Here is a 115,343-nt window from a genome sequence, read left to right on the forward strand (position 1 = left end):
CGCGATGACCCCGCCGAGCTGATCTGCAGCGCGAAGGGGTGCCGACGCCACGCGACGTGGGGTCTGCGGTGGAACAACCCGAAGCTGCATGACGCGCAACGACGCAAGGTCTGGCTCGCGTGCGACGAGCACGAGGTGACGCTGCGCGACTTCCTGTCGCTGCGCGGCTTCTACCGGGACAGCGTCCGCCCCGACGCCCTGGATCCGCACGACGGCTGAGGCGCCTCGCGGGAACCTGCTCGTCCCTGATGCCGGGCGTCAGGCCGGCGAACAGCCCTACTAGGCTGATGGGGTGCTTCGACTGCTCTCCACCAAACGCTGGCTCACGTGGTTGCTCGTCGCGACGCTGTGGGCCACGATCTGCCTCGTCGCAGGGCGCTGGCAGTGGAATCGCTGGCAGGAGAAGTCGACGATCCAGGAGCGGATCGACACGAACTACGACGCCCGACCCGTCCCGTTCGGTGACGTTCTCGAGGACGGCCGGGCCCCCGCCAAGGATGACGAGTGGAAGCAGGTTCGCGGAACCGGCACCTATCTCGGTGATGTCCGCATGGTGCGCAACAGGCCAGGCCCCGGCGGCGATTTCGGCTACGAGACCGTGGACGTCTTCGCCGTCGACGGCATCAAGGTGCTCGTCGACCGCGGGTGGGTGACCAACGGCTCGAGCGCGGCGAAGCCGAGTTCTGTTCCCGCGTCGCCGCGTGGCCAGGTGACGGTGACCGGTTGGGTGCGGCCGAGCGAGAAGAGCCTCGGCCGGCCGCCGGTCGAAGGCCAGCTCTCCTCGATCTCGACGGCCGACGCCGAGAAGGCCACGGGTGAGCAACTCGTCGACGGCTACGTCCGCATGCGCACCGAGTCGATGCCCGACGGGACGACTCCCCCGCGACCGCAGGCCCTGGAGCGGCCGTCGCAGGGCATGGCGGCCGGCATCAATCTGAGCTACGCCATCCAGTGGTGGCTCGGCATCGTCGCCGGATACGCCTTCGTCCTGATGCGCGCCCGGCGTGAGTACCTCGACGGCCTCGAGACGGCCGATCCCGCGTCCGCCGGCGAGGTGCAGGCACAGGAGGGCGCGACTGCCGCGCGTCCGAGGCGCGAGAAGAAGCGCAGGCAGCGGATCTGGGACGAAGAGGACGAGTGACAGGATGAAGCCATGGACTGTGGACTGAACGGACGGACGTACATCGTCACCGGCGCCTCCGGCGGCCTGGGCCTCGCGACGGCGAAGGTGCTCGCGGCGGACGGCGCTGATCTCGTCATCGCCTCACGCGACCAGGAGCGGATCGCCGCGGCGGCCGAGCAGCTCCCGACGGGCGCGAACGTGCGCGCGGTCGCGGCTGACCTCGCCGACCCGCAGACCCCCGCTCGCCTCATCGCCGTGGCCGAGGAGAGCTTCGGCCGCCTCGACGGCGCCGTCGTCTCCGTGGGTGGCCCGCCCGCGGGCAAGCTCGGTGACACGACCGAGGAGCAGTGGCGCGCAGCCTTCGACAGCGTGTTCCTCGGCGGTCTGCGCATGGCACGCGCGGTGCTCGACGAACCCTTCGAGCCGGAGGCTCAGATGGCCGTGACGATGGTGCTGTCGTCCTCGGTGAAGTCGCCGATTCCGGGGCTCGCCATCTCCAATGGTCTGCGTCCCGGCCTCGCCATGGCTGCGAAGACGCTGGCTGACGAATACGGCCCGCGCGGTGGCCGCGTCAACGTCCTGCTCCCGGGGCGTATCGACACCGACCGTGTCCGTTCGCTCGACGCAGGCAGCGGTGACGCCGAGGCCACGCGTGCGAAGAACGAGGGCGCGATTCCGCTGGGTCGCTACGGCACGCCGGAGGAGTTCGGTCGGGTGGCGGCCTTCGTCACCAGTCCGGCCGCGTCCTACCTCTCGGGTATCGCCATCCCCGTCGACGGCGGTTTCCTGCGCGCCCTGTGAACCTCTGAACCGCAACGGCCTCGCCGCCGACGTCCCTGCGCGATGACGTCGGCGGCGAGGCCGTTGCGTGGCGCCTGCGGTGGTGTGGACCGCGGCCGGAGGGCCGTCTCCTGGGTCAGGCCAGCGAGACGAGGTCGGCATAGTCCGGGCCCCACAGGTCCTCGACGCCGTCCGGCAGAAGGAGGATGCGCTCCGGATTGAGTGCTTCCACGGCTCCGTCGTCGTGGCTGACGAGGACGACCGCGCCCTCGTAGTTGTTGAGCGCCCCGAGGATCTCCTCGCGGCTGGCCGGGTCGAGGTTGTTCGTCGGTTCGTCGAGCAGCAGCACGTTGGCGCTCGAGACGACGAGCAGCGCCAGCGAGAGTCGCGTCTTCTCGCCACCGGAGAGAACGCCGGCGGGCTTGTCGACGTCGTCACCGGAGAAGAGGAACGAGCCGAGCACCTTGCGGACCTCGGTCTCCCCGAGCTCGGGCGCTGCTGACTTCATGTTCTCCAGGACGCTGCGGTCGACGTCGAGGTTCTCGTGCTCCTGGGCGTAGTAACCGATCTTGAGTCCGTGGCCAGGCAGGATGCGGCCCGTGTCCGGTGCATCGACGCCCGCGAGCATCCTCAGGAGCGTCGTCTTACCGGCACCGTTGAGCCCGAGGACGACGACCTTCGAGCCACGGTCGATGGCGAGGTCGACATCGGTGAAGATCTCGAGCGAACCGTAGGAGCGCGAGAGTCCCTCCGCCATGAGCGGCGTCTTGCCGCACGGCGCAGGCTTCGGGAAGCGCAGCTTGGCGACCTTGTCCTGAACGCGTTCGCCCTCGATGCCGGCGAGCATCTTCTCGGCGCGCCGCGCCATGTTCTGGGCCGCCACGGCCTTCGTCGCCTTCGCCCGCATCTTGTCGGCCTGGGCCAGCAGGACGCCGGCCTTCTTCTCGGCGTTGAGTCGCTCGCGCTTGCGACGCTTCTCGTCGAGTTCGCGGGCCTGGAGGTAGGCCTTCCACCCGACGTTGTACTGGTCGATCTCGGCGCGGTTGGCGTCGAGGTGGAACACCTTCGTCACGACGGCGTCGAGCAGTTCGACGTCGTGACTGATGACGATGAGCCCACCTCGGTAGCTCTTGAGGTAATCGCGCAGCCAGATGATGGAGTCGGCATCGAGGTGGTTGGTCGGTTCGTCGAGAAGCAGGGTCTGAGCGCCCGAGAAGAGGATGCGTGCCAATTCGATCCGGCGGCGCTGACCACCGGACAGCGTGCGCAGGGGCTGCTCGAGGATGCGCTGTTCGAGCCCCAGGCTCGAGGCGATCGACGACGCCTCCGACTCGGCGGCGTACCCGCCCTGGGCGTCGAACTCGGCATCGAGACGGCTGTAGCGACGCATCGCCCGTTCGCGGACGTCGTCGTTCTCACTGGCCATGGATGCTTCGGCCTTGCGCAGGTCGGCGACGATGGCGTCGAGGCCGCGCGCCGACAGGATACGGTCGCGCGCGAGGACATCGAGGTCACCGGTGCGGGGATCCTGCGGCAGGTATCCCACTGCACCGGAGCTGACCACCTTGCCGGCAGCGGGCAGACCCTCACCGGCGAGCACCTTCGTCAGGGTGGTCTTACCGGCACCGTTGCGCCCGACGAGTCCGACACGGTCACCGGCGGCCACCCGGAACGTGGCGCTCTCGAGCAGGATGCGCGAGCCGGCGCGCAGTTCGATGCCTTCGGCGGTGATCACAGGGCAGGGCTCCTCGAAAGAACGGTGAAGGGGTGTACGGCTCCGACACGCCGGACGGGAGCGCTTGGCTCGCGTGACATACGGCGAGGCGCGTGAAGCCCCAGTAGTCTACGAGAGATGAATCGGGGTGGACGACGCCGTCCGCCTTCACAACGGAGGTTCTCTTGACGTTCAACGACAACGCGCAGCTGGACACGTCGCAGGTCGAATCCGGTGGTTCCGGAGGCTTCGGCGGTGGCCGCGGCGGGATGGGCGGAGGTACGGCCGTCGGCGGTATCGGCGGTCTCATCCTCATGCTCATCTTCGCGTTCTTCGGCATCGACATCACCGGCAGCGGTGGCGGGAGCAGCTACCCCGGCGGCGCGAGCGGCATCAACCAGTACAGCCAGGACACGCAGGACGTCTCCGGCTCGAACGACCGGGTCTCCCAGCAGATCCAGGCCTGCAAGACGGGTGCTGACGCCAACGAGGACGACACCTGCCGCGTGATCGGAACGGTCAATGCCGTTCAGGCCTACTGGGACCAGGCGCTCCCGGACTTCACCGGCGGTCGCACCGAGTACGAGTACGCGCCCACCAAGCTCTACAGCGGCCAGACGTCCTCCGGTTGCGGCACCGCGAGCTCGCAGATGGGGCCGTTCTACTGCCCGAACGACCGGAAGGTCTACATCGACACGAGCTTCTTCCAGGAGCTGTCGAGCACCTACGGCGCCGACGGCGGCAACCTCGCCCAGATGTACGTCGTCGCGCACGAGTACGGCCACCACATCCAGGACCTTCTCGGCGCCCTGGGTCGTGCCCAGCAGGACCCGAAGGGGCCCGAGTCCGGATCGGTCCGCCTCGAGCTGCAGGCCGACTGCTACGCCGGCATCTGGGTCAACCACGCCACCGAGGCCAAGGACAAGAACGGCAACACCCTCCTCAAGCCCGTGACCGAGTCCGACATCAAGTCGGCGCTGTCCGCCGCGTCCGCGGTCGGTGACGACCGCATCCAGCAGAAGGCTCAGGGCCGGGTGACGCCGGAGTCGTGGACGCACGGTTCGTCGCAGCAGCGTCAGAAGTGGTTCCTCACCGGTTTCCAGAGCGGTGAACTCAACTCCTGCGACACGTTCAACGCACAGGATCTGGGCTGAAAAACGCCGGAAAACCGCGAAGATGTGGTTCTCCTGACAAGTTGATGAATGCTCGATTTGTGTCGCTCGTGATCAGTCTGTAACCTTGCAGGGTCGCACCGAAACGGTGCGGCCCTGCTTCGTCGCTGAGTCCCGTCACGAAGGTCAGGTAACACTTCGCATCACGCGGAGCGACGGGAACGGTGCACCCAGCATCCGGACCACCTCGGTGGTTCTTGGGGTAAAGCTCACTTCGGTGGGCCGAGAATCTAGGATCTCGAACCCGACAGGTCATGCCTCGTAAGCGCTCCTGGAAATGACTCGACATGAAGAACATGTCCCGCCGCTCCTTCATGGCCAACACCTCCAAGGTTGCCGTCGGCACCGCTCTGGCCTCCTCCGCTCTCGGCGCCGTCTCGGTTGCCAGCGCCTCGAACGCCAGCGCCGTCACGGCCGCGTCCTCGCGCCGCGCCGTGGCCAAGGCTTCGAGCCGTCGTGGTGCGCCCTACGTGTACGGCGCTTCCGGCCCGTGGCGCTTCGACTGCTCGGGTCTGACGAGCTGGTCCTACCGCCAGGTCGGCCGCTACCTGCCGCGTACGGCCAACCAGCAGTACCGCTCCTCCTACCGCGTTTCCCGCGCGTACGCCCGTCCGGGCGACCTGGCGTTCCTCACCTCTGGTGGTTACGCCTACCACACGGGTATCTACGCCGGTAACGGCATGGTGTGGCACGCTATGCGTCCGGGTACGCGCGTGTCGCTCTCGCGCGCCGGTGCCAGCTACCGCTTCGGTCGCGTCTGATCCGCGAGCCTCTGCGACGTTTCGAAACGGCCCCTCGTCCTCCGGGACGAGGGGCCGTTTCGCGTCTCTCCACTGTGGGCAATCGACCGGCTTCTCACACGGGTTGCGTTTTCTCGCCGACGTCCCGCGAGCCAACGACACGACGAAGGCCCTCACCACAATGGTGAGGGCCTTCGCCGTCAGGGTCGAGTCGACTCAGGTGGACCGGAGCCGCTTTCGCCCACCTCTTGTCAGACGTTGAAGCCGAGCGCGCGAAGTTGCTCGCGGCCGTCGTCGGTGATCTTGTCCGGACCCCACGGCGGCATCCACACCCAGTTGAGCGTGTGGCCCGTGACGACATCGAGCAGGGACGTGGCGACCTGCTCCTCGATGACGTCCGTGAGCGGGCAGGCCGCAGACGTCAGCGTCATGTCAATGACGGCGTGCTTGCTCTCGTCGACGGTGATGCCGTAGACGAGACCGAGGTCGACGACGTTGATGCCGAGCTCGGGGTCGACGACGTCACGCAGGGCCTCCTTGACCTCCTCGACCTCGACGCCGGAGTCGCTGACTCCCTGCGCCTGGGCGCGCTCGGGCGCCTCGGCCTCGTTGGCGGTCACGTCGGCCGTGATCTCGTTGTCGGTCATGCCTTGGTCTCCTCCGTGGTGGATGCGGCGCCCCCGGTCAGGTCGAGACCGAGTTTGCCGAGCGAGTCCTGCAGTGCGGACCACGACAGCAGGGCGCACTTGACGCGCGCGGGGTACTTCGAGACTCCGGCGAGGGCGATGGCGTCGCCGATGACTTCCTCGTCACCGGCGGCCTGGCCCTTGCTCGTGAGCATCGTGCGGGTGGCACCGAAGACCTCCTGGGCTTCACGCAGCGTGAGGCCGATGAGGTTCTCGGCGAGCATGGAAGCCGACGCCACGGAGATCGAGCAACCGATCGAGTCGTAGCTGACGTCCTTGATGACGGCGTCGTCGCCCTCGCCTTCGACGTCGACACGCAGGGTGATCTCGTCACCGCAGGAGGTGTTGACGTGGTGGCTCTCGGCGCCGAACGGCTCGCGCAGGCCCGCGTGCTGCGGGCGCTTGGAGTGCTCGAGAATGAGCTCCTGGTACAGATCCATCTCAGACCTCCAGACCGAAGATGTCCGGCACCCGGTCGAGCGCCGTGAGGAACGCCTCGACGTCGTCAGCCGTGGAGTAGACGTTGAAACTGACACGGCTGCTCGCCACGGCGCGAAGACGTCGGTGCAACGGCCACGCGCAGTGGTGACCGGTACGAATGGCAACACCGGCGTCGTCGAGAATCTGCCCGACGTCGTGCGGGTGCACCCCGTCGACGACGAACGCGACCGCACCGAGTCGGGCACCTGCGTCCTGGGGGCCGAGCACGCTGACCCAGGGACGCTCGGCGAGGCCGTCGAGCGTGAGTTGGATCAGATCCTGCTCGTGACGCAGCACGTTGTCCATGCCGAGCGCCTCGAGGTAGTCGCACGCGGCGCCGAGACCGACGGCCTGAGCGGCGTTCGGCGTGCCCGCCTCGAAGCGCTGGGGCGGGGGCGCGAACGTCGTGCCTTCGAGCTTCACGATCTCGATCATCGATCCGCCGGTGAGGAACGGAGGCATCGCCTCGAGGAGTTCGTGTTTGCCCCACAGCACACCGATGCCGGTGGGACCGAGCATCTTGTGGCCGGAGAAGGCAAGGAAGTCGACATCGAGCTGTGCCACGTCGACGGGCATGTGCGGCACCGACTGGCACGCGTCGAGAACGACGAGTGCCCCGGCCTCGCGAGCGATCGTTGCGAGGTCATTGACGGGGTTAATCGTGCCCAGCACGTTGGAGACGTGGGTGAAGGCGACGACCTTGGCCCGCTCGGTGATGACCTCACGCGCCGAATCGAGGTCGACGAAACCGTCGTCGGTGATCTCGACCCAACGGAACGTGGCGCCGGTACGACGTGCGAGTTCCTGCCACGGCACGAGGTTCGCGTGGTGCTCCATCGCCGTGACGACGATCTCGTCACCGGGGCCCAGCGCGAACTTCGAGGCGATCGCCTCGTCGACGCCGTCCATCGCGCCGGGCGCGCCGGCGTTGCTGAAGGCGTACGCGACTAGGTTGAGAGCCTCGGTGGCGTTCTTGGTGAACACGATGTCGTCGGCTCGCCCACCGATGAAACGGGCGATGGTCTCGCGCGCGCCTTCGTAGGCGTCGGTGGCTTCCTCGGAGAGCTGGTGGGCTCCTCGGTGCACCGCAGCGTTCACGGTTCGGTAGAAGTCACCCTCGGCGGTGATGACCGACTCGGGGCTCTGCGACGTCGCACCGGAGTCGAGGTAGACCAGCGGTTTGTCGTCGCGGACGCGGCGCGCGAGCAGCGGGAAGTCCTCCCGCACGCGCGCCGCGTCGAACGATGCGTGAGCCATGATCAGGCCTTCGCCTCCGCAGCGGCGTTGACGTAGCGGTCGTAGCCCTCGGCTTCGAGGCGGTCGGCCAGCTCGGGGCCACCCTCCTCGGCCACCTTGCCGTTGACGAACACGTGGACGTGGTCGGGCTTGATGTAGCGCAGGATGCGCGTGTAGTGCGTGATGAGCAGGACGCCGCAGTTCGTCTCGCTCTTGGCGCGGTTGACGCCCTCGGAGACGATGCGCAGCGCGTCGACGTCGAGGCCGGAGTCGGTCTCGTCGAGGATCGCCATCTTCGGCTTGAGAAGCTCCATCTGCAGGATCTCGTGGCGCTTCTTCTCGCCGCCGGAGAAGCCCTCGTTGACGTTGCGTTCGGCGAAGGCCGGGTCCATCTTGAGGTTGCCCATGGCGCCCTTGACGTCCTTGACCCACGTGCGCACCTTCGGTGCTTCGCCGTCGATGGCCGTCTTGGCCGTGCGCAGGAAGTTCGAGACGGTGACGCCCGGAACCTCGACGGGGTACTGCATGGCGAGGAAGAGGCCCGCACGGGCGCGCTCGTCGACCTCCATCGCGAGGACGTCCTCACCGTCCAGCGTGACGGTGCCCGACGTGACCGTGTACTTGGGGTGACCGGCGATGGAGTAGGCCAGCGTCGACTTGCCGGAGCCGTTGGGGCCCATGATGGCGTGCGTCTCGCCCGAGTCGATCGTCAGGTTGACGCCCTTGAGGATCTCCTTCGTGCCGTTCTCCGTCTCGACGGTCACGTGAAGATCGCGGATTTCCAGCGTTGACATGCTTGTTCGTCCTTCTGTCAGGAAAGTTTCGGGGGTGCTCAGGCGGGGATGCCGACGAGGATGTCGTCGCCCTCGAGCTTGGTCGGATAGACGTTGACCGGCTGCGTGGCCGGCAGGCTCATCGGCTCGCCGGTGGCGTAGGCGAACTTCGAGCCGTGCAGCCAGCACTCGATGCCGTCGTCCTCCACCTCGCCCTCGGAGAGGGAGACTGCGGCGTGCGAGCACGTGTCGTCGAGCGCGTGAACGTCACCGGCGGAGTCGCGCGCGATGCAGATCTGCAGGTCGTCGATGTCGACCTTGATCGCACCCGGCGTACCGATGTCGCTCAGCTGCGCCAGCTTGACCCACTCGACGTTCGCGTCGCTCATGCCTCTGCTCCTGTGCTCCCCGCGAGCTTGGCCGTGGCGGCGAGTTCCTCGTCGATGGCCTCCATGAGGGGCTCGACGACCTCGGCGACACCGATCTTGTTCACGATGTCGGCGAAGAAGCCGCGCACGACGAGACGACGTGCCTCGTCCTCGGGGATGCCACGAGCCTGCAGGTAGAACAGCTGCTCGTCGTCGAAGCGGCCGGTCGAGGAGGCGTGACCCGCACCCTCGATCTCGCCGGTCTCGATCTCAAGGTTCGGCACGGAGTCGGCACGCGCCCCGTCGGTGAGCACGAGGTTGCGGTTGAGCTCGTAGGTCTCGATGCCCTCGGCCTCGGCGCGGATGAGCACGTCGCCCACCCAGACGGTGCGGGCCGTCTCACCCTGCAGGGCACCCTTGTAGGTGACGAGGGAGGTGCAGTTCGGCGCGTTGTGGTCGATGAACGAGCGGTGCTCGAGGTGCTGACCGGAGTCGGCGAAGTACACGCCGAGGAGCGTCGCCTCTCCCCCGGGCCCGGCGTAGCGGACGTTCGAGTTCATGCGCACGATGCCGCCGCCGAGCGTCACCGCGATGTGGCGGTAGCGCGCGTCACGGCCGACGAGTGCGTCGTGCTCGGCGAGGTGGAGAGCGTCGTCCTCCCAGCGCTGCACGGTGACGACCGTGAGGTCGGCGCCGTCGCCGGTGACGATCTCGACGTTGGCCGTGACCTGGGCCGAGCCGGTGTGCTCGAGGATGACGAGCGCCTTGCTGTGCTGCTTGGCCTCGATGACGAGGTGAGCGTTGGCCCGCTTGTCGCCACCCTTGCCGTCGACCGCGATGCGCACCGGTGTGGCGAGCTCGGCCTCGGCCGGGATGACGACGTGGTCGGCGTTCGGCGTCAGGGACGACGCGAGAACCGAACCACGGTCGCTCGGCACGAGCACGGTGCCGCGCGGAGCCTCACCTTCGGCGAGCGTGCCGGACTCGAAGCCCTCGCCCGTCACGGTGACCGTGACGGCCTCGGGGTCGGTCTGCTTCTCGGCGAACAGCGGCGAGAGACGGTCGACGGGCGTGAAACGCCACTCCTCCTCGCGGCCGCTCGGGACACCGAAGGCACCCAGGTCGAAGGACTTGCGGCGCTCGGCGCGCGACTGGTCTGGGATCGTGGCCCCGTGGCTGTGGTCACCCGAGAGAGTGGCCTTGTCTGCCTTGCCCATTTCTGGCGTGACGGCGGTCATCAGCCGACGGCTCCTTCCATCTGGAGTTCGATGAGGCGGTTGAGTTCGAGTGCGTACTCCATCGGCAGCTCACGCGCGATGGGCTCGACGAAGCCACGCACGATCATCGCCATGGCCTCCTCTTCGCTCAGGCCGCGGCTGCGCAGGTAGAACAGTTGGTCCTCGGAGACCTTGGAGACGGTGGCCTCGTGACCCATCTGCACGTCGTCCTCGCGGACGTCGACGTAGGGGTAGGTGTCCGAGCGCGAGATCTGGTCGACGAGCAGGGCGTCACAGACGACAGAGCTCTTCGAGTGCTCGGCGCCCTCGAGCACCTGCACAAGACCGCGGTAGGAGGTACGGCCGCCGCCACGGGCCACGGACTTCGACACGATGGTCGAGCTCGTGTTCGGCGCGGCGTGGACCATCTTGGCGCCGGCGTCCTGGTGCTGGCCCTCGCCCGCGAACGCGATCGACAGCGTCTCGCCCTTGGCGTGCTCGCCCATGAGGAAGACGGCCGGGTACTTCATCGTCACCTTGGAGCCGATGTTGCCGTCGATCCACTCCATCGTGGCGCCCTCTTCGCAGGTGGCGCGCTTCGTCACGAGGTTGTAGACGTTGTTCGACCAGTTCTGGATCGTCGTGTAGCGAACGCGGGCGTTCTTCTTGACGACGATCTCGACGACGGCCGAGTGCAGGGAGTCGGTCTTGTAGATGGGGGCGGTGCAGCCCTCGACGTAGTGAACGTAGCTGCCCTCGTCGGCGATGATCAGCGTGCGCTCGAACTGGCCCATGTTCTCCGTGTTGATACGGAAGTAGGCCTGCAGCGGGATGTCGACGTGGACGCCCGGCGGCACGTAGATGAAGGAGCCACCCGACCACACGGCCGTGTTGAGCGCGGCGAACTTGTTGTCACCGGCGGGGATGACGGAGCCGAAGTACTCCTTGAACAGGTCCTCGTGCTCACGCAGACCGGAGTCAGTGTCGACGAAGATGACACCCTTCTCCTCCAGGTCCTCGCGGATCTGGTGGTAGACGACCTCCGACTCGTACTGCGCGGCGACACCAGCGATGAGGCGCTGCTTCTCGGCCTCCGGGATGCCGAGCTTGTCGTAGGTGGCCTTGATGTCCTCGGGAAGCTCGTCCCACGTGGTGGCCTGCTTCTCCGTGGACTTCACGAAGTACTTGATGTTCTGGAAGTCGATGCCCGTGAGGTCGCTGCCCCAGTTCGGCATGGGCTTCTTCTCGAAGAGGTTGAGCGACTTCAGGCGAAGCTTCTTCATCCACTCCGGCTCGCTCTTGCGGTCCGAGATGTCGGTGACGACATCCGGCGACAGGCCGCGCTTGGCGGATGCGCCGGCGGTGTCGGAGTCCGCCCATCCGTACTCGTAGCGGCCGAGGTCGGCGAGACCTGGGTTGAGCTCCTCGATCGTGCTCATCGCTGCTCCTCCTCATGTGGGGCGGCATTGTTTCGGTCGGTGGTGATGGTGGGGATGAACGTGGTGCACACGTGGTCGCCGTGCGCGAGCGACGCGAGCCGCTGGACGTGGACGCCGAGAACCTCGGAGAACACCTCGGCTTCCGCTTCGCAGAACTGGGGGTGGTTGGCCGCCACATGCTGTACCGGGCAGTGACCCTGGCACAACTGGACGCCCGCGAGCGGCGTGCCCTGCGCCACCGGGCGTGTCGACGCTGCGAAGCCCTGGCTGCTCAACGCGCCTGCGAGGGCGCGGGCGCGGGCGTTCGGGTCGTCACCGGCGGCGTCCACGAGGGGCTTGACCGAGTGGGCGATCTCACGGGCGCGCTCACGAGCGACAGCCTCGACGGCCTCGTCTCCCCCGACGCGCACGAGGTGCTCGAGAACCTGGTTGGCGAGCGTGTCGTACCCGGCCGTCATGGCGGCGTGGCCGGCGTCGGTGAGGACGTAGGCGCGTGCCGGCCGGCCGCGGCGCTTGGCTCCGGACGACGGGGCCTCCCTCTCGGCGATGAGACCGTCCGCGACGAGTGCGTCGAGGTGACGGCGCATGGCGGCCGGCGTGAGGCCCATGCGGTCGCCGAGTTCGGCGGCGGTGACAGGGCCGTGTTCGGAAACGGCGAGCCGGACGCGTTCGCGCGTCGGCACACTCTGGGGTGCAGCAGGACTCGCAGCGGCTCCTGGGTTCACAGGCTCCGGCGTCATCGCCTCGCACCTCCTTCGATCGCTTCGTCGACGTGGCCACGTCGACCCTCCGTCGAAATTAACAACACCCATGTTGCGTAATTCGATTCCTTCGCGAAACTGAGGTTTACCTCACTTCGACCGCCGGGAGAGGCCGTGTGGCCCCCGAGTACGCTGTTTCGGTGCCTCATCCCCCGTCGCCCACAGTGAAACGACCCGAACCGGCCGAACACGCCGTTGTCGTCGACGGTGTGTCGCACGCTTACGGCGGTGTGGAGGCATTGTGCGACCTGTCGTGGCACGCGCCGGCCGGAGCCACCACGGCGCTTCTCGGGCGCAACGGCGCGGGCAAGACGAGCGTCGTCGAGATGGCCGAGGGGCTTCGCCGACCGGACTCCGGCTCCATCCGCGTGTTGGGAGCCGAGCCGTGGAACGCGGACGCCGCCCACCGTGCGCGTGTGGGCGTCATGCTGCAGGACGGTGGCCTGCCGATGGGCACAAAGCCCCTCGCGCTCCTTCGCCATCTCGCGTCGTTCTACGCCGAGCCCCGTGACATTGACGAACTCGCCGGTGCGCTCGACATCCCCACGTTCAACCGCACCTCGGTGCGGCGCCTCTCGGGCGGTCAGCGCCAGCGCGTGGCTCTCGCTGCCGCCATGATCGGTCGACCCGAGGTGCTCTTCCTCGACGAACCGAGTGCCGGCCTCGACCCACACGCTCGACGCGACGTGTGGGACCTCGTCGAAGCCGAGCGGGAGCGCGGTGCGAGTGTCGTCGTCACAACCCACTCGTTCGAGGAGGCGGAGCGCCTCGCCGACCACGTCGTCGTCATGAACGAGGGCCGGTGCGTCGCGCAGGGTTCCCTCGCGTGCGTCACGGACGGCCGTTCGCTCGAGGACGTCTACTTCGACCTCACCGGGAAGGGAACGCTGTGAACGCTGCCGTGGAACGAAACGCGAATCCGGCTGCACCCGCCCCGGCTCGGGTTCGCGCCCAGGCCCTCTTCGAAGGGCGCACGCTGCTCTCGCACGGCGAGCAGCTCATGGTCTCCGTCCTGCTTCCGGCGTTGGCGCTGCTCGGGCTGCACTTCAGCTCCACGCCGGACCTCGGGCCGGGACGCCGCATCGACCTCGCCGCTCCGGGCGTGCTAGCACTTGCGGTGGTCTCGACAGCATTCACCGGTCAGGCCATCGCGACGGGCTTCGATCGTCGTTACGGGGTGCTACGTCTGCTGGGCGTGACGCCCTTGGGCAGCCGCGGCCTCATGCTCGCCAAGGCTGCCGCTGTGGCCGGCGTGGTTCTCGTGCAGACCATCGTGCTCGGTGGCCTTGGCTTCGCCCTGGGCTGGCAGCCGCGCATCGACGGTGTTGTTCCGGCTGTCCTCTTGTTGGCTCTCGGGTGCTGGGTGTTCGTGGCCCTCGCCCTCACGGTGGCCGGTCGGATCCGCGCCGAGGGCGTTCTCGTCGTCGCCAACCTTCTGTGGCTGCTGTTCGCCGTCGGCGGCGGCCTGCTCATGCCCACCTCGCGCTACCCCGACGCATGGGCAGCCGTCGTGAAGTACCTCCCGACGGGCGCTCTGGGTGACGGACTGCGCAACGGACTGTCGGGTCAGGGAAACACCGTGGTGCCGATGCTCGTCCTCGTGGTCTGGGGCGCCCTCCTGACGTTCGTGGCCACGAAGGCCTTCCGCTGGAGCGACTGAACCTCACCGTGAGGGTGAGCCCTCTTGGGCCTGGACACGGGTCGGGCGCCCCACCACAAGGGTGTGGCGCCCGACGCGTGTGGGTCGGCCCCCCGAGCCTCAGAGCTCGTCGAACTCGCCCTTCGCGTACTTCTTCTGCATCTCTTCGAACTCCCCGGACTCGGGGAACTCCTTGAGCTCGTCCTGGGTCTTGTTCGCGATGCTGCGCTCGGTCTTGTTGAGCTTGCGGTTGGCCATCACCACGTCGGTGACGGGGCGTCGCTCGTCCTCGTAGGCCCGCAGCGCGGTGTCCACGGCCGCACCGTCCCTGAGGTCGCAGCCGGTCAGGTGCTCGGCGATTGCCTGGCCGTCGAGAATGGCCTGTGAGCCCCCGTTCGCACCGATGGGGTACATCGGGTGGCCGGCGTCGCCCATGAACGTCACGCCGCCTTCGCCCCACGAATCCAGCGGCTCACGATCCGTCATCGTGTAGCGCAACACGTCGGTCGACTCGGCGACGAGGCCTTCGATGTCGAGCCAGTCGAATCCCCAGCCCCGGAACGTCGGGACGACGTCCTTCGGGTCGGTCGGCTCGTTCTTCGTGTCGTCGACCGAGATCGTCCGGGAGTCAGCCTCGGGCACCATGGCCACCCAGTTGATGAGTTCCTCACCCTCGTTCTCCACGTCGCGGGAGATCGGGTAGGCGAGGAAACGCTTCCCCTCCTCGCCGAAGATGAGCGTCATGGTCGCGCCGTCGAGGAATGGCTCCCGCACTGCGGTGCCGCGGAACATGCGCGTGCCCTCCCAGTGGAAGGACATGTCGGGGTGCAGTTGCTGACGCACTGATGAGTGGACACCGTAGGCGGCGAGGAGGACGCGCGCTGTGACCTTCTCCGCCCGCTCCGAGTCGCGGTCGGTCACTGTGACGTTCACGACACCGTCGCTCAGCTCGAACCCGTCGACGCGCTGACCGGTGCGCACCGCGTCGGATCCGAGGCGCTCCAGAACGGTGTCGAGCAGCATGTTCTGCAGTTCGCCGCGGTGCACAGCGATCTGCTGCTCTTCCGGCGAGAAGGTGCGCTCGGCGAGCAGCGTTCCCTCGCGGGTGAGGTAGCGCGCCGACGACGTCGGAGGTGGTTTCGGGTGAAGTGGACACTTCGATCCTTTCCGTCGGGCACGTTCGGAAAGTACGGGTGACGCCCGGAGTTCCATAGCGTCGCTATCCGCGGCAACCGTTGAACGTTCGTTCACATTGCCGCTGCGCATGTGACGCACTGGCGTCCGACCGGTGGCGGGGGCGTGACGGCGTCCTACTACCCTGGAGAGGTGACCACCTCCCCCGCTTTCGTCCCACCTCCGGCCGAGCCTCGCGAGGGTGTCCGAGCCGACAAGGCACCGGTTCACCCGTGGCTGCGCCGTCTGTTCTGGCTCAACCTCGCGGTCGAGATCGGCATCGTCATCACGGGTGGTCTCGTCCGCCTCACAGGCTCCGGGTTGGGATGCCCCACCTGGCCGCAGTGCGTGCCCGGCTCGTTCACGCCCGTCGAGCACCAGGAGCAGAGCTACCACAAGTACATCGAGTTCGGGAACCGCACGCTGACCGGTCTCGTCTCGGTGGTCGCACTCGCTCTCCTCATCGGCATCATCAAGTGGGCGCCTCAGCGCAAGGGGCTGCGCGCCCCTGTCGCGGGTGTGCTCGGTGGCATCGCCCTGCAAGCGATCGTCGGTGGCATCACGGTGCACATGGAGCTCAACCCCTTCATCGTGGCGCTGCACTTCCTCATCTCGATGCTGCTCGTCTCCGCTTCGGCCTGGCTCATCTGGCGCGGCCGCGAGGGCGACGGCGAGCGTCGCCTCCTCGTCGTGCGGCCCATCGAGATCACCGCGTGGCTGACGACGGTCGTCGCCTTCGTCGTTCTCGTGTTGGGCACGATCGTCACGGGTTCGGGCCCGCACTCTGGCGACGCCGTCGCGCCGGCCCGTACTGGATTCGACCCGCGTTCGGTCTCCTGGCTGCACGCGGACGCCGTCATGCTCTTCGTCGGCCTCGTCATCGCCGTTCTCCTCGCGCAGAAGGTGACGAAGGCGTCGCAGCAGTCCGTGAAGATGTGGACGGGCCTCCTCGTCGTCACGCTCGCGCAAGGCGCTATCGGATACGTCCAGTACTTCACCGGGCTGCCCTGGGTCATCGTGCTCGTCCACATGTTCGGCGCGGCACTGCTCGTCACCTACATGACGTGGGCGATGTGCTCACTGCGCGAGCGCAGCCGCTAAGCTCCAGACTCTGCGTGGTGTATGGTGCGCCACAATCTTGAAATGCGAGTTGCTAGCGCCGCAGCCCTAGGAGGACCCGTGAATTCAGGGACGCACCTGCCCCCTGCCGTTGACCGCCTGCAACACGAAATTTTGCAAGGAGTGGACACGAAAATAAGTTTCGTCGTTGGCTCCGGGCTCAGTGTGGGTGCAACACCCTCCACATCTGAAATGCTGCAGTACTTCTGTGACGTACTAGACGACAACGCTTTTGAGCCGAAAAAGCTTCTGCACGACTACTCGCCAAATGAGGCCTATCAGATCATCGCCGAGGAGGTGAACAAGAGGCGCGGGCCAGGTGGGATAGCGAAGGCGATCCGTAAAGCAGTATTGTCCGCGTATAACGGCCCCTGGCCCGAGAAGGGTAGCGAAGTTCAGGCCGAAGAGGCCCTTAATAGCTGGAATATATCGCCTGGCCAAGAGGCCTTTTCTCGCCTCGTAGCGGCGATCCCCGCACATCGACGTGGCCCCATTTTCACAACTAACTTTGACTCCCAGATTGAGGTGTCTCTAAGGCGACAAGGGATTCACCCGCACGTGGTGGCAACGGCAGGCCGGGCACCCATTTCTCTGTCCGGGCCGCCAGAAAAGGTAACGGTCGTTCATTTTCATGGCCATTGGTCGCAGTCCACCACTTTGCACACAAGGGATCACCTAGCTCATCGACGTCCAGAGCTTGAACGAATCGTGACGGACCATTTGAAGAATACTCTCGTGGTGGTCGCGGGATATAGCGGGTGGAATGATACTTTCACGAGAGTTTTGAGCGCCGAGCTGTCGAACGGAACGCTCGCTGCGCTTGAAACAGAACTGGTTTGGCTGACTTACGAAAAGGACAGTTCCGGCGATAGCGAGGTATTGCGGGAGATTTCGGGGGCCCCAAGCGTGGTGCGGCATTTCGGAATCGACGCCGCTGAATTCTTTTCCGGGTGTGTCAAAGCGGTGGGTGACCGTGCTGTAGCGGGGCGAACCGCACACCCTGGCTGGCCGGCCGTGCCGTTCCTCACCGAGGCGTTCCCAGCAAGTGAAGACGAAGTTCGCTCGTTTGTGCTGGGCGCTCAACCCAACTGGGGCCACGCTCGAGCTCTACCGCGTCTCGACCCGACCGAGGCTGCTGTGAGCGCCGTACGAAGCGCCATCTCCCGGGACGAGAACGACTTCCTAGTGGCCCTAGCTGGCCCAACGGGCGAGGGCAAATCCTTGGGATTGCGACAGGTCGCGATGGCCGTCGCGACGGAGAACCCGGCGGCTGCCGTGATGTATCGGGATTCAAACGCCGGGACCGTGACGCCCGCCTGGGTAGACAGCCTCCGCGCGCAGAACGAGCTAACAATTCTCTGCATTGACGAAGCTGACCTAGTGCTGCGTTCACTGGGAGCCTCACTAAACGCGCATGCCGCCAGCGACGGGCGTATAGGTGTGATCCTAGCCGCACACGATCGTTACACGGATGCACTAGATCGTTTGCGGGCTCGCCGATCCGGACCTCCAAAGATTATCCAACTTGAGAGCATCGCGCATCAGGACTATGTGAAAATCGCTGCCGTCTGGGAATCCATCCTGCCAGCCTCTAGGGCTCTTGGTGATGCGCATGCCAACGACTTGGCAGATCGACTTGAAGAAGAGTCGCGGCGCGGCGTCGGCACATCCCTCTTTGGGGCTCTACTCTCGCTATACCCGAGCGGTAATTTGGCTTCGCGCGTTAGGGATCTAATGTGGCGACTTTCGCAAAGAACCCGCAACGATGTCAAGTTTTCTGAATTCGTCCTAGACATCGCCATGATGCAAATTGCCTGGCAGCAGGAGGGTAAAGGGATGACTTTAGAAGGATTGGGACAAATTGCCGGAACGTCAAGTTTTGATATTATCCCGCTTGTGATCGCGCCGCTGGGGCGAGAAGTGGCTATTTCCCGCATCGGAAATTGTGTCTTCCTGCGTCACCCCGCACTGGCCCAAGCAGTCATAGATCTTGCAACCGAACAAGAGCGTCGGGCGTCAGCAGATCGAGTGGCCCGCGCCGGGGGCTCGCTGCGACTGACCAACAAGATCGCAACGAAGAACGACCCCGAACTTTTTCACCTGTCCAGGAAGCTCAAAGGCGGCGAGGCGCAGGCTGCGGCCCGGGGAGCGATCAAGGGAGCAAGCTCGATCCTGGAGCCTCATGTGAGCTACCTATCGGTTCTGCGTAAGCAGGGCGATCTGGAGGCAGCTGAAAGATATGCACGGGCGGTGGAGTCGTCGCTGGGCAACTTTGAGGACACGTATGACATGTTGCGGGGATTTTGGGTTGAACGATCGATGCTTTCTGCGGCCCTGCAGCAACATGGTGAGTCGCTTGAGTTTGCAATCTACTCCCTGAGTGATATGGATCACGCGAGGCTTGGCGAGCGAGACATCGGATTCTCTTTGTACTGCGCGACGCGAGCGCTGAGAGCTCTTAGGACGCAGAACGCAGGTAGGTACGACACTGCGGCACAGGCAGTTACGGCAGTAGCGGCGCTTCACCCAGGGTCTCGTCGGCGACTCCAACTAAGTGTTCCATCGCCGAACGCGAGGGATACGCGCCGAAAAGTACTTGAGATGGCGCGAAGCCTGCGTCCCCTGCTGCCAAGCCCAACGGGGCAACCTTTCGCTTTCGCAGATCTCTTGGCCATCCTGGAGAAGACCCGGGCACGCGAACAGGCTGTTGATAGCCGTTGACGTGCTTATCGCTTGCAGGCGCCAGTGAACCGGTCGTCTCCATCAACCGCCCAGCGCGAAATACCACAGCGGGTCGAGGGCCACACCGATAAACAGCAGCGTGAGGTAGCTGATCGAGTAGTGGAACAGGCGCATCGGCTTGAGCACCGAGTACGGCGCACCCTCCTTGGCACGCTTGAGCAGCATGTGAGCCTCGAAGAGGAAGACGCCACCCGAGATGACGGCGATGGCCGTGTAGATCCAACCCATCGGTGCGATCGGGATGAGGGCGAACGACGTCAGGACGGTCACCCACGAGTAGGCGACGATCTGCTTGCCAACGGCGAGGTCCTCGGCGACGACCGGCAGCATCGGCACGCCGGCGTTGGCGTAGTCGTCCTTGAAGCGCATCGACAGCGGCCAGTAGTGCGGCGGCGTCCAGAAGAAGACGACGAGGAACAGGACGACGGCGGCCCAGGACAGCGAGTCCGTCACGGCGGCCCAGCCGATGAAGACGGGCATGCAGCCGGCGACACCGCCCCAGACGATGTTCTGAGACGTGCGGCGCTTGAGCAGGACCGTGTAGAAGCCCACGTACAGGGCGATCGCCGCGAGAGACAGCAGCGAGCTGAGCCAATTGACGAGCAGACCGAGCCACAGCGTTGCGGCCACACCGAGCACGATGCCGAAGATCAAGGCGTTGCGCGGCGAGATGGCACCCGTCACGAGGGGGCGACCCTCGGTGCGGTGCATGAGCTTGTCGATGTCACGGTCGAGGTAGCAGTTGAGCGCGTTCGCCGACGACGCCGAAAGCGTGCCACCGATCAAGGTGGCGATGATGAGCCACGCGTTCGGAATGCCGCGCTCCGCGAGAAACATGACCGGGAAGGTCGTGATGAGCAAAAGCTCGATGATGCGCGGCTTGGTCAGCGAGACGTAGTCACCGATGACCGTCTTGAGGGGACGCTTTCCACCCGCGGCGCCATCAGGGCGCGAGGTGTCGGTGTCTGGTTCGAGCGCTGTCACGACGTCCTTCACGAATGCTCTCGGGGGTGACGGGCAAGACCCCGTCTTGGGGCCAGTCTACTCAGCGTGACTGCGCCCCTCGAAGAGGACTAGTGTCGGGGACGAGAACGAATCCGATGCTAAGGAGCATTCCCCGTGACGACGGAACAGCCCACCACCGCGTGGCAGCGCGACGAGTCGCTCGCGTCCCCCAAGGCCGACAAGGTCGGCTGGTCTGACGTCGACCAGCGAGCGGTCGACACCGCGCGCCTGCTGGCAGCCGACGCCGTTCAGAAGGTCGGCAACGGCCACCCGGGTACGGCCATGAGCCTCGCGCCCGTCGCATACCTGCTCTACCAGAACGTCATGACCTACGACCCGTCCGACACCGAGTGGATGGGTCGTGACCGTTTCGTCCTCTCGTGCGGCCACTCCTCGCTGACGCAGTACACGCAGCTCTTCCTCTCGGGCTCCGGCCTCGAGCTCGACGACCTCAAGGCGCTTCGCACCTGGGGCTCGAAGACGCCGGGTCACCCGGAGGTCCACCACACCAAGGGTGTCGACATCACCACCGGCCCGCTCGGTTCCGGCCTGTCCTCCGCCGTCGGTATGGCCATGGCACAGCGTCGTCAGCGGGGCCTGTACGACCCGAAGGCGCCGGCTTGCGAGTCGCCCTTCGACCACCACGTCTACGTCATCGCCTCCGACGGCGACATCATGGAGGGCGTCGCCTCCGAGGCCAGTTCGCTTGCCGGCCACCAGGAGCTCGGCAACCTCACCCTCATCTACGACGAGAACTACATCTCGATCGAGGACGACACGAACGTCTCCTTCTCCGAGGACGTCGCGAAGCGCTACGAGGCCTACGGCTGGGACGTGCGCATCGTCGACTGGCGTGGCTCGGCCAAGAACGGCCCCTACACCGAGGACGTCGACGCCCTCTTCGAGGCGATCGAGGCCGGCAAGAAGGTGACGGACAAGCCGTCCATCGTCGTGCTGCGCACGATCATCGCCTACCCGGCTCCGACGAAGCAGAACTCCGGCAAGGCCCACGGTTCGGCCCTCGGTGACGAGGAGATCGCCGCCACGAAGAAGCTGCTCGGCTTCGACCCGGAACAGACCTTCCAGGTCGACGAGGAGGTCATCGCGCACACCCGCAAGGCCGTCGAGCGTGGCCAGAGGGCGCACGCCGCCTGGCAGGAGAAGTTCGACGCGTGGAAGTCGGCCAACGCCGACGCCGCAGCGCTGCTCGAGCGCGTCGTCGCGAAGAAGCTTCCGGACAACCTCGCCGAGTCCCTGCCGGTGTTCGACGCCGACGAGAAGGGCATCGCCACCCGCGCTGCCTCCGGCAAGGTGCTCAATGCCCTCGCCGATGTCGTGCCCGAGCTGTGGGGCGGAAGCGCCGACCTCGCCGGATCGAACAACACGACGATGGACAACCAGCCGTCGTTCATCCCCTCGGACCGCTCGACGGACACGTGGACGGGTAACCCGTACGGCCGCACGCTGCACTTCGGCATCCGTGAGAACGCCATGGGCATGATCCTCAACGGCATCGAGCTCGAGGGCCTCACGCGCGCCTACGGCGGCACGTTCCTCGTGTTCTCCGACTACATGCGCCCCGCGGTGCGTCTCGCAGCCATCCAACAGCTCCCGTCGATCTTCGTGTGGACGCACGACTCCGTCGGTGTCGGCGAGGACGGCCCGACGCACCAGCCGATCGAGCACCTCACTGCGCTGCGCGCCATCCCGAACCTCGCCGTCGTCCGTCCGGGTGACGCGAACGAGACGGCGCAGGCGTGGAAGAAGATTCTCGAGACCACCGACCGCCCGACCGGCCTCGTCCTGAGCCGTCAGGAGATGCCGACGCTGGACCGCTCCGAGTACGCCTCGGCCGACGGCGTAGCCAAGGGCGGTTACGTCCTCGCCGACTCCGAGGGCGAGCCCAAGGTCATCCTCGTGGCCACCGGCTCCGAGCTCGGCCTCGCCGTCGCGGCCCGGAAGGAACTCGAGGCCAAGGGTGTTGCCACCCGTGTGGTCTCGATGCCGTGCCGTGAGTGGTTCGACGAGCAGGACGACGCCTACAAGGAGAGCGTCCTGCCGAAGAACGTCACGGCCCGCGTCGCCGTCGAGGCGGGGCACCCGATGAGCTGGTACGACATCGTCGGCACGCACGGTCGTGTCGTCGGTATCGACCACTACGGTGCCTCGGCCGACGCCAAGACCCTCTTCAAGGAGTTCGGCTTCACGCCCGAGAAGGTTGTCGAAGCCGCTGAAGCCTCCATCGCAGCAGTCGAAGGAAAGTGAGTACTTCCATGACTCAGAACACGAACACCCAGGCCCTCTCCGACGTCGGCGTCTCGATCTGGCTCGACGACCTGAACCGTCCGATGGTCACCGGTGACGAGCTCAAGACGCTCGTCGAGACGAAGAACGTCGTCGGTGTGACCTCGAACCCGACGATCTTCGCCTCGGCGCTGTCGAACGGCTCGGCCTACAACGAGCAGGTCGCCGAGCTCGCCGCCTCCGGCAAGGGCGTCGACGAGGCCGTCTTCACCATCACCACCGAGGACGTCATCTCCGCGTGCGACATCCTGCGCCCGGTGTACGACGCCACGAACGGCGAGGACGGCCGCGTCTCGATCGAGGTCGACCCGCGCATGGCGCGAGACACCGACGGCACGATCAAGATGGCCAAGCAGCTGTGGGAGACGATCGACCGCCCCAACTGCATGATCAAGATCCCGGCCACGGTCGAGGGCCTGCCCGCGATCAGCGCCACGCTCGCCGAGGGCATCAGCGTCAACGTCACGCTGATCTTCTCGCTCGACCGCTACCGCGGCGTCATGAACGCCTTCCTCACGGGCCTCGAGCAGGCCCGCGAGAACGGCAAGGACCTGTCGACCATCCGTTCGGTCGCCTCGTTCTTCGTCAGCCGCGTCGACACCGAGTTCGACAAGCGCCTCGACGCCATCGGCTCCGACGCCGCGAAGGAGCTCAAGAGCAAGGCGGGCATCGCGAACGCCCGCCTCGCCTACCAGGCGTTCGAAGAGGTCTTCGGCACGCCGCGTTGGCAGACCCTCGCGGACGACGGCGCCCACGTGCAGCGTCCGCTCTGGGCCTCCACGGGCGTCAAGGACCCGAACCTGTCTGACACGCTGTACGTCGTCGAGCTCGCTGCGCCGAACACGGTCAACACCATGCCGCCGAAGACGCTCGACGCGCTCGCCGACCACGGCGAGATCGCGGGTGACCGCGTGAACGGCTCCTACGGCGAGGCCAAGGCCACGATGGATGCCCTCGAGCAGGTCGGCGTCTCGTACGCCGACGTCGTCGAGCAGCTCGAGACCGAGGGTCTCGAGAAGTTCGAGGCCTCCTGGGAAGAGCTCCTCGGCTCCGTCCGCTCCGAGCTGGAGAAGGCGGGCGACAACAAGTGACCTCCTCCGGTGTCAGCCTCGGCACCGTGGGTGCCGGGACGGCAGCGATCGACACTGCCGTCCCGGCGCTCGTTGCCGAGAAGTTCGCAAGCCGTCTTTTCGACCAGGACCCGACGCTGTGGGGCACCGCGGCCGAGCCCGAATCCGCCAAGCGCCTGTCCTGGGTGACGCTGGCGCGTTCGTCGCGCCCGCTCGTCGGCGAGGTCTCCGCTCTGCGTGAGAAGTTCGCCGAGGCCGGCCTCAACCGTGTCGTCCTGTGCGGCATGGGCGGTTCATCGCTCGCGCCGGAGGTCATCTGCGCGACGGCGGGCGTTCCGCTCGTCGTGCTCGACTCCTCGCAGCCCGACATGGTGCGCGACGCCCTCGCGGAGGACCTCGAGCACACGGTCGTCGTCGTCTCCTCCAAGTCGGGTTCGACCGTGGAGACCGACAGCCAGCGCCGCGCCTACGAGAAGGCGTTCGAGGACGCCGGTATCGACCCACGTGAGCGCATCGTCATCGTCACCGACCCGGGTTCCCCGCTCGACAAGAGTTCGCGCGAGGGCGGCTTCACGGTCGTCAACGCCGACCCCAACGTCGGCGGACGCTACTCGGCGCTCACGGCGTTCGGTCTCGTGCCGTCCGGCCTGGCCGGCGCCGATATCGAGGCGCTCCTCGACGAGGCCGAGTCGGTCACGGACCTGCTCGCTGCGGACGACGAGGCCAACCCCGGCCTGCGTCTCGGCGCGGTGCTCGGTGGCACGCAGCCGCTGCGCGACAAGATCCTGCTCGCCGATGCCGGTACGCAGATCAAGGGCTTCGGCGACTGGGCCGAGCAGCTCATCGCCGAGTCCACCGGTAAGGACGGCAAGGGTCTGCTCCCGGTCGTCGTAGGTGACTCCGAGCCCGACGAACTCGCCGCTGACGAGAACCTCGTCCTCCTCACGGCCGAGGACGACGAGCGTGCCCCCGAGGGTGAAGCCGTCTCGACGGTCTCCGGTTCGCTCGGGGCTCAGATGCTCCTGTGGGAGGTCGCGACCGCCGTCGCCGGCCGCCTCATCGGCATCAACCCGTTCGACCAGCCGGATGTCGAGTCGGCGAAGTCGGCCGCTCGTGACCTGCTCGACAAGGGCATGGACGCCGGTGCGGCTCCGGCCTTCACCGACGGCTCCGTCGAGGTCCGTGCCGAGGGGCCCGACTTCCTCGGTGACGCCTCGACGCTCGACGACGCGCTGAGGGCCCTCGTCGACCAGCTCGGTCCGCAGGGCTACCTGGCGGTCATGGCCTACCTCGACCGGTTGCGCGATGCGTCGCTCGCCGACGTCCGTGCTCCGCTGGAGCGCACGCTCGAGCGTCCGGTCACCTTCGGCTGGGGGCCCCGTTTCCTCCACTCGACCGGCCAGTACCACAAGGGTGGGCCCGCGATCGGTGTCTACCTGCAGATCACGACCGAGGCGAAGGAAGATCTGGCCGTGCCGGGTCGTGACTTTACCTTCGGCCAGTTCTGCGCGGCTCAGGCCGGCGGTGACGCCGCCGTCCTCGCCGACCACGACCGTCCGGTCCTGCGCCTGCACCTGCGTGAGCACGATGCCGGCTTGGCCCAGGTCACGTCGGCCCTCGAAAAGCTTGCAGGAGGCGACGCTCGGTGACGCCACCGGTCGACATCACCAAGGACCACAACCCCCTGCGTTCGCCCCTGGACAAGCGTCTTCCGCGCATCGCCGGACCGTCCAGCGTCGTGCTGTTCGGCGTCACCGGTGACCTCGCGCGCAAGAAGCTCATGCCGGCGATCTACGACCTGTTCCACCGCGGTCTGCTGCCGCCCGGCTTCTCGCTCGTCGGGTTCGCCCGACGCGACTGGGAGGACCAGGACTTCATGCAGATCGTCAAGGACGCCGTGCGCGAGCGTGCTCGCACCGGGTTCGACGAGAAGGTCTGGACCAACCTCGCCGACGGCATCCGGTTCGTGCCCGGCACCTTCGACGACCCCCAGGCGTTCGAACTTCTGGCGACGACGCTCAAGGAGCTCGAGGAGACGCGCGGCACCGAGGGCAACGCGGCCTTCTACCTGTCGATCCCACCGGGCTCGTTCGCTCAGGTGTGCGAGCAGCTGGAAGCCGCCGGCCTGACCGAGCCGAAGGGTGACGCCTGGCGTCGCGTCGTCATCGAGAAGCCGTTCGGGCACGACCTCGAGAGCGCACGCGAACTCAACGACATCGTCGAGGGCGTCTTCCCGGCCGACTCGATCTTCCGCATCGATCACTACCTCGGCAAAGAGACGGTGCAGAACATCCTGGCGTTCCGTTTCGCCAACGAGATGTTCGAGCCGATCTGGAACGCCAACCACGTCGACCACGTGCAGATCACCATGGCCGAGGACATCGGCATCGGTGGTCGCGCGGGGTACTACGACGGCATCGGCGCAGCACGCGACGTCATCCAGAACCACCTCCTGCAGCTTCTCGCCCTCACGGCGATGGAGCAGCCGCTCTCCTTCGACGCGAAGGATCTGCGGGCGGAGAAGGAGAAGGTGCTCGCCGCGGTGAAGCTGCCGGGCGACCTCGCCGCGGCGACGGCTCGTGGACAGTACGCCGAGGGTTGGCAGGGCGCGGAGAAGGTGCCCGGCTTCCTCGCCGAGGAGGGCATCGACCCGCAGTCGCAGACGGAGACGTACGCGGCCGTGAAGCTCGGCATCAACACCCGTCGCTGGGCCGGGGTGCCGTTCTACCTGCGTACGGGCAAGCGTCTCGGCAAGCGCGTCACGGAAATCGCCGTGGTGTTCAAGAACGCTGCGACGCCCTTCGACGCCAACCAGACCGAGGAGCTCGGCCGCAACGCCGTCGTCATCCGTGTTCAGCCGGACGAGGGCGTCACGATGCGCTTCGGCTCCAAGGTCCCGGGTTCGAACTCCTTCGAGGTGCGCGACGTGACGATGGACTTCGGTTACGGGTCGGCCTTCACCGATTCGAGCCCTGAGGCCTACGAACGTCTCATCCTCGATGTGCTTCTCGGCGATCCGCCGCTCTTCCCCCGGCACGAGGAGGTCGAGCTGTCCTGGCGCATCCTCGACCCGATCGAGCAGTTCTGGGCCGAGCAGGAGTGCCAGCCCGAGCAGTACGAGTCGGGCACGTGGGGTCCGCGTACCTCGGACGACATGATGGCCCGCGACGGACGAGTCTGGAGAATGCCGTGATCGTCGACCTGGAGAAGACCTCGAGCGCCGACATCTCGAAGAAGCTCGTGCAGCTTCGCAACGAGGTCGGTTCGATGACGTTGGGTCGCGTGATGACCCTCGTTGTCGTCAGCTCTCGTGAGCACGTGGATGAGTCGCTGCGGGTGGCCTCGGAGGCCACGCGTCTGCACCCGAGCCGCATCATCGCCGTCGTCGACGAACCCGATGCCGGCGACGACGACCTCAACGCCCAGATCCGCCTCGGCGGGGATGCGGGCGCGAGCGAGATCATCGTTCTCGGGCTGCGCGGTGAGTTGGCCGAGCACGGTGCGGCGGCGATCACTCCGCTGCTCCTGCCGGACTCCCCCGTGGTCGCGTGGTGGCCGATGCAGGCCGACGAGAACATCGGCGAGACGCAGATCGGCCGGATGGCGCAGCGTCGGATCACGGACGTCTCCCTGTCCGACGACCCGCGCGGCGAGATCCTGCGCCGGGCGATGTACTACACGGCCGGTGACACCGACATGGCGTGGGCACGCACGACGCGCTGGCGCGGGCTGCTCGCCGGCGCGCTCGACCTGCCGCCGTACGAGCCGGTGCAGCGCATCGTCGTCAAGGGCGCGTCCGACTCCGCGTCCACCGACCTCCTCGGTGGCTGGCTGTCGGTCGAGTTGGGGTGCCCGGTGCAGCGCGAGCTGACCGAACCCGGGCTCGGCCTCGTGGCCGTCGAGCTCCACCGCGAGAGCGGCGTCATCTCGCTGCTCCGGGACGGCGAGCAGGCGATCCTTCGTCAGCCCGATCAGCCGGATCGTCAGATGGCGCTGCCCCGTCCCGACGCCGTCGCGTCGTTGACGGAGGAACTGCGTCGTCTCGACAGGGACGAGATCTACCGGGACGCACTCGTGCGAGGGCTGCCCAAGATCGTCGCGGACGACGAACACGATGAGTGACGTCGAGCGTCGGGTACGCCCCGACAAGGCGACACTCGCCGACGCCGTCGCCGAGCGCTTCCTGGCCGCCGTCACCGAGGCCGTCGAGGAGCGCGGTGTGGCGCACGTCGTCCTCACCGGCGGGTCGATGGGCACGACGTTCCTCGAAGCGCTCGGACGCTCGCCGAACGAGGTGCCGTGGGCCTCGCTCCACCTGTGGTGGGGTGACGAGCGATTCCTGCCCGAGGGCGACGGCGAGCGGAACGTCACACAGGCGCGCGATGCCCTTCTTGACGACCTCACCGTGGCCCCTGCCGGGATCCACGTCATGGCGGCCTCCGACGGGGCAGCCGCCGGGGACGTTGCCGCGGGTGCCTCTGCCTATGCCGCCGAACTCAGCGAAGCGTTCGGTGACGCTCTCGTTCAGGGCGAGGTTCCCGCGTTCGACGTCGTCATGCTCGGCATGGGGCCCGACACACACGTCGCGTCGTTGTTCCCCGGTCACGAGCAGACGCGCGCCGACACCGTGAGCGTCGCCGCGGTGACGAACTCCCCCAAGCCGCCGCCCGAGCGCATCACGATGACGTTCCCCACCTTGAACAGCGCCCGTGAGGTCTGGCTCATGGTCGCCGGCGAGGACAAACGGGATGCCGTGCGTGCAGCGTCCGGCTCCGACGACCGGGTGGCTCATCCGGCTTGTGGAGTCCACGGGCAGGCCGCCACGGTGTGGTGGCTCGACGAGGCCGCCGCCGGCTGAGCGAACCCCGAAGCCCTTCCCTGGAACAACGAAAGAGCCCCTCACCGCTGCCGGTGAGGGGCTCTTTCAATGTCGAAGCCTGTGTTCGGCTCGCGACGAGGTGTCAGTTGAACCGCTCGACGAGACCGAGTCCGATGATGGCCGCGAACCACAGGCCGGCCGCGCCGACCGTGATGCGGTTGAGGTTGCGTTCGGCCATCGAGGAGCCACCCATCGTGGCTCCGGAGCCACCACCGAACATGTCGGAGAGTCCGCCGCCACTGCCCTTGTGCATGAGGATGAGCATGGTCAGGAACAGACTGCTCAGCACGAGCAGAACCTGCAGAGCGATCTTCAGAATGTCCACGTAGAAATCTCACCTCACGACGACGCGAGCTGACGCCCGCACAATTCGCCCAAGCCTATCGCGTCGGACACCGTGCCCATGTCAGCCCCCGACGCGCGCCGAGCGGCACGACCTCGGTGGCCGGTGGGCCCGGCGTGCGACGCGCAGGATCACTGCCCGGCGTGCTCCTTGTAACGGCAAATGCCGGCGAAGTCGTCGACGACGAGCGACGCACCACCGACAAGGGCGCCGTCGACGTCGTCACCGGCCATGATTTCCGCGACGTTGCCGGGCTTGACAGAACCGCCGTAGAGAACGCGGACCTTCGCGGCGACATCGCCGTCGAACACGCGGGCGAGGGCCTCGCGCAGCGCGCCGCAGACCTCCTGCGCGTCCGCCGGCGTGGCGACCTCACCCGTACCGATGGCCCACACGGGCTCGTACGCCACGACGAGGCTCTCCGCCTGCTCCCGCGAGAGACCGGCGACGGCCGCCTCGAGCTGAGCGACCGTGTGCTCGACGTGCTGACCGGCCTTGCGGACCTCAAGCGGCTCGCCGACGCACAGGATCGGGGTCATGCCGTGGCGATAGGCTGCCTCGACCTTGGCGCGCACGATCTCGTCCGTCTCGTGGTGGTACTCGCGACGCTCGCTGTGGCCGACGCACACGTACGTGCAGCCGAGCTTTGCGAGGAACGCACCTGAGACCTCACCGGTGTAGGCGCCCTCGTCGTGCTGCGAGAGGTCCTGGGCGCCGTAGACGAGCTTCAGCTTGTCGCCGTCGACGAGCGTCTGCACCGAACGCAGGTCGGTGAACGGCGGCAGCACGGCCACCTCCACGTCGGCGAAGTCGTGGCGCTTGTCCTCGAGGGTCCACGTGAGCTTCTGCACGAGGTGCGTGCCCTGCAGGTGGTCGAGATTCATCTTCCAGTTGCCCGCCATGAGCGGCGTGCGGGTGGTGGTCGAAGCCATGAGGCTCCCCTTTCCCTTGAAGGTTCGAGGTGATGGAACGAGAACGAGCCCCGCTCCCGCCGGACGACGGAAGCGGGGCTCGTGACGTGCGGGACGTCGGCGTCAGCCGAGCACCTCGATGCCGGGCAGGTTCTTGCCCTCGAGGTACTCGAGGCTGGCGCCTCCGCCGGTGGAGATGTGACCGAACTGCTCGTCGGCGAAGCCCAGCTGACGCACTGCGGCGGCCGAGTCGCCGCCACCGACCACGGTGAGAGCACCGTTCTCGGTGGCTTCGACGAGCGCCTGGGCGACGGCCTTCGTGCCCGCGGCGAACGGCTCCATCTCGAATGCGCCCATCGGGCCGTTCCAGAATACCGTCTTGCAGTCGGTGAGCTTCGACGCGTAGAGCTTCGCGGACTCGGGACCGATGTCGAGACCCATCTGGTCGGCCGGGATGGCGTCGACCGCGACGACCTCGCTGCCCTTGTCGGCAGCGAACTCGGGCGCCACGACGACATCGACCGGCAGGACGATCTCGACGCCGGTCTCCTTGGCCTTGGCGATGTAGCCCTTGACGGTCTCGAGTTGCTCGTCGTCGAGAAGGCTCTTGCCGACCTCGTGGCCTTCGGCCTTGAGGAAGGTGAAGACCATGCCGCCACCGATGAGAAGACGGTCCGCGGTCTTCATGAGGTTCTCGATGACCGCGAGCTTGTCAGCGACCTTGGCGCCGCCGAGCACGACGGCGTAGGGACGCTGCGGCTCGTCCGTGAGGCGCTGCAACACGTCGACCTCGGCCTGCACGAGACCACCCATGGCCGACGGCAGGAGTTCGGCGACGTCGTACACGGACGCCTGCTTGCGGTGCACGACACCGAAGCCGTCGGAGACGAAGACGTCGGCGAGATCGGCCAGCTGCTGGGCGAACTCGCGGCGCTCGGCATCGTCCTTGCTCGTCTCCCCCGCGTTGAAGCGCAGGTTCTCGAGCAGGGCGACGTCGCCGTTACCGAGGGACTCCACGACCTCACGGGCCGAGTCGCCGACGGTGTCGGAGGCGAACTTCACGTCCTGACCGAGCAACTCCGACAGACGGGAGACGACCGGCTCGAGCGAGTACTTCGCCTCCGGCTCACCCTTGGGACGGCCGAGGTGGGCCACGACAACGACGCGGGCGCCTGCCTTCGTCAGCTCCTGGATCGTGGGGACGGACGCGCGCACACGGCCGTCATCCGTGATCCGGGAACCGTCGAGCGGCACGTTGAGGTCACTGCGCAGCAGAACCTTCTTGCCCCTCAGATCACCGAGGTCGGAGATCGACTTCATCGACGCCTCAGAGCTTGGAGCCGACGAGGGCGGTGAGGTCGACGAGGCGGTTGGAGTAACCCCACTCGTTGTCGTACCAGCCGACGACCTTGACCTGGTTGCCGATGACCTTCGTCAGGCCGGAGTCGAAGATGCAGGACGCCGGGTCGGTGACGATGTCAGTGGAGACGAGGTCGGCCTCGGAGTAGTTGAGGACGTCCTTGAGCGGGCCCTCGGAAGCGGCCTTCTTGACGATCTCGTTGACCTCTTCGACGGTCGTCTCGCGGGAGGCGGTGAACGTCAGGTCCGTGGCCGAACCCGTGGGAACAGGCACGCGCAGCGCGTAACCGTCGAGCTTGCCCTTGAGCTCCGGCAGGACGAGAGAGACGGCCTTGGCCGCACCCGTCGACGTGGGAACGATGTTGATGGCGGCGGCGCGGGCGCGGCGCGCGTCCTTGTGCGGGGCGTCGTGAAGGCGCTGGTCACCCGTGTAGGCGTGAACCGTCGTCATGAGGCCCTTCTCGATGCCGAGGCCGTCGTTGAGGGCCTTGGCCATCGGGGCGAGGCAGTTCGTCGTGCACGACGCGTTGGAGATGATCGTGTGCTTCTCCGGGTCGTACAGGTCGTCGTTGACGCCCATGACGATGGTGATGTCCTCGTTCTTCGCCGGGGCGGAGATGATGACCTTCTTCGCCCCGCCGGCCAGGTGGGCCTTGGCAGCCTCGGCCTCGGTGAAGAAGCCGGTGGACTCGACGACGATGTCGGCGCCGACGGAGGCCCAGTCGAGCTTGGCCGGGTCCTTCTCGGCGAAGGCGGCGATCTTGGCGCCGTCGACCGTGATGGAGGTGTCGTCGAAGGTGACGTCGCCGTCGAAGCGGCCGAGGATCGAGTCGTACTTGAGCAGGTGGGCCAGCGTCTTGTTGTCGGTGAGGTCGTTCACCGCCACGATCTCGACATCTGCGCCCGACGCCTTGACGGCGCGGAAGAAGTTGCGGCCGATGCGGCCAAAGCCATTGATACCAACGCGGACGGTCACTTTTGGACCCTGCCCTTCCCTAGGAATCGAGTGCTCGCGTACCCGCTGGCGGGCACGCGGTCTTTCACACGTCCACCCTATGACAAGGGGCCCCACGCGTGGCGAAGCGGTGGGAGGTTACCGGCCAGTGCATGAGACCCGCAGAGCCGCACGGTGCGCCTGTGTGGCGCCTTCGTCGAGCACAGATCGACGCCCACCGCGGGGGTGCGGTGGGCGTCGGCGAAGTGTGGCGAGGGTCAGTCGTCCTCGAGCATGTCCGGCGTGAGGTTGGCCTCCGTGCCAGGAATGCCGAGTTCCGCCGCACGCTTGTCCGCCATGGCGAGCAGACGACGGATGCGCCCGGCAACCGCGTCCTTCGTCATGGGCGGGTCGGCGAGAGCGCCCAGCTCCTCGAGGCTAGCCTGCTTGTGCTCGATGCGCAGTTCACCGGCCTGACGCAGGTGACCGGGCACCTCGTCGCCGAGGATTTCCATGGCGCGAGCAACGCGCGAACCGGCCGCGACGGCCGCGCGGGCCGAACGGCGCAGGTTGGCATCGTCGAAGTTCGCGAGGCGGTTGGCGGTGGCACGCACCTCTCGGCGCATACGGCGCTCCTCCCACACGAGGCGCGCGTCCGTGGCGCCCATGTGCGTGAGCATGGCCCCGATGGCCTCCCCGTCACGGATGACGACGCGGTCGACCCCACGCACCTCACGTGCCTTCGCGGCGATGCCGAGGCGGCGGGCCGCTCCGACGAGGGCGAGAGCCACCTCGGAGCCGGGGCACGTGATCTCCATCGACGACGAACGTCCGGGTTCGGTGAGCGATCCGTGAACGATGAAGGCTCCGCGCCACGCGGCGGCGGCGTCGTCGAGGGTGCCGTTGACGATCTTCGGGGGAAGCCCGCGTACAGGACGTCCCTTGGCGTCGACGAGACCCGCCTGAACGGCGAGCTCGGCCTTCGGAACACGCACGACGTAGGACGTGGAGCGACGAATGCCACCCGGGCGCATGACGACGAGTTCGCTCGAGTGGCCGTAAAGCTCGGTGATGGCGGTGCGCAGGCGTCGCGCGGCAACCCCCGTGTCGAGCTCCGCCTCGACGCTCACGCGGCCGCCGACGAGGTGCAATCCCCCTGCGAAACGCAGCATCGCGGCCACCTCGGCCTTGCGCGTCGCGTTCGTCGTGACGACGACCCGGCTGAGCTCGTCCTTGACCGTTGCGGTCATCGCCATGGCGCCATGTCCTCTCCAGAAACGACCGCTCCAAGGCTTGGCTGCCGTGAAGCGGAGTTCTCATTTTGCCTGCTCCAACGCGAGAACCCAAACGCTGTTGGTGCGAAATAGTGACCTGCAGGCGTGCGTACGCCCCCTGACTCATTGATGCCGCGGACCACGGGAGGAACGCTCCATGACGTCTCGATAGGCCGTGGCGAGGCGCAACGTGTCGTGCACCCCGGCCGTGTCCGGGTCGGCCACGTGCTTGTAGACGACCTCCGCGCCGAGGGCGGCAGCGGACGTCTCGAGTGCGTGGAGGGCCCGCTCATCGTCACCGATGACACCGGGGTCCGCGAGGACCGCATCGAGATGCAGTGCAGGCGCGTGGGCGCGCAACACCTCCAAGTGGTCGCTTGCCGAGAAGCCAGCGGTTTCGCCCGTGTCCATCTGCACGTTCAGGGCGAGCATGCGCTTCGCCTTGGTTATGACGAGGGCGTCCAGCAGATCGGGCACGAGAAGGTGTGGCATGACGGACGTGAACCACGAGCCCGGTCCGAGAATGACCCAGTCGGCGTCGAGAACGGCGTCGACGGCCTCCTTGCACGGCTGAGGAGGGTCCGGGAACAGTCGGAGATTGAGCACCTGTCCGGGCGTCTGCGCGACGGCGACCTGACCGGATACCTCCTGAACCTCCTCCGGCTTCTCGGGGTCCGCGCCACGCACCGTGGCGTCGATGCGCAACGGTTGCATCGACATCGGCAGGACGCGACCGCGCGCGCTCAGCAGGCGCCCCACCATGTCGAGACCCTTGATCGGGTCGCCGAGCGAATCCCACAAACCCGCGATGATGAGATTGCCGAGCGCGTGGCCGCCCATCGGACCCTCACCGGGGAACCGGTGCTGCAGGGCGTCACGCCAGGCGATGCCCCACTCGGAGTTGTCACACAACGCCGCCAGGGCCATGCGCAGGTCACCAGGCGGAAGGATGTCGTACTCCTCCCGGAGGCGTCCCGACGATCCCCCGTCATCGGCGACCGTGACGATGGCCGTGATCTGGTCGGTGACGAGCCGCAGGGCTTCGAGGGAGGCGAAGAGACCGTGCCCTCCCCCGAGTGCCGCGACAGCGGGCCTCTTCACTCGCGCCCCAGGTCGCGGTGCACCACGAGGGTGCCGAGACGTTCGGAACGAAGCTGCTTCGCAAGGGCCTCGGCCATGGCGACGCTCCGGTGCTTGCCCCCCGTGCACCCGACGGCCAGCGTCACGTAGCTACGGCCCTCACGCAGGTAGCCCTCGGTCATCGGTTCGAGGAGTGACAGGACGCCGTCGAGGAACTCCTTCGCACCCGGCTGGCCGAGCACGAAGTCGCTCACGACCTCGTCCTTACCGCTGAACGGACGCAACTCCGGATTCCAGAAAGGGTTGGGCAGGAAGCGCATGTCGAAAACGAGGTCGGCGTCCAGCGGGATGCCGTACTTGAAGCCGAAACTCATGACGGCGATCCGCAGATCCGGGCCTCCCTTGTCACCGACGAGCTCCTGCACCTTGGCCGAGAGCTGGTGGACGTTGAGGCCACTCGTGTCGATGAGGATGTCCGCGTTCGAGCGAAGATCACGTAGCAGCTCACGCTCGCGCGTGATGCCGTCGAGCATGCGCCCCTCGCCCTGCAGCGGGTGAGGGCGACGCACGGATTCGAAACGGCGCACGAGCGATTCGTCCGTGGCGTCGACGAAGACGACGGAGGGACGCCAGCCGTTGTCGCGCAGCTGCTCGAGGCCCGCGCGGAAGTCGGTGAAGAAGGCACGGCTGCGCACGTCGACGACGGCGGCGACGCGAACGTCGGACCCGCCGCTCCTGTCGACGAGGTCAGCCAGCTGCGTGAGTAACTGCGGCGGCAGGTTGTCGACGACGTACCAGCCCTGGTCCTCGAGAACGTTGGCCGCAGTGGTGCGACCCGCCCCGCTCATACCCGTGACGATCATCATCTCCGAGTGCGCAGAGTCGGTCATCGTGGCCTCTCGTTCTCTCATTCCAGTACTTCTCCGGTCATCACGTTAACCGCTGGCGACCCCTCGTTCGACGAGAGCGCCCGGACGACGGACTCGGCCAGGGCCGGGCCGACACCCTTGACCTCCTGGAGCGCTTCGGCGTCGGCCGCACGGATGGCCTTGACCGTTCCGAAGTGCTGGAGCAACGCCTTCTGCTTGGCCGGCCCGAGGCCCGCGATCCCGTCGAGGGCGGAGACCGTCATGGCTTTCGAGCGCCGTTCCCGGTGGAACGTGATGGCGAAGCGGTGGGCCTCGTCACGCACCCGCTGCAGCAGGTAGAGCGCCTCGCTCGTGCGCGGCAGGATGACGGGGAAGTCGTCGTCCGCGAGCCACACCTCCTCGAGGCGTTTGGCGAGCCCGACGACCGGGATGTCGGCGAACCCGACCTCGGCCAGAGCACGCGCCGCAGCGTCCACCTGCGGGCGTCCACCGTCGACGACGAGAAGCTGCGGACGGTAGGCGAACTTCTTGAGACGCCCGTCCTCGTCACGGAGGGAACCGGCCCTGTCGTCGGCGTCCACCTCGCCACTGACCCGGGTGGTTTCGTCGCCGTTCGCGGTCTCACGGGCCAGACGGGCGAAGCGGCGCGTGAGCACCTCGTGCATGGCGGCCACGTCGTCGTTGCGCAGGGTGCCGTCCGCGTCCTCGGTGCCGGCCACGATGAAGCGGCGGTACTCGGACTTGCGCGGCAGGCCGTCCTCGAAGACGACCATCGAGCCCACGACGTTCGTGCCCTGCACGTGCGAGATGTCGAAACACTCGATGCGTAGCGGCGCCTCGGGCAGCCCGAGGTTCTCCTGCAATTCCTCGAGGGCCTGCGAGCGAGCGGTGAGATCGCCGGCCCGGCTGACCTTGTGTCGGGCGAGGGCCTGCTCGGCGTTCTTCGTCACGGTGGCGGCGAGTTCTCGCTTGTCACCACGCTGCGGGACGCGCAGGTCGACCACGCCGCCGCGACGCTGGCGCAGCCAGTCACGCACGTCGTCGGGTTCGCCCGGTAGGACGGGCACGAGCACTTCGCGGGGAACGTCGTCCTTGCCTTCGCGTTCTCCGTACACCTCGAGCAGGATCCGCTCGATGAGTTCCGGGGTTCCGACGCCCGCCTCGCTGGCCTTGTCGGTGACCCAGCCGCGCTGTCCTCGGATGCGCCCACCTCGGACGTGGAAGACCTGGACTGCGGCCTCAAGCTCGTCCTCGACGAGACCGAAGACGTCGGCGTCCGTGGCGTCGTCGAAGACGATGGCCGACTTCTGCAGCACCTTCTCGAGGGCACCGAGATCGTCACGCAAGCGCGCGGCCTGCTCGAAGTCGAGTTCGGCCGACGCCGCCTTCATGCGACGCTCGATGTCGCGCGTGAACCGCGCCGAATCCCCCGCCATGAACGCGCAGAAGTCCTCGGCGATGGCGCGGTGCTCCTCGTGCGTCACGTTGCCGACACACGGAGCACTGCACTTGTCGATGTAGCCGAGCAGGCACGGGCGTCCGGAGGCCTCGGCGCGGCGGTAGACGCCCGCGCTGCACGTGCGCATGGGAAACACGCGCATGAGCTGGTCGAGGGTGTCGCGGATGGCCCACGCGTGGGTGAACGGTCCGAAGTAGCGGGTGCCCGGCTTCTTGCGTCCGCGCATGACCTGCGCCCGCGGCACCTCGTCGGACATCGTCACCGCGAGGTACGGGTACGACTTGTCGTCGCGGTACTTCACGTTGAAGCGCGGGTCGTACTCCTTGATCCACGCGTACTCGAGCTGAAGTGCCTCGACCTCGTTGCGCACGACCGTCCACTCGACGGATGCTGCCGTGGTCACCATCGTGCGCGTCCGCGGGTGAAGCAGACGCAGGTCCTGGAAGTAGCTCGTGAGGCGCGAACGCAGGGACTTCGCCTTGCCGACGTAGATGACACGTCCGTCACGGTCGCGGAAGCGGTAGACGCCGGCGTCCGTGGGGATGTCGCCCGTCTTCGGGCGGTAGGTGCGGGGATCGGCCATCAGCCGGTGACGTGCAGCTTCGCGCCCTGCACGGCGACTTGCTTGGCGGGAAGCCCCTTCTCCGCCGGGCCGGCGGTGACGTCACCCGTCTTGGGGTCGAAACGGCTGCCGTGGCAGGTGCAGACGATGGCTTCTTCGGTGACCTGGCCGACCTGGCAACCCTGGTGGGGGCAGACCGACGAGAACGCCTTGTAGGAGCCCTTGGTCGGCTGGGTGACGACGACGCTGTTGGTGCGGTCGATGAAGCCGCCACCGACCGGAACGTTCGATGCATCAACGCTGATATCGACCTTCTTGGCCGCCGGAGCGTCGTCACCACCGCCGCAGGCAGCGAGAAGCCCCGTGCCGACGACGGCCGTCGTGGCAGTGAGCGCGCTGCGGCGGGAGATCTCGTTGCTCAGTGACGTCATGACTTCTTCGCCTTCCCGGCGGCGGGTGCCGCCTTCTTCGCCGTCCTCTTGGTGGTGGTCTTCGTCGACGAACTGCTCTTCGTGGCGCTCGTGGTGGCCGCTGCGGCCTTCTTCTCCGCCGCCTTCTTGGCGGCCCGCGGACCGCGCGCAATCGGCTCGACGGCCTTCTGCGGCACGATCTGCGGCGTCACGCCCGCCTTCTCGAGCACCGGCGCGAGGAAGCGACCGGTGTGGCTCTCGGCAACCTGCGCGATTTGCTCCGGAGTTCCCTCGGCAACGACCGTGCCACCGCGGAAGCCGCCCTCGGGACCCATGTCGATGACCCAGTCGGCGCACTTGATGACGTCGAGGTTGTGCTCGATGACGACGACCGTGTTGCCCTTGTCGGCCAGACCCTGGATGACGTCGAGCAGCTTACGGATGTCCTCGAAGTGCAGGCCCGTGGTCGGCTCGTCGAGCACGTAGATGGTGCGTCCGGCGGATCGCTTCTGCAACTCGCTCGCGAGCTTGACGCGCTGGGCCTCACCACCCGAGAGCGTCGGCGCGGGCTGACCGAGGCGGACGTAGCCGAGCCCCACGTCGACGAGGGTGCGCATGTGACGCGCGATGGCCGGAACCGCTTCGAAGAAGTCGGCGGCCTCCTCGATCGGCATGTCGAGGACCTCGGCGATCGTCTTGCCCTTGAAGTGCACCTCGAGCGTCTCACGGTTGTAGCGCGCACCGTGGCACACCTCGCAGGGCACGTACACGTCGGGCAGGAAGTTCATCTCGATCTTGAGCGTGCCGTCACCCGAGCAGGCCTCGCAGCGACCGCCCTTGACGTTGAAGGAGAAACGGCCCGGCTGGTAACCGCGCACCTTCGCCTCCTGCGTCTCGGCGAAGAGCTTGCGGATGTTGTCGAACACACCCGTGTACGTGGCCGGGTTGCTTCGCGGGGTACGCCCGATGGGGCTCTGATCGACGTGGACAACCTTGTCGAGTTGCTGCATGCCGGTGACGCGCTTGTGACGCCCCGCCACCTGTCGTGCGCCGTTGAGCTCGTTGGCGAGCGACGTGTAGAGGATGTCGTTGACGAGGGTCGACTTTCCGGAGCCGGAGACCCCGGTGACGACAACGAGGTTGCCCAGCGGGAAGGCAACGTCGACGTTCTTCAGCGTGTGCTCGCGAGCCCCCTCGACGACGACCTGCCGCCCGTCCTGTCCGCGACGCGTCGGGGGAACGGGAATCGACAGGCGGCCGGAGAGGTAGCCACCCGTGATCGAGCGCTTCTCCTTGACGAGGCCCTCGACAGGTCCGGAGTAGACGACCTCACCCCCGTGCTCGCCGGCACCGGGACCGATGTCGACGATCCAGTCAGCCGTCTCGATGGTGTCCTCGTCGTGCTCGACGACGATGAGGGTGTTGCCGAGGTCGCGCAGACGGGTCAGCGTCTCGATGAGGCGGTGGTTGTCGCGCTGGTGGAGACCGATGGAGGGCTCGTCGAGCACGTAGAGCACACCCACGAGGCCGGAACCGATCTGCGTGGCCAGGCGGATGCGCTGAGCCTCGCCACCCGAGAGGGTGCCGGCCGGCCGGTCGAGCGAGAGGTAGTCGAGGCCGACGTCGAGCAGAAAGCCCAGGCGAGCGCCGATCTCCTTGATGACGCGCTCGGCGATCTGACGCTCACGCGAGTCGAAGTCGACCCCGTCGAGGAAGTACGCGGACTCCGAGATGGGCAGGGCGCAGACCTCGGCGATCGACTTGCCACCGATGGTGACGGCGAGCGACTCCGGCTTGAGTCGGGCACCCTTGCACACCGGGCACGGGACCTCACGCATGTAGCCCTCGTAGCGCTCACGACTCCACTCGGACTCCGTCTCGGAGTGGCGACGCTTGACGAACGGGATGACGCCCTCGAAGCCCGTCGAGTACGAGCGCTCACGCCCGTAGCGGTTGCGGTAACGCACGTGAACCTTGTGGTTCTTGCCCTCGAGCAGCATGGTGCGGGCGCGGGTGGGCAGGGCACGCCAGGGTGTGTCGAGGTCGAAGCCCTGCTCGTCGCCGAGCGCCTTCATCACGCGGATGAAGTAGTCGGCCGCACCCGAGCCCTGCGCCCACGGGAGGATGGCACCGTCTCGCAGCGTCTTCTCCTCGTCGGGCACGACGAGGTCGGGGTCGACCTGGAGTTCCGTGCCGAGGCCGGTGCATTCGGGGCAGGCACCGAACGGGCTGTTGAAGGAGAACGAGCGAGGCTCGATGGCGTCCATCGACAGCGGGTGGTCGTTGGGGCACGCGAGCTTCTCCGAGTAGCGGCGCTCGAGCGGCCCCTCGACCTCCTCGCCCTCACGCACGACCTTTTCGACGACGACGAGTCCGTCGGCAAGGCCGAGAGCTGTCTCGACGGAGTCGGTGAGGCGCTGGCGTCCGCTCGTGTCGTCCGGCCCCTTCGCGACGAGGCGGTCGACCACGACGTCGATGGTGTGCTTCTTCTGCTTCTCGAGCACCGGCGGTTCGGTGAGCGACACGATCTCGCCGTCGACGCGGGCGCGCGAGAAGCCCTTCGTCTGCAGTTCGGCGAACAGGTCGACGTACTCACCCTTGCGTGCCCGGACCACGGGGGCGAGCACCTGGTAGCGGGTGCGCTCGGGCAACTCCTGGATGCTGTCGACGATCTGCTGAGGGGTCTGGCTGCCGACCGGCTCGCCACAGACGGGGCAGTGCGGACGACCGGCGCGCGCGAAGAGCAGACGGAAGTAGTCGTAGACCTCCGTGATGGTGCCCACGGTGGAGCGCGGGTTGCGGTTCGTGCTCTTCTGGTCGATCGAGACGGCCGGGCTCAGACCTTCGATGAAGTCGACGTCGGGCTTGTCCATCTGCCCGAGGAACTGACGCGCGTACGCTGACAGCGACTCGACGTAGCGACGCTGGCCCTCGGCGAAAATCGTGTCGAACGCGAGCGACGACTTGCCCGAACCGGACAGGCCCGTAAAGACGACGAGCGCGTCACGCGGGATCTCGATCGAGACGTTCTTGAGGTTGTGCTCACGTGCACCACGCACGAGCAGGTGATCGTGGCCGCGACGCGCGACGGCGGAAGCGCTCGAACGTCGCTCGGCGGCCTGGGAGTTCTGAGAATTCGGCACGGCTCCATGCTAGGTGCGACCACCGACAACCGCGGACTAGGCTGGCCCTCATGCCTGCCGACACCACCCTTTCCGAGGCGAACCACACCCCGATCGAGGACTACGCGCTTATCGGCGACACCGAGACAGCGGCCCTCATCAGCCTCCGGGGTTCCGTCGACTGGTTGTGCCTCCCCCGGTTCGATTCCTCGAGTTGCTTCACCGCCCTTCTCGGTACCCCCGACCACGGCCGTTGGCTGCTGGGTCCTTCCGACGAGGCAATGACCACGCGCAGCTACCGGGGCAACAGCTTCGTCCTCGAGACCATCCACGAGACGCCGACCGGCAAGGTGCGCGTCACCGACCTCATGCCCGTGAGCGACGGCCGCGCCGACGTGCTGCGCCGCGTCGAGGGTCTCGAGGGCACCGTGGCGATGGAGCAGGAGCTCATCGTCCGCTTCGGCTACGGCAAGGTGAAGCCGTGGGTCAGCCACCACCCCGGCCACAGCGAGGACGAGGAGGTGCTCGTCGCGATCGCCGGACCCGATATGCTCATCTTCCGCGGCGACCGACTGCCCGTCGGTGATGAGGGCCGTCACCGTGACCGCTTCGAGGTCAAGGCCGGTGAACGCTACGACTTCAGCGTCACCTGGGTGCCCAGCTACAAGCCGATCCCCGTTCCCCTCGACACCGACCGTCGCATCGCAGCCTCCCTCGATCGCTGGGAGAACTGGATGAGCCACTGCACGTACAACGGCCCGCACGCCGAGGTCGTCAAGCGCAGCCTGCTCGTGCTCGACCTGCTCACCGACAGCCGGCGCGGCGGCATCGTCGCAGCTCCCACGACGTCGCTTCCCGAGCACATCGGCGGCGAACGGAACTGGGACTACCGCTACTGCTGGCTGCGCGACGCCTCGCTGGGCCTCGAGTCCCTGCTCCGTGCCGGCTACATCGAGGCCACGCTGAAGTGGCGTGAGTGGCTCGTACGCGCCCTCGCCGGTGATCCCGAGGACATGCAGATCATGTACACGATCGACGGTGGGCGTGAACTCGCCGAACGCGAACTCGACCACCTGCCCGGGTACGCGAACAGCCGACCGGTCCGCGTGGGCAACGGCGCCGTCGACCAGAAGCAGACGGATGTCCTCGGCGAGGTCATGATCGCCTTCGAGTCCGCTCGCGACCTCGGCGGGCAGGAGAGCCAGCAGAGTTGGGCGATCCAGGCTGCGCTCGTCAACCAGCTCGCGGATCACTGGGACGAGCCGGACAACGGCCTGTGGGAGATCCGCGGGCCCCTGCAGCACTTCACGCACTCGCGCGTCATGGTGTGGGCGGCCTTCGACCGCGCGATCCAGGCCGTCGAGGAGCACGACCTGCCCGGTGACGTCGAGCGCTGGCGCGAGATCCGCGACCTCGTGCGTGAGGAGGTGCTGACGAAGGGCTTCAACACGGACAAGAACACCTTCACGCAGCACTACAACACCGACGAGGTGGACGCCTCCCTGCTGCTCATCCCCCTCATCGGGTTCCTGCCCGGTGACGACCCCCGCGTCATCGGCACCCTGCGCGCCATCGAGAACGACCTCATGCGCGGCGGGTTCCTCCTGCGCTACCGCACCCAGTCCGGCGTCGACGGCCTCGCGGGCGACGAGCACCCGTTCCTCGCGTGCTCGTTCTGGCTCGTCTCGGCCTACGCGAAGATCGGCGAGCTCGACAAGGCCTGCGAGCTGTTCGACCGCCTGTGCGACCTGCCGAACGACGTGGGCCTGCTCGCCGAGGAGTACGACCCCGAGGAAATGCGTCAGGTGGGCAACTTCCCGCAGGCGTTCAGCCACCTCACGCTCATCGGTGCGGCCTACGACCTGCACGAGGCACGCATCGCGTCGAACGACTACCCCAACGAGGAGATCGCATGACCTATGTTTCGGACGTCCAGCCCGGCCAGGCGCCGTCGCGCCTCGACCTTCCCGGCCTCACGATGTGGAAGCTGTCGGTCTCGGACATGCACAACAACGTCTACCTGCTCAAGGACGCCGCCGCCGGTGAGGCGTTGCTCGTGGACGCCGCCGACGACGCCGCGGCTATCCGTGAGCTGCTCGCCGAGGCGCAGGTCGAGGACGAAGCCCTCGTCGGCGTCGTGACGACCCACAAGCACTGGGATCACCACCGGGCCCTGCCGGAGATCGCACCTCTGGCCCGCGAGACGATGGCCGGCGAACTCGACGGACCGGAACTGCCCGTCGAGCCGAGCCGCACGCTCGCCGACGGGGACACCGTCACGCTCGGCGAACAGACGCTCACGGCGCACCACGTGCCCGGACACACACCGGGCAGCGTCGTCCTCAGCTGGTCGCCCGAGGACGGTTCGACGCCGCACGTCTGGACCGGAGACACCCTGTTTCCCGGCGGCGTGGGTGCCACGAACCACAGCGACGAGCAGTCCTTCGACGAACTGTTCGCCTCGGTCAGGGATCGGATCTTCGGCCGTTTCGACGACGCTGTCCTGCACCCTGGCCACGGTGACGACACGAGCCTCGCCACCGAACGTCCGCACCTCGACGAATGGCGCGAACGAGGCTGGTGAACGGACGACCGGCGAGAACGACGAAGCGCCCGGTCCGGCAGCTCAAGGCTGCCCGGACCGGGCGCTTTCTCGTCCGGCGGGGGCGTCAGGCCGTGACGCGCGGGCCGGCGGCCGGGGTGTCGAGTTCGCCTGCACGCTCGGCGCGCTTCTCGAACCAGATCGTCATGAACGGGATGACGGCGCTGACGAGGGCGAGACCGATCGTCTTGCCCGGCCAGCTCTTCTCCTGCCACAGCTTGAGCGCACACAGCACGTAGCCGATGAACATGACGCCGTGGATGGGGCCGGCGATCTGCACACCCATCTCGGTGCTCTTCAGGATCCACTTGAAGAACATGCCGATGAGCAGCAGACCCCAGGAGATGGCTTCGGCCAGCGCGAAACCCTTGAACAAACGCGTGATCGTCATGCGTTCAAGAATACCGATGCCCCCTGAGCGCAGCGTGGGCGCCTACTTCTGGCCCTCCGTCATCTGGCGCAGCTCCTTCTTGAGGTCACGCAACTCGTCGCGCAGGCGAGCTGCCAGTTCGAACTGAAGCTCTGCTGCGGCCTCGTGCATCTGTGCCGTGAGTTCCTGGATGAGCCCCGCTAGGTCGGCGCTGCTCGAGCCCTTGCGACCGCCCGTGGCGACGTCGGCGTCCGCTCTGGCGGCTCCTGTGCCACCGCGGCCCTTGCCGCGGCTCATCGAACGGCCGGAACCGAGCAGGGCGTCCGTGTCGGCGTCCTCACGCTGCAGCATGTCGGTGATGTCGGCGATCTTCTTGCGCAGCGGCTGCGGGTCGACCCCGTGCTCGGTGTTGTAGGCCACCTGCTTCTCGCGACGACGCGTGGTCTCGTCGATCGCCTCCTGCATCGACGGGGTGATCTTGTCGGCGTACATGTGCACCTGACCCGAGACGTTTCGGGCGGCACGGCCGACGGTCTGGATGAGGCTTCGCGCCGAGCGCAGGAAGCCTTCCTTGTCGGCGTCGAGGATCGACACGAGCGAGACCTCGGGCAGGTCGAGACCCTCGCGGAGCAGGTTGATGCCGACGAGCACGTCGTACTCACCCATGCGCAGTTCGCGCAGGAGTTCGACGCGGCGCAGGGTGTCGACCTCGGAGTGCAGGTACCGAACCCGAACGCCCTTGTCGAGGAGATAGTCGGTGAGGTCCTCGGCCATCTTCTTCGTCAGGGTGGTGACGAGGACGCGTTCGTTCTTCTCGGTACGCGTGCGGATCTCGCCGAGCAGGTCGTCGATCTGGCCCTTCGTCGGCTTGAGAACGATCTCCGGGTCGACGAGGCCGGTGGGGCGAATGACCTGCTCGACGTAACCGTCGCTCTTGGCCATCTCGTAGTCGCCCGGCGTGGCCGACAGGTAGACGGTCTGGCCGATGCGCTCGAGGAACTCCTCCCACTTGAGGGGACGGTTGTCCATCGCGCTCGGCAGGCGGAAACCGTGGTCGACGAGGGTGCGCTTGCGCGACATGTCACCCTCGTACATCGCGCCGATCTGCGGCACCGTCTGGTGCGACTCGTCGATGACGAGGAGGAAATCCTCGGGGAAGTAGTCGAGCAGCGTGTTCGGGGCGGAGCCCGACTCGCGGCCGTCCATGTGGCGGCTGTAGTTCTCGATGCCCGCACACGAGCCGACCTGACGCATCATCTCGATGTCGTACGTCGTGCGCATCCGCAGGCGCTGCGCCTCGAGCATTTTGCCCTCGGTCTCGAACCGCTGGAGCTGGTCACCGAGTTCGACCTCGATGCCCTTGATGGCGCGTTCCATGCGCTCGGGGCCGGCCACGTAGTGCGTGGCCGGGAAAACGTACATCTCCTCCTCGTCGTTGACGATCTCGCCCGTCAACGGGTGGAGGGTGTAGAGCCGGTCGATCTCGTCGCCGAAGAACTCGATGCGTATGGCCAGTTCCTCGTACACCGGGATGATCTCCACCGTGTCGCCGCGCACCCGGAACGTGCCGCGCGTGAAGGCCATGTCGTTGCGCGTGTACTGCATGGTGACGAAGCGGCGCAGCAACTCGTCACGGTTGATCTCCTGGCCGACCTTCAGCCGGGCCATCCGGTCGACGTACTCCTGCGGCGTACCGAGACCGTAGATGCAGGACACCGACGCGACGACGACGACGTCCCGGCGGGTGAGCAGGGAGTTCGTGGCCGAGTGACGCAGTCGCTCGACCTCCTCGTTGATCGAGGAGTCCTTCTCGATGTACGTGTCCGTCTGCGGTACATACGCCTCTGGCTGGTAGTAGTCGTAGTAACTGACGAAGTACTCGACGGCGTTGTGCGGCAGCAGCTCGCGGAACTCGTTGGCAAGCTGCGCGGCCAGTGTCTTGTTCGGCGCGAGCACGAGGGTCGGGCGTTGCACCTGCTCGATGAGCCAGGCCGTCGTCGCGGACTTACCGGTACCGGTGGCGCCCAGGAGGACGATGTCCTTCTCCCCCGCGTTGACGCGCTGGGAGAGCTCGGCGATGGCCTTCGGCTGGTCGCCGGCGGGCTGATACTCCGACTCGACCTTGAACGGCGCAACGCGGCGCTGGATGTCAGTCACTGGACGCATGGTCAAACCCTACGTCCGGGCACCGACAACCCCGGAATCACGGGGTCCTGATGCCACTCGAGGCCACCCGCACGGCTGGGGGCGCCATCCGTAAGTCAGTGATGAACCGACGGCTCGACGTGCGTCGTCCAGACCTCCGATGCCTGCTCGCGCAGCTCCTCGGGGGTGCCCGTGTTGTCGATCCACACGTCGGCCACGGCGCGGCGCTGCTCCGTTGTGGCCTGTGAGCGGATGCGTGAGAGCGCCGCTTCCTTCGTCATGCCCCGGTCGGCGACGAGGCGCTCGAGGCGCACCTCTTCCGGCGCATCGACGATGACGACGAGGTCGTACTTGTCCGCGTACCCCAACTCGACGAGCAACGGAATGTCGTGGACCACGACCTGCCCCGACGCGGCCTTGCCCATCTGTCGCGCCGTCTCCTGCGCGATGACGGGGTGCGTGATGCCTTCGAGTCGCCGCCGGGCCGTCTCGTCGGCGAAGACGAGCTCTGCCATCGCAGGGCGGTTCAACTCACCGTCGGCGGTCAGCATCGCTTCCCCGAACTCCTCGACGATCGCGCGGAGGCCGTCGGAGCCGGGCGCCACGACGAGGCGCTGGATCGCGTCCGAATCGACGACGAGGGCACCGAGCTGCGCGAACGTGCGCGCCACGGTGGACTTTCCGGAGCCGATACCGCCGGTCAGCCCGACCCGCAGGCCTCGCTCGAACGCGTGCTGCTCGGTGCCACTCATCGTCTCTCCTCGATCGTCAGCTACCCGCGTGAGCGCTCGTCTCGTCGAGCACCGGCTGCACGTGCTCGTCCCAGTGGGCGTCGACGAGCTCACGCAGTTCGTCGCGTGTTCCTGCATTCTCCATGACGAAGTCCGCAGCGTCCTCGCGCTCGCTCTGCTGGGTGTCGGCGTCGATCTCCGCCCATGCCTGCTCGCGGGTGAGACCGCGCTCCTCCATGAGGCGCCCCACGCGCAGCTCGACCGGAGCCGACACGACGACGACCTGGTCGAAGTCGCGCGGCGTCGACTCGGTGAGCAGCGCGAGGTCGAGTACGAGAACGGAATCCTCGCCGACCGCCTTGGCCCGAGCGTCGGCCACCTCGCGGACGGCAGGCCCGACCACGTCGTACAGGCGCCGACGGGCGGAGTGGCTCTCCGTCGTCAGGCCGTCGAGCGTTTCCCAGTCGATCGTGCCGTCGGGGTGGACGATCTCCTCGGAGAAGACCGCGCGCAGGTCCTCGAGCGTCTCGTGGCCCGGTGTGAGCACCTCGCGCATGAGCTCGTCGAACTCGACGACCACTGCGCCACGACGCTCGAACTCGTCGGCGACGACGGACTTTCCGGAGGCCACGGCGCCCGTGAGACCGATCGACACGGCCGCGCGACTGGCCGCGAGAGCCTGCGTGTGCGACGTCGTCGGGGTGTGCGTCTCGTACTCGGGCTCGGTGCCGATCTCGAACTCGGGCAGGACGACGTACTCGTCCATATCCTCGCTGTTCTCGGCCGCGCGGCGCTCGTACTCCTCCTGCGGGAGAACCTTCTTCCACTGTCGCGTGCGGATCGGCTTCGCCGCGCCCGCGTCCTCGCGCAGCGCCTGCAGCAGGAGGAACGCCTGGAGGATCGTCAGGATCATGACCGGGAAGCCGATGACGATGATGACCTCCTGCAGCGCGTTGAGGCCGTTGTCGCCGGCGGTGAGGATGATCGCCGCACAGACGGCTCCGACCGACAGCGACCAGAACACGCGCTGACGGCGCGTCCCCATGTCCTCGTGGCCGTTCGCCATGGCGTCGAGCACGAGGGCACCCGAGTCGATCGAGGTGACGAAGAAGACGACGATGACGATGAGTGCCAGGGTCGCCGTGACGCCGTAGAGCGGCATGTCCTTGAGGAACTGGAACAGGGCGTCCTGCACGCGGCCGTCATCGACGATCGTCTTCGTCAGCTCGCCACCGGTACCCGGCTTGTCCGCGCTCGCGCGATCGGAGGTGATGGCCGAGAAGCCGTAGATCGACATCCAGACGACGACAAACGCGGTCGGCAGGCCGAGGGACGCGGCCACGAAGGCACGGATGCTCCGGCCGCGGGAGATCTTCGCGACGAACATGCCGACGAAGGGCGCCCAGGTCACCGTCCAGGCCCAGTAGAAGACGGTCCAGTCACCCGACCACTGGCCGTGACCGAAGCTGTCGTTGAAGGTGCTGAGCACCGGCAGGGCACTGAGGTAGCGACCGGACGCCTCGATGATGCTGCGCATGAGGTCGGACGTCGACGCCGCGTTCATGAGGATGAAGAGCATGAGCGCGATCGCGAGGATGATGTTCGCGTACGACAGGCGCTTGACGCCCTTGTCCATACCCGCGAGCACGGACGTCAGCGCTGCAGCGGTGATCACCGCGAGGATCGCAGCCTGCACCATGCCGGAGATCGGCACGCCGAAGACGTACTTCATACCGGAGTTGATCTGCAGCGCACCGAGACCCGTCGACACGGCAAGACCGAAGACGGTGGCGACGATCGAGATGATGTCGATCGTGCGTCCGATCGGGCCGTGGATGCGGTCACCCAGGACCGGGTGGAACGCCGAGGAGACACGTGGCGGCAGGTTGCGCTTGTAGGTGAAGTAGCCGAACGACAGGCCGGGCACGATGAGCACGGCCCACATGTGGATTCCGAAGTGGAAGTTGGCGATGTTGATGGACTGCCAGGCGGCGGCGTCGGTGAACGCCTTGTCGCCCATCGGCGGGTTCGCGTAGTGGTTCATCGGCTCGGCGATGCCCCAGAACATGAGGACGGCGCCGACGCCGGCGGCGAACATCATGCCGAACCACGCGAGCCCCGAGTACTCGGGTTCGGCGTCGTCCGCTCCGATCTTGATGCGGCCGTAGCGGCTCATGGCGAGCCCGACGGAGAAGACGACGAGGAGCGTGGCGCCGGCCGTGTAGAACCAGCCGATGTCGTAGCGCAACCAGTGCGCGATGGAACCGAAGAACTTCTGAACCGGCCCTGGAAACAGCCCCATCCCTGCGGTGAACAGGACGATGAGGAAGGCCGAGCCGAAGAAGATGATGGGCGACGTACGCAGACCGAGGCGGTCGTGGGCACGTGTGGAGATCGAGTTCACGAGAGTCTCAGAGGGGTTGGTCGAAATCCACCGAACTCCCAACGACCCCGGAGCCTCGGCGAACCTGTGCCCGGACGGCACGATCCGCCATGGTAGTCAATCCCCCGTCTCAGCGCTGGCGGTACGTCACTCTCCGGCAGCGGAATCGCTACTCTCCGGCAGCGGAATCGCTGAAAATGCTCATCCGGGCGAGCCGGTCGAAGGCCTCGTCGATGCGCTGCTCCCCAACCGTCACGGCGAGCCGCAGGAAGCCCTCACCGGACTCACCGAAGGCCGTTCCCGGAATGGTGAGGATGTGCGCCTCCTCGACGATGCGCGCGGCGCACTCGACGGACGTGAGGCCCGTCGCGCGGATGTCCGCCCACAGGTAGATCGCCCCCTGCGGCGCGAGGGCATCCATGTTCGCAAGGGCCCGGACGCGCTCGTACGCCCGCTCGAGACGGCGGCGGTAGAGCTCCTTGACCGGGGGCTGCAACTCGTGACGGTGCTCCAGGGCGTGCAGAGCCGCACGCTGGCTCACCGACGGCGCGGTGAAGACGTTGTTCTCGTTGACGTCGCGCGCGGTGGAGACGAACTCGGCCGGGGCCATGATCCAGCCGACGCGCCACCCCGTCATCATGAAGTCCTTGCTGAAGGAGCCCACGGTGATGGTGCGCTCCCCCATGCCCGGCAGCGAGGTAAAGGGCACGAAGGGCTCGGTGTACGTGAACGACGTGTAGATGTCATCGGCGATGACGACGAGGTCGTGTTCCTTCGCCACCTCGGCCACGGTCTCGAGCGCGGCGCGCGACCACGAGACGCCCGTCGGGTTGCAGGGCGTGTTGACGATGAGGGCCCGCGTGCGCGGCGTGACGGCGGCCTCGAGATCCTCACGGGTCACCTGGAAGCCGTTCTCCTTGCGCGTGGGCACGAAGACGGGCACGCCGCGGGCGAGACGGACCTGGTGCGGGTACGGCGTGAAGTACGGCTCGATGACGAGCACCTCGTCGCCGTCGTCGAGCAGCGTCTCCATGACGAGCCACATCGCGTGGCAACCGGACGTCGTCACCATGACGTCGTCGACGGGGCGCTCCAGGGCGTGATCGGTGCGGTACATCTCGACGATCGCCTCACGCAGTTCGGGGTCGCCGAGGCTGGAGGTGTAGTGCGTGTGCCCGGCCTTGGCGTCCGCTGCGGCAGCGTCGATGACGCCCTCGTTGGTGGTGAGGTCGGGGTCACCGAGGCTGAAGTTGATGACGTCGTCGAACTCGCGGGCGCGGTCGGCGATGACCGACATCTGCGTCGACGAATCGCCCTGGTATCGGGAGGAAATGAAACGTGCCATCGTTCGAGAGCCCCTTATCGCGCAACGAGCCGCACCGATCAGGCGCGGGCGGCACCATCATGCCCCCGAAGACGCCGTCGTGACCGTTAGGGTGGACGCTCGTGAGTGGCCTTCTCGTGACCGGTACGTCCTCCGACGCAGGCAAGTCGCTCGTCGTCACGGGCCTGTGCCGTGCGTGGGCACGCCAGGGGGTCCGCGTCGCGCCGTTCAAGGCGCAGAACATGTCGAACAACTCGATGGTGTGCGCCGACGGCGCGGAGATCGGGCGCGCTCAGTACCTGCAGTGCGAGGCGGCCGGTGTCGAGGCGAGCGGGGTGCACAACCCTGTGCTCCTCAAGCCGGGCAGCGACCGGCAGGCGTTCGTCGTCGTGCGCGGCAAGCCTGCCGGACGGCTCGAGGCCGGTGAGTACGCGACGGGCCGCACCCACCTGGCCGAAGCAGCCTTCGCCGCGTACGAGGAACTCCGGGCGAGCGTCGACCTCGTCGTCACCGAGGGTGCAGGCTCCCCGGCGGAGATCAATCTTCGGGCGGGTGACTACGTCAACATGGGTCTGGCCAGGCGCTTCGGCCTACCTGTGGCCCTCGTGGGCGACATCGACCGGGGCGGCGTGCTCGCAGCGCTTTACGGCACCTGGGCGTTGCTCGACGACGAGGACCGTGCGCTCCTTCGCACGTTCGTCATCAACAAGTTCCGCGGTGACGCGTCAGTGCTCACGCCGGGCCTCGACGAGATCAGTCGACGAACCGGCCTCTCGTGCGCGGGGGTGCTCCCCTGGCTCACGGACGTCTGGCTCGACTCGGAGGACGCCCTGTCGATCGGCCGCTGGCGACCCGACGACGACGCGATGTCCGAGCGCCTTTCGGTTGCTGTCGTGCGGTTTCCGCGCACGTCGAACGCGACGGACGTCGACGCGCTGGCCGCCGAACCGGGCATCGACGTCCACATCACGACCGACCTCGATCGCTGCCGAGAAGCCGACCTCCTTGTCCTGCCCGGCAGCCGTGCCACCGTCGACGACCTGGCATGGCTGCGTCGCCAGGGCCTCGACGCCGTCGTCACCGAGCGTGCAGCAGCGGGTCGGCCGGTGCTCGGCATCTGCGGTGGGTACGAAATGCTCGTCGAGACGATCGAGGATGCCGTCGAATCCTCCGCCGGCACCGTCACGGGGTTGAGCGTGCTCGCCGGCCGCGTGACGTTCCACGACGAGAAGGTGCTCGCCCGCCCGAATGAACGGTGGAAAGGCCACGACGTCGACGGGTACGAGATCCATCACGGCGTCGTCGACGCGGAACCGACGTTCCCCGGCGGCTCGGCCTCGGGCTCGGTATGGGGCACGATCTGGCACGGCACCTTCGAGAACGACGGCTTCCGACGCGCCTGGCTCACCGAGGTCGCAGCGGCGGTCGGCTCCGCGTGGACGCCCGACCTCACGGCGCCAGGCTTCCGCGCGCGACGCAGCGCGATGATCGACGCCCTCGCTGACGCGTGTGAGGCGTCGCTCGACCTCGATCACCTTCTCGAACTCGCCCAGGAGGCACCGTGACCGGCAGAAGGGTCAACGTCATCGGCATCGGTGCCGGCTCGCCCGTTCACCTCACGCTCGGCGCGATCGCCGCGATGCGTGAGGTCGACGTCTTCCTCGTCGCGGGCAAGGGCGAGGACAGGGCCCAACTCGTGGCCGTGCGCGAAGAGCTGTGCCGGCGCCACCTCGAGCCGGGCAGCTACCGCTTCGTCACGCTGCCCGACCCCGAGCGCGGGCCGGACGCGCAGCGCCATGGCGGCCAGTACCGCCGAGGCGTCGACGACTGGCACGAGGCGCGCGCGCAGCTGTGGGGCGAAACGATCGACGCCCTCGATCCCGAGGTGAGCGTTGGCTTCCTCGTCTGGGGTGACCCGGCGTTCTACGACTCGACGATCCGCGTCGTCGAGCGGATGCGCGCTACCCGCGACTTCGACGTCCACGTCGTACCCGGCATATCGGCGTTCCAGGCCCTCGCGGCCGAGCACGGCATCGTCCTGCACGAGATCGGCAAGCCGATCCACATCACGACCGGACGTCGACTCGAAGCCGACTGGAGCCCGGACGCTGCGTTCGTCGTCATGCTCGACGGCTCGCTTCACTGTGCGGGCCTGCGGGAGCGGGCACCCGACCTCGTCCTCCACTGGGGTGCCTACCTCGGGCTACCTCAACAGGAGTTGCGCTCCGGGCCGCTCGACGAGGTCATCGACGACATCGTCGACCTGCGCGCGCGGCTGCGCGCCGAGCACGGATGGATCATGGACGTCTACGCCCTCGGTGCCGTGTCGTCGGCCTCGGCTGCCGAAGCCTGACGCCTCACGTCCACGGCAACCAGCGGCGCCGACGAATGCCCCGCTACCACCAGCGTCTGCATCTGGCGCGTGATGCGGTCACAGGCCGAGCGGAAGGCCTCGGCGTGTGGTTGGGCGGGAACCCGAACCGGACTCCCGAGATCCCGGGCGACGCCCAGCATCTCCCACGCGAGAACATTCCAACTGAGCGCGCCTACCCGAAAGCGGCAGCCTGTGGCCGTGGTCTCAAGTCCTTCGCGGAAGGCCGCGGGGATCCTGCGAGCCACCCGCGAAACGTCGACGGCCATCTCGAAGCGCAGGACGCACTCGAATCTCTCCTCCAGATCACGGTGATGATCATGAGGCGGCACCGCCCTCGGCGCGAACGACCAGGACGTCACGCGAAGCTCGTCCATCCGATCGAGTCGGAACACGCGCCAATCCTGACGCCCTCGGTCATACGCCTGGAGATACCAGCGCTCTCCCTGGGTGATGAGTCGCCCAGGTTCCACTTCACGCAAGGACGTCTCGCCGTCGGCCTTGCGGTAGCCGAAACGCACCAGCGTCCGGTCGCGCTGTGCCGTGGCCAACTGCTGCAGCACGCGCAGATCGACCGCGGGCCGCGTTCGTGGCAGTGCGCGCGTGGCATCGTCCAGAGCCGAGGCGACAGCGCGAAGCCTCGGAGGGAGGACTTGATCCAGCTTCGTCAGCGCGCGAAGGGCCGCCTCACCGATCTCATCGGTGCCCGAAAGTGCCGCCATTCGTAGACACGCGACCATCGCCACGGCCTCGTCGTCGTCGAGCACGAGCGGCGGTAAACCGCGACCAGCCCCGAGGCGGTATCCGCCGTCAAGTCCACGTTCGCCCTCGACCGGGTACCCGAGCTCACGAAGACGCACCACGTCGCGTCGTACCGTGCGCTCGGTCACCCCGAGGCGTTCCGCGAGTTCCGGCCCCTGCCAGGACGTGCGCGATTCCAGGAGGCCGAGCAGGCGCAGGACGCGGTGTGTCGTTTCCGCCATGTGCTCATCCTGCCCGACACAGCGGACCGAACCTGTCCGGAAGGTGCGCTCTGATGGGTGCACGGCACGAGCCAATGACGAAAGGGACCCGCCATGTACCTACCCCAGATCGACGACGAACGCACCACCTTGTGCAACTACCTCGACGTCCAACTCGACGCGATCCGCGCGAGCGCGTACGGCCTCGACGACGAGCAGGCCCGCCGGACGCCGCTGCGCAGTGCGCTCAGCATCAGCGGCATCGTCAAGCACATCGTCTACTGCATGAAGCAGTCCTTGTCCGGCGCCGGACACCACGAACACGACCAGCCGTTCGAGGCGTTCGCCGCGAGCTTCACGCCCACCCCGGAGGAGACGCTCGATGTGCTTCTCGGGGTCTTCGACGACGTGCGTGCCCAGTACACACAGATGTGTCGAGAGGGTGACGTCGAAACAGAACTGCCCGTGGGGCCCATGCCGTGGTTCGGGATGGACGAGGCGCGCCCGGCGAAGCTGCGCTACCTCTACGTCCACCACGTCGAGGAGTTCGCTCGGCACGCGGGCCACGCGGACATCATCCGTGAGGAGCTGGACGGCGCGACGGCCGGTGAGCTGCTGGCAGCTGTGGAGGGCTGGCCGGCGAACGACTACATCACGCCCTGGCGGTCGTGACACGCCTCAGTCGGTCGTCCTGATGCTCGTGCGGCGCGCTTCGAGCCCGCGCAGGAGCATCCCGGCGGCGAGCACTCCGCCGACACCTTCACCGGCACGCAGACGCAGATCGAGCAAGGGCTCAAGTCCGAGTTCCGTGAGGACGAGTGCGTGCCCCTTCTCCCTGCTGCGCTGGCCAGCGACGAGGTAACCCTGCACCGCCGGCTCGAGACGGCACGCGACGAGCGCGGCCACGGAGGTCGCGAGTCCGTCGAGCACGATCGTCGTCCCGGCGTCCGCCGCTGCGAGGCAGACTCCCGTGAGAACGGCGATCTCGGGTCCTCCGAGACAACGCAGGGCTCGCCGGGCGGCGTCGGCGTCCGAGCTGAAGGTTCCCGAACGCTCCAAGGCGGCGCTGACGACCTCGAGCTTGCGCTTCGACATCGCAGCATCGGCTCCCGAACCGAGCCCGACGACGTCGTCGGCGTCGACGCCGAGCAGCGCGCACGTCAGTGCGGCCGCCACGGTCGTGTTGCCGACACCCACCTCGCCGAGGACGACCAGTCCGTCGGCGGCGGCCCGCCGCCCGACGTTCTCACCGACGGTGACGCAGCGCTCCAGATCGTCGTCGGTGAGGGCGTCGGCGTCCCGAAGGTTGCCTCGCTTTCCACCGGGTCGGGCATCGATCGCCCCGGTGACGAGCTCACTCACGCCGGCGTCCACGACGTCCACCGCGAGACCTGCGGCTCGGGCGTGGGCCGCTCCGAGCGAGCTCGGGTCGGCCAGGGCATGGCCGAGAACGTCGGCCGTCACGTGCGGCTCGTAGGCGCTGACGCCGAGCTCGACGACGGGGTGGTCGGCACCCGCCAGGACCAGGCGCCCTCCGGAGGTCTGCGGACCGGACGTCGCCACGACACGGTTGAGGGCCCGGTCGAGGACGCCCAGTGACTCCGGCGGTGCGAGGAGCGTGTCCGCGCCGTCCCCTGCCTCGACGAGTGCGTCGCCGTCGGGCGCGCGCAGGTGCGACAGCGGTTGCGCCGGTGCCCCGTCGCCCTCGGGCCACCGCTCCTCGAGCACGACGTCCTCGAGCGGCAGCTTCATCGACCAGGACGCGCGCTGCAGGCCGGGCCCCGGCGGGCGCTCGTCCGGCCAGCCCAGGCACATCCACCCCAGCGTCTCGACTCCCTCGGGTGCCCCGATGAGGCCGGCCAGGTCGGACGGCTCGAAGAGCGTCACCCACCCCATCCCCAGACCGAGCGAGCGCGCCGTGAGCCACATGTTCTGAATGGCGCACGCGCACGACCAGACGTCGGTCTCGGTGAACGTGGCCCGACCGAGAACTCCGTTCGCCGGCGTCCGCCGATCGCACGCCACGACGATGCCGATGGGCGCTTCGCGCAGGCCCTCGAGCTTGAGGTCGAGGAGGCGCGCCGCGCGCTCCGGCAGCAGGTCGCGTGCCTGACGCAGCCGCGCCGTGTCCGCGAGGTGCGCCGCGCGCTCGCGCGTCTCGGGTGAACGAACGACGACGAACCGCCACGGCTGGCTGTGGCCAACCGACGGCGCGCTGTGACCCGCCTCGAGCACCCGCTCGAGCAACTCGGGCTCGACCGCATCCGGCCGGTACCGCCGGATGTCACGTCGCCCGGCGATGACCCGCCCGAGCGCCTCGGTGACCTGCTCACCCATGGCCCAGCCGCGCGGATCCTCCCGGCGTTCCCGTGCGGAGGAGGCGTCCCCGACCGTCGGTCGCGGTCGTCGGGGCGCGCCCGACGGCGTCACTGCTCCAGCTCCCCTTCGACGTCGAGGTAGACCTGCTGCATCGCGGCCATCGTCTCCGGGTTCGGGTTCTCCCACAGGCCACGGTCGGCGGCCTCCCCGAGCTTCTCGACGATGCCGTGCAACGCCCACGGGTTCGCGTGGCGCATGAACTCCTGCGTCTGCTCGTCGAGCACGTAGGACTGGGCGATCTGCTCGTACATCCAGTCGGGCACGACGTGGCTCGTCGCGTCGAAGCCGAAGAGGTAGTCGACGGTGGCGGCCAGTTCGAAGGCACCCTTGTATCCGTGACGTCGCATCGCGCCGATCCAGCGCGGGTTGACGACGCGCGCACGGAAGATGCGCGAGGTCTCCTCCGTGAGCGTGCGAGTCCTGATGGCGTCGGGCGTCGTCGAGTCGCCGACGTACGCCTCCGGCTCCTCACCCGTGAGTGCCTTGACCGTGGCCACCATGCCGCCGTGGTACTGGAAGTAGTCGTCCGAATCGAGGATGTCCGACTCGCGGTTGTCGACGTTCTTCGCCGCCACCTTGATGCGGCGGTAGTTGCGCTCCATGTCGTCGCGGGCCGGAGCGCCGTCGAGGTCGCGGCCGTACGCGTAGCCGCCCCAGGTCGTGTACACCTCGGCGAGGTCGGCGTCGCTGCGCCAGTTGCCCGAGTCCATGACCTGCAGCAGACCGGCCCCGTAGGAGCCCGGCTTCGAACCGAACACGCGCGTGCGAGCACGGCGCTCGTCGCCGTGGGCCACGACGTCGGCGCGGGCGTGGGCGCGCACGAAGTTCATGTCGTCGGGTTCGTCGAGGTCGACGACGAGGCGGACGGCGTCGTCCAGCATCGCGATGACGTGCGGGAACGCGTCACGGAAGAAGCCCGAGATGCGCACCGTGACGTCGATGCGGGGCCGGCCGAGGTCGTCGAGCGGGATCGGCTCGAGGCCGACGACGCGGCGGGACTGCTCGTCCCAGGTCGGCGTGACGCCCAGCAGGGCGAGGATCTCGCCGATGTCGTCGCCGCTCGTCCGCATCGCCGAGGTGCCCCACGCGGACAAGCCCACGGACTCGGGCCACTCGCCGTGCTCGTCGCGGTACTTCGCGAGCAGCGAGTCGGCCATGGCCGTGCCCGTCTCGTACGCGAGACGGCTCGGAATGGCCTTGGGGTCGACCGAGTAGAAGTTGCGGCCCGTCGGCAGCACGTTGACGAGGCCGCGCAGCGGCGAGCCGCTCGGCCCGGCGGGCGTGTACCCACCGTCGAGGGCATGGAGGACAGCCGTCAGCTCGTCAGGCGTCTGAGCGAGGCGGGGTACGACCTGGGTTGCAGCGAACGTCAGCGAGGCCTCGACGCCCGAGCGGTCGACGTCGGCCAGACCGTCGAGTTGCTCCGCGACGATGGAGGACACCGCGTCGGCGGACCATCCCGCCTGCGCCAAGGCACTGACGAGGGCGTGTGCCCGCTCCTGCGCGGCGTCCGTCGCGGTGCGATCGGTGCTCGTCACCTCGAGTCCGAGGGAGGTCCGCAAGCCGGGAACACCGTCACCACCGCCGCCGAACAGCTGGCGGGACTGGAGCATCGCCACGACGAGGTTGACGAGTTCGTCGCCCTCCGGCGCGCGCCCGAGAACGTGCAGACCGTCACGGATCTGGACGTCCTTGATCTCGCACAGCCACCCGTCGACGTGCATGACGAACTCGTCGAAGTCGTCCTCGTCCGGCTGCTCGTCGAGACCGAGGTCGTGGTGCAGCTCCGCTGCCCGAATGAGGGTCCAGATCTCACCGCGAAGCGCGGGCGCCTTCGCCGGGTCCATGACCGAGACGTTTCCGTACTCGTCGAGCAGCTGCTCGAGGCGCGCGATGTCACCGTACCCCTCGGCGCGGGCCATCGGCGGCACGAGGTGATCGACGATCGTCGCGTGCGCTCGGCGCTTGGCCTCGGTGCCCTCACCCGGATCGTTGACGAGGAACGGGTAGATGAGCGGCAGGCTGCCGAGGGCCGCGTCCGTGCCGCAGGAGGCCGACATCCCGAGGCTCTTGCCCGGCATCCATTCGAGGTTGCCGTGCTTGCCCATGTGGACGACGGCGTGCGCGCCGAACTCCTCCTCGAGCCAGCGGTAGGTGGCGAGGTAGTGGTGCGTGGGCGGAAGGTCGGGGTCGTGGTAGATGGCGATCGGGTTCTCGCCGAACCCGCGCGGCGGCTGGACGAGGATGACGAGGTTGCCGCTGCGCATGGCCGCCGCGACGATGTCACCGTCGGGGTTCTCCTGGCGGTCGACGAAGAGCTCACCGGGCGCTTCTCCCCAGTGCTCGCGCATCGCGTCGGTGAGGTCGCTCGGTAGCGCGTCGAACCAACGGCGGTAGGTCGCGGCAGGGATACGGACGTGGGCGTCGCCGAGCTGAGCATCCGTCAGCCAGTCCGGATCCTGCCCGCCAGCGGCGATGAGGGCGTGGATGAGCGCGTTGCCTGCTGTGGTGTCCGGGTGCTCGTCGTCGACGGGTGCGACGCCGTGCTCCCCGCCGACACCGTCGAGCCCGGGAATGGCACCGGGCTCGCCGAGGTCGTAGCCCGCGTCACGCATGGCGCGCAACAACCGAATGGTCGAGACAGGCGTGTCGAGGCCCACGGCGTTACCGATGCGGGAGTGCTTCGTCGGGTACGCCGACAGCACGACGGCGATGCGGCGCTCGGACGGCGCGAGCCGACGCAGGCGGGCGTGGCCGAGCACGATGCCGGCGACACGTGCGCAGCGCTCCGGGTCGGCGACGTAGGTGGCGAGACCGTCCTCGTCGAACTCCTTGAAGGAGAACGGCACCGAGATGATGCGCCCGTCGAACTCGGGCACGGCGACCTGGGTCGCCACGTCGAGCGGCGTCATGCCGTCGTCGGAGTCGAGCCAGTCCTCACGCCCCCAGGTGAGGCACAGCCCCTGGACGATCGGCACGTCGAGCGCGGCCAACGCCTGAACGTCCCAACTCTCGTCGTCCTCACCGGCGCCGGCGCTGGCCGGACGCGTGCCGCCCGCGGCGAGCACCGTGGTGACGAGTGCGTCGTAGCGACGCAGGTGCTCGAGCAACTCGGCTTCGGGGTCGCGCAGCGACGACACGAAAACCGGTTCGCCGACACCCCCCGCGGCATCGAGAGCATCGGCCAGGGCGTGGACGTAGGCGACGTTGTCCGCGACGTACTGGGCTCGGTAGAAGAGCACTCCGGCCCGGGGCCCCTCAGGCGTGGGAGCTTCCGGGCGCTCGAGGACACCCCACGACGGGGTCGTGACCGGCGGGTCGAAGCCCTCACCGGTGAGCAGAAGGGTGTCGCTGAGGAAGGCGTGCAGTGACGCGAGGTTCCTCGCGCCACCCTGAGCAAGGTAGTCGTGGGCCTGGCGGGCGACGCCGGGCGGGGTGGTCGAGCACTCGATGAGCGCCGCATTCGGCTCCTGCTCGCCGCCGAGGACGACGACCGGGACACCTGACGCAGCGAGGGCGTCGAAGCCGTCGAAGAGGTCCTGTGGTCCGCCGAGAAGGCGCACGACGACGATGTCAGCTCCGTCGGTGACCTCGCCGATCGGGCGCGGCCGGGCCGGGTTGGCGATGGCGTAGTCCGCACCGCTGGAGCGCGCGCTGCGCAGGTCCGTGTCGGAGGTTGAGATCAGGGCAATACGAGCCATCAGGCGCTCCTTCGTGAGTGTCCGCGCTCACGTCGACGTCGTGGACTCTCCCGGGTTCCCCGGCGAGCCGGTCGCGGCGGCGTTCCTGACTTGCACGAGGGCTCACAGTGGCGGGACCGTCCCGGATTCACACCGGGTTCCGCAGCTCACGACCAGCCCCGACCCTACCTGGCTTACCCCTATGCTGGGCGCCGTGCCGTCCCGCCAGATTCACGATCGCTGCCCCGGAGTCCTGCGACCGTTCGCAGCCGACGACGGCGCCATCGTCCGGCTGCGACTTCCTGGGGGACGCACCGACATAACGGAATTGGTCGACATCTCCGCTCTCGCCGAGGAATTCGGGGCACCCTTCGTCCAGCTGACGTCACGCGGCAACCTTCAGCTTCGTAGCCTGCCCGAGCCTCTACCTGAGGCCTTCGTCCGGACGGTGGAGCGACTGGGGTTGCTTCCCTCGGCCACCCACGAGCGAGTTCGTAACATCGTCGCCGATCCGTCGCCCGAACTCGACTGGCTCGTTAGCGAACTCGATGACCGACTGCAGCGGGACGACGCCCTCGCCACGCTTCCGGGACGGTGGCTCTTCGCACTCTCCGACGAGACGGGCTCTTCGCTGGACGCGCCGTACGACGTGGCGTTCCAACAGTTCTCGCCCACATCCGGTCGCCTCCTCGCCGGCCGACAGTCGCGCCCCTGCTCCCCCGCCGAGGCCGTGAGCGCTCTGCTCGACGTGGCGAACCGGTTCCTCGCCGTCCGAGAGTCGGAGGCCGTGTGGAACCTGCGTGATCTGCCCGCCAACTCCCCGGTGTTCGACGGCTTCGACGATGACGACGATGGAGGCGGTGACACCACTACCGCTGAGCACGGGCGAGGCTCCGACCCGACGGGCGTGAGCAGCGTGGAGCTCACCGAACTCGGAGTACCTCTCGGCTTTCTCACTCCCGTCCTGGCCGACGCGTTGGTCGCGACCCTCGGCTCGTCGGCACGGATCGTCGTGACGCCGCACCGGAGCCTCGTCCTACCCGCCGACACGTCGCCCGAGGCGCTCGATGAACTGATTGCGGCCGGATTCCACTGCGCGACGGATCCGCGACGCCGTGTGACGGCCTGCATCGGCGCGCCATTCTGCCGCCGCACCGACTCCCCCACCGTCGAGATCGCCCGCACAACCCCCGCCCCCGAGGCCGACGGACGCCTTCACATCGTGGGCTGCGAACGAGCCTGCGGCCGACCGACTTCCACCCACACCCTCGTCGTGGCGCCGCGCAGCGCCGACGACGTGGCCGACGCACGAGGTGACCGATGACGACGCCCCCCACCCGCCGGTATGCGTACGAACGTGACGGGCAGGCGATCTACCGAGAGTCGTTCGCGACCATCCGACGAGAAGCCGACCTGTCAACGCTGCCCGAGTCACTGCACACGGCGGCCGTTCGCATCATCCACGCGGCGGGCGACGTCGACATCGTCGGTGAGATCGAGGGAAGCCCCGACGTCGCCGACGCCGTTCACAACGCCCTCAGCGCCGGCGCGAACATTCTCACCGACTCGTTCATGCTCGCGAACGGCGTGACGCGCCGCCGCCTTCCGGACGACAACGAGGTGCGCTGCACCCTGCGCGACCCGGCGGTGCCCGACCTCGCTCGCGCGTGGGGTACGACGCGCTCCGCGGCCGCTGTCTCGCTCTGGGAGCCATGGCTCGACGGCGCAGTGGTCGCGATCGGCAACGCACCGACGGCGTTGTTCCACCTTCTCGAGGTCATCGCCGACGGCGGCCCGCGCCCCGCAGCGATCATCGGAATGCCGGTGGGCTTCGTCGGCTCGGCCGAATCCAAGATCGCGTTGAGCACCTTCGCCCCCGAGGGCGGGCCAGTGCCGTGGCTCACGGTGCACGGACGTCGGGGCGGCTCGGCCATGGCTGCTGCCACGATCAATGCTCTCGCGACGCGGGACGAGCTGGCATGAGCGCGTCGGCACCCGCAGCTCTGCACGTCGTCGGACTCGGGCCGGGCGATCCCGAGCTCATCACCCTCAAGGCGGCCCGCCTCGTGGACTCCGCGGATGTCGTCGCCTACCACCGGGGCCCGAAGCGATCGAGCATCGCGCGTTCCATCGTTGCCGAACTCCTCGCCGAGCGTGCGGTGCCCGCCGTCGAGGAGGAGCTCGTCTACCCCGTGACGACCGGGGAGGCGGCCCACCCGCGCGGGTACCACGGCGCTCTGGCGGACTTCTACCTCGACTGCGCCGCCCGGCTGGGTGCGCACCTGCGCGCAGGACGCACCGTCGTCCTCCTCGCGGAGGGCGACCCCTTCTTCTACGGCTCGTCGATGTACGTCCACGACCTGCTCGCCGAGGAGTTCGAGACGCATCGGGTTCCCGGCGTCACGTCCGTCTCCGGCGCGACAGCGGCCATCGGTTCAGGGTTGTGCCGTCACGAGGACGTACTCACGGTTCTGCCGGGCACCTTGCCCGCGCCGGAACTCGCGCGTCGCCTCGCCGACACCGACGCCGCCGTCATCATGAAGCTCGGGCGCACGTTCGCCAATGTGCGTGAGGCACTGCGCCAGGCGAACCTGCTCGAACGCGCCGTGTACGTCGAGCGGGCCAGCCGCGACGGTGAACGAGTGCTGCCGGTCGCCGACGTCGATCCCGAGACGGTGCCGTACATGGCACTCGTCGTCGTTCCCGGCCTCGACAGGCGGGCCGACGCTGCCGGCCGCGCGCAGGGATCCGCACCGACGCCGTCAACCAGCCCGTCGGGCGCGGTAGGGACGGTTCACGTCGTCGGCCTCGGGCCCGGTCCCGACCGGTGGCTGAGCCCCGAAGCGACCGAGGTCCTGGGTCGAGTGGCCCACGTCATCGGGTACGCGCCGTACGTCGAGCGCGTGCCGCAGCGACCCGGGCTGACGCGTCACGCGAGCGGAAACACCGTCGAGGTCGACCGCGGAGCCCTCGCGCTGCGCCTTGCCGCCGACGGCGAGGACGTCGCAGTGGTCTCGGGTGGCGACGCGGGCGTGTTCGGCATGGCGTCAGCGGTGTTCGAGGCGCGCGAGAACGCCGACGTAGGTCTGCGCAACGTCACCGTGCACGTCGTTCCTGGCATCACGGCAGCTCATGCCGCGTCGGCCCTCGCGGGCGCGGCCCTCGGTGCCGATCACGCGCTCATCTCGCTCTCGGACCGCCTCAAGCCGTGGGATGTCATCGACGCGCGACTGCGAGCCTGCGCCCAGGCCGATCTGGCCATGGCCTTCTACAACCCCCGATCGGCGAGCCGGCCGCACCAGTTCGGCGACGCGCTCACCGTCCTGCGCGAGGAGCTTCCCCACGACCGGGTGGTGGCCGTGGCTCGCCACGTCGGTCGCGACGCCGAGGAACTGCGCACGACGACGCTCGGCGAGGTGGATCCGGAGACGATCGACATGGGGTGCCTCGTCATCGTCGGCGCAAGCTCCACGCGCGTCACCGAGAACGGACGCGTCTGGACGCCGCGCTTCGTCAGCTGAGGTACCGCACCTCACGGACGTTCAGCGTCAGTTGCCCGTCGGACGCTCGCGACACGCGCTGTAGAGGTGCGACTCGACGAAGTCGTCGCTCGCGAGCGCGGGGCCGACGAGGATGACAGCGGCCTGACGCAGCCCGGCTTCCGCGACGAGCGCAGGCATTGAGGTCAGCGTTCCGCGCAGGACGAGCTCATCGGGCGTACTCACGCGGTACCCGACAACGACCGGGCACTCCATGCCGTAGTGCTCCGCAAGTTCGGCGCACAACCGGTCGGTGTGACGAATCGCGAGGTGCAGCGCGAGGGTCGCACCCGTGCGGGCGAAGTTCGTGAGCTCCTCCCCCGGCGGCATCTTCGTCGAGTCCCGCTGGGCGCGGGTGAGCACGAGTGACTGCGTCACCTCAGGGGCCGTGAGTTCGCGTCCGATGACGGCGGCTGTGGCCGCGTAGGCGGGCACGCCCGGGCAGACCTCCCACGGCACTCCGAGAGCGTCGAGTCGTCGGGTTTGCTCGGCGAGAGCCGAGTAGATCGACGGGTCGCCCGAGCACAGCCGCGCGACGTCCGCTCCGCGGGCGTGAGCCTCGGCCATGAGGCGCGTGATGTCGTTGAGGTCGAGACGTTGCGTGTCGATACGTTCGGCGTCGGCGGGCAGGTGAGCGAGCACGGCCGCGTCGAGGTAGGTGCCGGGGAACAGGCACACCGACGAGCGCTCGAGCAGGTTCACGGCGCGCAGCGTGAGGAGATCGGCCGCTCCCGGACCGGCACCGATGAAGTGGACGGTCATGCGGACTCCTTCGACCTGGGGGGCCGCGTCAGGCACCACTGAACGACGCTACGGGCAGGCTTCCAGCCGTGAAAGCGCCCGAGAGGCTCGAGATGTTCGACGGCAAGGCGGGTGAGTGAGCCGCCGTGCGTGCGGTGTACCTCGTGAAGCAGCGCTTCGCTCTCTCTCGTCACGGCGTGGGCGACGAGACGACCACCGGGCCGCAACGCTGCGATCGCGGCGTCCAGGACGTCACGATCCAGTCCACCGCCGAGGAAGACGGCATCCGGTCGAGGCAGGTCGTCGTCGCGCACGGCGGCGCTAGTGCTGGTGACGTGGACGTCCACGCGGGAGGAGACGCCGAAGCGGGCGGCGTTCTGCGTCACCCGAGCGGCACGGTCCGGATCGCGCTCTACGGCGACCGTGCGGGCACGCGGGGCAGCGAGGCACCACTCGACCCCCACGGCCCCCGAGCCGGCGCCGAGGTCCCACAGGACCTGACCGGGCCACGGGCGCAGCCGGGCGAGGGCGGTGGCACGCACGTCTCGCTTCGTGATGAGTCCGTCGTGCTCAAAAGCGTCGTCGGCACGACCGGGGGCTGGCCCGAGGGCTTGTGGCTCGGCGTCGAGAACACCGACCTCGAGGCACACGACGACGAGGTCAGGGGTGCGTTCGTCACCCCACGCAGCGCAGGTGGTGCTGTTCGAGCCCTCGTTCTGGCCACCGAGGTGCCACCACGCGGTGAGCTTTGCGGTTCCGGCGCCTGCCTCCACGGCGAGGCGTGCAACCTCCGCGGGGCCGTCGCCGTCCGAACAGAGCAGGACGAGACGGGAGCCCGGGGTGACGAACGGAAGGAAGCGGTCCGTGGATCGGCCGACGAGGGTGACGACGTCGACGGACTCCGCCGACCACCCCATCCGAGCGCGGGCCAGCGCCTCCGACGAGAGCGCCGGGTGGACACGCACCGCCTCCCGACCAACTGCCTTGATCAGCGTCGTTCCGATGCCCGACAACAACGGGTCTCCGGACGCGAGAACGACTGTGTTCCTGCTTGATTCGCCGACAAGCGACTGCAGTTTGTCGCGCAGCGGAGACGGCAGGGGTCGCCGTTCCTGCTGTCCCATCGACGGCAGCAGGTCGAGCTGACGTGGGCTTCCGATGACGGTGTCGGCCCGTCCCACGAGGTTCCGTGTGGCTTCAGAGAGACCACTCCACCCGTCGTCCCCGATGCCCACGACCTCGATCATGGCCGACACCCTACGACAAGGCTGGGCACCGACGGCGGCCCTGAGGGACGCGAAACCTCGGATCGGCCCGGACACCACCACGGCGCGCGCGTCTGCCATGATGTCTCCCGGTTGCATGACGAGGAATACCGGTGAGAATCCGGAGCGGTCCCGCCACTGTGAGCTTCCCTTCGAAGCGAGCCAGGACGTCGTCATCACCTGCCACGTGCACGAGCCGTGGCATCTCGTACGGCAAGCGTGGTCACTTGCCAGGAGGATTCGTGATGTCCCGTTATCCCTTCACGGCCGTCGTCGGCGCAGACGACCTCGAACTGGCTCTCGTGCTGACGACGATCTCACCGGCCATCGGTGGTGTGCTCGTTCGCGGCGAGAAGGGCACGGCCAAGTCGACCATCGTGCGCGGGCTCGTCGACGTGCTCCCCCGGATCGACGTCGTCGCCCGATGCCGCTACAGCTGCGACCCGCGGACCCCGGAGCCGAACTGCCCCGACGGCCCTCACGACGCCGACGGTGACGCCACGAGTCGCCCGGTCCGCCTTGTCGAACTTCCCGTCGGCGCCGGCGACGACCGAGTCAGTGGCTCGCTCGATCTGGCCCGGGCCTTGGGCGCCGGCAGCGCCGAGTTCCGTCCCGGTCTTCTCGCCGAGGCCAACCGGGGGTTGCTCTACGTCGACGAGGTCAACCTCCTGCACGACCACCTCGTCGATCTCCTTCTCGACGCATCGGCGATGGGTAGCAATACGGTCGAGCGTGACGGCATGTCGGTGACGCACGCAGCCCGTTTCGTTCTCGTCGGCACGATGAACCCCGAGGAGGGCGAACTACGCCCCCAGCTGCTCGACCGTTTCGGTCTCTCCGTCGACGTCGCTGCCTCGCGTGACCCCGAGGTCCGCGCCGAAGTCGTCACGCGTCGACTCGCCTTCGACGCGAACCCCGATGCGTTCCTCGAACGATTCGCGGGCCATCAGGCTCGCCTGCGAGAGCGCATCGCCGCGGCCCAGGAGCATGTCGGAGGGGTTGTCCTTTCCCCGTGGGCGCTGCGCACCATCGCCCGCGTGTGTGCCGGCTTCGACGTCGACGGGATGCGTGCCGACATCGTCATCGCGCGAACGGCCAGTGCGCACGCCGCGTGGCGTGGCGCCGACGCCGTCGAGCGTGAGGACATCCGCGCAGCGGCCGTCCTTGCGCTCGCACACCGCCGACGCCGCGGCCCCTTCGACCCGCCCGGCCTGGACGAAGACCTTCTCGATCGGCTGCTCGACGAGGAACCGCCCCCGCCGCCCGAGGGTGGCGACGATCCCGACGATGAGCCGCAGGGGCCCGACGACGAGGAGCCGTCCGACTCCGAGGCCACCGACGAAAGCGAAGCGACTGACGGGCCAAGCGCCGATTCTCCTCAACCGCCGCCTGCCCAGGACGACAGCCCGCGTGACGAGCAGTCACCCACGTCCTCGCACGACACGCACGCCGAGACAGAGGCGGAACAGAGCCCTGCCGATACACAGGACGAACCGCAGAACGCGGCCGCACCCGTCGCGACGGCATCGGTCGGCGCCCCCTACCGCCCACAGCGCTTCGAACTGTCGAGCATCGGTCGAGGTGAGGCCGGACGACGCAGCCGCGCCGAAACGACGACGGGCCGCGTCGTCGGTGTACGCCCCGATCGTGAGGGCAAGGTCCACCTCCTCGCGACGGTCCGCGAAGCGGCCGTGCGGCAAGTAGCACGGAAGGCCGAGCCCGGCTCGGGGCTCCTCGTCGAACCGGCGGACCTGCGCCATGCGCGGATCATGGGCCGTGAATCCAACCTCGTCCTCTTCTGCGTGGATGCCTCGGGCTCGATGGCCGCACGCAAGCGGATGAGCGAGGTCAAGACCGCCGTGCTCTCGCTCTTGCTCGACGCCTACGAGCGTCGCGACAAGGTTGGCCTCGTGACGTTCGCCGGCGACGGTGCCCGCCTCGTCCTGCCGCCGACCTCCTCCGTCGACCGAGCCGCGACCCTGCTCGCCGACGTTCCGCACGGCGGGCGCACCCCTGTCGCGGAGGGCCTGCTCGAAGCGGCGGACGTGCTGCGCATCGAGCGGCTGCGCGACCCGAACCGACGTCCCCTGCTCGTGCTCGTCACCGACGGCCGCGCGACGAGCGGCGAGCGCGCCCTCGAGCGAGCCTTCGACGTGGCCGATAGGTGGCACTCCCTCGACGTCGAGACGATCGTCGTCGACTGCGAATCGGGACGCTTCCGACTCGGCCTCGCGGGGCAGCTCGCCCAGCGGATGCTGGCCCGTCACGTACCCCTCGAGCAGGTCTCGGCCACCGGCCTCATCGACGCCATCGCTCCCGCGGCGACGCCGCGCACCTCGAACGGGAAGGCAGCCTGATGCCCCAGGGACAGACCCCCAGCACTCCGGACGACGGCCTCACGACCCGTCAGCGCCGCAACCGCCCCCTCGTCGTCGTCCACCACGGCGCGGGCAAGGGCAAGTCGACGGCCGCCTTCGGGCTCGCGCTGCGCGCCTGGAACCAGGGCTGGTCGATCGGCGTCTTCCAATTCGTGAAGTCCGCCAAGTGGCGCATCGGTGAGCAGGCCGCGCTCGAAGCGCTCGGTGAAGTCCACACGAGCACGGGCCAGGGTGGCCCGGTCGAGTGGCACAAGATGGGCTCCGGCTGGTCGTGGTCGCGCCGCGCCGGCTCCGAGGAGGACCACGCTGCCGATGCGCTCGAGGGGTGGCGCGAGATCCAGCGACGACTGGCCGCCGATACACACGGCTTCTACGTCCTCGACGAATTCACCTACCCCATCAAGTGGGGTTGGATCGACCCGCACGAGGTGGCCGAGACCCTGTCCTCGCGCCCCGGCCACCAGCACGTCGTCATCACCGGACGTGACCCGCACCCCGCGCTCATCGAGGTCGCCGATCTCGTGACGGAGATGACGAAGGTGAAGCACCCGTTCGATTCCGGCCAGAAGGGCCAGCGGGGCATCGAATGGTGAGTGGATCAGGGGCGCGCGACTCACACGTGCTCCCTCGCGTCGTCCTCGCTGCGCCCTCGTCGGGGCAGGGCAAGACGACGGTCAGCGTCGGTGTCATGGCCGCGCTGGCCGCGCGCGGGTTGAATGTGGCGCCGGCCAAGGTCGGCCCGGACTTCATCGACCCCGGCTACCACGCGCTCGCCACGGGGCGCGTCGGGCGCAACCTCGATCCGTGGATGCAGGGTGAGGAACGCATCGCGCCGCTTCTGCTCGCCGGGGCCCACCAGCCGGACCCTGCGGACGTTGCCGTCATCGAAGGTGTCATGGGCCTTTTCGACGGTCGACTCGGCACGGACGGTTTCGCCTCGACGGCTCACGTCGCTCGGCTCACACAGTCGCCTGTCGTCCTCGTCGTCGACATCTCCTCGGCGAGCCGGAGCGTTGCGGCTGTCGTTCACGGGCTGCGCTCGTTCGACCCGCGCCTCGACGTCGCGGGCGTCATCCTCAACAAGGCCGGGTCGCCGCGGCACGCCGACGAAGTGCGCCGGGCCTGCGCCGAGGCCGACATCCGTGTGCTCGGTTCCATGCCGCGCGACGCAGGCGTCAGCGTTCCGTCCCGCCATCTCGGACTCGTGCCCGCCGAGGAGAGCGCGGACGCCCGCGCCACGCTCGACCACCTCGCGCGTGCCACCGCAGAGCACATTGACCTCGATGCGCTGCTCGAGGTGGCCCGCGCCGCGGCGCCGCTTGAGGCGACACCGTGGACGCCACCCGCGCGTCAGCTCGCGCCCGGTGACGAACGACCCAGGGTGGCCGTCGCCGGCGGCCGCGCCTTCACATTCCGCTACGCCGAGACCGACGAGCTGCTGCGCGCCCAGGGCCTCGAACCCGTCGTCTTCGATCCCGTGACGGACGAGGCTCTGCCCGAGGGCACGCGTGGCCTCTACCTCGGCGGCGGCTTCCCGGAGGTACACGCTGCGGCGCTCGCGAAGAACCGATCGCTGCTCAATCACGTTGCCGCGGCTGTCCGCGCGGGGGTACCGACCGTCGCTGAGTGCGCGGGCATGCTCTACCTCCTCGCCGAGGTCGACGGACACCGCTTCGCCGACGTCATCGACGCGCGCGCGACGATGAGCCCGCGCCTCACCCTCGGCTACCGCGAGGCGATCGACCCAGCCTTCCCGGACAACCCGCCCGTGCGCGGCCACGAGTTCCACCGCACCGTCACCGAGCCCCGTACGGGCGGGCAGCCCGCCTGGGAGTTCGACGGTGCTGCCGAGGGATTCGCGCTCGACCCCGCGGGCGCCGGGCACCCCACCGTTCACGCGTCCTACCTCCACACGCACTGGGCCGGAGCGCCGGAGCGGGCCGTCACGTTCGCGGACGCCGTTCACGCCGGCCCGCAGGCTCCGTCTGCGCCCGGCGCCCACGGACGAAGCTTCTTCTCCGGGGAAACGCCGGTCGGCAACCCCACGCTCTTCCACGGCGACGACGAGCTGGACGAGGCACTGATCGACTTCGCCGTCAACGTCCGCGCCGCGCAGCCACCCGCCGACCTCACGCGGCACCTCGCCTCCAATCTCTCCGGCCTCGCGGCGTACCCCCGTGCCGACGCCGCCCGGGACGCCGTCGCAGCGCGTCACGGGGTCGCGCCGCATCAGGTGCTGCTGACGAACGGTGCGGCGGAGGCCTTCACCCTCATCTCGCGCGGTCTCGAGTTCGACACGCCCCTCGTGGTTCACCCCCAGTTCAGCGAGCCCGACGCCGCCCTGAAGTGCGCAGGCCATCGGCCGAGACCTCACATCGTGCGAACGTGGCTCGGCGAGAGCCTCGACAGCGTTCCGGATGACGCCGACCTCGTCGTCGTCGGGAACCCGACGAACCCCACGGGTGCGCTTCACTCCCGGGCCGAGCTTCTCGCCCTGCGCCGACCGGGCCGGATCCTCGTCGTCGACGAGGCGTTCATGGACCTCGTGCCCGGCGAGCACGCCTCGCTCGTCAACGGACCCGTCGACGACGTCGAGGGCCTGCTTGTCGTCCGCTCGCTGACGAAGACCTGGTCGATCGCCGGCCTGCGCGCCGGCTACCTCGTCGGCGACACCGAGCTCGTCGCCCTGTGTTCTCACGCCCAACCGCACTGGTCGGTCAACACGCTCGCGGCCGAGGCCGCGATCTTCACGACCTCACCAAGCGCCCTGCGCCAGGTGGCTGAGTGGGCTGTCGAGACCGAGCAGTGGCGCGAACACCTCGTCGACCGACTACGCGCGCTCGGTCTGGACCCCTTGCCGTCATGCGCACCGTTCGTCACTGTCGAGGTGGGAACGGGCGTCCACGCACGACTGCGAGAGGAGGGCTTCGCCACACGGCGTTGCGAGACCTTTCCCGGCCTCGGGCCCGAATGGATCCGACTCGCTGTGCGTGACCCGCTGACGACGGACGCCCTCCTCGCCGCCCTCGGGCGAGTCCTCCAGCGAACCGGCGAGGCGGACCCGAGGGAGCCCAGGTCATGAAGCAAGCTCTTGTCCATCGCACCGACGAGCGCGTCGGGGTTGTCGTCGCCGACCTCGCAGAACGGGGCTTTCGGGTCGACGTTCCCACGCAGGAACGGTCCGCCGTCACGGAGGATCTGGCTGCGCGGGGCCAGCTCACCCATGTCGAGGAGCCGGACCCCCTCGCGTATGCCCTCGTCGTCGACGCGTCCGCGCACCTGAAGGGTGTTGCGCCCGACGCCCGAAGTTCGGGCAGTTCCGCTCGGAACGCAACGGGGGCGGTGGTCCTCGTCGGGGGCGGGCCAGGCGATCCCGGGCTGCTCACCGTGGCTGGGCTCGAGGCCGTCAAGCAGGCCGACGTCGTCGTCTACGACCGGCTCGCGCCCTTGGCCTCACTCGCGCACGCCCGGCCGGACGCCGAACTCGTCAACGTCGGCAAGATCCCGCGCGGGGAATTCACGCCGCAGGAGACGATCAACGCCCTCCTCGTGGAGCGCGCCCGCGACGGCAAGCAGGTCGTCCGCCTCAAGGGCGGCGACAACTTCGTCTTCGGCCGCGGCGGCGAGGAGTGGCTCGCCTGCGCCGACGCCGGCGTCCCGGTGATGCTCGTCCCCGGCGTGACCTCCGCGGTCGCGGTTCCGGCGCTCGCAGGCATCCCGCTCACCCATCGCAGCCTCACGCAGGGCTTCAGCGTCGTCAGCGGCCACGTGGCGCCCGGCGACCCGCGCTGCACCGTCGACTGGCGCTCACTCGCCACCGGCGGGCTGACGATCGTCGTGCTCATGGGCGTGGCCAACCTGCGGGCGATCGCCGGCGAGCTCCAACGCCACGGCCTGGCACCAACCACGCCGGCGGCCTGCATCGCCGACGGTGCGACACCGACGCAACGACACGTCGTCACACCGCTCGCCGACCTTGCCGACGCCGTGGCGCGAGGCGGGCTCGAGCCGCCGGCCATCACGGTGATCGGCGATGTCGTCACGGCTTTGGGAGGCGCTGATGGCTAGCCTCCTCGCGGGTTTGCGGCTGGCCATGGGCACCCTGAGCGTCGTTCCGGTCGGGGAGGTCGACACCTCCCGTCCCACGGCACGCGTCGCCATGACGCTCGCACCGGTGGCGGCTCTCCCGGTGGCGGTGGGCGTCGGCCTCACGGTGTGGGCCGCCGATCTCGCGCAACTCAGTCCGCTCGTCGTCGGGTTCCTCGCTGTGGCTGTCTCCGCTTTGCTCACCCGCTGCATGCACCTCGACGGACTCGCCGACACTGCCGACGGTCTCGGCGCCGGATGGGATCGCGAGCGGGCGCTCGCCGTCATGAAGCGAGGTGACGTGGGCCCCATGGGCGCGGTCGCCCTCGTCGTGGTGCTGGGTCTGGAGGCCGCCAGCGTGGCGGCGCTCGTTGATCATCCCGTTGTCATCGGCGCCGCGTGGTGCGCCGGCCGGGCCGCCTGTACGGCCCTGGCAGCCGGCCCATCCCCCGCGACAACCGGAGGAATGGGCGCCCTCATGACGCGCACCGTCTCCCCCGCCGTCGCTGCCCTCGCCGTCGCGCTCGTCGCTCTCGCGCTGGCCGGGGTCGCGGCTCTCTCCGGCCTGCAGCCGATCGGAGCGTGCGTCGCAGCCGCCGTTGCCGTCGTCGTGGTGAACGCTCTGGTCATCGTGTGTCGTCGCAGTTTCGGCGGTATCACCGGCGACGTGTTCGGCGCGGCCGTCGAGGTCGCCACTGCGACGCTCCTCGTCGTGCTCGCCTCGGGAGCGTGGCGATGAAGACGCTCGTCACGGGAGGCGTGCGCTCCGGAAAATCGACCTACGCCGAGGGCCTCCTCGTCGACGCAACGTACGTGGCCACCGGCGCACCCCGCGACGACGCCGACTGGCAGGAGCGGGTACGGCTCCACCAGGAGCGGCGGCCGGCTTCGTGGCGGACGCTCGAAACCCTCGACGTTGCGGCAGCCCTCACCGCGACAACCGGCCCGATCTTGCTCGATGACGTCGGCAACTGGCTCTCGCGCACCCTCGACGCCCTCGACGCCTGGATCGACGAGACACCGCGGCGCGGATGGCAGACGGCGTACCGCGGCGCGAGTGAGTCTCTCGTCGACGCCATCGCGAACTACGAGGACGATCTCGTCATCGTGACGAACGAAGTCGGCTTCGGCCTCGTCTCTCCGTACGCCTCCGGCCGACTGTTCGCCGACGAACTCGGCCGGCTCAACCAACGCATCGCCACTGCCTGTGACGAGGTCGTCCTCGTGGTCGCGGGCTCCCCCCTCGTCATCAAGGACGCACACCGATGAACGCACGCGCGCTCGGACTTCTCCTCGGTTACGGTGCCGACCGCCTGCTCGGCGACCCACAGCGTGGCCACCCTGTGGCGGGCTTCGGGACGTGGGCTCTGGCGTGTGAGCGGCAGCTCTACGCACCCAGCCGGACGCGCGGCACCTACTTCGTCGTCGTGACGACGGCCCCGTGGGTGGGGCTGGCGGTGCTCGCGACGCACCTGCCCGCCTCGCGCACGCTCGTCACCGCCGCGGTCACATGGGCCGCCCTCGGAGGCCGCAGTCTCGAACGCGAGGCGCTCGCCGTGCACGAGTTGCTCTTCGAAGGCGAACTCGAAGGCGCCCGCCAGCGGATCCGGTCACTCGTGGGCCGGGACACCAGCGCGCTGGAGGCTGACGCTCTCGCCCGAGCCGTCGTCGAATCGCTCGCCGAGAACCAGTCGGACGCCGTGGCAGCCACGCTCGTCTGGGGTGCTCTCGCGGGCGCTCCCGGAATCGTGCTCCACCGCTGCGTCAACACACTCGACGCGATGGTCGGACACCGGTCCGAGCGCTACGCGGACTTCGGCTGGGCCGCCGCCCGCCTCGACGACGTCCTCAACTGGCTGCCGGCGCGGGTCAGCTTGCTCGCGACGGCTGCCGTCGTAGGTGCGACCGACGGGACGAGTGCCGCGCGGCGCGCGCTCACCGGCGCGTCCCGCGACGGCGCGCGGCACCCCAGCCCCAACGCCGGCCCCGTGGAAGCGGCTGCGGCGTACGCCCTCGGTGTGCAGCTCGGGGGGCTCACCACCTATGGCGACCGCGTGGAAGACCGCGGTCAGCTGGGCGACGGTCGTCCCGTGTCCGTCCGTGACATCCGGCGCGCGGCAACGCTGACGCGACAGGTCGGCCTCGTCGTCCTCGGGGCCGCAGTGACCGCGACCGCCATGGGTGGACGGCTTCGACGCCGGTAGAACCTCGGGCACGAGCAAGCTAGCCCTGGTCGTTCACCCACCGCACGACCGCTGCTGCGTCGTCGAGTTCGCGCATCCCGGCCGGTGATGCGGGTCGCCTGACGACGACGACCCGAACGCCCAGCTCCCGCGCGGCCGTGAGCTTGGCCTCGGTGTACCGGCCGCCCGAATCCTTCGTCAGCAGGACGTCGATGCCGTGCTCGCGCAGGAGCAAGCGTTCGCCCTCGACGTCGTACGGCCCACGGTCGAGCACGACCGTCCACCGGGGCGGGGGCGCTGCGAGCGGTTCGACGACCCGCACGAGGACGTCGCGATTCGCCCATGGCGCGAAGTGAGTGAGCGTCTGACGCCCCGTTGTAAGGAACGGGCGTTCGCCCAGGCCTTCTGCTGCGGTGCGGGCGGCGTCGTAGCCGTCCGCCCACGTCCACGTTCCGGCATCAGGGTGCTCCTCCCACCCCGGTCGGGCGAGCCTGACAACGGGCACCGCGACCGAAGCGGCAGCCTCGCGAGCGTTCTCCGCCATCCGTGTTGCGAACGGATGTGTGGCCACGACCAGGTGGGTGAACCCGCCGTCATGCAGGTACGCCGCCAGCCCGTCAGCTCCGCCGAAACCGCCGATCCGCACCGGGCCCACGGGCAACCGTGGCCGTGACACGCGGCCAGCCAGCGAGGAGAGCATGTCCACACCAGCCTCGGTGAGCGAGGAAGCCAGGTCGCGCGCTTCGGCCGTGCCCCCGAGCACGAGCACCTTCGGTTCGTTCACCCCGCAACCCTACGACCCCGCGGGCATGCGGAAGGCCCCGCCCGACCGTGAGGTCGAACGGGGCCTTCTCGGATGATCCGTGGTGACGCGACTGCGCGTCACCAGCGGGATCAGTTGCCCGTGAGCTTCTCGCGCAGAGCGGCGAGAGCCTCGTCGGAAGCCAGTGTGCCCTCGGCCGGCGTCGAGCTCGAGGACGAGCTGGACGAGGAGGACGACGAAGACGTCGAGGACGAGGAGGAAGCGCTGGAGCTGTAGGACGTCGGGGCCGTCTCGCCGGAGGCAGCAGCCTCGGCGTCGTCCTTGCGCGCCTGCTCGATCTGAGCCTGGTGAGCCTCCCAGCGAGCGTGGGCGTCCGCGTACTGCTTCTCCCACTTCTCGCGCTGAGCCTCGTAGCCCTCGAGCCACTCGTTGGTCTCTGGGTCGAAGCCCTCGGGGTACTTGTAGTTACCCTGCTCGTCGTACTCGGCAGCCATGCCGTACAGCGTCGGGTCGAACTCGGCAGCCGCCGCGCCGTCCTCGTTGGCCTGCTTGAGGGACAGCGAGATGCGACGACGCTCGAGGTCGATGTCGATCACCTTGACGAAGATGTCGGAACCGACCGTGACGACCTGCTCCGGCAGCTCCACGTGACGCTCAGCGAGCTCGGAGATGTGGACGAGGCCCTCGATGCCGTCCTCGACGCGAACGAACGCACCGAACGGAACGAGCTTCGTGACCTTGCCCGGCACGACCTGGCCGATGGCGTGCGTGCGAGCGAAGTGCTGCCACGGGTCTTCCTGCGTCGCCTTGAGCGAGAGGGAGACGCGCTCGCGGTCCATGTCGACGTCGAGAACCTCGACGGTGACTTCCTGACCGACCTCGACGACCTCGGACGGGTGGTCGATGTGCTTCCAGGACAGCTCGGAGACGTGGACGAGACCGTCGACGCCACCGAGGTCGACGAACGCACCGAAGTTGACGATGGACGAGACGACGCCGGAGCGCACCTGGCCCTTCTGCAGCTCCTTGAGGAACGTGGTGCGGACCTCGGACTGGGTCTGCTCGAGCCACGCGCGACGCGACAGAACGACGTTGTTGCGGTTCTTGTCGAGCTCGATGATCTTGGCCTCGATCTCCTTGCCGACGTACGGCTGGAGGTCGCGGACGCGACGCATCTCCACGAGCGAAGCCGGGAGGAAGCCGCGCAGGCCGATGTCGAGGATGAGACCACCCTTGACGACCTCGATGACCGTACCGGTGACGACGCCGTCGTCTTCCTTGATCTTCTCGATCGTGCCCCAGGCGCGCTCGTACTGCGCACGCTTCTTGGACAGGATGAGGCGGCCTTCCTTGTCCTCCTTCTGGAGAACGAGGGCTTCGACCTCGTCACCGACGTTGACGACCTCACCGGGGTCGACGTCGTGCTTGATCGAGAGCTCGCGCGAGGGGATGACACCCTCGGTCTTGTAACCGATGTCGAGGAGGACCTCGTCGCGGTCAACCTTGACGATGACACCTTCGACGATGTCACCGTCGTTGAAGTGCTTGATCGTCGCGTCGATGGCGGCGAGCAGCTCTTCCTCCGAACCGATGTCGTTGACAGCGATCTGGGAGGTCGTAGTGGAAGTCATGTGTAAGAAGTAACTTTCGGTGGGCAATTCGGGAGGACGCACAGCCGGGAGGCGCACGCCCTGAGCGGACAGGACAAGCTAGGTATCGCACTCGAATTCACGGTGCACGGCTGCAGAATGCACCCGCGCGTTGTGATTCTCGAGCGTCTCGCCTTCGGTCACCTGGCCGTTCCCACTGCGCGGTCCTTCGGCCTGTGACAGCCTTGTGAGCGCAGTTCGAGTCGGATCCGACGTGATCGGGCACGAAACCACAGCGAAACGCTCCTTCATCCTATCGAACGGCGCACCGTCACCCAAACCGGGCCTGGGAAAGCGCTGGATGCTCGTCGGCGCGTCATTCCGCGGGGCCGCGACGACGGACGGCCTCCCCCTCCCGTAGCGTCGGGGCCATGAACGAGACGCCCGACCGCGCCGGTCGCTTCACCGTATCGGGGCCAGAGAGCACCCGGGCCAATCGCGCCTGGTGGGACGGCGAGGCCGACGAGTACCTGGCCGAGCACGGCGCTTTCCTCGGTGACGCCGAACTCGTCTGGGGACCGGAGGGCTGGACCGAGGCGGAGCTGCGCATTCTGGGACCGGAGGGCTCCCTCGACGGGCGGGACGTGCTCGAGTTCGGCTCGGGCGCAGCACAGGCCGGGCGCTGGTGCGCGGGCCAGGGAGCGCGGGTCGTCGCCACCGACCTGTCCCTGGGCATGCTGCGCCAGGGCGCACACATCGATGACGCCCGGCAATCGGCGTCCGTGCCGAAGCACGCCGGGCCGGCTCTCGCGCAGTGTGACGCGTCGTGCCTGCCCTTCGCCGACAACGCGTTCGACGTCGTGTTCTCCGCCTTCGGCGCCGTTCCGTTCATCGCCGACACGGCTGCCCTCATGCGCGAACTCGCCCGCGTGACGAAGCCCGGCGGCCTCGTCGCCTTCTCCACGACGCACCCTCTCCGCTGGACGCTTCCCGACGTGCCCGACGAGAGCGGCCTTCTCGTCACGTACTCCTACTTCGACACGACGCCCTACGCCGAGGCGCGCGGCGAGCGAGTGCTGTACGCCGAGCACCACCGCACCCTCGAAGCCCGCGTGGCGGAGCTGCTCGGCGCCGGGCTCGTCCTCGAACAGCTGCGCGAGTTGCCGTGGAAGGAGGCGAACAACCAGACGTGGGGCGGCTGGAGCCCCCTCCGAGGAAATCTCGTGCCCGGCACGCTCGTCCTCACCGGGCGAAAGCCCCGCACCTGAAGATGCTCGCCTCGAACAAGGGCGGCCACAGGCCCCTGGAGACGTCCGCAAGGCCGACGGATAACGAGAGGGCCGACCACGTGCTCACGTGATCGGCCCTCTCGTTCGTGTTCTCAGCGGTTGAGGATGTGCTCGGTCTCCCCCGCCGTGAGGACGTGCCCTTCGTCGGCCTCGGGGTGCTCGCGGAACCAGGCGATGGTGCGCTCCAGGCCCCTCTCGACGCTCACCTTCGGCGACCAGCCGAGGAGCGCCTGCGCCTTCGTCGTGTCCGGACGGCGCACCGTCGGGTCGTCCGTCGGGCGGGCGATGTACTGAATCTCGGACGAGGTACCCGTGAGGTCGATGATCCACTGCGCGAGGTCACGCATCGAGATCTCGTGCGGGTTGCCGATGTTGACCGGGCCCGGGTCATGCGTCTCGAGCAGCATCGCCAGGATGCCGTCGACGAGGTCGTCGACGTAGCAGATCGAGCGGGTCTGGCTACCGTCGCCACTCACCGTCACCGGTTCACCGGCCAGCGCCTGACGCACGAAGTTCGGGATGGCTCGACCGTCGTTGGGGCGCATGCGCGGACCGAACGTGTTGAAGATGCGAACGATCGACGCATCGACCCCACGGTTGTCGCGATAAGCGAGAACGAGAGCCTCGGCGTAGCGCTTTGCCTCGTCGTAGACGCCGCGCGGACCCACCGGGTTGACGTGCCCCCAGTACGTCTCGGGCTGCGGGTGAACCTGCGGGTCACCGTAGACCTCGGACGTCGACGCGAGAACGAGCCTCGCGCCTTTGCGCTGAGCCAGCTCGAGCGCGTTCTGCGTACCCATCGACCCGACGCGCAGCGTCTCGATCGGCATCTTGAGATAGTCCACCGGAGAGGCGGGCGAGGCGAAGTGCAGGACGCCGTCAACGTCGCCGTCGATGTCGAACGGTTCCGTCACGTCGTGCTCGACGAGAGTGAAGCGATCACCCACGAGGTGGGCGACGTTGGTGGCGCGGCCGGTGACGAGGTTGTCGACGGCCACCACTGAATGACCCCGGCGGAGCAGGCTCTCGCCCAGGTGTGAGCCGAGAAACCCTGCCCCGCCGGTGATGACGACGCGCATGGTCAGTACTGAACCCCGTCGTCGCGGCGGTCACCGAACACCATGTTGGCGTTGTCGTTCCCGTTGCCGTCACGGTAGTCATCGCGGTAGTCGTCGCGACGCTCCTCGGCGTGGGCACCGACCGAGCCGCGCGCACGCATCGACACGATGAGACCCAGGACCAGCGCGAGCAGACCCAGCAGGCCGAGCACGAGCGGCGCCCAGTTGCGCAGAATGTTGAGCTGGCTGCCCTTCGACTTGTACTCGTCGACGTTCTTGGCCACCGTCTCCGGCGTCATCGTGGAGGTCGTGTCCATCGCGTTGACGGGCTCCTGGCCCTCCAGCTCGAGCGTCTGCTTCTGCTTCTCCTGAAGCTTCATCATGACGCCGGTCACCGGGTCGACCCAGAGGGTGCGCTCGTTGGCGTACGTGCGGTCGGCCGTCTGCTTGCCCTTTTCGAGACCGAAGATCTCGCCGGGGACGTCCATCTTGGTGAACGTCGTCTTCGGGACCGACTGCGTGAACTTGTACGTCTTCATGCCGTTGATCTTGTCCTCGCCCGCGAACTTCACGGGGATGGCCTTGGCAAGCGTCGTGTCCCAGTACTCGTACTTGGCGTCCTTGTCGACCTGGAAGGGGAACTTGATCGTCTGGCCCTTGATGTCGACCGGCTTGCCGTTGAGCTCGTTACCGTCCCACTTGACGGCTTCGCCCGTGGAGCGGTCGATGGCGACCCGCTGCGTCGTGGCACTCATCGGCGGGGCCTTCACCTGGCCCTTGTCGTCGAAGTTGTCGGTGGACTGCCACTGGTCGATGACGACGACGTCGCGACCGAGCTCCTCCGAGACCTTCTCGCTCGCGGCCTTGTCGGCCACGACGGTTGCCTTGGTGAGGATCTTGCCGCTGCCGGCCTTCACCTTGTCGGCGTCGAAGTACTTCGCGTTGTCGTCAGCCACGGTCTGCTGCGTGTTCTGGTTGAGCGGAACGACCGCGAGTTTGGGGTAGGCGTAGAACCGCATGAGGAGCGCCATCGTGAGGAAGAACGCCCCGAATCCGATCATCACAGCAGCCTTGCGCACTGGATCCTCCTAGGGGAACGAGAAAACTTACGCGACGGTAACACCTTCGGAGCCCCTCGTGTGACCAGATTCACGAAGTAGATGACCTCGGACGTTCCCACAGCGTCAGAACAGAGCCCACCACGTCGATGAGACCCACGTCACTCGCCACGCCAAGAAAGTGGACACCGGCGGCTTTCGCAGCCTCTTCGTCGGACTCCGCATCGCCGACGAAGAGGGTTCGCCTCCGCCCGATCCAGCCGTTCTCGGCCACCACGGCGTCGATGAGGCCGGGCGACGGCTTACGGCAGGTGCACTCCCCCGAGGCATGCGGGCACAGGCGGATGTCGTCGAGGTGGGCGCCCTCGGCTGCCAACTGCTCGACGAGGTGCGCGTGGACGGTTGCCAGGGCGTCCCAGGTGAGCGCGCCTGTCGAGATCCCGCGCTGGTTCGTCACGAGGACCACCGGCACCCCGAGGGCGTTGAGCCGTGCCACGGACTCGGCAGCGCCGGGTAGCAACTCGAAGTCGCCGAGTGTGCGATAGCCGGGCCCCAGAACGTTGAGCGTGCCGTCACGGTCGAGCAGCACGGCGTCGAGACCCCCGGTGATGGGTGGTGGAGGCAACGGCTCGTGGGCCAGGCCGCAGAGCCACTCCCGCGTCGGCGTCACGGTCAGGAGCGCTGGCTGAGGACGTCGACAGCCTCGCACCAGGCGTGGGCCCACAGCATGTGGACCTCCTGGATGCGTGGCGTCTGCACGCTCGGCACGACGAGGAGGTGGTCGACGGCGTCCCGCAGGTGCTCACCGCCGAGCCCGGTCATCCCGATCGTCGTCACGCCCATCTCCCGCGCAGTCGCGACGGAGTGCACGATGTTGGCGCTGCGACCGCTCGTCGACATCGCGAGGTAGACGTCACCGGGGCGCGCGAGGGCGCGAACACCGCGGTCGAAGACGTGCTCGTAGCCGTAGTCGTTGCCGATGGCAGTGATCGACGACAGGCTCTCGGCCAGGTTCACCGCCGGAAGCGGTGCCCGGTCGTGGATGCACTTGCCGATGAACTCGGCCGCGACGTGGGACGCGATCGCTGCAGACCCTCCGTTGCCGGCGACGAGCACCTTGCCGCCTGCGGCGAGCGAACTGACGAGGGCCTCGCCGGCGGCACGCACTTGGGCCGAGAGTTCGGGTTCCCGCAGCGCCTCGGCGAGGTGCAGCCAGGCGTCGATGCCGGCGTCGAGCTGTGCGGTCGTCGCGGCGCCGATGGCGTCGGGCGCGACGTCCTCGATCGGGTGAGCCATCAGTTCTGTCCTCTCCAGGTCGTGACGCCGTCGCGGCTGAAGATCGGCTCGGAGACGGTGAGGCCGAGGTCGATGAGTTCCTGCGCCACGAGGTGGCGACGCTCGAACTCGCAGACGAAGACCATGTGGCCGCCTCCCCCGGCGCCGGTGACCTTGCCTCCGAGGGCACCGCTCGCGAGGGCACGCTTCATCGCCTCGTCGATGAGGGGCGTCGTGATGCGCTCCGACATCTTCTGCTTCTCACGCCACGCTTCGCCGAGGAGGTGGCCGATCGTGTCGACCTCACCGCGCACGAGCGCGATCTTCATCTGCGCCGCGAGTTCCTTCTGAGCCCGCAGGCCTTCGAGCGCGGTCGCGTTGCCCGTCTCGTACCGGCTGCGCTGGTCCTCGATGATGTGGTCGCTCACGCGCGTCTGACCTGTGAAGGCGAGCAGCATGTTGTGCTCGAGCTCGTGCACCGTCGATTCGCGCACGCGCAACGGATTGACGACGACCTGGTCGCCGGTGAACTCGATGAAGTTGAAGCCGCCGAACGCTGCGGCGTACTGGTCCTGCGAACCACCGGGGATGCCGAGGTCCTCACGCTCGAGGCGGTAGGCGAGTTCGGCGATCTCGTACTCGGTGAGATCGAGGCCGCAGTGCTGCGCGACGAGACCGATGACGGAGACCATGACGGCGCTCGAGCTGCCGAGACCCGACCCGGGCGGCGCTGCGGTGTGGAGGAACAGGTCGAAGCCCGTGACGGCGTGTGCGCCCGGAATTGTCCGGATGCGCGCGATGGCGGCCTTGGGAAGGTCGAGCTGACCGTTGTACTCCACGGGGTCGTCGACCCCGAACCCGATCGAGTACCCGAAGTCCAGGGACTGAACAGTGATCCGGCCGTCGGTGCGTGGACGCAGCGTCGAATAGGCGAACTGGCTGATGGTGCCCGACAGGACGCAGCCGCCCTCACGCTCGGGGAACGGCGCGACGTCCGTGCCGCCGCCGGCGAAACTCACCCGCAGCGGAGCACGCGCCCGCAGAACGGGTTTGCGGTAATCGAGATAGTCACGACCGGCCGGTGCGGCGTCGCCTGTGGGGGTTGCCCCCTCATGAGCCTTCATCTGCGGCTAGCCTCCATTCGACCGATGCGTGCGCGCCGCACGTTACCCGATGGTAAGTGCGAGGGAGATCGACATGCGCCGCATTCCCGCCATCGGCCCACTGCGGGCCGTCGCGGCGCTGCTCGTCCTGCTCTCCCACGTCGCCTTCTGGACCGGCGCGGCGAACGTGGACGGTGCTGGGCGCCTGCTGGCGCGAGGCGACAGCGGCGTCGCCGTGTTCTTCGCGATCTCCGCCTTCCTGCTCACCCGCGGTTACTGCGCCGGACGTGCGACTCCCCCGGACTACGCCCGGCGTCGCTTCGCGCGCATCATGCCCGCGTACTGGCTCGCCCTAGCGGCCGTTCTCGGCGCTGCCGTCATGATCGACGGCACCGTCGGCTCGCTTCGTCAGGTGCTCACGCACGTGTTCCTGCTGCAGGGTTTCACCCACGAAAGCTACCGCGCGTTCACCCAGACGTGGAGCCTGACGACCGAGGTCACCTTCTACGTCCTCGTTCCGGTGATCGGCGCGTGGCTCCTGCGTCGTCGCGCTGCAGGGCACACCGTCCCGGTCGTGTTGGTGCTTGTGGCGACGTTTGGGATTCTCGTCCAGGCGTTCGCCAGTTCGCAGGGTTCGCCGACGTGGGGGTGGCTCGGCACGAGCGCCCTCGGCCACGCTGCGTGGTTCTGCGTCGGCATCGGGTGGGCTTGGATGCTCGAACAGCGACCAGGGATTGCGTCGCGCCTCACCGCAGGCCACGCGGTGCTCGTCGCCGTGCTGGCCTACTTGTTGGCCGCCACCCCGCTCGGTGGGCCGATCGGGCTGGAGACACCGACGGTTCTCGCGGCGGCGGCCAAGGAGATTCTGTACGGGATTGTCGCCGGCGCCTTGCTCGTGGCGGCCACGAACGCGCCTCGCGAGGTGCAGCGCCGCTCGTCAACCGGCCTCGCACTCGCGTCCGGCGAGACGAGCTACGGGGTCTTCCTCTGGCACCTCGTCGTGCTCCAGGTGCTCTTCGCCTCGCTGGGCCTGCGGATCTTCCACGCCCCGTTCGTCCTCGTCCTCACGGTGACGCTCGTCGTCACGTGGTTCCTTGCGGACGCGAGTCGCCGCTTCGTCGAACGGCCCGCCATCCGCTGGGGGCACCGAGGAGCTCCGCAGCGAACACACTGAGGGCTGTCACACCGAGCACCTGACCGACGAGCGCTCCGGACGACGCGCGGTCGACGACGCCGAGGGTCGCCATGACCGGCCCCGTCAACGCGAGCGCAACGACGACGGCCGTCGGCCGCCACTTGCTGGGCAGACCGAAGGCCAGAAGGAGAGCGGGCACGGCCCACCAACCCGCGAGGGCCACGGCGAGCGCTCCGACGACGAGACAACCGGCCACAGCCCCGAGGCGAGTACGGCCTCCCGCCGCGGTGGTCATCGCAGCGGCGTCCGGTTGGGTGTTCTCAGGAGCGGGACGGGTGCGGCGCGGCCAGCCGGCGAGCACGGCCGCAATCAGGACACCCAAGCCCCCGATGAGGAGGGCACCGCGGTGCCACATCTGAGGGGCGAACGCGAGCTCGGGCACCTGCGCAGCGGAGGGCGTCGATGACACCGCACACCCCTGACGCCAGCCGTCGAGGGTCAGGGGGCTCGTCCCCTCGCCCACGCAGCTCCATCCCGCGTTCGCGCCCTGGGTCGAGGCGAGAGTCACCACGGAGGACTCGTGCGTCGTCGCGGGCGGAGTCGTGCTGCTGCCGCCGGTGTCCCTCAGCCCGAGCGCCGCGCGCGCGTCGGCGCCGGTGGGCGTCAGACGCAGAATCTCGACGTCAGGTGAAAGCTTGAGGTCGACCTTCCCCTTCGGCAGGGCTAATGAGCCCGACGAACCGTTGAGCGAGGCGGCCTTCCAACTGCCGTCGCGCTGACGCACGGAGAGGACATTCCCGGCGTCGCGATGGGCGCCATCACTCAAGGTCAGGTTGACCCCCATGGTTCCAGTACGTGCCACGGTGAGCCGACGGGTCCACTGGCCGTCATCTTCGGAGCGCAGAGCTCTGCCTTCGGCGAAGGGCTGGGTACGTGTGAGAAGGACGCCGTTGCGCTCCGTGTCGACCTGTCCCGGCAGAGCCTGGACGGCCCGCCACCCTGCTCCTCCGGAATCGATCGAACTGATGCCGACGGCCGATGACTCGTCGCGCGCCGACGCCTTCGGGCGCAGTTCGAGTTGTGTCGTGCCGCGCGGCACGGTGACGTTCCAGGCCCGTTCGCCCGCCGCCCGGGCTTCGACGGCGCGGCCGTTCGCAACGCCCTCGAAGCCGCGCAGTGTGGCCTTGCCGGTACTCGTGCCGTGCACGGTGACGGTGCCACCGGAGGTGCCGCGCGCCCACCGCAGAACGAGCGGTGTCGCCTCGTGGGCGGGCGTGAGCCATGCCGTGGCGTCCGAGGCATCGAGTGCTGATGCGGGCCCTGTGCCCGGGCCGAGGTACACGTCTCCGAACGGGTCGGAGGCGTCACCGTCGGACTCGACGGCGGTGACGCCGTCGAGAGCCAACGTCGTGAGGGAAGCCGTTCGCCCCTCGAAGTCGAGGTCTCTGCTGCCGAGACGCGCGTCTCTGGTCGAGCCGGCCGTCAACGTCGGCCCGAAGGCGAGCGCCGGCGGGCGACCGTTGTTGTAAACGCGCTTGCGGACGTCGTCGGTGATCCACCCACCCCCGCGTCCCGTCACGAGCGGCGACGAGGGCAGGACACCCGCGGCGGCCAACGAGAGAGTCGAATCGGGGCCACCGAGGACGGAGATGGCCTTTGTGCCCCGCTCGCTCGAGGTTGACGTGTCGATGTCGAACACATCGAAGCGAGTTTCCCCCGATCCGTGAACCCGGTGGCCGGTGAAGTCCGGCGATCCCTGCAGGGCCGTGACGTATCGGGCCGCCGAGGTTGTTTGCTGCGCCGGCGTGACGCCGTGGCGCACGACGATCCGCGCAACGCCAGCACGCCGCAGGGCCTTCGCGACGCCGGCCGTGTCGCCCGACGCCACACGAGCATCGACGGCGTCCATGAGCCGTTGGGCACCGGGGTGAACGAGCGGTGCGGAGGCGCGCACAGCCACCGGGCTCTGAGCGAATGCGACGAGCGGTTCGTCGGAACTCGTGCCCCACGCGTAGGTCGCGGCGCGCGCGCTCGGCAGGACGAGCGTCGACCCTCCGTCGCGCGCGGCCGCGGCGTCGATGTCCTTCGCCGCGGCGCGCAGCGAGGCCGGCCATGCCGTGACGCCGGGTTCGTGGCCGAGGCGTCCCTGCCAGAACGGTGCCATCGAGGCGAGCACGGCCACCGCGAGGGCTGCGGCGCCCCAACGAACCGCGGGCGTCGGCAGCGCGGCTCCCCCGACACTGTCGGTGACGGAGGCCCCCCGGTCCCGCAGGCGCGCGAGCAGCCGCTCGGCCACGACGGCGATGCCCATGACGAGCGGCAGTCGCACGAGAGGGTCGAGCTTGTGCACGTTGCGTGCAGCGGCGAGTGGACCGTCGAGGAGGTCGCGCGCCGTGTACGCGAACGGGCCGTGCACGGCGCCGACGTAGGCAACCCCCATGCCGACGACACCGACGAGCACCATGGCACCGAGACCTCGGGGCACGACCGGTCGGTGAGTACCCGCTCCGGTGCGTGCCGTGAGCAACCCTGCAAGGCCGACCCCGGCGAGCAGGCAGCCCGCGACGATCGACGCGGTGCCCTGCGCCACAACCCAGCCGCTCTGCCATACCGGGTGGCCTTCGGCGTCGATGATGTAGGCCACCCAGTCCGAAGCGCCGCGCAGGATGCCCGGCACGGACGTCACGGCCGTCGTGATGCGAGAGGTCTCGATGTAATCGAGGAACGGGTAGGCGTAGCGGCCGAGCACGACGAGCGGGCCGAGCCACCAGGCGCAGCCCAGAAAGGCGCCGAGAGCGAGTCCGCCGACGAGATCGCGACGACCGACGCGCCGATCCTCACGCAACCGCTCCCCACCGACGACCAGGGCGAACACGAACGCACCGAGCACGGCGACGAGCGACGCCGTCGCGTTGACCCCACCAAGAACAGCGCACAGCACCCCGACGGCACCGACGTAGCGCTGCCACGAGAGTCCGCCCGGACGACGGCGGGCGTGAACGGCCAGCAGCAGCCAAGGCATCACCATCCCGGGCCACGTCTCGACGGACAGTTGGGCGAGCAGACTGAGTACCCGCGGACTCAGCGCGTACAGCACTCCCGCGAGCGCCGCAGCCGCCGTCCCAACACCCAGCACGCGACGCGCGAAGAGGGCGGCCCCGAAGGCACCGACGATGAGCATGAGCGTCCACCAGGCTCGTTGCGCAGCCCACCCGGGCAGGCTCACCGCGTCCGCGAGGGCGAAGAACGCCCCCATGGGAAACAGGTAGCCGTACGCCTGGTTCTGGAGTTCGCCGAACCCCGAATGCCCGGACCAGGCGTCGAGCGAGCGGGCGAGGTAGCGGGCCGGTGCGGCAACGAGGTCGATCTTCGTGTCCGGTTGGATGACGCCGGGCTGCACCAACCACGGCAACACTCCGAGTGCCGCGATGACGCTCGTCAGCGGGTCGGCGAGGAAACGGCGCAGGCGTCCTCCCCGGGCGGGCGTGACGGCGGAGTCGCTCACCGCTTGCGCACGAGGACGAGCAGGTTCCACGTCACGATCTCCCGAAGGCCCGGCACCCGCAGGATTGGGCGGGCCCAATCGGGCCAGTAGCGCGGACGCAGGGCGAGAACATCGGCCCGGCGGGATTCACGGGCGGCCTCGGCCCAGTCGAGTCCCTGCCGGACGCTCACCCGGAACAGGCTGTCGTCGATGAGGTTCTTGGGCCGGTGTCCGTGCTTGCGCTCGTACCGCCGAGCGGCACGTTCTCCGCCGAGCCAGTGCCAGGGCGACGTCTCGTGGCCTCCCCACGGGCTGAGCCAGTTCGTGTAGGCGATGTAGAGCAACCCGCCGGGTGCGACGACGCGCAGCATCTCGTCGGCGACGGCCTCCGGTGTGCGCACGTGTTCCCACAGGTTCGAGCTGAAGACGACGTCGAACGAGCCGTCCGCGAACGGCAGGTGCCCCGCGTCCCCGACGACGCCACCGTGGCGAACCGAGTCGACGTCGGGGTCGGCGTCGAGGGGAACGTAGGTGGCACCGAACTCGTGGAAGGCCTCGGCGAACTCCGCCGGTCCGGCGCCGACGTCGAGGACGTGAGCCCCGTCCAGGTCGAGGTGCTCGGCGATGCCTGCGACGGAGTCTCGAGCCAGCTCACAGTAGAAGTGCGCCGGGTCGCTCTGTTCCACGAGGAAGGCGCGGAACAGGTGAACGCTGCGGCGAAGGCCGCGGCTCATGAGGCAACCCTGGCCACGAGGTGGAGCGTGGGACGCAGGCGCGGCACAGCGGCGCGCGCTGCAAGTGTCCCGGGCAGACCGAGTGCGGCCAGCGCCATCGTCGAGCGTTGCGCGAGCACGCCACGCGGGCGATCGGTCGGGCGCACGGCGCGAACCGTGCTCGCGGCGCCGTGGACGAGCGAGTCGAGGACGGGGCGGCGGATCTCCACCGAGTCGAAGCCGGCGTCCCGCGCCATCGTGCTCAGAGACTTCGCCGTGAAGAAGCGGATGTGTGTCGGATCCTCGAGCATCCACCAGCCGTCCTTGACGAGGCCGAGACCCGCCCAGTCACCGGCCGGCGTGAGGAAGTGCGCGCTGCCGCCGGGGCGCAACAGGTCGCGGGTGCGCTGCAACGTCAGGGCTGGATCGACGACGTGCTCGAGCACGTGGATGCCGTAGGCCATGTCGACGGCGCCGGCGGGCAGGGCGTCGGGCGTGACGTTCTCGATGCCGCAGGCGTGCAGCGATCCCTCGCGGGCCACACGGCCATCGACGGCGAGTTCGAGCTGGTCGGGATCGGCTCCCGCGACGCTGGCTCCGCCGTCGAGGAAGCGACGCAGCAGAGCACCGGTGCCGAAGCCGATCTCGAACACCGACTCGGGTACGCCGTCCGCGATGAGCGTGCGGTAGGTCAGGGCGAGACGCGCCGAGTCGAGCGTCGGGTCACCGCCGTAAGCGTGCTCACGGTGACGCGCGGGCGCGTCGTGGAGGGAGCGCACGAGGTGCCCGCAGTGAGTGCACCGCCCGAGCACGGATGAGCCGAGCGTCCAAGGCTGCACGGCATGGCCGCACACCTCGCATCGAGACCTGGGAATCGGGACACCTCCTGTTCGGCTCCCGGTTACTCTAACGGGCGACCCGAAACGGTCGCGGACGAATGGCACGAGGAGACGAGCAGGGATGAACGGCGAGCACGCAGGTGCCCCGATGCGGGTGCTGTACCTGTCGTGGCGCGACCGCGAGAACCCCGAAGCCGGCGGCTCCGAGGTGTTCGTCGAGCGCACGAGCGAGGTGATGAGCGCTCTCGGGGACGAGGTGACGATTCACACCGCCCGCTTCCCGGGCGCAGCCCGACGCACGATGCACGGCGACGTCCGCGTCCTGCGCGCCGGCAACCGCTTCACCTGCTACGCGGCGGGGCTGTGGCACCTGCTGCGCCACTCCCGCGATTACGACGTCGTGATCGACGTGCAGAACGGTGTGCCGTTCTGGTCACCCATCGTCTCCCGCGTCCCCGTCGTCGCCGTCGTCCACCACGTGCACCGCGACCAGTGGTCGAGCATCTTCGGTGAGCGCCTCGCGAGGTTCGGCTGGTTCCTCGAGTCGAAGGCCGCGCCGTTCGTCTACCGCAAGAGCCGCTACGTCACCGTCTCGAAGGCAACGCGGGCCGAACTCGTGGAACTCGGCGTCGATGCCGAACGCATCGACCTCGTCTACAGCGGCAACGACCACCCGCGCGATCTCGACTCCTACGCGGACGTGCCTCGCACGCCCGAGCCGTCCCTCACCGTGCTGGGCCGCCTCGTGCCGCACAAACAGGTGGAGATCGCCGTGGACACCGTGGCACGCCTGCGCCCCCAGTTCCCCGGGCTCGTGCTCAACGTCGTCGGTTCCGGGTACTGGCAGGAGAACATCGCCCAGCACGCCCGCGATCTCGGAGTAGAGGACGCCGTCCGTTTCCACGGATTCGTCGACGAGGAGACCAAGCACACGCTGCTCGCCTCGTCGTGGCTCGTCATGATGCCCTCGTACAAGGAGGGCTGGGGCTTGACGATCGTGGAGGCCGGGCTGCACGGCACCCCCTCGCTGGCGTTCATCCAGGCCGGTGGCCCCAGTGAGTCCATCCAGCACGCGAGCACCGGCGCTCTGGCGTCGACGACCGACGAACTCATCGACGACGTGCGCGTCCTCCTCGAACGAGCGGATGTCCGGGAGGAACTCGGACGCAATGCGCGCCGCTACGCCCGCTCGTTCAGCTGGAGCAGCGCCGGCCGGAACTTGCACCACACGCTCGAGAACGTCCTGGGGCGCGCGACGCGTGCGCCCCAGCCGCCGGACACTCCCCTGCACGTCGAGCGCCTGCGTGCCCTCGTCGAGCGCGACGCGTTCGCTTCGGACGAGCGGCCACACGACGTCAGCGTCTCCTGATCTCAGGCACACGGTGCCCCGGTCGTCGACGGCAGCCGGTGCGGGCCACACACAACAGCGCGAGGGCGAGGCATTTCGGTGCCTCGCCCTCGCGCATGTTCGGCCGTGCGGCCGAACGGATCAGCCGTCGTAGCTGATCTTGGACTGGTACTTCTGCGACTGCTCCTGGTTGCCCTGGGTCTGGATGAGACCGAAGATCGCCAGAAGGGCGAGAAGGATGCCGACGATGGCACCGCCGACGTTGTACGCCGCCTTGTTCGTGGACGCGCTCATGGTGAACCGCCTTTCGCATTGTCCAGCTCTCACTTCGCGGGTGAGACGCGTCGCCCGTACGACGCATTTTCATCGAGTGTAGCCCGAATGTGACGTTCTGCGCAGGCGAACTACTGACTGGTACCCGAAGCGTGTCGTTCCGCGCCGCGTTCGAACTGCCTGCGCCGCACGAGCCACGCCGTACCCGCAGCCAGGGTGACCCCCGCGAGAGCCAGGCCCGTCGCGCCCCACCAGGGCGCGTTCCCCAGGCTCTGCGAGCCGTCGTGGCCGCTGGGACGGCCGATGTCGTAGAGCGTCAGGTCTCGTCCCGAGTGCACGACGGAGCCGATCGGGTTGAGCGTCCGAATGTCGTCGTCGGCCCCGGGTTGGGACTTCTCGACGACGACGTAGCGCACGCCGGCCCGGCTCAGCGCAGCCTTGACCTGCGCCGCGTCCCCGCTCGCGAGGGCCCTCGACACCCGGTCGGCAGCCGCACTCTCACCCCGTACCGTGCTGTCACGCAGTGGCAGGTCGTCGTTGACGAGCACCGGAGAGGACGACAGGCGCTGCCACGCGTCGAGCACGGTGATGTCGCCGTTCCAGCCGTACTTCCGGTACAGGCGCCACGGCAGGACGGCGGCCGCGTCCGACGACGCCGATAACCGCTGCGCGACGGCTCCGTACTCGTTCGGATAGCTCGACGAGACCCATTGGCCACCGCGGGCGAACGCAAGCCCCGGCAGAAGAACGACCGGCAGCACGGCGGCCGTGACGAGTGCGACAGGGGCGAGCGCGGTTCCTCGGGCGCGTGACACGACACGTGCCGCGAGCACGCCCCACCCGAGCGCTGCGAGCACGACGAGCAACGCGACGAACTTCTGTCCGTCGCGCAGCAGCCCGCCGCCGGGAACGGTCTCGACGAACCACACAAGCAGTGGCGCCGTGACGGCGAAGCTTCCGAGGCTCGAAAGGACGAGCGCGAGGATTCCGAGCGCCCCGATCCCCCAGCGCAGCGCCGGCAGATGCCTCAGGAGCGTCACGAAGCCGACGACGACGAGCGCAGCGGCGAGAAAAGCGAAGACCACGGCGTGGCGCTCGGGGAACCACGACGGCTCGTGCCAGATTCCGCCGCCCCCGAGGAGTGACCCGAGAACGCCCAGCGGCGTGTCGGCTCCGGCGGCAAAGGCCCGAACGCCGGTGGCGTCGGCCGCGGACGATGACGAGCTCGTGAGGAAAGGGAACCACCACGCGGCGTTGAGCAGGAGCCACGCGGCTGCTCCGACGGCGATGCTTCCCGCGCGGGGCCGACCCGCGCCGGGCGCAAGGAGGATGACGACCAACGCGATGGCGACGAGCACGGCGCCCGTCGAGCCCGACAGGGCGCTCATGCCCAGGCCCACCGCGGTGCTCGTCACGGCCCGGTGATGGCGCGTGTCATCGCCGTCGCTCCGCGCTGCGCGCAGTTCGAGTGCACCGACGACGGCCCACACGAGCGCTGCGTACCCCCAGAGGTAGCCCCAGTGACCGATGGCGAGACGCTCGGCCATCCACGGGCTCCACGTCGCGGCGACGGTTGCGACAACGGTGGTGACGACGCCGCGTCGCCAGCGGTCGAGACCGGCGCCGATGGCGAAGAACGCCCCGACGAGGACGAGCCGTTGCGTGATCCAGCCGGGCAGCACGAGGTCGAGCAGTGCGACGACGGTGTCGTTCGGCACGGCGCGGGGAACCCCGCCGTCCATCCCGAGCGTGCCCGCCGAAAGCGGGAGGTCGGGCACGAACACCATGTCGTAGTGGAGCAGGAAGCCGGGACGCCACAGCGCCGGGGACAGCACGACGAGCGCGACGGCAGTCGCCGTCAACAGGCCTGCATGCCGTGTGGGCCATGAGACAGCGCTCGACCGCTCCCCCTCGCCCCTGACGCTCACGCGGGCCTCACTCGAACTCGGCGAACGCCTCGCCGAGGCGACGGGTCTGCGTGACGATGTCGTGCTCCGCGACCATCCGTTCGCGGTTGGCTCGGCCCGTCTCGCGGGCAGCGTTGTCGTCCTCGAGGAAGTGCAGGAGCCCGTCGGCCAGTGCTGCGGCGTCGTCCTCGACGACGAGGTTCGGCGGCCGCACCGCCTCGTCGTTCGTACCACAGGCTGTCGTGACGACGGGAAGGCCGCACGCCTGCGCCTCGAGGTAGGCAAGACCGAGTTGCTCGGTCCACTTCCACGTCGGGCGGGGTGCCGTCGTGAACACCCGAGCCGAGCGCAGGAGGTCGGCCACCCCCGACGCATCGAGCGAGCCCGCGAGGACGACCGAATCCGGCATGCGACGGGCGGCTTCCTCGACGAGCGGAAGCAACGGGCCGCGTCCGGCCACGACGAGCTGCGCCTCCGGCAGGTGTCGGCGCACGTGAGCCATCGCGTCGAGCACGGTGTCGATGCCCTTGTTCGGCGCCAGCGGCGAAGTGAAGACAACGCGTGGGCGGTCGGTGAGTTCGGCTGCCGGGGAGAACAGTTCCGTGTCGACACCGGGCTTGACGACGCGCGCCCGCTCGAGGTCGAAGCCGTTGAGGTCAAGGTGATCGAGGGCGGCGTCGACCATGCAGAGCACGAGGTCGGCGCTGCGTGCGGATTCGACGGCCTGGCGGTACGGCGGCAGGGCGTACAGGGGCTGACGCGGCATGTTCTCCCACGTCACGACGGCCTGCTTGAAGCCTCCGGATCGGCGGCGCCGGGAAAGTTGCCCGGTGACGAGCGAACACAGCTCGAGGCTGACCGCCCAGTCGGGGCGAGCGCGCGCGAGTTCGTCGTCGAGGTTCTCGGCCCAAGCGAAAGCGCCGGCCTCGATGAAGCGCTTCACCGGGCGGCGGTAGGTCGTCGGGACCCAGCTCATCTCCCCCACCGGCTCGTCGGCGGCCAGCGCTGTGACGTGGGTGTCGGGCATGCGAGACATCCAGTAGAGCTCACGGCGGGGACGCTGATCGGGCAGCGAGAGCCACAGCAGTTCACGCCGGCGCGGCGCGTCGCCGTCGGTCACGACGTCTGTCCTCCGGAGGCCGCCTCACGGCGCGCGGTCCAGGCGCCGTAGCCGTAGCCGACCGCTTCCATCGCACGCATCGCGACCATGCCCGCGGCGTGCAGGGGGCGTCGGGCCAGGTCGCCGCGGTGGCTCCAGTACGCGCCGAGCACCGCACGCCCTTGGTCGCTGACGGCGCCGTCGTGCTCGGCTTCGAGGGCCGGGATGCTTCGGCCGTAGTAGCGCCGCTTGTCGAAGACGTCGCGCAGGGTGAGGTGACCCTCGTCGTGGTCGATGACGATGGGAGCGAGTTCGATGCGGTGTCCCGCACGGCGCATTTTCATGCGAAGGTCGGCGTCCTCCGGTCCGGACATCGCGAGGTGGAACTCGCCGTCGCCGACCATGAACTCACGGCGCAGCAGGCGTGGGTTGTGCAGCCACGGCTGGTCGAGGTAGCACTCACGCTCGAGGGCCCGGCAGGCTGTCCAGAACCCCGTGCCGATCGTGCGCTCGGGCAGGGCGACGCCGGCCGCGCCTGTTTGCTCGGCCGTGTCGAGGGCGACTTCGAGAGCACGCGGCGGCAGGATCATGTCGCTGTCGAGCCACACGATCCACGGCGTCTCGGCAGCCTGGATGCCGCGGTTGCGCTGGGCGGAACGCTCGGGGCCCGCCTCGAGGTAGACGTCGGCGTACCGCTGGGCGATCTCGGGCGTCGCGTCGTTACTCGCATTGTCGACGACGATGAGCGTCACGTTCGGCTCGGTCTGCGCAACGACGGACGCGAGCGTCGCCTCGATCGTGCGCTCGTTGTTGCGCGTCGGCACGATGACGCTCACCGCGCGCGCAACACCGCCCTCCACATCGCGCCCGGCAGTCGTCCCTGCGCTCACGTGGCTGTCACTCATCCTCGGATCCTCCGTCGCTGTCGCTGTCGCGCGTGCGTCCCTCGTCATCGGTGCGGTCGGCGGAGTCGGTGGCGTCAGCGGCCGGCTCGGCCGTTGCGGCACCGAGGGATCCCCCGGCCAGGCCTTCACGGCGCAGGAGGCCTGCAATGGCGACGACAAAACCGGCGCCGGCAACGCGATGCGGCCACAGGTTCGCCGAGATCGCATCCGCGCTCACCTCGCCGAGGTCGGGGCTGAGGACGAGGAACAGGAGAATCGCCACGAACACCATTGCAGCGCCGGTGACGACGAGTGCCCGTGCTGTCACGCGTCCCCAGCGCAGGCCCGCCACGACGGCGAGACCCGCCACGAGTCCCGGAAGCCCCACAGCGAGCGCGGCGGCCACGACGAAGCCGGCTTGGAGCAGGACCTGACGACCCGAGCGACCCGGGGACCCGCCGCCACCGGTCATCCGCTCCTGTGTCGCGGACCGGTGCGCGCGATGAGCCGTCAGGTCCTCGTCGGCGCTCTCGTCTCGACCACCGACAAGCGCACCCGTCAGCCACGCACGCACCACGAGCGCTGCCGCGAGCAACAGTGCCGCAAGCGAGAAGAGGATGGCCCAGTTGGCGTAACGCTGAGGCGTGAAGCGCATCTCGACGGTGCCCTCGGCGCCGGCCGGCAGAACCCACCCGGAGGAGTAGCCGTCGAGCAGGACGGGGCGTCCCAGATCCTTGTCGCCCAGCGTGGCGCTCCAGCGCTCGTCATAGCTCTGCCCCAGCACGACGGCCTTCGGCGTGGAGCTCTTCGCCACGCGCACGGACTTCACGCTCGGCGAGTTCTTCGTCACGGCGAAGTCGACCGGGGCAGGCGAGACGGCGGCCCCCGCCTTCTCCGACACGGTGTCGCGCAGCACGAGCGAGTCGACGACGAAGTCGCGCACCGGCTCGACGTGCTGTTCGCGGGCCTTGAGGACAACCGGGTTGCACGCCGTCCAGCGGGTGCCGGCGTCCTTGGGCCCGGCCACACGGTCGCCCGACAGACGCATCGGCAGCGCCGTACCGTTGATCGTCGAGACGGCGAAGCACCGGTTCTTACCAGGCTCGTCGAACGCACCGAGAGGAGCCTTGCGCAGCACTTGTTTCGTGTCGATCGACGTGAACTTCGCCGGGGCGCCGTTACGCGGCCCGCTCGAGGCGTCGAGCTGCACCCGCACGACCTTGCCCCGCGTCGCCGTGATGTCGATCGACGCCGTGCCGTTCGGCTTGAGAGCTCCGGAGCCGACGACGCGGCCGTCGACGCTGACCGTGGCCCGCGTCGCCCACTGGGTGCGTGATGCACCGCCCTCACCGGGGGCCTGGGTGACGGAGACAGAGCTGATCTCGCGCTCGGGCCCGCGCATCTGCCACCAGGCACCCTGCGGGCTTGCGCCACCGGGAACCCAGGCCGTCTTGTCGTTGTCGTCGGCGGCCTGGGACGCACGGTATTCGGGGCGGTCGAACCAGAACTCCGACGACGACGCCGTGACGGCATCGCTGTAGCCCGCGCTGCGGTCGTAGAAGCGCTCCTGGTCGGCCTTCGCGAGGCGCACCGTGGCGGAGGCGTCGTAGCGACGGGCGTCGGGCATCGTGAAGATGCGGTTGAGCGAGGTCTCGGAGTCGTCGTTCGGGGAGGACGAGTTCTGCACGCGCTGGAAGAGGATGTCGAGCGGTGCCTTCTCGAAGGCCGTGCGGCCCTCGGCGTCGAGGCTGTCGTACAAGTCCTTCAGAGTCGACGGCGTGCGCGCCGCACGCTCTGCCTTCGCCCCGGGTAGCCCCACTTCGGAAACACCGACGAGGTTGTAGCCGTCGCCGCGGGTCGAGTCGATCCGCAGGCGGACGGACTCGGCGTTCACGCCGCCCATGCGGAACGTGGCACGGCCGGTGTCTGGCACGCGCACGGAGACAGACTTGCCGCCTGCGATGAGGGTGGCGCGATCGATCTTGACGGGACCGAGATCGGCCTGAGCGACCGACACGTCACCGAGGCGGGCGGGCTTATCGAGCTTCACGTTCAGGCTCTGGCCTGCGGCTCGCTGGAAGTCACCGAACCGCCACGACGTCGCATCGTCACCGTCGAAAGCGTTCTCGGCGGCGGCGAAGGGCAGGTCGAAGAACGTTCCACCGGCCGAGCTCGCGGTGACGTGCGCCCCGGAACGTTCCAGGACGGTCTGGTTCTTCGGATCGGTGCCCAGTGTGCGGCTGTTCTTCAGTGCCTCGTTCGCGGCAAGGAGCGAGCCCTGGCCGGCGGTGAGGCGCTGAGGGATGGTGTTGCGACGGGCGTTCGTGTCGGTTTGCGCGAGTCGTGCGCCGTCCTTGAGCGCGGCTTTGAGGCTCGTCTCGTCGAGGTCCTGCGCGTAGCGCACGGTGGGGCTCGAGCGAAGCAGGCCGGCGGCGGCGAGCTGGGGGAACGCCCAGCCGTCGCCGGCGATGATCATCTGACCCGCGAGGCTCTGGGCCCGGACCGCACGTCGGGAGTCCTTGACCCCGTAGAGCTGCACCGGCGTGAGCAGGGCCTCGTCCATGCTCTCGGGCTGGTTCGTGGGCGACAGGACGTTCTGACCGGGACGGCCGAAGTTCGCGACGCCGTACAGACCACTGTCGCCGTCGATGAGGCGCGACATGGCCGCTGGCCGCGCACCGCCGTCGTTCTCCCAGACGGTGTCGTGACGCACGAGCACGTTGTCGGCCCCGAGGTAACGCGCGAACGTCGAGGCGATGTCGCCGTTCGAGCGATCCGACTGCACCGTGTCGTCCATGGCCGCGAGGAGGTTGGCGCCGGGTGCACTCGCGTTCGGCGTCGTCTCGGGCAGCACGGCCTCGCGCTGGAGAAGCGAGTTCGTGAGGTCGTCCGGCCGTTGAACGGTCCAGCGATAGGTCGGCCTGGTCTGGCCGGGAAGCATGAGGGTACGCGCGTTCGGGTCTCCCCCGTCGGCCGCCTTGGCGGCCTCGCGCCAGTAGTTAGGCACGTCCATCTCGGAGATGTAGAGCCCGTTGGACAGGGCCGGCAGGATCCAACCGGCCACGAGAACCGTGGCCAACGAACCGGCCACGGGGGCGAGCGCGCTGCGTCGTTGGACGAGGCGCACGAGTTGCACCGCGCCGAAAGCCAGCGCCAGCGCGAAGGCCAGCGCGAGAAGCGCTCCGATCTTGTTCGTCGTGCGGAACGCGGCGAGCGGGCCGAGGCCGAGCACCTTCTCCAGCACCCACCCGACGGGGCTCTGGGCGCGTCCCTCGCCCGGGAACAGCCCGACCATGACGACGGCAGCCAGGGCGGCGAGCAACACGAGAGTGCGGCGAAGAGCAGTTCGCGCAAAGGCGAGGGAGACGAGCGCAAGCGTCGGCCACAGCGCGGTGAGGACGATGACGACCGGGCTCGTGATGTAGGTGGCGTTCTGAGGCACCCACGGCCCCGTGTCACTGTGGCCGTAGAGCGGCCACAGACCGAGGCCGCGCAGCACCTCGGTGAAGGACGACACCTTGTGAATACCGGTGAGCGTCTCGGACATGTCGACGATCTGCGCGCCTGTGCCAAGCGCTGCGGTGGCGGGCACGAGCCAGTAGACCGAGACGGCGACGACGAAGAGGCCGCACTTGGCCGTCACGGCGAGCACCTGACGCCACGTAGCGCGGCGGTGCCACAGCGCGACGGCGGCGATCGGCACGAGCGCGAGCAGCTGGTACAGCGGCACGACGGCCACGTTCATGCCGCTCATCGCGAAGAACGCAAGGCCGAACGCGGCCGGCCAGACCCAGCTGCGAGGCTGCTGCAGACCCCTCAAGTAGGCCAGGAGCATCCAGGGCAACAACGCCATCGGCAGGGCGATTGCGAGCGTGTTTCCGGCGGCGATCGTGTAGGGGTTGGCGAGGTAGAAGACCCCCGCGAACAGGCCGACCCACTTCGTCGCGCGGACGGTGGCTGCCCGCACGAGACGGTTCGCTCCCCATGCAGCGACGAGCCAGAGAGCGAAGTGGAAGACCTTGAAGGTCCACTCCGGTGACAGACCGAGCCCGCGCAGCGCCGACAGCAGAAGCAGCACGGGGACGAGGCCGACGTTGAAGTTGGCCGACCCGAGGTAGGGAGAGCTCGTCCACGACGAGAGGTAGCGCTCGACCATCGTCCACGGCGCGAGGTAGACCTCTGGCTTGATGTCGGTGTGGAAGTGACCGAGCGAGTTGCCGAAGACGATGATCGCGAGAAAGAGAACGAGCCCGCCGGTCGTGAGCGCGTACGGGCTGACCCGCGCGGCGAAGCGTCTCACGTCGTTGGCCTCCGGATCGTCGACTTCGTCACTGCACCGCGCGCCAAGCGCGCTTCCCGTCGGCGCCCCGGCGGTGACTGCCTAATATAACTGGGAAGTAACCCCCGAGAGGACCAACCCGAGAAGGTGGAGACGTTGAACGCTGGACGCACCGACGTCTCCACTGACTCCGCCGACGAACCGTCCGAGGCTCCTGGCAACCGGACCGAGCGCACGGCGGGCATCGGTTCGGGCGCCCTCCTCGGAGTCGCCATGGGCGTCGGCAACGCCCTGAGCTACGTCTTCGTCCTCGTGCTGACGCGCGCCCTCGGTACCGCGGGGTTCGGCGCCTACTCGGCGCTCATCACGCTCGGCATCGTGCTCGTCATCCCGGCCGGCGCCTTCCAGGTCATCATCGCGCGACGCTGGGCCGACGAGGAAGCACGCACGTCCGGGCTCGTGGCCGCGGCCGGGACGGGCGTCGCTCTCACCGGGCTCACGTGCCTGCTCGCCGCGCCGATCGGCGACATCTTCCACCTCGACGGTGTGGCCGCCACCGTCGCCATGTCGCTCATGCTCCTTCCGATGACGCTCACGGGCGCGTTTCAGGGCATGTTGCTGGGGGCCGAACGCCTCGGGCGCCTGTCGACGCTCTACGTCCTCACCGCGGCCACCCGTCTGCTCGGCGCGTTCGTGTGCCTCGCGATCGATGCGAACGTCACGCAGGTCTTCGTCGCCATGGCGATCGCGGCCTGGCTCACCGCGGCGTACGGGTGGTGGGCCTGTCGCGATCTGGCCGCCACCACGCGGCGCCACTCCCCCTCGCTCCTGGCCGAGATGGCGCGATCCAACTCGACGCTCGCGGCGTTCACTGCCCTGACGAACGTCGACGTGCTCCTCGTGCGCCACTTCCTCGACGAACACACCTCCGGCGGCTACGGCCTCGCGTCGACCTTCGGGCGGGCGATGTGCTGGGGCACCCAGTTCATCGCGCTGCTCGTCGTGCCGCGCCTGTCGCGTCAGGGGTCGTCGATGATCTGGCGGGCGGCCGCGCTCGTCGTCGGAATCGGCGCGATCGCGGCCGCGGTTGTCGCGATTGACGCCGACGCCCTCGTGCGGCTCATCGGCGGCACGGCCTTCGACGGTTTCGGAACGCTCGTCCTGGCCTGCATCGCGCTCGGCACGCTGTGGGCCCTGGCGCAGCTGTGGCTCTTCTCCCAGATGGCCGACGACGACACGACTCTCGGCAAGGTGGCTTGGCTGGCCGTTGCCGTCGAGCTCGTCGTCGGGTGGCTGTGGTGGCACGACAGCGCCGAGCAGATCATCGGCCTCGCCGCCGGCTGCGCGGCGCTCGTCGTCCTCGTCGGCGTGGTTCGCACCCGCCGTCACGCCGTGACGCAGCTCGAGTCCGAGGAGGACCTCCTCGTCACCGACCGCACGTGACACGCCTCGGGCCGAGCCGACACACGTGGTCAGCTCGGCCCGAGGCAACGGTGGGTCACTTCGCGCTGGCGTCGTCACCGATCTTGCGCGAGCGTCCGAGCAGCACCTTCGCCACGGCGGTGATCGGGCCGGGCACGATGCCCACGGCCTTCCACATCACGGCGTTGACGCGGTCCTGCACCGTCACCTGGTAGCGGCGCAGGGCCTCGTCCGTGCCCGAGAGTTTGCAGGCTGTACCGGGCACACGGCGGAACGTGAGGGCGTGCAGGCCGTTGGCCCAGCGCGGGTCGTCGGCGTGCGCAGCGTCCCACGTCTCGACGATCTCCCAGCCCTTGTGCCGCTGGAGGAAGATGTTGTGGGCCTTCTGCACGACCGGCCACGACGCGTCGTCGATGAGCACGAGCGCCTCGTCCGCGAGCAACGGCTCGACGACAGCCAGGGCGAGGTAGTGCGACAGTAGCGTGTGCTCGCCGTCGTAGAAGTAGACGCCGACCGGCCGATCGAGCGCGCCTGGCTCGACCATGAGCTTGAAGCAGTCGCCCTCGAGCAGTTCGACGTCGGCGTCACTCGCGTGCTCGGCGAGGTTCGTCATGAGCTCCTTGCGGGCCATCTCGCCGGCCATGCCGAACTCCATGAAGTTCTCCATGACGACAAACTTCTTGCCGGCGTTGCCCCGCACCGCAGCGCAGATCGAGCGGCCCTTGAACGTGCCGACCTCGAGGTAGGCCTCGCCCTCGGGCAGGTGACGCGCGGCCTCGTTGAGCACCGCGAGTTCGTTGACCGCCGTGTAGCCGGCCACCTGGGCGGTGAGGTCCTTCCATGCACCGTCCACCGGGTCGCCGCTGTGGACGTCGGGGGTGAACAGCGCCGGAAGGGCTTCGAAGAAGGCAGACGTTTTCATGGGTTCCTTACGTGGGTGAGGCCCGAACGCACACGGCGGACCACGGACGGTGTCGGCGAACTCGGGCGCCACAAGAATGCCACCTCATGCGCCTCAGCGCTGGGCAGTCGCCAGAACCTGGGGCGCGAGCCACTTCCAGATCATCGGTGTGGCCTCCTCGGAGAAGTGGACGCTGTCGGTGTACAGCCGCTTGCCGCCCACCTCGGGCTGGAACGGATTGCTGCACACCGTCTTCGCGAGGTCGAGCAGCGGCACGTGCTCCTCGGACGCCCACTCCCGGATGAGGGCGTTGACCTGGTCGGGTCGCTGCGACTCGGCGAGCGCAGGGCCGTCGGCGCGCATCGCGGCGGCGTCCTCGGGCGGGAGGACGGACAGATCGGCCTGACGGCACGGCACCGTCGTCACGTAGACACGCTGCGCTCCCCCGGCGCGGATCTTCCCGACGGTCTCGGTGAGGCGCTTCTTCGCGAGGTCGCGGTAGGCGGCGTCGTCGATCCACACCTTTCGGCCGTCGAGCATGTGCCGCGAGGCGAGGTGCACGCCGGGCATGAGGACGGCGGCCTCCGCACCCGAGCCGCGAACCTTCGACGTCAGGTCGCGCTTGAGGTAGGCACAGTCCTTCGGGTTGGGCACGATCTTGCTCTTGGAATCGACGATCGGGATGTCGAGCACGTCGCAGCCCGGCACGGCCAGGGCCACGGGGTGGAGCCCCGGGAAATTGAGCGACGGGTAGTTCTCGACGAGCTTGAGGGGCACCGAGTCGCCCACCATGGCCACCGTGGTCCGGCTCGAGGTCATGGGGTAAGCCTTCTGCCCCGGCACGAGGTCGGGAACGTTCGCCACGTACTGCGGCGGGCCGCTGACTCGGGTCATCGTCCACATGAGGCCTGAACCGAGGACGAGGGCCAGTGCCGAACCGACGGCGACGAACTGCCGCGCGCCGGAAGTGGATCTCGGCAGCAGACCCTTGACGCCGTTCTGCAGGACGGGCACTTCGATATAGCGGAAGCTGAGGTACGCAGCGGCGAACGTGAGCGCACCCTTGAGCACGGCCTCGGCGATGTCGGGGAGGCCCGGCACGTCGACCCACAGGTTGATGGGCCAGTGGTAGAGGTAGAGCCCGTACGAGATGCGGCCCAGGAAGGCCAGGGGCTCCCACCCGAAGATGCGGTTGATGAGCAGGTTGCGCGGGTCGACGCTCGACCACCCCATGAGGGCGGCGCCGACGGCGAAGAGCAGGATGCCACCGCGGTCGTAGACCCACGTGGTGCTCGGGTCGAGGAGGAAGACCGCCGAGACCGAGACGCCGAAGCCGATGACGCCGAGCGCCTGCGTCACGGCGCGTGGAGGGAGCACCGGGCCCCGTTTGTCGTTGCCGAGTCCGAGCAGACAGCCCAGCGCGACACCGACGAGCAGAGCCTGCACGCGGGTGTCGGTGCCGTAGTAGAGGCGCGTCTGGTCCTGCGGCGTCTCGAAGCCGAGCTGCGCCGTCCACCAGGCGCTCACCGCCGCAAGAGCGAGAGCGATGCCGGCCTTCGCGCCCCGGCGACGGGCGAGGGCGACGAGGGCGAGCACGAGGAAGGGGACGATGACGTAGAACTGTTCCTCGACCGAGAGCGTCCACGCGTGACGCAGCGGCGACGGGTCGACGAACTGGTCGAAGTAGGCGTCGCCACGGCTGATGAGTCGCCAGTTGAGGAAGAATCCGAGCGTCGCGAAAGCGTCGCCGGCGTACTCCTTGCGCTGCTCCGCGTCGGCGAAGAAGGCCGTGTGAACGAGCACCGCGGCGACGAGCACGAACATCGCGGGGAGAACGCGGCGGGCCCGGCGGGCGTAGAAGCGGCGGACGTCGATGCGCCCCGTCTTCTGGCGCTCCTTGAGGAGCAGGCGAGTGATGAGGAAGCCGGAGAAGACGAAGAAGTGGTTGATGCCGACCCAGCCACCGACGAGCGCCGTCACGCCGAAGTGGTAGGCGATGACGAGGACGACGAACAGGCCGCGGTAACCGTCGAGCGCCGCATAGCGCGACGGCGTGCGCACGCCCTTGCCGTTGCGTCGCTGTGCGCGCGTGCTGCCCGTCACGGACGTCCACCTGCCTTGCTCAGAACCTGCGGGGCGAGCCAGCCCCAGATCATCGGGGTTGCCTCGGGCGAGAAGTGAATGCCGTCCTCGTAGACCTTCTTGCCGTGCAGCGTCGGCTGGTAACCGTCACCGCACACGGCGGAGGCGAGGTCGACGACAGGCACGTTCTCCTCCTTCGCCCAGGTCCTGATGAGGGTGTTGAGGCGCTTGGGGTTCTGGGCCTCGGCCACGAGTTCGGGTGAGCGGCTCAGCTCCGTACGGTACTGGGGCGGAAGGTTGAGTTCGCTCATCCGTCGGCACGGAACGGTGGTGATCTGCACCGAACGAGCCCCGGCCGCCTCGCCCTTCGTCGTGAGTTCGGAGAGCTTCGAGCGCACGGCAGCAACGTACGCCGGGTCGTCGAGCCACACCGTGCGCCCACTGAGTTGGTGGCGCAGCGCGAGCTGGAGACTGGGCATGATGACGAACGTCTCGGCGCCCGAGGTACGCACCTTCTCCTCGTAGGTCGCCTTGTTCTGCCGGCACGCGGCGTCGGCGCCGAGCGCCACCGTCGGTGTCCACTGCACAGGGGCGTCGACGATGTCGCAACCGGGTGTGCCGAGGTTGACGACCTCAAGGCCCGGGAAGTTGCCGCTGGGGAAACGGGAGACGAGGTGGAACGGCACCGAGTCACCGAACAGCGCGACCTTCGTCGGCGGCTTCGGCGCCGTGAACGTCGGCTGCCCCTCGACGAGCTCGGGGATGTTCGCCACCTTCTGCGGGACGCTCTCGTCGCGCACAGGTGCGGTGGCCTGCGCCGTACCTCCCGAGACGAAGAGCGCGCCGACGACGACCGCAGCCAGCCCTGCGAAGCCTGCGGCCCCCGTCCGACGGCGACCGAACGCGCCGAGTCCGTGCTTCATGATCGGCCGTTCGAGGAAGCGGTAGCTCAAGGCGGCCGCCGCGTAGGACAGGGCGAGCGTCAGCGCCGCGAGAACCCAGACGTTGACGCCGGTGAGGTAGCGCGAGAGCCAGATGAAGATCGGCCAGTGGTACAGGTAGAGGCCGTACGAGATCTTGCCCGTGTAGACCGCGGGTGGCAGGGAGAACACGCGAACGAGGGGCGTGGCGCGCCTCTGCGCACAGCCGATGATCCACGCCGTCGCCGCGCTGGAGGTCAGCAGCATCCCGCCGCGCGAGAACATCCACGGTGCGAGCGGCTCGATCGTGACGAACGCGACGAGCGTGGCCGCCAGCCCGAGCCACCCGACGATCTCGATCCACGGGCGGCCGCCGTCGAGGGGATCACGCGGGTCGCGGGGTTTGAGCAGCGCCCCGCCGCTCCCCCGGTGCCCGCTCCACACGCCCGCCGCGACGCCGAGCGCCAAGGCCTGAACGCGGATGTCCGTGCCGTAGTAGGCGTGCGACTGACCACCCAGCCCGACGAGGTCCAACCGCGTGGCCCACAGGGCACTGAGTCCGGCGAGCAGCACGAACGGAAGGGTCCTCGCCAGGCGCGTACGCCCCAGGGCCAGTACGGCCACGACGAGCCACGGCACGACGAGATAGAACTGCTCCTCGACCGACAGACTCCACGCGTGCCGCGTGATGCTCGGGTGGCTGAAGGCCTCGAAGTACTGATCGTCACGGGCCACGAGACGCCAGTTCATGACGTAGGTGAGGGTGGCGAGGATGTCGCCCTTGAGGAACGCCTTCTCCTCATCGGGGGCCAAGAACAGCCCGTCGAGCGTCACCGCGCCGAGCATGACGAGCAGTGCCGGGCCGAGGCGCCGCACCCGTCGGACGTAGAAATCGCGAACGCTGATGTCGCCGTAGCTACGCCGCTCGGCGAGGAGCAGACGCGTGATGAGGAAGGCGGAGAGGATGAAGAAGACGTTCATGAACACCCACAGCCCCGGCAGAACCGTGAGCGCCCCCACGTGCCACAGCATGAAGACGACCATGCCGTAGCCGCGGATACCGTCCAGGCCAGGACGGTGGGCGAAGAGCCGTGCGGCCATGAGTTCCTCTCCAATCGAACGCGTGCGAGCTTCCGCTCACGGCGACGGGCTCACCCACCGACGAATCGGAGCGGGTGAGCCCGTTGCCGTCAGTGCGGCAGTCAGTCGCGAACCGTGTCGGGCTCGTCGTCGTCGAAGCGCGTGCGACGGCGCGCCGGACGCACATCGTCGTCGTCCTCGTCGGCGACCAGGCGCGTGCGGCGGACCTTGCGAGGGGCGTCGTCCTCGTCATCGAGGAACCGCGCGCGACGACGCTCGTCGCGTTCAGTGTCGTGCTCGTCCTCGTCACCCAAACGGGGCCGACGGCGCGGCTCCTTGGTGCGCTCGCTCTGGCGCTCCGTGCGACCGGCGAGGAGGCCCGGGCGGCGATCGGAGTCGGCGTCGTCGACGTCGTCGTCCTCCACGGCCTCGTCCTCGAGGCGGGTGCGGGCGCCGCGCGTCTGCGCTGCCGACTCCGAGCCGAAGAGGAGGAAGCCGAGGGCGGCGGTGATGATGGCGAGGGCGAGGAAGAGGAAGCTCTGGTTGCGTGCGACGTCCTCCATGATGCCGCACTGGCCCTTGGCCAGACCGTTCGTGTTCGGTGACATCGGGCTACCGCAACGGAAGAGGCCGCCGTCCTTGCCCATGAAGCTGGTCGGCGTGAGGAAGAAGTACGCGGCCACCGCGAGGAATCCGGTGGCGACGATGAGCGCGACCTTCGTTCCGGGGCGCAGCGACGTCACTGTACGAGTGTCTGACTGGTTCGACATGCCCGCATGCTAGCGAAGTGGAACCGCCTGCGGCCCGGCCATTCGGCAAATAGACTCGCGCCCGTTGTCCTGTTCCCGTCGAGAGGCCCACCCCGTGCCACGTCGCGCACCCACTTCGCCGGGTTACCGCCCGGCGCTTGACGGACTTCGTGGCGTCGCCGTCCTCGCCGTTCTCGTTTTTCACCTCTGGCCGGCGGGGGTTCAGGGCGGCTGGCTCGGCGTCGACCTCTTCTTCGTCCTGTCGGGTTACCTCATCACGAGTCTGCTCGTGCGCGAGTACGCCCGTTCGGGCCGCATCGACCTGCGCCGCTTCTGGACTGCCCGCGCCCGACGCCTGCTGCCCAGCCTCATCACCGTGCTCATCGCCGTGCTGGCGGCGGCAGCTTTCTGGACACCCTCGGGACGACGCGGCTCGGTGGCGCTCGACACTCTCGCGACGCTCTTCTACGTTCAGAACTGGCGCCTCCTCGCGAGCAACGAGGCCTACTTCGACGCCAACGGCGTTCCCTCTCCGCTGCGCCACGCCTGGTCCCTGGCCATCGAGGAGCAGTACTACCTCCTCTTCCCGCTGCTGTTCCTCGTCCTCGCGCGGTATGTCCACCGCCGCTGGACGCTCGCGCTCGTCTTCGCCGTCGCTGCCGCCGCCAGTGCTGCCTGGATGGCCTACCTCTACGTGCCGGACGTCGACCCGACGCGCGTCTACTACGGCACCGACACCCGCGCTTTCGAACTGCTCATCGGCGCTGCGATCGGCGCGTGGGTCGGTCCGAGCCAATGGGGGCACGAACGCCCGTCGCGCTGGGTCGAGACCATCTCGAAGCTCGCCTGGCCGAGCCTCGCGGCGCTGCTCGTTGCGTTCGTCGCCCTCTCCGAGGATTCGCCGCTCGTCTTCCGCGGCGGCCTCGTCGTCGTCTGTCTTCTCACGCTGCCCGCGATCCTCGCCGGAGCCTCACCGCACGCGAACGCCTTTCAGCGGGCGTTCTCGTTCGAGCCACTGCGCCAGATCGGCCTCATCAGTTACGCGTTGTACCTGTGGCACTGGCCCGTCCACGTCTTCCTCACGCCTGGGCGTCTGGGCATGGGCACCGCTGCCGCCGCGCTCGTGCAGGCCGTGCTGTCGATCGTCTTCGCGACGCTGACCTACCGCTACCTCGAGGCGCCGATCCGGGCGGGTGGACTGCGCGGTCTGGTGCCCCGCTCGCCCAGGATCTCCCGCCTGGTCGCGGTGACGGCCTGTGCCGCCGTCGCCGTGGGTACGGTTGCGCTCCCGAGGGTCACCAGCGGTAACCCGACCGAGGAGACCGGCGCGGGAGGCGGCGAACTCACGTACGCGGTGCCGTCGTACCAGCCGGGCGCCTCGCAGCGCGTCGTCGTCGTGGGTAACTCCATTCCGCACAGCCTCATGGTGAACTTCCCGTCCACACGGTTCACCGACCTCGACGTCTCGGAGTCGACGAGCTTCGGCTGCACCACCTTCCCCGGTCAACAGATCCTCAACGGCAAACCTGCCCCCATCCCCGCGGCCTGCCGCACGTTCTGGAAGAACTGGCACCTCGGGCTCTTCGAGGCAGACACGATGCTGTACTTCCTGCCGCAGAACCTGCTCGACGACTACGAAGTCGACGGCCGACGGCTGAAGGCGGGCAGCGCCGAGCACGACGCCTTCATCCGTTCCTCGCTCGACTCGATGCTCGCCAAGTCCAAGGAATCCCGGGTGAAGCGCCCGGTGCTGCTCGACCTCGCCTGCCACGAGATGCCGACGTTCGGCCAGAATCCGCCGTCCCTCAACGAGACCGCGAAGGTGCGTCACCTCAACGGGGTCGCCAAGCAGTGGGCTGCGCAGAACAAGGTGCAGTTCCTGTCGCAGTTCGACCGGCTGTGCCCCGGCGGCACGTACCACGGCAAACTCAACGGCCAGGAGCTCTACGAGGACGCCCTGCACTACACATCCGTCTCCGGACCCATCATGTGGTCGTGGATCGCACCGCAGATCCGCAAGGACACCGCGAAGTGAGCCTTCACGCCGTCATCCTCGCGGGCGGCTACGGCTCACGGATGATGCCGCTGACGACTCGCACGCCGAAGCATCTTCTGCCGATCGGTGACGAACCGGTCATCGCTCATCAATTGCGCCGGCTCGCCGCCGCGGGAGTGGCCTCCGTGACATTGGCGACCGCCCACCACGCCGAGGCCTTCCTGCCGGCGCTCGGCCACGGTGAGCGCTTCGGGCTCCACCTGCGCTACACCCGTGAGCCCGAGCCGCGGGGCACCGGTGGCGCGCTGAAACACGCGTGCGCCGGGCTCACGCTTCACCCGGACGACGCGCTCGTCGTCATCAACGGCGACCTCGTGAGCGACCACGACCTCGCCGCGCACGTGCGCGCGCATGTCCACGCCGGCGCACCCCTGGCGACGATCCACGCGCGACCGGTCGATGACGCGAGTGCCTTCGGCCTGCTCCATCTCGACGGTGACCGCATCACCCGGTTCGAAGAGAAGCCCGCCGGCGCACCTGCCGGTTTCGTCAACGCCGGCACGTACGTCGTCAGCCCGTCATTGCTCGATCTCATCCCGGCCGGCGAGGTGGTCTCGCTCGAGCGGGACGTGTTCCCCCGAGCCGTGGCGCTCGACGAGGGTGTGCGGGTCTACCGCGAAGACGCGCGCTTCGCCGACATCGGAACACCCGCCGCGCTGCTCGCGGCGAACCTGGCGTTGGCCCGGGATCACGTCCCGAGCGACCGCCCGAACGCCACGAGTGTTCTGCTCGGCGCCCAGGTCTCCCCCACGGCTCGCGTCGAGCGCTGCCTCGTCATGCCGGGTGCCCAGATCGGCGCCGATGCGGTGCTCACCGACAGCGTGCTCGGGCCGGGCTGCGTCATCGGTGACGGCGCGCACCTCGAGGGTTGTGTTCTGGGCGACGGGGCTCGGGTGAGCCCCGGGTTGCGACTCGCCGACGCCGTACTCGAGGTCGAAGAGCGCCGCTGAACGGGCCTCACTCAGCCGGGAGAGCCGATCAGTGCTCGGCGTCCTGCCAGCTCGCGCCGGTGCCGACGTTGACGTCGAGCGGAACGTCGAGATCGGCAGCCGAGCCCATCTGCTCGCGCACGAGCTTCTCGACGGCCTCGCGTTCGCCCTCGGCAATCTCGAGGATGAGTTCGTCGTGCACCTGGAGCAGGACGCGTGAGGCGTAGTCGCCCTCGCGCAACGCCTCGTCGACGCCGAGCATCGCCTTCTTCATGATGTCCGCCGCGCTGCCCTGGATGGGCGCGTTGAGCGCCATGCGCTCGGCCATGTCGCGGCGCTGACGGTTGTCGCTCGCGAGGTCGGGCAGATAGCGGCGGCGGCCCATCATCGTCTCGGTGTAACCGACGGCGCGCGCGTCGTCGACGACATGACGCAGGTAGTCACGCACCCCGCCGAAGCGCTCGAAGTAGCCGTCCATGAGGCGCTGGGCCTCGGCGGTGGAGATGCGTAGCTGCTTGCTCAGGCCAAAGGCCGACAGGCCGTAGGCCAGGCCGTACGACATGGCCTTGACCTTGGCGCGCATCTCGGGCGTGACGCCGTCGGGCTCGACGCCGAAAACGCGCGAGCCGACGAAGCGGTGCAGGTCTTCGCCCTCGTTGAACGCGTGGATGAGGCCCTCGTCGCCGGACAGGTGCGCCATGACGCGCATCTCGATCTGCGAGTAGTCGGCCGACATGAGGCACTCGTAGCCCTCACCCACGACAAACACGCGTCGGATGCGGCGGCCCGACTCGGTGCGGATCGGGATATTCTGCAGGTTCGGGTCGGTGGAGCTCAGGCGGCCCGTGGCCGCGATCGTCTGCTGGTACGTGGTGTGGATCCGGCCGTCGTCGGCGACCGACTTGATGAGACCGGCCACGGTCGAACGCAGCCTCGAGGAGTCGCGGTGGCGCAGGAGCGCCTCGAGGAACGGGTGCGGCTCCTTCTCGTAGAGGTCGGCGAGAGCCTCGGCATCCGTCGTGTAGCCGGTCTTCGTCTTCTTCGTCTTCGGCATGCCGAGCGTCTCGAAGAGCACCGTCTGCAGCTGCTTGGGCGAACCGAGGTTGACCTGCTCGCCGCCGATGGCGTCCCACGCGTCGTGCTGAGCCTGGACGACGAGGGCGTCGTAGTCGCTCTCGAGGTTCTGCAGCTCGTCGAGGTCGACGGCGATACCGGCCTTCTCCATGCCGGCGAGGACGTCGACGACGGGCATTTCGAGGTCGGCCATGAGCTCGGTGCCCCCGACCTCGGCGACGGCCTCGTCGAGTGCCGTTGCGAGCTTGGCGACGGCCGCTGCGCGTGCCATGACGTCGTCGGTCTCGGCCGTGGCGGTGCCGCCGAGCTCGAGCATGCCCTGACCGGTGGCAGCGTCACCCGCCTGCGGGAGCTCGATGTGGCAGTAGCGCAACAGGAGGTCGTCGAAGCCGTACGAGCGCTGGTCGGGTCGCACGATGTAGGCCGCGATCGCCGTGTCGTTCGTCAGACCCCGCAACGTGAGTCCGCGCGCGTCGAGGGCGTGCATCGGGCCCTTGGCGTCGTGCATCGCCTTCGGCTTGGACTCGTCGGCGAGCCAGGCGGCGAGGGCCTTCTCGTCGTCCGGTGTGAGCGCGGTGAGGTCGACGTAGAGCGCGCGACCGTCGTCACCTGCGAGACCGATGCCGGCAGCGTCACCGGTGCCGCGAGCCCAGGTGCCGAGGACGTGGACGCCGGTGCGTCCGGTGAGTGAGGCCAGGGCCTTCTCGGCGCCGCCCTCGGCGACGACCTCGCCGTCGACATCGACGTTGCCCTCGGCCTCCGGCTCGCTCGTGCCGAGCGTGGCGAAGAGGCGGTCGCGCAGCACCTTGAACTCGAGACCGTCGAAGACGCGGTGCACCTCGTCACGGTTCCAGTCCGCTCGCACGAGGTCGTCCGGTCCGAGGTCGAGCGGGACGTCGGTGAGCAGCTGGTTGAGGCGGCGGTTGCGCAGCACACCGTCGAGATGGGCACGCACGGACTCGCCGGCCTTGCCCTTGATCTGGTCGACGGAGGCGACGAGACCGGTGAGGTCGCCGTAGGTCGTGAGCCACTTGGCGGCCGTCTTCGGGCCGACGCCGGGCACGCCGGGCAGGTTGTCGGACTTCTCACCGACGAGGGCCGCGAGGTCGCTGTAGCGCTCGGGCGGAACGCCGTACTTCTCCTCGACGGCGGCCGGCGTCATGCGCGTGAGCTCGGAGACGCCCTTGACCGGGTACAGGACGGTGACCTTGTCCCCCACGAGCTGCAGGGCGTCACGGTCACCGGAGCACAGCAGCACCTCGTCGAAGCCCTGATCGACGGCCTGCGTGGTGAGCGTGGCGAGGATGTCGTCGGCCTCGTAGCCGTCGAGTTCGATGTGCGCGACGCCCATGGCGTCAAGCACCTCCTTGACGAGGCTGACCTGCCCCTTGAACTCGTTCGGCGTCGTGGCGCGCCCCGCCTTGTACTCGGCGTACTCCTCGGTGCGGAACGTCTGACGCGACACGTCGAAGGCCACACCGAGGTGGGTGGGTTCGGTGTCGCGCAGGACGTTGATGAGCATCGAGGTGAAGCCGTACACGGCGTTCGTGTGCTGCCCCGTGGAGGTGGAGAAGTTCTCCGCGGGCAGCGCGAAGAACGCCCGGTAGGCGAGGGAATGACCGTCCAGCAACAACAAGCGCTTCACACATGGCAGCCTATGTCCCGACACTGACAACCCGAAAGGCGACCGACATGACCGACGCTTCCCGCCCCTCCTCCGCCGCGGAGAACCGCCCCGCCACCGACGAGGAACTCGCGATGCTGCGCGACATGAGCAGGGGAACGCTCGACGAGCGCATGGGCATCGAGATCGTCGAGGCCAGCGCCGAGCGCGTCGTCGCGACGATGCCGGTGGAGGGAAACACCCAGCCCTACGGTCTCCTCCACGGCGGCGCGAACGTCGTCATCGCCGAAAGCGTGGGTTCGATCGGTGCGGCAATCGCCGCGGGCCCGGGCCGCTACGCGGTCGGCCTCGACATCAACGCCACGCACCACCGCTCGGCGCGTTCGGGCATCGTGACGGCGACGGCGACCGCCTTGTCGCTCGGTCGCACTCTCGCGGCCTACGACGTCGTCATCACCGACGACCAGGGGCGGCGCACCTGCACGGCACGCATCACGTGCATGCTGCGCGACCAGTGAACTGAGTGCAGGGTCAGTCGCCGAACTCGGCGATGACACCGTCGCAGACCTGCTGCATCGACAGGCGCCGATCCATGGCCGTCTTCTGGATCCACCGGAAGGCGGCCTGCTCGTCGAGGCCGAGCTTCGTCGTGAGCAGCCCCTTGGCACGGTCGAGCGACTTGCGCGCCTCGAAGCGCGTCTTCATCTCCTCGAGTTCGTCACTGAGCGACCGGGTGTCACTCCAGCGACGCAGCGCGACGGTGAGCGCCGGGCCGAGGTCGTTCCAGGTGAACGGCTTGACGACGTAACCCATGACGCCCGCGTCGCCGGCACGGTCGACGAGGTGTTTGTCGCTGAACGCGGTGAGCAACACGACGGGCGTGAGGTGCTCGCGGCCGATCTCCTCTGCGGCGCTGATGCCGTCCTTGGCCGGCATCTTGACGTCGAACACGGCCAGGTCGGGGCGATGCTCGCGAACGGCGGCGAGTGCTGCCTCGCCGTCGGAAACCGCCGCGACGACGTCGTATCCGTTGTCCTCGAGCATCTCGACGAGGTCGAGGCGGATGAGGGCCTCGTCCTCGGCCACCACGACGCGGGGAAGGGTGTTCGTCGGTTCAGCGCTGTTCGTCGTCACCCGGAGCATCCTAAGCCCGCGTCGAACACGACTCGATCACGCAGCCAATCATGCTTTGGAGCGGGAGAACTCCGACGCCGCGCGAATCTGCTCGTCGGTGGGACGCACGCCCGTGTAGAGGACGAACTGCTCGGCGGCTTGGAGTGCGATGACCTCGGCCCCGGTGATGACGCTCTTGCCGCGCTCACGCGCCGCCGCGATGAGTGGGGTCTCGCTCGGCTTGGCGACGACGTCCACGATCCAGTCCGCAGCGTCGATCTCCGCTTCGGTGAAGCTGAGTTGGCCCTCCCCTTCGCCCCCGGCCATGCCGAGCGGCGTGACGTTGACGAGGACGCGAGTTCCCTCCGGCACCTCGCGCGAGTGCTCCCAGCCGTACTGTTCGGCGAGGACACGGCCCGTGTCCACGTTGCGCGCGACGAGGGTTCCGTGGGTGAATCCCGTGTCCCGACAGGCTGCGACGACGGCCTTGCCCATGCCGCCGCTCCCCCGCACGGCGATCGTCAGGTCGGTCGGCACGCCGTGGCTCGCCAGGAGTGAGGCGACGGCCGAGTAGTCGGTGTTGTACCCGGTGAGGACTCCGTCGTCATTGACGATCGTGTTGACCGAATCGATGGCCTTCGCCGACTCGTCGAGCCGGTCGAGCATGGGAATGACCTGCTCCTTGAACGGCATGCTCACCGCGGCGCCGCGGATCGGCAGCCCCCTGATGCCCGCCACGGCCTGCTCGAGGTCGGTGGGCGAGAACGCCTTGTAGACGTAGTCGAGCCCGAGTTCGTCGTAGAGGCGGTTGTGGAAGCGCGTGCCGATGTTGCTCGGGTTGCCCGACATCGAGATGCACAGCTGAGTGTCCTTCGAGAGCATGGCTCAACCCTACTGAGGCGCCGCGAGGGCTTCACCCCGGCGCTCTACGGGTACGCGGCCCACTGGGCGACACCTTGCTAAGCGCCCAAGAGCTCACCGAGGTTGCTGAGCCGCTCTTCGGGGAACGGATGCGTCGGCCAGGTGTCGAGGTACGCGCCCCGATCGACGGCTGCGACGCCGTCAGAGATCAACCGCGCCAAACGCCCGGACGTCGACGTGAAGCGATACGCACGACGGTCCTCGCTCGAGGTGATCACCAGCAGGACGTCGTTCTCGGTGGCGAGGCATCCGACGATCGTCGCGTCAGGTTCGCCGTGAAGAACGAAGGTCGCGGCGCGCGACGATTCCGTCGCCAGCGTCCACGCTGCGTCGAGGAAGTCGGCCAGCACGTCCGAGACGTAGCTCGCCCGGACCGTCAGTGTGAACCCGTCGCTCGCCGCGAGGGAGCAGTCCATCCACCCGCAGGAGTCGAGGGCGAACGAGATCGCCTCCAGCTCGCGCGGTACGTCCTCGAAACGGAGATGCGAGTTGATCTCGGTCATTCATCCCTCCAGTGAGAGGACGAAGGCCCTCGCCCGGTGCTGGACGAGGGCCTTGCGGGTCCGCCATCACTGACGGACCTCCTGTGTGCCGACGGGGGGATTCGAACCCCCACGCCCGAAGGCAAAGCATTTTGAGTGCTCCGTGTCTGCCGTTCCACCACGTCGGCGCGTGACCCGGACATGTTAGCCGACGCCGGGCCCGCCGCCGTCATCGGGACAGCCCATGGCCACAGACGCGAAACACCCCCGACAGCGCACGGAAACGTGGGCTTGTCAGGGGTGTTTCGAGACCGGCCGGCCGATCAGGCCTCGGTGCCTACCGCGTTGTACGCAGGAGCCACCCGGTTCTTCGCGTCACCCATCTTGTGGACGCGGAGCGCATTCGTCGAGCCGGGGATTCCAGGCGGAGAGCCGGCCACGATAACGACGAGGTCGCCCTCGGACACGCGACCGTCGCCGAGGAAGATCTCGTCGACCTGCTGCGCCATCTCGTCGGTGTGACGCACCTTCGGGCGGCAGATCGTCTCGATGCCCCACACGAGCGCCAACTGGGCGCGCACGACCGGGTCGGGCGTGAACGCGACGATCGGCGTCCTCGGGCGCAGACGCGACATGCGCTGCGCGGAGTCACCGGTGGTCGTGAAGTTGATGAGGTACTTGCAGTCGAGCTCGGTGGCGACGACGACAGCGGCCTTCGTCACGACCCCGCCCTTCGTGTGCGGCTTCGTGCCGAGCACCGGAACGCGGTCGAGCCCGTGGTCTTCGGTCGAGGCGATGATGCGCGCCATCGTGCGCACCGTCTCGACCGGCCAGGCACCCACCGAGGTCTCGCCCGACAGCATGACGGCGTCCGCGCCGTCGAGCACCGCGTTGGCGCAGTCGGAGGCTTCGGCGCGCGTCGGACGGGGGTTCTCGATCATCGACTCGAGCACCTGCGTGGCGACAATGACGGGCTTCGCGGCGCGACGGGCGAGCTCGATGGCCTTCTTCTGCACGAGCGGGACGTCCTCGAGAGGAAGTTCCACACCGAGGTCACCGCGGGCCACCATGATGCCGTCGAACGCATCGACGATCTCCTCGAGGTTGTCGACAGCCTGCGGCTTCTCGACCTTGGCGATGACGGGGCGGCGAATACCCTCCTCGTCCATGATCTCGTGGCAGCGCACGATGTCGGCCGCGTCACGGACGAACGACAGGGCGATGAGGTCCGCACCGGCCTTGAGCGCCCAGCGCAGATCGGCCTCGTCCTTCTCGGACAGGGCCGGCACGCTGACCGCCACGCCGGGCAGGTTGATGCCCTTGTTGTTCGACACCGTGCCTGGCACGACGACCTCGGTGATGACGTCGGTGTCGGTCACCTCGACGGCACGCAGGGCGACCTTGCCGTCGTCGATGAGCAGGTCGTCGCCGACCTTCACGTCACCCGGCAGGCCCTTGTACGTCGTACCGACGCGCTCGGCGTTGCCGTCGACGTCATCGATCGTGATGGTGAAGCGGTCGCCCTTGGCGAGTTCGACCGGGCCACCCGAGAAACGAGCCGTGCGGATCTTCGGGCCCTGCAGGTCGGCCAGGACGCCGACAGCGCGACCGGTTGCCTCGGCGGCAGCGCGGACGTTGTCGAGACGCGTCTGGTGCTCGTCGTACGAGCCGTGCGAAAGGTTGAAGCGGGCCACGTCGAGGCCGGCCTCGACGAGCTCACGGATACGTTCGGGGGTTTCGGATGCGGGACCTAGAGTTCCTACGATCTTTGCGCGACGCATGCCTCAACCCTAGCCCCCGTCGAAGGCTCACATCACGCGGTATCGCGCGCTGAGACCCCCGAATTGCCCTACTGGTGAGTACCCGCTCGGGGACGCCGAAGGCCCCCGTCCGCGTACTGCGAACGAGGGCCTTCGAGGCTGCGATCAGACCGTCAGCGGACGATCCGTGGGCGCGATCGGCGCCGGGAGCGTCGAGTCGCCCATGAGCCAGGTGTCCACGCCGTGGGCCGC

Annotated in this window: 94 protein-coding genes, 1 tRNA gene and 2 riboswitches (3 of these 97 cut by a window edge); of the genes, 38 read left to right on the forward strand and 57 right to left on the reverse strand. The window is 68.4% G+C overall.

Annotation, left to right across the window (positions count from 1 at the left end; all coding sequences use genetic code 11):
* A protein-coding gene (locus tag IM689_RS12075; protein ID WP_052947150.1) for a DUF3099 domain-containing protein crosses the window boundary here: on the forward strand, positions 1–8 show its end. Its footprint begins 334 nt before the window's first position; 8 of the gene's 342 nt are visible here — the last part of the coding sequence; its start codon lies beyond the left edge, outside the window; the stop codon is at positions 6–8.
* A protein-coding gene (locus IM689_RS12080; RefSeq protein ID WP_193644177.1) for a hypothetical protein crosses the window boundary here: on the forward strand, positions 1–219 show its 3' portion. 21 nt of this gene lie to the left of the window's left edge; only the last 219 of its 240 coding nucleotides appear in the window; its start codon lies beyond the left edge, outside the window; it ends in the stop codon at positions 217–219. The genes IM689_RS12075 and IM689_RS12080 overlap by 29 nt, the downstream gene beginning before the upstream one ends.
* 73 nt (positions 220–292) lie before the next feature.
* A complete protein-coding gene (locus IM689_RS12085; protein ID WP_193644178.1) occupies positions 293–1,141 on the forward strand; it encodes an SURF1 family cytochrome oxidase biogenesis protein in 849 nt (282 codons plus the stop codon).
* Positions 1,142–1,153: 12 nt separating this feature from the next.
* Entirely contained in the window at positions 1,154–1,924 is a 771-nt protein-coding gene (locus IM689_RS12090; RefSeq protein ID WP_193644179.1) for an SDR family oxidoreductase, read from the forward strand.
* 115 nt (positions 1,925–2,039) lie between these two features.
* Here IM689_RS12090 and IM689_RS12095 read toward each other — a convergent pair whose 3' ends face one another.
* Positions 2,040–3,638 (reverse strand): ABC-F family ATP-binding cassette domain-containing protein, encoded by a 1,599-nt coding sequence (locus IM689_RS12095; protein ID WP_187034985.1) that lies wholly within the window; start codon positions 3,636–3,638, stop codon positions 2,040–2,042.
* A gap of 164 nt (positions 3,639–3,802) precedes the next feature.
* Between IM689_RS12095 and ypfJ the strand changes: the two genes are divergently transcribed.
* Both ypfJ and IM689_RS12105 read left to right on the forward strand, forming a co-directional pair.
* Complete coding sequence (gene ypfJ, locus IM689_RS12100) at positions 3,803–4,771, forward strand: KPN_02809 family neutral zinc metallopeptidase (RefSeq protein ID WP_193644180.1); 969 nt, start codon at positions 3,803–3,805, stop codon at positions 4,769–4,771.
* 305 nt (positions 4,772–5,076) lie between these two features.
* Positions 5,077–5,550 carry a C40 family peptidase gene (locus tag IM689_RS12105; protein ID WP_193644181.1) on the forward strand — a complete coding sequence of 158 codons (474 nt, stop codon included), beginning with the start codon at positions 5,077–5,079 and terminating at the stop codon, positions 5,548–5,550.
* A 230-nt stretch (positions 5,551–5,780) separates the two neighbouring features.
* Here the strand turns inward: IM689_RS12105 and IM689_RS12110 are convergent, their stop codons facing one another.
* Genes IM689_RS12110 through IM689_RS12145 form a run of 8 tightly spaced genes read right to left on the reverse strand, consistent with a single transcriptional unit; the run spans position 5,781 to position 12,468 of the window.
* On the reverse strand, positions 5,781–6,176 hold the full coding sequence (locus IM689_RS12110; protein WP_225910765.1) for a metal-sulfur cluster assembly factor: 396 nt from the start codon (positions 6,174–6,176) through the stop codon (positions 5,781–5,783).
* Positions 6,173–6,655 (reverse strand): Fe-S cluster assembly sulfur transfer protein SufU, encoded by a 483-nt coding sequence (gene sufU, locus IM689_RS12115; RefSeq protein ID WP_047312790.1) that lies wholly within the window; start codon positions 6,653–6,655, stop codon positions 6,173–6,175. Before sufU ends, IM689_RS12110 begins: the two co-directional genes overlap by 4 nt.
* A 1-nt stretch (position 6,656) precedes the next feature.
* Entirely contained in the window at positions 6,657–7,952 is a 1,296-nt protein-coding gene (locus IM689_RS12120; protein ID WP_193644182.1) for a cysteine desulfurase, read from the reverse strand.
* Positions 7,953–7,954: 2 nt separating this feature from the next.
* Positions 7,955–8,725: a Fe-S cluster assembly ATPase SufC gene (gene sufC, locus IM689_RS12125; protein ID WP_193644183.1), complete on the reverse strand. Its 771-nt coding sequence runs from the start codon at positions 8,723–8,725 to the stop codon at positions 7,955–7,957.
* 38 nt (positions 8,726–8,763) lie between these two features.
* The gene (locus IM689_RS12130; RefSeq protein ID WP_047312787.1) at positions 8,764–9,093 is read right to left on the reverse strand and encodes a non-heme iron oxygenase ferredoxin subunit; all 330 of its coding nucleotides are present in this window, start codon (positions 9,091–9,093) and stop codon (positions 8,764–8,766) included.
* Positions 9,090–10,310, reverse strand: a complete 1,221-nt coding sequence (gene sufD / locus IM689_RS12135) for a Fe-S cluster assembly protein SufD (RefSeq protein WP_193644184.1) — start codon at positions 10,308–10,310, stop codon at positions 9,090–9,092. Before sufD ends, IM689_RS12130 begins: the two co-directional genes overlap by 4 nt.
* Positions 10,310–11,728, reverse strand: a complete 1,419-nt coding sequence (sufB, locus tag IM689_RS12140) for a Fe-S cluster assembly protein SufB (RefSeq protein WP_118912418.1) — start codon at positions 11,726–11,728, stop codon at positions 10,310–10,312. Before sufB ends, sufD begins: the two co-directional genes overlap by 1 nt.
* Positions 11,725–12,468 (reverse strand): helix-turn-helix transcriptional regulator, encoded by a 744-nt coding sequence (locus tag IM689_RS12145; protein WP_193644185.1) that lies wholly within the window; start codon positions 12,466–12,468, stop codon positions 11,725–11,727. Before IM689_RS12145 ends, sufB begins: the two co-directional genes overlap by 4 nt.
* A 161-nt stretch (positions 12,469–12,629) precedes the next feature.
* Between IM689_RS12145 and IM689_RS12150 the strand changes: the two genes are divergently transcribed.
* Both IM689_RS12150 and IM689_RS12155 read left to right on the forward strand, forming a co-directional pair.
* The gene (locus IM689_RS12150) at positions 12,630–13,382 is read left to right on the forward strand and encodes an ABC transporter ATP-binding protein (protein ID WP_319803877.1); all 753 of its coding nucleotides are present in this window, start codon (positions 12,630–12,632) and stop codon (positions 13,380–13,382) included.
* Between the two features lie 8 nt (positions 13,383–13,390).
* On the forward strand, positions 13,391–14,149 hold the full coding sequence (locus IM689_RS12155; RefSeq protein WP_319803878.1) for an ABC transporter permease: 759 nt from the start codon (positions 13,391–13,393) through the stop codon (positions 14,147–14,149).
* A 99-nt stretch (positions 14,150–14,248) separates the two neighbouring features.
* Here the strand turns inward: IM689_RS12155 and IM689_RS12160 are convergent, their stop codons facing one another.
* Complete coding sequence (locus IM689_RS12160) at positions 14,249–15,340, reverse strand: FAD-dependent monooxygenase (protein ID WP_193644186.1); 1,092 nt, start codon at positions 15,338–15,340, stop codon at positions 14,249–14,251.
* Positions 15,341–15,454: 114 nt separating this feature from the next.
* Here IM689_RS12160 and IM689_RS12165 point away from each other — a divergent pair, with 114 nt between their 5' ends.
* Positions 15,455–16,402 carry a COX15/CtaA family protein gene (locus IM689_RS12165; RefSeq protein WP_193644187.1) on the forward strand — a complete coding sequence of 316 codons (948 nt, stop codon included), beginning with the start codon at positions 15,455–15,457 and terminating at the stop codon, positions 16,400–16,402.
* A gap of 78 nt (positions 16,403–16,480) precedes the next feature.
* Entirely contained in the window at positions 16,481–19,141 is a 2,661-nt protein-coding gene (locus IM689_RS12170) for a P-loop NTPase (protein WP_193644188.1), read from the forward strand.
* Between the two features lie 42 nt (positions 19,142–19,183).
* Here IM689_RS12170 and IM689_RS12175 read toward each other — a convergent pair whose 3' ends face one another.
* Positions 19,184–20,146 carry a heme o synthase gene (locus IM689_RS12175; RefSeq protein ID WP_319803879.1) on the reverse strand — a complete coding sequence of 321 codons (963 nt, stop codon included), beginning with the start codon at positions 20,144–20,146 and terminating at the stop codon, positions 19,184–19,186.
* 135 nt (positions 20,147–20,281) lie between these two features.
* On the opposite strand from IM689_RS12175, the gene tkt reads away from it, so the two are divergent.
* The 6 genes from tkt to pgl are packed head-to-tail and all read left to right on the forward strand — an operon-like array spanning position 20,282 to position 28,399.
* Complete coding sequence (gene tkt, locus IM689_RS12180) at positions 20,282–22,432, forward strand: transketolase (RefSeq protein WP_193644190.1); 2,151 nt, start codon at positions 20,282–20,284, stop codon at positions 22,430–22,432.
* 8 nt (positions 22,433–22,440) lie between these two features.
* On the forward strand, positions 22,441–23,562 hold the full coding sequence (gene tal, locus IM689_RS12185; RefSeq protein WP_193644191.1) for a transaldolase: 1,122 nt from the start codon (positions 22,441–22,443) through the stop codon (positions 23,560–23,562).
* Positions 23,559–25,190 (forward strand): glucose-6-phosphate isomerase, encoded by a 1,632-nt coding sequence (locus IM689_RS12190; protein ID WP_193644192.1) that lies wholly within the window; start codon positions 23,559–23,561, stop codon positions 25,188–25,190. The genes tal and IM689_RS12190 overlap by 4 nt, the downstream gene beginning before the upstream one ends.
* The gene (gene zwf, locus IM689_RS12195; RefSeq protein ID WP_193644193.1) at positions 25,187–26,734 is read left to right on the forward strand and encodes a glucose-6-phosphate dehydrogenase; all 1,548 of its coding nucleotides are present in this window, start codon (positions 25,187–25,189) and stop codon (positions 26,732–26,734) included. The genes IM689_RS12190 and zwf overlap by 4 nt, the downstream gene beginning before the upstream one ends.
* Entirely contained in the window at positions 26,731–27,663 is a 933-nt protein-coding gene (locus IM689_RS12200; RefSeq protein ID WP_193644194.1) for a glucose-6-phosphate dehydrogenase assembly protein OpcA, read from the forward strand. Before zwf ends, IM689_RS12200 begins: the two co-directional genes overlap by 4 nt.
* Positions 27,656–28,399 carry a 6-phosphogluconolactonase gene (pgl, locus tag IM689_RS12205; protein ID WP_193644195.1) on the forward strand — a complete coding sequence of 248 codons (744 nt, stop codon included), beginning with the start codon at positions 27,656–27,658 and terminating at the stop codon, positions 28,397–28,399. The genes IM689_RS12200 and pgl overlap by 8 nt, the downstream gene beginning before the upstream one ends.
* A gap of 103 nt (positions 28,400–28,502) precedes the next feature.
* Here pgl and secG read toward each other — a convergent pair whose 3' ends face one another.
* The 10 genes from secG to uvrA all read right to left on the reverse strand — a co-directional run bounded on the left by secG (position 28,503) and on the right by uvrA (position 40,686).
* Entirely contained in the window at positions 28,503–28,745 is a 243-nt protein-coding gene (gene secG / locus IM689_RS12210; protein WP_047312777.1) for a preprotein translocase subunit SecG, read from the reverse strand.
* 149 nt (positions 28,746–28,894) lie between these two features.
* Positions 28,895–29,695, reverse strand: a complete 801-nt coding sequence (tpiA, locus tag IM689_RS12215) for a triose-phosphate isomerase (RefSeq protein ID WP_047312776.1) — start codon at positions 29,693–29,695, stop codon at positions 28,895–28,897.
* A gap of 102 nt (positions 29,696–29,797) precedes the next feature.
* Positions 29,798–30,994, reverse strand: coding sequence for a phosphoglycerate kinase (locus IM689_RS12220; protein ID WP_193644196.1), 1,197 nt, complete (start codon positions 30,992–30,994; stop codon positions 29,798–29,800).
* A gap of 7 nt (positions 30,995–31,001) precedes the next feature.
* Complete coding sequence (gene gap, locus IM689_RS12225; protein ID WP_047312774.1) at positions 31,002–32,009, reverse strand: type I glyceraldehyde-3-phosphate dehydrogenase; 1,008 nt, start codon at positions 32,007–32,009, stop codon at positions 31,002–31,004.
* Positions 32,010–32,245: 236 nt separating this feature from the next.
* Positions 32,246–33,223 (reverse strand): DNA-binding protein WhiA, encoded by a 978-nt coding sequence (whiA, locus tag IM689_RS12230; protein WP_193644197.1) that lies wholly within the window; start codon positions 33,221–33,223, stop codon positions 32,246–32,248.
* Between the two features lie 141 nt (positions 33,224–33,364).
* Positions 33,365–34,342: a gluconeogenesis factor YvcK family protein gene (locus IM689_RS12235; protein WP_319803880.1), complete on the reverse strand. Its 978-nt coding sequence runs from the start codon at positions 34,340–34,342 to the stop codon at positions 33,365–33,367.
* Positions 34,339–35,211 carry an RNase adapter RapZ gene (rapZ, locus tag IM689_RS12240; protein WP_227484795.1) on the reverse strand — a complete coding sequence of 291 codons (873 nt, stop codon included), beginning with the start codon at positions 35,209–35,211 and terminating at the stop codon, positions 34,339–34,341. The genes IM689_RS12235 and rapZ overlap by 4 nt, the downstream gene beginning before the upstream one ends.
* Before the next feature lie 17 nt (positions 35,212–35,228).
* Positions 35,229–37,232 (reverse strand): excinuclease ABC subunit UvrC, encoded by a 2,004-nt coding sequence (uvrC, locus tag IM689_RS12245; RefSeq protein WP_193644200.1) that lies wholly within the window; start codon positions 37,230–37,232, stop codon positions 35,229–35,231.
* Positions 37,232–37,642, reverse strand: a complete 411-nt coding sequence (locus IM689_RS12250) for a Rieske (2Fe-2S) protein (RefSeq protein ID WP_047312769.1) — start codon at positions 37,640–37,642, stop codon at positions 37,232–37,234. The genes uvrC and IM689_RS12250 overlap by 1 nt, the downstream gene beginning before the upstream one ends.
* The gene (gene uvrA, locus IM689_RS12255; RefSeq protein WP_193644266.1) at positions 37,639–40,686 is read right to left on the reverse strand and encodes an excinuclease ABC subunit UvrA; all 3,048 of its coding nucleotides are present in this window, start codon (positions 40,684–40,686) and stop codon (positions 37,639–37,641) included. The genes IM689_RS12250 and uvrA overlap by 4 nt, the downstream gene beginning before the upstream one ends.
* Positions 40,687–40,814: 128 nt before the next feature.
* On the opposite strand from uvrA, the gene IM689_RS12260 reads away from it, so the two are divergent.
* A complete protein-coding gene (locus IM689_RS12260; protein WP_193644201.1) occupies positions 40,815–42,659 on the forward strand; it encodes a glycoside hydrolase family 15 protein in 1,845 nt (614 codons plus the stop codon).
* Positions 42,656–43,327, forward strand: a complete 672-nt coding sequence (locus IM689_RS12265) for an MBL fold metallo-hydrolase (protein ID WP_193644202.1) — start codon at positions 42,656–42,658, stop codon at positions 43,325–43,327. The genes IM689_RS12260 and IM689_RS12265 overlap by 4 nt, the downstream gene beginning before the upstream one ends.
* Positions 43,328–43,412: 85 nt before the next feature.
* Here IM689_RS12265 and IM689_RS12270 read toward each other — a convergent pair whose 3' ends face one another.
* The 5 genes from IM689_RS12270 to IM689_RS12290 all read right to left on the reverse strand — a co-directional run bounded on the left by IM689_RS12270 (position 43,413) and on the right by IM689_RS12290 (position 50,319).
* Complete coding sequence (locus tag IM689_RS12270) at positions 43,413–43,736, reverse strand: DUF3817 domain-containing protein (RefSeq protein ID WP_193644203.1); 324 nt, start codon at positions 43,734–43,736, stop codon at positions 43,413–43,415.
* Between the two features lie 42 nt (positions 43,737–43,778).
* The gene (uvrB, locus tag IM689_RS12275; RefSeq protein WP_227484796.1) at positions 43,779–45,881 is read right to left on the reverse strand and encodes an excinuclease ABC subunit UvrB; all 2,103 of its coding nucleotides are present in this window, start codon (positions 45,879–45,881) and stop codon (positions 43,779–43,781) included.
* A gap of 95 nt (positions 45,882–45,976) precedes the next feature.
* Complete coding sequence (gene coaE, locus IM689_RS12280) at positions 45,977–46,612, reverse strand: dephospho-CoA kinase (protein WP_193644204.1); 636 nt, start codon at positions 46,610–46,612, stop codon at positions 45,977–45,979.
* Between the two features lie 16 nt (positions 46,613–46,628).
* On the reverse strand, positions 46,629–48,995 hold the full coding sequence (gene coaE, locus IM689_RS12285) for a dephospho-CoA kinase (protein ID WP_193644205.1): 2,367 nt from the start codon (positions 48,993–48,995) through the stop codon (positions 46,629–46,631).
* 148 nt (positions 48,996–49,143) lie between these two features.
* Entirely contained in the window at positions 49,144–50,319 is a 1,176-nt protein-coding gene (locus tag IM689_RS12290; protein WP_193644206.1) for an aminotransferase class I/II-fold pyridoxal phosphate-dependent enzyme, read from the reverse strand.
* A 101-nt stretch (positions 50,320–50,420) separates the two neighbouring features.
* Between IM689_RS12290 and IM689_RS12295 the strand changes: the two genes are divergently transcribed.
* Together IM689_RS12295 and cobF are read left to right on the forward strand one after the other, a co-directional pair.
* Positions 50,421–51,863 (forward strand): cobyric acid synthase, encoded by a 1,443-nt coding sequence (locus tag IM689_RS12295; protein ID WP_193644207.1) that lies wholly within the window; start codon positions 50,421–50,423, stop codon positions 51,861–51,863.
* On the forward strand, positions 51,860–52,651 hold the full coding sequence (cobF, locus tag IM689_RS12300) for a precorrin-6A synthase (deacetylating) (RefSeq protein ID WP_193644208.1): 792 nt from the start codon (positions 51,860–51,862) through the stop codon (positions 52,649–52,651). Before IM689_RS12295 ends, cobF begins: the two co-directional genes overlap by 4 nt.
* On the opposite strand, the gene IM689_RS12305 is transcribed toward cobF, so the two are convergent.
* Positions 52,606–53,652 carry a helix-turn-helix transcriptional regulator gene (locus IM689_RS12305; RefSeq protein ID WP_193644209.1) on the reverse strand — a complete coding sequence of 349 codons (1,047 nt, stop codon included), beginning with the start codon at positions 53,650–53,652 and terminating at the stop codon, positions 52,606–52,608. The genes cobF and IM689_RS12305 overlap by 46 nt on opposite strands.
* A 93-nt stretch (positions 53,653–53,745) precedes the next feature.
* Between IM689_RS12305 and IM689_RS12310 the strand changes: the two genes are divergently transcribed.
* Positions 53,746–54,303, forward strand: coding sequence for a mycothiol transferase (locus IM689_RS12310; RefSeq protein ID WP_047312758.1), 558 nt, complete (start codon positions 53,746–53,748; stop codon positions 54,301–54,303).
* A 6-nt stretch (positions 54,304–54,309) separates the two neighbouring features.
* On the opposite strand, the gene bluB is transcribed toward IM689_RS12310, so the two are convergent.
* Positions 54,310–55,968: a 5,6-dimethylbenzimidazole synthase gene (gene bluB / locus IM689_RS12315; RefSeq protein WP_193644210.1), complete on the reverse strand. Its 1,659-nt coding sequence runs from the start codon at positions 55,966–55,968 to the stop codon at positions 54,310–54,312.
* A gap of 89 nt (positions 55,969–56,057) precedes the next feature.
* Entirely contained in the window at positions 56,058–59,711 is a 3,654-nt protein-coding gene (gene cobN, locus IM689_RS12320; protein ID WP_193644211.1) for a cobaltochelatase subunit CobN, read from the reverse strand.
* A 58-nt stretch (positions 59,712–59,769) separates the two neighbouring features.
* A riboswitch (cobalamin riboswitch) is annotated at positions 59,770–59,893 on the reverse strand.
* 11 nt (positions 59,894–59,904) lie between these two features.
* Here cobN and IM689_RS12325 point away from each other — a divergent pair.
* From IM689_RS12325 to cobJ, 3 genes are read left to right on the forward strand one after another with little or no spacing between them, the layout of a single operon-like run.
* Entirely contained in the window at positions 59,905–61,014 is a 1,110-nt protein-coding gene (locus IM689_RS12325; RefSeq protein WP_319803881.1) for a cobalamin biosynthesis protein CobG, read from the forward strand.
* Positions 61,011–61,673 (forward strand): precorrin-8X methylmutase, encoded by a 663-nt coding sequence (locus tag IM689_RS12330; protein ID WP_193644213.1) that lies wholly within the window; start codon positions 61,011–61,013, stop codon positions 61,671–61,673. The genes IM689_RS12325 and IM689_RS12330 overlap by 4 nt, the downstream gene beginning before the upstream one ends.
* Complete coding sequence (cobJ, locus tag IM689_RS12335; RefSeq protein ID WP_193644214.1) at positions 61,670–63,211, forward strand: precorrin-3B C(17)-methyltransferase; 1,542 nt, start codon at positions 61,670–61,672, stop codon at positions 63,209–63,211. The genes IM689_RS12330 and cobJ overlap by 4 nt, the downstream gene beginning before the upstream one ends.
* A 27-nt stretch (positions 63,212–63,238) precedes the next feature.
* Here the strand turns inward: cobJ and IM689_RS12340 are convergent, their stop codons facing one another.
* Together IM689_RS12340 and cbiE are read right to left on the reverse strand one after the other, a co-directional pair.
* Positions 63,239–63,991: a cobalt-precorrin-4/precorrin-4 C(11)-methyltransferase gene (locus tag IM689_RS12340; RefSeq protein WP_193644215.1), complete on the reverse strand. Its 753-nt coding sequence runs from the start codon at positions 63,989–63,991 to the stop codon at positions 63,239–63,241.
* Entirely contained in the window at positions 63,988–65,217 is a 1,230-nt protein-coding gene (gene cbiE, locus IM689_RS12345; protein WP_193644216.1) for a precorrin-6y C5,15-methyltransferase (decarboxylating) subunit CbiE, read from the reverse strand. Before cbiE ends, IM689_RS12340 begins: the two co-directional genes overlap by 4 nt.
* A 91-nt stretch (positions 65,218–65,308) precedes the next feature.
* Positions 65,309–65,484: riboswitch (cobalamin riboswitch) on the forward strand.
* On the opposite strand from cbiE, the gene IM689_RS12350 reads away from it, so the two are divergent.
* The 7 genes from IM689_RS12350 to cbiB all read left to right on the forward strand — a co-directional run bounded on the left by IM689_RS12350 (position 65,481) and on the right by cbiB (position 73,903).
* A complete protein-coding gene (locus tag IM689_RS12350) occupies positions 65,481–67,592 on the forward strand; it encodes a VWA domain-containing protein (RefSeq protein WP_193644217.1) in 2,112 nt (703 codons plus the stop codon). (Overlaps the previous riboswitch by 4 nt.)
* Complete coding sequence (gene cobO, locus IM689_RS12355) at positions 67,592–68,206, forward strand: cob(I)yrinic acid a,c-diamide adenosyltransferase (protein ID WP_129663412.1); 615 nt, start codon at positions 67,592–67,594, stop codon at positions 68,204–68,206. The genes IM689_RS12350 and cobO overlap by 1 nt, the downstream gene beginning before the upstream one ends.
* Positions 68,203–70,695: a cobyrinate a,c-diamide synthase gene (locus IM689_RS12360; RefSeq protein ID WP_319803882.1), complete on the forward strand. Its 2,493-nt coding sequence runs from the start codon at positions 68,203–68,205 to the stop codon at positions 70,693–70,695. The genes cobO and IM689_RS12360 overlap by 4 nt, the downstream gene beginning before the upstream one ends.
* On the forward strand, positions 70,692–71,681 hold the full coding sequence (cobA, locus tag IM689_RS12365; RefSeq protein WP_193644219.1) for a uroporphyrinogen-III C-methyltransferase: 990 nt from the start codon (positions 70,692–70,694) through the stop codon (positions 71,679–71,681). The genes IM689_RS12360 and cobA overlap by 4 nt, the downstream gene beginning before the upstream one ends.
* A complete protein-coding gene (locus IM689_RS12370; protein WP_227484797.1) occupies positions 71,674–72,438 on the forward strand; it encodes an adenosylcobinamide-GDP ribazoletransferase in 765 nt (254 codons plus the stop codon). The genes cobA and IM689_RS12370 overlap by 8 nt, the downstream gene beginning before the upstream one ends.
* A complete protein-coding gene (locus IM689_RS12375) occupies positions 72,435–72,968 on the forward strand; it encodes a bifunctional adenosylcobinamide kinase/adenosylcobinamide-phosphate guanylyltransferase (protein WP_193644268.1) in 534 nt (177 codons plus the stop codon). The genes IM689_RS12370 and IM689_RS12375 overlap by 4 nt, the downstream gene beginning before the upstream one ends.
* Positions 72,965–73,903 (forward strand): adenosylcobinamide-phosphate synthase CbiB, encoded by a 939-nt coding sequence (gene cbiB, locus IM689_RS12380; protein WP_193644220.1) that lies wholly within the window; start codon positions 72,965–72,967, stop codon positions 73,901–73,903. The genes IM689_RS12375 and cbiB overlap by 4 nt, the downstream gene beginning before the upstream one ends.
* 19 nt (positions 73,904–73,922) lie before the next feature.
* Here cbiB and IM689_RS12385 read toward each other — a convergent pair whose 3' ends face one another.
* On the reverse strand, positions 73,923–74,666 hold the full coding sequence (locus IM689_RS12385) for a cobalt-precorrin-6A reductase (protein WP_193644221.1): 744 nt from the start codon (positions 74,664–74,666) through the stop codon (positions 73,923–73,925).
* A 110-nt stretch (positions 74,667–74,776) separates the two neighbouring features.
* On the reverse strand, positions 74,777–76,276 hold the full coding sequence (rpsA, locus tag IM689_RS12390; protein WP_047312744.1) for a 30S ribosomal protein S1: 1,500 nt from the start codon (positions 76,274–76,276) through the stop codon (positions 74,777–74,779).
* A gap of 389 nt (positions 76,277–76,665) precedes the next feature.
* On the opposite strand from rpsA, the gene IM689_RS12395 reads away from it, so the two are divergent.
* Complete coding sequence (locus tag IM689_RS12395; RefSeq protein WP_193644222.1) at positions 76,666–77,502, forward strand: class I SAM-dependent methyltransferase; 837 nt, start codon at positions 76,666–76,668, stop codon at positions 77,500–77,502.
* 113 nt (positions 77,503–77,615) lie between these two features.
* Here IM689_RS12395 and IM689_RS12400 read toward each other — a convergent pair whose 3' ends face one another.
* The 5 genes from IM689_RS12400 to IM689_RS12420 all read right to left on the reverse strand — a co-directional run bounded on the left by IM689_RS12400 (position 77,616) and on the right by IM689_RS12420 (position 82,038).
* A complete protein-coding gene (locus IM689_RS12400) occupies positions 77,616–78,602 on the reverse strand; it encodes a UDP-glucuronic acid decarboxylase family protein (RefSeq protein ID WP_193644223.1) in 987 nt (328 codons plus the stop codon).
* A 2-nt stretch (positions 78,603–78,604) separates the two neighbouring features.
* The gene (locus IM689_RS12405; protein WP_193644224.1) at positions 78,605–79,660 is read right to left on the reverse strand and encodes a DUF3068 domain-containing protein; all 1,056 of its coding nucleotides are present in this window, start codon (positions 79,658–79,660) and stop codon (positions 78,605–78,607) included.
* A gap of 70 nt (positions 79,661–79,730) precedes the next feature.
* Positions 79,731–80,309, reverse strand: coding sequence for a D-glycero-alpha-D-manno-heptose-1,7-bisphosphate 7-phosphatase (locus IM689_RS12410; RefSeq protein ID WP_193644225.1), 579 nt, complete (start codon positions 80,307–80,309; stop codon positions 79,731–79,733).
* A gap of 2 nt (positions 80,310–80,311) precedes the next feature.
* The gene (locus IM689_RS12415) at positions 80,312–80,935 is read right to left on the reverse strand and encodes a D-sedoheptulose-7-phosphate isomerase (protein WP_193644226.1); all 624 of its coding nucleotides are present in this window, start codon (positions 80,933–80,935) and stop codon (positions 80,312–80,314) included.
* Positions 80,935–82,038, reverse strand: a complete 1,104-nt coding sequence (locus IM689_RS12420; RefSeq protein WP_182434625.1) for a GHMP family kinase ATP-binding protein — start codon at positions 82,036–82,038, stop codon at positions 80,935–80,937. The genes IM689_RS12415 and IM689_RS12420 overlap by 1 nt, the downstream gene beginning before the upstream one ends.
* A gap of 73 nt (positions 82,039–82,111) precedes the next feature.
* Here IM689_RS12420 and IM689_RS12425 point away from each other — a divergent pair, with 73 nt between their 5' ends.
* Complete coding sequence (locus tag IM689_RS12425) at positions 82,112–83,191, forward strand: acyltransferase family protein (RefSeq protein WP_193644227.1); 1,080 nt, start codon at positions 82,112–82,114, stop codon at positions 83,189–83,191.
* On the opposite strand, the gene IM689_RS12430 is transcribed toward IM689_RS12425, so the two are convergent.
* From IM689_RS12430 to IM689_RS12440, 3 genes are read right to left on the reverse strand one after another with little or no spacing between them, the layout of a single operon-like run.
* Entirely contained in the window at positions 83,100–86,657 is a 3,558-nt protein-coding gene (locus tag IM689_RS12430; RefSeq protein ID WP_193644228.1) for an alpha-(1->3)-arabinofuranosyltransferase domain-containing protein, read from the reverse strand. The two genes, IM689_RS12425 and IM689_RS12430, sit on opposite strands and share 92 nt — an antisense overlap.
* Entirely contained in the window at positions 86,654–87,370 is a 717-nt protein-coding gene (locus IM689_RS12435; protein WP_193644229.1) for a class I SAM-dependent methyltransferase, read from the reverse strand. Before IM689_RS12435 ends, IM689_RS12430 begins: the two co-directional genes overlap by 4 nt.
* On the reverse strand, positions 87,367–88,188 hold the full coding sequence (locus tag IM689_RS12440) for a class I SAM-dependent methyltransferase (protein WP_241510822.1): 822 nt from the start codon (positions 88,186–88,188) through the stop codon (positions 87,367–87,369). The genes IM689_RS12435 and IM689_RS12440 overlap by 4 nt, the downstream gene beginning before the upstream one ends.
* Positions 88,189–88,309: 121 nt before the next feature.
* Between IM689_RS12440 and IM689_RS12445 the strand changes: the two genes are divergently transcribed.
* Complete coding sequence (locus tag IM689_RS12445; protein ID WP_227484799.1) at positions 88,310–89,557, forward strand: glycosyltransferase family 4 protein; 1,248 nt, start codon at positions 88,310–88,312, stop codon at positions 89,555–89,557.
* A 120-nt stretch (positions 89,558–89,677) separates the two neighbouring features.
* On the opposite strand, the gene IM689_RS12450 is transcribed toward IM689_RS12445, so the two are convergent.
* From IM689_RS12450 to IM689_RS12470, 5 genes are all read right to left on the reverse strand, one after another.
* On the reverse strand, positions 89,678–89,830 hold the full coding sequence (locus IM689_RS12450; RefSeq protein ID WP_165357853.1) for a hypothetical protein: 153 nt from the start codon (positions 89,828–89,830) through the stop codon (positions 89,678–89,680).
* A gap of 110 nt (positions 89,831–89,940) precedes the next feature.
* Entirely contained in the window at positions 89,941–91,671 is a 1,731-nt protein-coding gene (locus IM689_RS12455; protein ID WP_193644230.1) for a hypothetical protein, read from the reverse strand.
* Positions 91,672–91,744: 73 nt separating this feature from the next.
* A complete protein-coding gene (locus tag IM689_RS12460) occupies positions 91,745–92,836 on the reverse strand; it encodes a glycosyltransferase family 4 protein (RefSeq protein ID WP_319803883.1) in 1,092 nt (363 codons plus the stop codon).
* Positions 92,833–93,720 (reverse strand): glycosyltransferase family 2 protein, encoded by an 888-nt coding sequence (locus IM689_RS12465; RefSeq protein WP_193644231.1) that lies wholly within the window; start codon positions 93,718–93,720, stop codon positions 92,833–92,835. The genes IM689_RS12460 and IM689_RS12465 overlap by 4 nt, the downstream gene beginning before the upstream one ends.
* On the reverse strand, positions 93,713–97,999 hold the full coding sequence (locus tag IM689_RS12470) for an alpha-(1->3)-arabinofuranosyltransferase domain-containing protein (RefSeq protein WP_193644232.1): 4,287 nt from the start codon (positions 97,997–97,999) through the stop codon (positions 93,713–93,715). Before IM689_RS12470 ends, IM689_RS12465 begins: the two co-directional genes overlap by 8 nt.
* Before the next feature lie 135 nt (positions 98,000–98,134).
* Between IM689_RS12470 and IM689_RS12475 the strand changes: the two genes are divergently transcribed.
* Entirely contained in the window at positions 98,135–99,421 is a 1,287-nt protein-coding gene (locus tag IM689_RS12475; RefSeq protein WP_193644233.1) for a lipopolysaccharide biosynthesis protein, read from the forward strand.
* 55 nt (positions 99,422–99,476) lie between these two features.
* On the opposite strand, the gene IM689_RS12480 is transcribed toward IM689_RS12475, so the two are convergent.
* From IM689_RS12480 to IM689_RS12495, 4 genes are all read right to left on the reverse strand, one after another.
* A complete protein-coding gene (locus tag IM689_RS12480) occupies positions 99,477–100,322 on the reverse strand; it encodes a class I SAM-dependent methyltransferase (RefSeq protein WP_193644234.1) in 846 nt (281 codons plus the stop codon).
* A 93-nt stretch (positions 100,323–100,415) separates the two neighbouring features.
* The gene (locus IM689_RS12485) at positions 100,416–102,404 is read right to left on the reverse strand and encodes an acyltransferase family protein (RefSeq protein ID WP_193644235.1); all 1,989 of its coding nucleotides are present in this window, start codon (positions 102,402–102,404) and stop codon (positions 100,416–100,418) included.
* On the reverse strand, positions 102,401–104,404 hold the full coding sequence (locus IM689_RS12490; RefSeq protein WP_193644236.1) for an acyltransferase family protein: 2,004 nt from the start codon (positions 104,402–104,404) through the stop codon (positions 102,401–102,403). The genes IM689_RS12485 and IM689_RS12490 overlap by 4 nt, the downstream gene beginning before the upstream one ends.
* A 101-nt stretch (positions 104,405–104,505) precedes the next feature.
* Positions 104,506–105,153 (reverse strand): hypothetical protein, encoded by a 648-nt coding sequence (locus IM689_RS12495; protein ID WP_193644237.1) that lies wholly within the window; start codon positions 105,151–105,153, stop codon positions 104,506–104,508.
* A gap of 94 nt (positions 105,154–105,247) precedes the next feature.
* Here IM689_RS12495 and IM689_RS12500 point away from each other — a divergent pair, with 94 nt between their 5' ends.
* Both IM689_RS12500 and IM689_RS12505 read left to right on the forward strand, forming a co-directional pair.
* Entirely contained in the window at positions 105,248–107,167 is a 1,920-nt protein-coding gene (locus IM689_RS12500) for an acyltransferase family protein (RefSeq protein WP_193644238.1), read from the forward strand.
* A complete protein-coding gene (locus IM689_RS12505; RefSeq protein ID WP_193644239.1) occupies positions 107,164–108,138 on the forward strand; it encodes a sugar phosphate nucleotidyltransferase in 975 nt (324 codons plus the stop codon). Before IM689_RS12500 ends, IM689_RS12505 begins: the two co-directional genes overlap by 4 nt.
* A gap of 28 nt (positions 108,139–108,166) precedes the next feature.
* Here IM689_RS12505 and polA read toward each other — a convergent pair whose 3' ends face one another.
* Positions 108,167–110,836 carry a DNA polymerase I gene (gene polA, locus IM689_RS12510; RefSeq protein WP_193644240.1) on the reverse strand — a complete coding sequence of 890 codons (2,670 nt, stop codon included), beginning with the start codon at positions 110,834–110,836 and terminating at the stop codon, positions 108,167–108,169.
* Between the two features lie 47 nt (positions 110,837–110,883).
* Between polA and IM689_RS12515 the strand changes: the two genes are divergently transcribed.
* Positions 110,884–111,333 (forward strand): PaaI family thioesterase, encoded by a 450-nt coding sequence (locus IM689_RS12515; protein WP_406565500.1) that lies wholly within the window; start codon positions 110,884–110,886, stop codon positions 111,331–111,333.
* Positions 111,334–111,346: 13 nt separating this feature from the next.
* On the opposite strand, the gene IM689_RS12520 is transcribed toward IM689_RS12515, so the two are convergent.
* The 6 genes from IM689_RS12520 to IM689_RS12545 form a co-directional block, all read right to left on the reverse strand.
* Positions 111,347–111,958, reverse strand: a complete 612-nt coding sequence (locus IM689_RS12520; protein ID WP_193644241.1) for an ANTAR domain-containing response regulator — start codon at positions 111,956–111,958, stop codon at positions 111,347–111,349.
* 39 nt (positions 111,959–111,997) lie between these two features.
* Positions 111,998–112,810 (reverse strand): shikimate 5-dehydrogenase, encoded by an 813-nt coding sequence (locus IM689_RS12525; RefSeq protein WP_193644242.1) that lies wholly within the window; start codon positions 112,808–112,810, stop codon positions 111,998–112,000.
* A gap of 77 nt (positions 112,811–112,887) precedes the next feature.
* Positions 112,888–113,352 (reverse strand): hypothetical protein, encoded by a 465-nt coding sequence (locus tag IM689_RS12530; protein WP_193644243.1) that lies wholly within the window; start codon positions 113,350–113,352, stop codon positions 112,888–112,890.
* Positions 113,353–113,438: 86 nt separating this feature from the next.
* Positions 113,439–113,519: transfer RNA gene (locus IM689_RS12535), tRNA-Leu, on the reverse strand.
* A 135-nt stretch (positions 113,520–113,654) separates the two neighbouring features.
* A complete protein-coding gene (gene pyk / locus IM689_RS12540; protein WP_193644244.1) occupies positions 113,655–115,112 on the reverse strand; it encodes a pyruvate kinase in 1,458 nt (485 codons plus the stop codon).
* A gap of 144 nt (positions 115,113–115,256) precedes the next feature.
* On the reverse strand, positions 115,257–115,343 hold the end of the coding sequence (locus IM689_RS12545; RefSeq protein WP_047312724.1) for a glutamate synthase subunit beta. Its footprint extends 1,371 nt past the window's final position; the window shows 87 of its 1,458 coding nt (coding positions 1,372–1,458); its start codon lies off the right edge, out of view — the gene reads right to left on this strand; it ends in the stop codon at positions 115,257–115,259.

The organism is Dermacoccus barathri (assembly GCF_015070805.1).
In the GTDB taxonomy this organism is placed as follows: Bacteria; Actinomycetota; Actinomycetes; order Actinomycetales; family Dermatophilaceae; genus Dermacoccus; species Dermacoccus abyssi.

Coding starts and splice junctions, on each gene's coding strand:
- IM689_RS12530 (WP_193644243.1), bottom strand. CDS start 113,352: ATGACCGAGATCAACTCGCATCTCCGTTTCGAGGACGTACCGCGCGAG.
- IM689_RS12425 (WP_193644227.1), top strand. CDS start 82,112: ATGCGCCGCATTCCCGCCATCGGCCCACTGCGGGCCGTCGCGGCGCTG.
- pyk (WP_193644244.1), bottom strand. CDS start 115,112: ATGCGTCGCGCAAAGATCGTAGGAACTCTAGGTCCCGCATCCGAAACC.
- cobO (WP_129663412.1), top strand. CDS start 67,592: ATGCCCCAGGGACAGACCCCCAGCACTCCGGACGACGGCCTCACGACC.
- IM689_RS12130 (WP_047312787.1), bottom strand. CDS start 9,093: ATGAGCGACGCGAACGTCGAGTGGGTCAAGCTGGCGCAGCTGAGCGAC.
- IM689_RS12290 (WP_193644206.1), bottom strand. CDS start 50,319: ATGGCACGTTTCATTTCCTCCCGATACCAGGGCGATTCGTCGACGCAG.
- IM689_RS12305 (WP_193644209.1), bottom strand. CDS start 53,652: ATGGCGGAAACGACACACCGCGTCCTGCGCCTGCTCGGCCTCCTGGAA.
- IM689_RS12450 (WP_165357853.1), bottom strand. CDS start 89,830: ATGAGCGCGTCCACGAACAAGGCGGCGTACAACGTCGGCGGTGCCATC.
- IM689_RS12400 (WP_193644223.1), bottom strand. CDS start 78,602: ATGCGCGTCGTCATCACCGGCGGGGCAGGGTTTCTCGGCTCACACCTG.
- sufC (WP_193644183.1), bottom strand. CDS start 8,725: ATGTCAACGCTGGAAATCCGCGATCTTCACGTGACCGTCGAGACGGAG.
- rapZ (WP_227484795.1), bottom strand. CDS start 35,211: ATGACCGACTCTGCGCACTCGGAGATGATGATCGTCACGGGTATGAGC.
- coaE (WP_193644204.1), bottom strand. CDS start 46,612: ATGAGTGGCACCGAGCAGCACGCGTTCGAGCGAGGCCTGCGGGTCGGG.
- IM689_RS12375 (WP_193644268.1), top strand. CDS start 72,435: ATGAAGACGCTCGTCACGGGAGGCGTGCGCTCCGGAAAATCGACCTAC.
- IM689_RS12350 (WP_193644217.1), top strand. CDS start 65,481: ATGTCCCGTTATCCCTTCACGGCCGTCGTCGGCGCAGACGACCTCGAA.
- IM689_RS12110 (WP_225910765.1), bottom strand. CDS start 6,176: ATGACCGACAACGAGATCACGGCCGACGTGACCGCCAACGAGGCCGAG.
- IM689_RS12145 (WP_193644185.1), bottom strand. CDS start 12,468: ATGACGCCGGAGCCTGTGAACCCAGGAGCCGCTGCGAGTCCTGCTGCA.
- rpsA (WP_047312744.1), bottom strand. CDS start 76,276: ATGACTTCCACTACGACCTCCCAGATCGCTGTCAACGACATCGGTTCG.
- cobA (WP_193644219.1), top strand. CDS start 70,692: ATGAAGCAAGCTCTTGTCCATCGCACCGACGAGCGCGTCGGGGTTGTC.
- IM689_RS12090 (WP_193644179.1), top strand. CDS start 1,154: ATGGACTGTGGACTGAACGGACGGACGTACATCGTCACCGGCGCCTCC.
- tpiA (WP_047312776.1), bottom strand. CDS start 29,695: ATGGCTTCGACCACCACCCGCACGCCGCTCATGGCGGGCAACTGGAAG.
- uvrB (WP_227484796.1), bottom strand. CDS start 45,881: ATGCGTCCAGTGACTGACATCCAGCGCCGCGTTGCGCCGTTCAAGGTC.
- bluB (WP_193644210.1), bottom strand. CDS start 55,968: ATGGGTGAGCAGGTCACCGAGGCGCTCGGGCGGGTCATCGCCGGGCGA.
- IM689_RS12340 (WP_193644215.1), bottom strand. CDS start 63,991: ATGACCGTCCACTTCATCGGTGCCGGTCCGGGAGCGGCCGATCTCCTC.
- cobN (WP_193644211.1), bottom strand. CDS start 59,711: ATGGCTCGTATTGCCCTGATCTCAACCTCCGACACGGACCTGCGCAGC.
- IM689_RS12270 (WP_193644203.1), bottom strand. CDS start 43,736: ATGACGATCACGCGTTTGTTCAAGGGTTTCGCGCTGGCCGAAGCCATC.
- IM689_RS12310 (WP_047312758.1), top strand. CDS start 53,746: ATGTACCTACCCCAGATCGACGACGAACGCACCACCTTGTGCAACTAC.
- cbiE (WP_193644216.1), bottom strand. CDS start 65,217: ATGATCGAGGTCGTGGGCATCGGGGACGACGGGTGGAGTGGTCTCTCT.
- IM689_RS12220 (WP_193644196.1), bottom strand. CDS start 30,994: ATGAAGTCGATCTCCGACCTCGGTGATCTGAGGGGCAAGAAGGTTCTG.
- IM689_RS12525 (WP_193644242.1), bottom strand. CDS start 112,810: ATGCTCTCGAAGGACACTCAGCTGTGCATCTCGATGTCGGGCAACCCG.
- cbiB (WP_193644220.1), top strand. CDS start 72,965: ATGAACGCACGCGCGCTCGGACTTCTCCTCGGTTACGGTGCCGACCGC.
- IM689_RS12415 (WP_193644226.1), bottom strand. CDS start 80,935: ATGGCTCACCCGATCGAGGACGTCGCGCCCGACGCCATCGGCGCCGCG.
- IM689_RS12120 (WP_193644182.1), bottom strand. CDS start 7,952: ATGGCTCACGCATCGTTCGACGCGGCGCGCGTGCGGGAGGACTTCCCG.
- whiA (WP_193644197.1), bottom strand. CDS start 33,223: ATGGCGATGACCGCAACGGTCAAGGACGAGCTCAGCCGGGTCGTCGTC.
- IM689_RS12250 (WP_047312769.1), bottom strand. CDS start 37,642: ATGACGTCACTGAGCAACGAGATCTCCCGCCGCAGCGCGCTCACTGCC.
- sufB (WP_118912418.1), bottom strand. CDS start 11,728: ATGAGCACGATCGAGGAGCTCAACCCAGGTCTCGCCGACCTCGGCCGC.
- IM689_RS12445 (WP_227484799.1), top strand. CDS start 88,310: ATGAACGGCGAGCACGCAGGTGCCCCGATGCGGGTGCTGTACCTGTCG.
- IM689_RS12395 (WP_193644222.1), top strand. CDS start 76,666: ATGAACGAGACGCCCGACCGCGCCGGTCGCTTCACCGTATCGGGGCCA.
- uvrC (WP_193644200.1), bottom strand. CDS start 37,232: ATGGCCGATCCCCGCACCTACCGCCCGAAGACGGGCGACATCCCCACG.
- IM689_RS12260 (WP_193644201.1), top strand. CDS start 40,815: ATGCCTGCCGACACCACCCTTTCCGAGGCGAACCACACCCCGATCGAG.
- IM689_RS12495 (WP_193644237.1), bottom strand. CDS start 105,153: ATGTCGAACCAGTCAGACACTCGTACAGTGACGTCGCTGCGCCCCGGA.
- IM689_RS12515 (WP_406565500.1), top strand. CDS start 110,884: ATGACCGACGCTTCCCGCCCCTCCTCCGCCGCGGAGAACCGCCCCGCC.
- IM689_RS12480 (WP_193644234.1), bottom strand. CDS start 100,322: ATGAAAACGTCTGCCTTCTTCGAAGCCCTTCCGGCGCTGTTCACCCCC.
- IM689_RS12465 (WP_193644231.1), bottom strand. CDS start 93,720: ATGAGTGACAGCCACGTGAGCGCAGGGACGACTGCCGGGCGCGATGTG.
- IM689_RS12105 (WP_193644181.1), top strand. CDS start 5,077: ATGAAGAACATGTCCCGCCGCTCCTTCATGGCCAACACCTCCAAGGTT.
- IM689_RS12265 (WP_193644202.1), top strand. CDS start 42,656: ATGACCTATGTTTCGGACGTCCAGCCCGGCCAGGCGCCGTCGCGCCTC.
- IM689_RS12490 (WP_193644236.1), bottom strand. CDS start 104,404: ATGGCCGCACGGCTCTTCGCCCACCGTCCTGGCCTGGACGGTATCCGC.
- cobJ (WP_193644214.1), top strand. CDS start 61,670: ATGAGCGCGTCGGCACCCGCAGCTCTGCACGTCGTCGGACTCGGGCCG.
- IM689_RS12160 (WP_193644186.1), bottom strand. CDS start 15,340: ATGGAACTCCGGGCGTCACCCGTACTTTCCGAACGTGCCCGACGGAAA.
- IM689_RS12520 (WP_193644241.1), bottom strand. CDS start 111,958: ATGCTCCGGGTGACGACGAACAGCGCTGAACCGACGAACACCCTTCCC.
- pgl (WP_193644195.1), top strand. CDS start 27,656: ATGAGTGACGTCGAGCGTCGGGTACGCCCCGACAAGGCGACACTCGCC.
- IM689_RS12435 (WP_193644229.1), bottom strand. CDS start 87,370: ATGAGCCGCGGCCTTCGCCGCAGCGTTCACCTGTTCCGCGCCTTCCTC.
- IM689_RS12420 (WP_182434625.1), bottom strand. CDS start 82,038: ATGAAGGCTCATGAGGGGGCAACCCCCACAGGCGACGCCGCACCGGCC.
- IM689_RS12370 (WP_227484797.1), top strand. CDS start 71,674: ATGGCTAGCCTCCTCGCGGGTTTGCGGCTGGCCATGGGCACCCTGAGC.
- IM689_RS12330 (WP_193644213.1), top strand. CDS start 61,011: ATGACGACGCCCCCCACCCGCCGGTATGCGTACGAACGTGACGGGCAG.
- sufU (WP_047312790.1), bottom strand. CDS start 6,655: ATGGATCTGTACCAGGAGCTCATTCTCGAGCACTCCAAGCGCCCGCAG.
- sufD (WP_193644184.1), bottom strand. CDS start 10,310: ATGACCGCCGTCACGCCAGAAATGGGCAAGGCAGACAAGGCCACTCTC.
- tal (WP_193644191.1), top strand. CDS start 22,441: ATGACTCAGAACACGAACACCCAGGCCCTCTCCGACGTCGGCGTCTCG.